73 protein-coding genes and 6 pseudogenes are annotated in these 95,143 nt (G+C 72.4%); 43 read left to right on the forward strand and 36 right to left on the reverse strand.

Annotated elements, in window-relative coordinates:
* The first annotated feature begins 628 nt into the window (after nt 1–628).
* Nucleotides 629–1,552 (forward strand): phosphatidylinositol-specific phospholipase C/glycerophosphodiester phosphodiesterase family protein, encoded by a 924-nt coding sequence (locus AC3EQ1_RS19195; protein ID WP_432095547.1) that lies wholly within the window; start codon nt 629–631, stop codon nt 1,550–1,552.
* Between the two features lie 109 nt (nt 1,553–1,661).
* Nucleotides 1,662–1,856 (forward strand): hypothetical protein, encoded by a 195-nt coding sequence (locus tag AC3EQ1_RS19200; protein ID WP_432095548.1) that lies wholly within the window; start codon nt 1,662–1,664, stop codon nt 1,854–1,856.
* Nucleotides 1,857–2,047: 191 nt separating this feature from the next.
* On the opposite strand, the gene AC3EQ1_RS19205 is transcribed toward AC3EQ1_RS19200, so the two are convergent.
* The 3 genes from AC3EQ1_RS19205 to AC3EQ1_RS19215 form a co-directional block, all read right to left on the reverse strand.
* Nucleotides 2,048–3,292 (reverse strand): phosphodiester glycosidase family protein, encoded by a 1,245-nt coding sequence (locus tag AC3EQ1_RS19205; protein WP_432095549.1) that lies wholly within the window; start codon nt 3,290–3,292, stop codon nt 2,048–2,050.
* Between the two features lie 117 nt (nt 3,293–3,409).
* Nucleotides 3,410–3,757 carry a DUF779 domain-containing protein gene (locus tag AC3EQ1_RS19210; protein ID WP_432095550.1) on the reverse strand — a complete coding sequence of 116 codons (348 nt, stop codon included), beginning with the start codon at nt 3,755–3,757 and terminating at the stop codon, nt 3,410–3,412.
* Nucleotides 3,758–4,472: 715 nt separating this feature from the next.
* Complete coding sequence (locus tag AC3EQ1_RS19215) at nt 4,473–5,618, reverse strand: MalY/PatB family protein (RefSeq protein WP_432095551.1); 1,146 nt, start codon at nt 5,616–5,618, stop codon at nt 4,473–4,475.
* A gap of 335 nt (nt 5,619–5,953) precedes the next feature.
* Between AC3EQ1_RS19215 and AC3EQ1_RS19220 the strand changes: the two genes are divergently transcribed.
* A complete protein-coding gene (locus AC3EQ1_RS19220) occupies nt 5,954–6,367 on the forward strand; it encodes a hypothetical protein (protein ID WP_432095552.1) in 414 nt (137 codons plus the stop codon).
* On the opposite strand, the pseudogene AC3EQ1_RS19225 reads toward AC3EQ1_RS19220, so the two are convergent.
* Nucleotides 6,352–7,818 (reverse strand): annotated as a pseudogene (locus AC3EQ1_RS19225) (aminotransferase class I/II-fold pyridoxal phosphate-dependent enzyme). The gene AC3EQ1_RS19220 and the pseudogene AC3EQ1_RS19225 sit on opposite strands and share 16 nt — an antisense overlap.
* Before the next feature lie 276 nt (nt 7,819–8,094).
* Entirely contained in the window at nt 8,095–8,982 is an 888-nt protein-coding gene (locus tag AC3EQ1_RS19230; protein ID WP_432095554.1) for a LysR family transcriptional regulator, read from the reverse strand.
* A 141-nt stretch (nt 8,983–9,123) separates the two neighbouring features.
* Between AC3EQ1_RS19230 and AC3EQ1_RS19235 the strand changes: the two genes are divergently transcribed.
* Nucleotides 9,124–10,179, forward strand: coding sequence for a YncE family protein (locus tag AC3EQ1_RS19235; protein WP_432095555.1), 1,056 nt, complete (start codon nt 9,124–9,126; stop codon nt 10,177–10,179).
* 65 nt (nt 10,180–10,244) lie between these two features.
* On the opposite strand, the pseudogene AC3EQ1_RS19240 reads toward AC3EQ1_RS19235, so the two are convergent.
* The 5 genes and pseudogenes from AC3EQ1_RS19240 to AC3EQ1_RS19260 form a co-directional block, all read right to left on the reverse strand.
* A pseudogene (locus AC3EQ1_RS19240) lies at nt 10,245–11,197 on the reverse strand (immunity 49 family protein).
* A 201-nt stretch (nt 11,198–11,398) separates the two neighbouring features.
* Nucleotides 11,399–11,983, reverse strand: coding sequence for a DUF4352 domain-containing protein (locus AC3EQ1_RS19245; protein ID WP_432095556.1), 585 nt, complete (start codon nt 11,981–11,983; stop codon nt 11,399–11,401).
* Nucleotides 11,984–12,293: 310 nt separating this feature from the next.
* Complete coding sequence (gene leuS / locus AC3EQ1_RS19250) at nt 12,294–14,789, reverse strand: leucine--tRNA ligase (protein WP_432095557.1); 2,496 nt, start codon at nt 14,787–14,789, stop codon at nt 12,294–12,296.
* Nucleotides 14,790–15,247: 458 nt separating this feature from the next.
* Nucleotides 15,248–15,454 carry a hypothetical protein gene (locus tag AC3EQ1_RS19255; protein ID WP_432095558.1) on the reverse strand — a complete coding sequence of 69 codons (207 nt, stop codon included), beginning with the start codon at nt 15,452–15,454 and terminating at the stop codon, nt 15,248–15,250.
* 234 nt (nt 15,455–15,688) lie between these two features.
* Nucleotides 15,689–16,264 (reverse strand): MarR family winged helix-turn-helix transcriptional regulator, encoded by a 576-nt coding sequence (locus tag AC3EQ1_RS19260; RefSeq protein ID WP_432095559.1) that lies wholly within the window; start codon nt 16,262–16,264, stop codon nt 15,689–15,691.
* A 248-nt stretch (nt 16,265–16,512) separates the two neighbouring features.
* Here AC3EQ1_RS19260 and AC3EQ1_RS19265 point away from each other — a divergent pair, with 248 nt between their 5' ends.
* From AC3EQ1_RS19265 to AC3EQ1_RS19285, 5 genes are all read left to right on the forward strand, one after another.
* On the forward strand, nt 16,513–17,583 hold the full coding sequence (locus tag AC3EQ1_RS19265; RefSeq protein ID WP_432095560.1) for an alkene reductase: 1,071 nt from the start codon (nt 16,513–16,515) through the stop codon (nt 17,581–17,583).
* Nucleotides 17,584–17,614: 31 nt separating this feature from the next.
* Nucleotides 17,615–18,520, forward strand: a complete 906-nt coding sequence (locus tag AC3EQ1_RS19270; protein ID WP_432095561.1) for an NADP-dependent oxidoreductase — start codon at nt 17,615–17,617, stop codon at nt 18,518–18,520.
* A gap of 121 nt (nt 18,521–18,641) precedes the next feature.
* Nucleotides 18,642–18,968 carry a winged helix-turn-helix transcriptional regulator gene (locus tag AC3EQ1_RS19275; RefSeq protein ID WP_432095562.1) on the forward strand — a complete coding sequence of 109 codons (327 nt, stop codon included), beginning with the start codon at nt 18,642–18,644 and terminating at the stop codon, nt 18,966–18,968.
* 26 nt (nt 18,969–18,994) lie between these two features.
* Nucleotides 18,995–19,789: an alpha/beta fold hydrolase gene (locus tag AC3EQ1_RS19280; protein ID WP_432095563.1), complete on the forward strand. Its 795-nt coding sequence runs from the start codon at nt 18,995–18,997 to the stop codon at nt 19,787–19,789.
* A 312-nt stretch (nt 19,790–20,101) separates the two neighbouring features.
* Entirely contained in the window at nt 20,102–22,456 is a 2,355-nt protein-coding gene (locus AC3EQ1_RS19285) for an ATP-binding protein (protein ID WP_432095564.1), read from the forward strand.
* Between the two features lie 110 nt (nt 22,457–22,566).
* Here AC3EQ1_RS19285 and AC3EQ1_RS19290 read toward each other — a convergent pair whose 3' ends face one another.
* The 4 genes from AC3EQ1_RS19290 to AC3EQ1_RS19305 form a co-directional block, all read right to left on the reverse strand.
* Entirely contained in the window at nt 22,567–22,701 is a 135-nt protein-coding gene (locus AC3EQ1_RS19290) for a hypothetical protein (protein ID WP_432095565.1), read from the reverse strand.
* Between the two features lie 216 nt (nt 22,702–22,917).
* Nucleotides 22,918–23,559: a gamma carbonic anhydrase family protein gene (locus AC3EQ1_RS19295; protein WP_432095566.1), complete on the reverse strand. Its 642-nt coding sequence runs from the start codon at nt 23,557–23,559 to the stop codon at nt 22,918–22,920.
* A gap of 226 nt (nt 23,560–23,785) precedes the next feature.
* Nucleotides 23,786–25,309, reverse strand: a complete 1,524-nt coding sequence (gene adh / locus AC3EQ1_RS19300; protein WP_432095567.1) for an aldehyde dehydrogenase — start codon at nt 25,307–25,309, stop codon at nt 23,786–23,788.
* A gap of 56 nt (nt 25,310–25,365) precedes the next feature.
* A complete protein-coding gene (locus tag AC3EQ1_RS19305; protein WP_432095568.1) occupies nt 25,366–26,679 on the reverse strand; it encodes a GAF domain-containing protein in 1,314 nt (437 codons plus the stop codon).
* A 184-nt stretch (nt 26,680–26,863) separates the two neighbouring features.
* Here AC3EQ1_RS19305 and AC3EQ1_RS19310 point away from each other — a divergent pair, with 184 nt between their 5' ends.
* The 3 genes from AC3EQ1_RS19310 (at nt 26,864) to AC3EQ1_RS19320 (ending at nt 29,613) form a co-directional block, all read left to right on the forward strand.
* Nucleotides 26,864–27,595, forward strand: a complete 732-nt coding sequence (locus AC3EQ1_RS19310; RefSeq protein WP_432095569.1) for a PIG-L deacetylase family protein — start codon at nt 26,864–26,866, stop codon at nt 27,593–27,595.
* Nucleotides 27,596–27,820: 225 nt separating this feature from the next.
* Nucleotides 27,821–29,011 (forward strand): thiolase family protein, encoded by a 1,191-nt coding sequence (locus AC3EQ1_RS19315; RefSeq protein WP_432095570.1) that lies wholly within the window; start codon nt 27,821–27,823, stop codon nt 29,009–29,011.
* Nucleotides 29,012–29,430: 419 nt separating this feature from the next.
* The gene (locus tag AC3EQ1_RS19320) at nt 29,431–29,613 is read left to right on the forward strand and encodes a hypothetical protein (RefSeq protein WP_388854917.1); all 183 of its coding nucleotides are present in this window, start codon (nt 29,431–29,433) and stop codon (nt 29,611–29,613) included.
* A gap of 72 nt (nt 29,614–29,685) precedes the next feature.
* Here AC3EQ1_RS19320 and AC3EQ1_RS19325 read toward each other — a convergent pair whose 3' ends face one another.
* The 3 genes from AC3EQ1_RS19325 to AC3EQ1_RS19335 all read right to left on the reverse strand — a co-directional run bounded on the left by AC3EQ1_RS19325 (nt 29,686) and on the right by AC3EQ1_RS19335 (nt 31,615).
* On the reverse strand, nt 29,686–30,495 hold the full coding sequence (locus AC3EQ1_RS19325) for a hypothetical protein (protein WP_432095571.1): 810 nt from the start codon (nt 30,493–30,495) through the stop codon (nt 29,686–29,688).
* A 117-nt stretch (nt 30,496–30,612) separates the two neighbouring features.
* Complete coding sequence (locus tag AC3EQ1_RS19330; RefSeq protein ID WP_432095572.1) at nt 30,613–30,930, reverse strand: hypothetical protein; 318 nt, start codon at nt 30,928–30,930, stop codon at nt 30,613–30,615.
* Between the two features lie 79 nt (nt 30,931–31,009).
* Nucleotides 31,010–31,615 carry a class I SAM-dependent methyltransferase gene (locus AC3EQ1_RS19335; RefSeq protein ID WP_432095573.1) on the reverse strand — a complete coding sequence of 202 codons (606 nt, stop codon included), beginning with the start codon at nt 31,613–31,615 and terminating at the stop codon, nt 31,010–31,012.
* A gap of 313 nt (nt 31,616–31,928) precedes the next feature.
* On the opposite strand from AC3EQ1_RS19335, the gene AC3EQ1_RS19340 reads away from it, so the two are divergent.
* The 5 genes from AC3EQ1_RS19340 (at nt 31,929) to AC3EQ1_RS19360 (ending at nt 38,673) form a co-directional block, all read left to right on the forward strand.
* Entirely contained in the window at nt 31,929–34,535 is a 2,607-nt protein-coding gene (locus AC3EQ1_RS19340) for a sensor histidine kinase (protein WP_432095574.1), read from the forward strand.
* Nucleotides 34,532–35,002, forward strand: coding sequence for a roadblock/LC7 domain-containing protein (locus AC3EQ1_RS19345; RefSeq protein WP_432095575.1), 471 nt, complete (start codon nt 34,532–34,534; stop codon nt 35,000–35,002). The genes AC3EQ1_RS19340 and AC3EQ1_RS19345 overlap by 4 nt, the downstream gene beginning before the upstream one ends.
* A 20-nt stretch (nt 35,003–35,022) precedes the next feature.
* Nucleotides 35,023–35,508 carry a DUF742 domain-containing protein gene (locus tag AC3EQ1_RS19350; protein ID WP_432095576.1) on the forward strand — a complete coding sequence of 162 codons (486 nt, stop codon included), beginning with the start codon at nt 35,023–35,025 and terminating at the stop codon, nt 35,506–35,508.
* Nucleotides 35,489–36,118, forward strand: coding sequence for a GTP-binding protein (locus AC3EQ1_RS19355; RefSeq protein ID WP_432095577.1), 630 nt, complete (start codon nt 35,489–35,491; stop codon nt 36,116–36,118). The genes AC3EQ1_RS19350 and AC3EQ1_RS19355 overlap by 20 nt, the downstream gene beginning before the upstream one ends.
* 272 nt (nt 36,119–36,390) lie before the next feature.
* Nucleotides 36,391–38,673, forward strand: coding sequence for an FUSC family protein (locus AC3EQ1_RS19360; protein ID WP_432095578.1), 2,283 nt, complete (start codon nt 36,391–36,393; stop codon nt 38,671–38,673).
* Nucleotides 38,674–38,842: 169 nt separating this feature from the next.
* On the opposite strand, the gene AC3EQ1_RS19365 is transcribed toward AC3EQ1_RS19360, so the two are convergent.
* Both AC3EQ1_RS19365 and AC3EQ1_RS19370 read right to left on the reverse strand, forming a co-directional pair.
* A complete protein-coding gene (locus AC3EQ1_RS19365; protein WP_432095579.1) occupies nt 38,843–39,412 on the reverse strand; it encodes a DinB family protein in 570 nt (189 codons plus the stop codon).
* A gap of 206 nt (nt 39,413–39,618) precedes the next feature.
* Complete coding sequence (locus tag AC3EQ1_RS19370) at nt 39,619–40,047, reverse strand: PPOX class F420-dependent oxidoreductase (RefSeq protein ID WP_432095580.1); 429 nt, start codon at nt 40,045–40,047, stop codon at nt 39,619–39,621.
* Nucleotides 40,048–40,182: 135 nt separating this feature from the next.
* Between AC3EQ1_RS19370 and AC3EQ1_RS19375 the strand changes: the two genes are divergently transcribed.
* Both AC3EQ1_RS19375 and AC3EQ1_RS19380 read left to right on the forward strand, forming a co-directional pair.
* A complete protein-coding gene (locus AC3EQ1_RS19375; protein WP_388854883.1) occupies nt 40,183–40,593 on the forward strand; it encodes a roadblock/LC7 domain-containing protein in 411 nt (136 codons plus the stop codon).
* Between the two features lie 522 nt (nt 40,594–41,115).
* Nucleotides 41,116–42,372 carry a DUF6397 family protein gene (locus AC3EQ1_RS19380; protein WP_432095581.1) on the forward strand — a complete coding sequence of 419 codons (1,257 nt, stop codon included), beginning with the start codon at nt 41,116–41,118 and terminating at the stop codon, nt 42,370–42,372.
* Between the two features lie 145 nt (nt 42,373–42,517).
* Here the strand turns inward: AC3EQ1_RS19380 and AC3EQ1_RS19385 are convergent, their stop codons facing one another.
* The gene (locus AC3EQ1_RS19385) at nt 42,518–43,384 is read right to left on the reverse strand and encodes an acyl-CoA thioesterase (RefSeq protein WP_432095582.1); all 867 of its coding nucleotides are present in this window, start codon (nt 43,382–43,384) and stop codon (nt 42,518–42,520) included.
* A gap of 597 nt (nt 43,385–43,981) precedes the next feature.
* Nucleotides 43,982–45,403, reverse strand: a complete 1,422-nt coding sequence (locus AC3EQ1_RS19390) for an alpha/beta hydrolase (protein ID WP_432095583.1) — start codon at nt 45,401–45,403, stop codon at nt 43,982–43,984.
* Between the two features lie 269 nt (nt 45,404–45,672).
* On the opposite strand from AC3EQ1_RS19390, the pseudogene AC3EQ1_RS19395 reads away from it, so the two are divergent.
* The 10 genes and pseudogenes from AC3EQ1_RS19395 to AC3EQ1_RS19440 form a co-directional block, all read left to right on the forward strand.
* Nucleotides 45,673–46,914 (forward strand): annotated as a pseudogene (locus AC3EQ1_RS19395) (ATP-grasp domain-containing protein); the annotation flags it as partial.
* 368 nt (nt 46,915–47,282) lie between these two features.
* Nucleotides 47,283–48,137, forward strand: a complete 855-nt coding sequence (locus tag AC3EQ1_RS19400; RefSeq protein ID WP_432095615.1) for a Rossmann-like domain-containing protein — start codon at nt 47,283–47,285, stop codon at nt 48,135–48,137.
* Nucleotides 48,134–49,288 carry a PLP-dependent cysteine synthase family protein gene (locus AC3EQ1_RS19405; RefSeq protein ID WP_432095584.1) on the forward strand — a complete coding sequence of 385 codons (1,155 nt, stop codon included), beginning with the start codon at nt 48,134–48,136 and terminating at the stop codon, nt 49,286–49,288. Before AC3EQ1_RS19400 ends, AC3EQ1_RS19405 begins: the two co-directional genes overlap by 4 nt.
* Nucleotides 49,285–50,340: pseudogene (locus AC3EQ1_RS19410) on the forward strand (dipeptide epimerase); the annotation flags it as partial. The gene AC3EQ1_RS19405 and the pseudogene AC3EQ1_RS19410, both read left to right, overlap by 4 nt.
* Before the next feature lie 263 nt (nt 50,341–50,603).
* Nucleotides 50,604–51,884 (forward strand): MFS transporter, encoded by a 1,281-nt coding sequence (locus tag AC3EQ1_RS19415; RefSeq protein WP_432095585.1) that lies wholly within the window; start codon nt 50,604–50,606, stop codon nt 51,882–51,884.
* Nucleotides 51,881–52,675, forward strand: a complete 795-nt coding sequence (locus tag AC3EQ1_RS19420) for a class I SAM-dependent methyltransferase (protein WP_432095586.1) — start codon at nt 51,881–51,883, stop codon at nt 52,673–52,675. The genes AC3EQ1_RS19415 and AC3EQ1_RS19420 overlap by 4 nt, the downstream gene beginning before the upstream one ends.
* Nucleotides 52,676–53,074: 399 nt before the next feature.
* Entirely contained in the window at nt 53,075–54,619 is a 1,545-nt protein-coding gene (locus AC3EQ1_RS19425) for an ABC transporter substrate-binding protein (RefSeq protein ID WP_432095587.1), read from the forward strand.
* Nucleotides 54,616–55,566 carry an ABC transporter permease gene (locus tag AC3EQ1_RS19430; protein ID WP_432095588.1) on the forward strand — a complete coding sequence of 317 codons (951 nt, stop codon included), beginning with the start codon at nt 54,616–54,618 and terminating at the stop codon, nt 55,564–55,566. Before AC3EQ1_RS19425 ends, AC3EQ1_RS19430 begins: the two co-directional genes overlap by 4 nt.
* Complete coding sequence (locus AC3EQ1_RS19435; protein WP_432095589.1) at nt 55,563–56,495, forward strand: ABC transporter permease; 933 nt, start codon at nt 55,563–55,565, stop codon at nt 56,493–56,495. Before AC3EQ1_RS19430 ends, AC3EQ1_RS19435 begins: the two co-directional genes overlap by 4 nt.
* Nucleotides 56,492–58,054, forward strand: a complete 1,563-nt coding sequence (locus AC3EQ1_RS19440; protein WP_432095590.1) for an ABC transporter ATP-binding protein — start codon at nt 56,492–56,494, stop codon at nt 58,052–58,054. The genes AC3EQ1_RS19435 and AC3EQ1_RS19440 overlap by 4 nt, the downstream gene beginning before the upstream one ends.
* On the opposite strand, the gene AC3EQ1_RS19445 is transcribed toward AC3EQ1_RS19440, so the two are convergent.
* Complete coding sequence (locus tag AC3EQ1_RS19445; protein ID WP_432095591.1) at nt 58,032–60,557, reverse strand: DEAD/DEAH box helicase; 2,526 nt, start codon at nt 60,555–60,557, stop codon at nt 58,032–58,034. The genes AC3EQ1_RS19440 and AC3EQ1_RS19445 overlap by 23 nt on opposite strands.
* Nucleotides 60,558–60,673: 116 nt before the next feature.
* Between AC3EQ1_RS19445 and AC3EQ1_RS19450 the strand changes: the two genes are divergently transcribed.
* A complete protein-coding gene (locus tag AC3EQ1_RS19450; protein ID WP_432095592.1) occupies nt 60,674–61,465 on the forward strand; it encodes a metal-dependent hydrolase in 792 nt (263 codons plus the stop codon).
* Between the two features lie 152 nt (nt 61,466–61,617).
* Here the strand turns inward: AC3EQ1_RS19450 and AC3EQ1_RS19455 are convergent, their stop codons facing one another.
* Together AC3EQ1_RS19455 and AC3EQ1_RS19460 are read right to left on the reverse strand one after the other, a co-directional pair.
* Nucleotides 61,618–63,399, reverse strand: coding sequence for an ABC transporter ATP-binding protein (locus AC3EQ1_RS19455; protein WP_432095593.1), 1,782 nt, complete (start codon nt 63,397–63,399; stop codon nt 61,618–61,620).
* Entirely contained in the window at nt 63,396–65,402 is a 2,007-nt protein-coding gene (locus AC3EQ1_RS19460; RefSeq protein WP_432095616.1) for an ABC transporter transmembrane domain-containing protein, read from the reverse strand. Before AC3EQ1_RS19460 ends, AC3EQ1_RS19455 begins: the two co-directional genes overlap by 4 nt.
* Nucleotides 65,403–65,606: 204 nt before the next feature.
* Here AC3EQ1_RS19460 and AC3EQ1_RS19465 point away from each other — a divergent pair, with 204 nt between their 5' ends.
* Nucleotides 65,607–66,341, forward strand: coding sequence for a L,D-transpeptidase family protein (locus tag AC3EQ1_RS19465; protein WP_432095594.1), 735 nt, complete (start codon nt 65,607–65,609; stop codon nt 66,339–66,341).
* Nucleotides 66,342–66,554: 213 nt separating this feature from the next.
* Here the strand turns inward: AC3EQ1_RS19465 and AC3EQ1_RS19470 are convergent, their stop codons facing one another.
* Nucleotides 66,555–67,991 (reverse strand): Gfo/Idh/MocA family protein, encoded by a 1,437-nt coding sequence (locus tag AC3EQ1_RS19470; RefSeq protein WP_432095595.1) that lies wholly within the window; start codon nt 67,989–67,991, stop codon nt 66,555–66,557.
* Nucleotides 67,992–68,338: 347 nt separating this feature from the next.
* Nucleotides 68,339–68,812 (reverse strand): MarR family winged helix-turn-helix transcriptional regulator, encoded by a 474-nt coding sequence (locus AC3EQ1_RS19475; RefSeq protein WP_432095596.1) that lies wholly within the window; start codon nt 68,810–68,812, stop codon nt 68,339–68,341.
* Nucleotides 68,813–69,057: 245 nt separating this feature from the next.
* Between AC3EQ1_RS19475 and AC3EQ1_RS19480 the strand changes: the two genes are divergently transcribed.
* The gene (locus AC3EQ1_RS19480; protein WP_432095597.1) at nt 69,058–70,926 is read left to right on the forward strand and encodes an ABC transporter ATP-binding protein; all 1,869 of its coding nucleotides are present in this window, start codon (nt 69,058–69,060) and stop codon (nt 70,924–70,926) included.
* Between the two features lie 296 nt (nt 70,927–71,222).
* On the forward strand, nt 71,223–72,530 hold the full coding sequence (locus AC3EQ1_RS19485; RefSeq protein WP_432095598.1) for an MFS transporter: 1,308 nt from the start codon (nt 71,223–71,225) through the stop codon (nt 72,528–72,530).
* Here the strand turns inward: AC3EQ1_RS19485 and AC3EQ1_RS19490 are convergent.
* The 6 genes from AC3EQ1_RS19490 to AC3EQ1_RS19515 form a co-directional block, all read right to left on the reverse strand.
* The gene (locus AC3EQ1_RS19490) at nt 72,485–73,621 is read right to left on the reverse strand and encodes an NAD(P)-binding domain-containing protein (RefSeq protein WP_432095599.1); all 1,137 of its coding nucleotides are present in this window, start codon (nt 73,619–73,621) and stop codon (nt 72,485–72,487) included. The genes AC3EQ1_RS19485 and AC3EQ1_RS19490 overlap by 46 nt on opposite strands.
* A 53-nt stretch (nt 73,622–73,674) precedes the next feature.
* Complete coding sequence (locus AC3EQ1_RS19495) at nt 73,675–74,880, reverse strand: LLM class flavin-dependent oxidoreductase (RefSeq protein ID WP_432095600.1); 1,206 nt, start codon at nt 74,878–74,880, stop codon at nt 73,675–73,677.
* Nucleotides 74,877–75,923, reverse strand: coding sequence for an ABC transporter substrate-binding protein (locus AC3EQ1_RS19500; protein WP_432095601.1), 1,047 nt, complete (start codon nt 75,921–75,923; stop codon nt 74,877–74,879). Before AC3EQ1_RS19500 ends, AC3EQ1_RS19495 begins: the two co-directional genes overlap by 4 nt.
* A 105-nt stretch (nt 75,924–76,028) precedes the next feature.
* Nucleotides 76,029–76,889, reverse strand: a complete 861-nt coding sequence (locus AC3EQ1_RS19505) for an ABC transporter ATP-binding protein (protein ID WP_432095617.1) — start codon at nt 76,887–76,889, stop codon at nt 76,029–76,031.
* Between the two features lie 98 nt (nt 76,890–76,987).
* Nucleotides 76,988–77,845 (reverse strand): ABC transporter permease, encoded by an 858-nt coding sequence (locus AC3EQ1_RS19510; RefSeq protein WP_432095602.1) that lies wholly within the window; start codon nt 77,843–77,845, stop codon nt 76,988–76,990.
* Between the two features lie 412 nt (nt 77,846–78,257).
* The gene (locus AC3EQ1_RS19515) at nt 78,258–78,338 is read right to left on the reverse strand and encodes a putative leader peptide (RefSeq protein ID WP_432095618.1); all 81 of its coding nucleotides are present in this window, start codon (nt 78,336–78,338) and stop codon (nt 78,258–78,260) included.
* A gap of 91 nt (nt 78,339–78,429) precedes the next feature.
* On the opposite strand from AC3EQ1_RS19515, the gene AC3EQ1_RS19520 reads away from it, so the two are divergent.
* The 6 genes and pseudogenes from AC3EQ1_RS19520 to AC3EQ1_RS19545 form a co-directional block, all read left to right on the forward strand.
* On the forward strand, nt 78,430–78,852 hold the full coding sequence (locus AC3EQ1_RS19520) for a secondary thiamine-phosphate synthase enzyme YjbQ (protein ID WP_432095603.1): 423 nt from the start codon (nt 78,430–78,432) through the stop codon (nt 78,850–78,852).
* Nucleotides 78,853–78,915: 63 nt separating this feature from the next.
* Nucleotides 78,916–79,128 carry an integrase gene (locus AC3EQ1_RS19525; RefSeq protein WP_432095604.1) on the forward strand — a complete coding sequence of 71 codons (213 nt, stop codon included), beginning with the start codon at nt 78,916–78,918 and terminating at the stop codon, nt 79,126–79,128.
* Nucleotides 79,125–80,462, forward strand: coding sequence for a recombinase family protein (locus AC3EQ1_RS19530; protein WP_432095605.1), 1,338 nt, complete (start codon nt 79,125–79,127; stop codon nt 80,460–80,462). The genes AC3EQ1_RS19525 and AC3EQ1_RS19530 overlap by 4 nt, the downstream gene beginning before the upstream one ends.
* A gap of 319 nt (nt 80,463–80,781) precedes the next feature.
* Nucleotides 80,782–81,041 (forward strand): annotated as a pseudogene (locus AC3EQ1_RS19535) (type I-E CRISPR-associated endonuclease Cas1e); the annotation flags it as partial.
* On the forward strand, nt 81,038–81,388 hold the full coding sequence (gene cas2e / locus AC3EQ1_RS19540) for a type I-E CRISPR-associated endoribonuclease Cas2e (RefSeq protein ID WP_432095606.1): 351 nt from the start codon (nt 81,038–81,040) through the stop codon (nt 81,386–81,388). The pseudogene AC3EQ1_RS19535 and the gene cas2e, both read left to right, overlap by 4 nt.
* 537 nt (nt 81,389–81,925) lie before the next feature.
* A pseudogene (locus AC3EQ1_RS19545) lies at nt 81,926–82,278 on the forward strand (M24 family metallopeptidase); the annotation flags it as partial.
* A 549-nt stretch (nt 82,279–82,827) separates the two neighbouring features.
* Here AC3EQ1_RS19545 and AC3EQ1_RS19550 read toward each other — a convergent pair.
* Genes AC3EQ1_RS19550 through AC3EQ1_RS19565 form a run of 4 tightly spaced genes read right to left on the reverse strand, consistent with a single transcriptional unit; the run spans nt 82,828 to nt 87,753 of the window.
* The gene (locus AC3EQ1_RS19550; protein ID WP_432095607.1) at nt 82,828–84,171 is read right to left on the reverse strand and encodes an AAA family ATPase; all 1,344 of its coding nucleotides are present in this window, start codon (nt 84,169–84,171) and stop codon (nt 82,828–82,830) included.
* The gene (locus AC3EQ1_RS19555) at nt 84,168–85,679 is read right to left on the reverse strand and encodes a hypothetical protein (RefSeq protein ID WP_432095608.1); all 1,512 of its coding nucleotides are present in this window, start codon (nt 85,677–85,679) and stop codon (nt 84,168–84,170) included. The genes AC3EQ1_RS19550 and AC3EQ1_RS19555 overlap by 4 nt, the downstream gene beginning before the upstream one ends.
* Nucleotides 85,676–86,800, reverse strand: coding sequence for a hypothetical protein (locus AC3EQ1_RS19560; protein WP_432095609.1), 1,125 nt, complete (start codon nt 86,798–86,800; stop codon nt 85,676–85,678). Before AC3EQ1_RS19560 ends, AC3EQ1_RS19555 begins: the two co-directional genes overlap by 4 nt.
* A gap of 53 nt (nt 86,801–86,853) precedes the next feature.
* Nucleotides 86,854–87,753, reverse strand: a complete 900-nt coding sequence (locus AC3EQ1_RS19565) for a hypothetical protein (RefSeq protein WP_432095610.1) — start codon at nt 87,751–87,753, stop codon at nt 86,854–86,856.
* Nucleotides 87,754–87,892: 139 nt separating this feature from the next.
* On the opposite strand from AC3EQ1_RS19565, the gene AC3EQ1_RS19570 reads away from it, so the two are divergent.
* The 4 genes from AC3EQ1_RS19570 to AC3EQ1_RS19585 form a co-directional block, all read left to right on the forward strand.
* On the forward strand, nt 87,893–89,518 hold the full coding sequence (locus tag AC3EQ1_RS19570) for a PD-(D/E)XK nuclease family protein (protein ID WP_432095611.1): 1,626 nt from the start codon (nt 87,893–87,895) through the stop codon (nt 89,516–89,518).
* Nucleotides 89,515–90,711: a pPIWI_RE_Y domain-containing protein gene (locus tag AC3EQ1_RS19575; protein ID WP_432095612.1), complete on the forward strand. Its 1,197-nt coding sequence runs from the start codon at nt 89,515–89,517 to the stop codon at nt 90,709–90,711. The genes AC3EQ1_RS19570 and AC3EQ1_RS19575 overlap by 4 nt, the downstream gene beginning before the upstream one ends.
* Nucleotides 90,704–94,150 (forward strand): pPIWI_RE_Z domain-containing protein, encoded by a 3,447-nt coding sequence (locus AC3EQ1_RS19580; RefSeq protein WP_432095613.1) that lies wholly within the window; start codon nt 90,704–90,706, stop codon nt 94,148–94,150. The genes AC3EQ1_RS19575 and AC3EQ1_RS19580 overlap by 8 nt, the downstream gene beginning before the upstream one ends.
* 68 nt (nt 94,151–94,218) lie before the next feature.
* A partial coding sequence (locus AC3EQ1_RS19585; protein WP_432095614.1) for a pPIWI_RE module domain-containing protein occupies nt 94,219–95,143 on the forward strand: 925 nt, incomplete at its 3' end.

Below are 95,143 nucleotides of genomic sequence, written 5' to 3' on the forward strand. Positions count from 1 at the left end.
GGGGGGGGGGGACGGGGGGGGGGGGGCTCCCCCCCCCGCCGCGGACGTCCGTCGAGGAGCACCCCGGCCCGTCGAGAGGTATGCCCCATGCTGCCCGGGACTCCGATGAGACCGATGTCACGCCCTCGGTCTGTGACGTGGCACACGTGATCCGCTTCCCCTCGGGCGGGGGAGTCCTGAGGGTGGCGTGACGCGCCCGCCCGCAGCCCCCAACCCTCGCGCCGGAGCCGCCGCTCCGGCGCGAGGGTGCTCGCTCGCACACTCGGATGCGCGCGCCCCAGCAGTGCCCCTCCCCGCATTCCCATGTGGTCCGCATCACCTGGCATTCGCTACCCATCTGAACTCAACCGCCAAATCCGGCATAAGTGACAACGCATCGCAAGGGTGGATTTTCTACTGGTGGGGGCGGCTGTCCGGATTCGGAAACCGGACCGCCGGATGCCACGGTGGGACGCCAGGTCCCCCGACGGTATGCATCGACGGCAGAGCCCCGGTCCGGCGAACATCAGCCGAACTCTGCGCCGGAATCCACCCGTTGGAGGACCTTCGGTCCGATACTCGGGGACGCCCCACCGCGGCTCCCCGACGCCCCGCCCGTGCCGCGCCGTCGTTCCTCCGGAGGTGTTCCGTGTCCCGACCCACGCGTCGCGCTGTCGTCGCCACACTGGGCGCAGCCGCGGCCGGTGGCCTCGCAGGTGCCGTACCGGCCCGGGCCACGGCCTCCGTCCCCCGGCAGGCCGGCGCTCCGGCCGCGGCCCGGCCCGTGGCCGCGGAGGACTCCGGATCCTCCCGCGTCCCCCTGCGCCGCGCCCACGCCCACAACGACTACGAGCACGAGCACCCCCTCGCCGACGCCCTCCGGCACCGCTTCACCAGTGTCGAGGCCGATGTCTGGCTCGTCGGCGGCGAGCTGCTCGTGGGACACGAGCGGGACGACCTCCACCCCGACCGCACGCTGGAGTCGCTCTACCTCGAACCGCTCCTGCGGCGGGTCACCGCCCAGCACGGTTCCGTCTACGCCGGGCACACCGCGTCCCTCCAGCTCCTCGTCGACATCAAGAACTCCGGTGCCGCCGCCTACCGGGAACTCCACCGCCGGCTGCGCCGCTACCGCTCGATCCTCAGCTCCGCCTCCGGCGGCAAGGCCCGCATCGGAGCGGTCACCCCGGTCGTCTCCGGCGACCGCGCGGTGCGCGCGCCCATGGAGGCCCAGCGCCACCGCTACGCCTTCTACGACGGCCGGCTCGACGACCTCGGTACGCGGGCCCCCGCCGCGTTCCTCTCCCTCATCAGCGCCGACTGGGCGTCCACCTTCGACTGGACGGGCGAGGGTGCGATGCCCGCCGACGAGCGGGCGCAGCTCCGCGACATCGTGGACGAGGCCCACGCCCACGGCCGGCGCGTCCGCTTCTGGGGAACTCCCGACGCGCCGGGGCGCGAACGCGACGCCCTGTGGCACGAACTCGTCGCCGCCGGCGTCGACCACATCAACACCGATGACCTGGCAGGACTCGAGCGGTTCCTCAGCACCTTCGACCGCGCCTGGGAGTGACGGGCAGTCATCACCCGTTCGGGAGCGCCCGAATGGCCGGGACGCGGCGGACGATAGGCCACACTTTGGGCCGATCGCGGCTCCGTCCCCGCGGCCGAGGAGGTTCGCCATGGCCATTTCGATCTCAGTGGTCCTCTTGCTCCTGATCCTGATCGTGGTGTTTCTGCGCAGCGGATCACTGCGGTTCTCGCACGCCCTGGTGTGTGTGCTGCTGGGCTTCTACCTCGCCGGTTCCAGCATCGCGCCGACCCTGTCGGACGGCCTCGCGGCGACGGCGGACGTCGTCAGCAGCGTCCGCCCCTGACCCGTCCTTCGGTCTTCTTGTCCTGCCCCCTGGGCTTCGGGACGCCCCGTCCGCTCTCCCTGCCGACGGATGACGGATCAGGGGCGAACAGACGACAGATACGGCCGACGGACGAACGGCCCGTCGCCCGTCGCCCGTCGGAGAGAGCGCAGCGGGTCCCGCCCTGGCCTGGCCCCGTGTCCCCGGACCGCTCACCCGAGGGCGAACACCCCGATGCCCTCGGGGATGAGCCGTTCCACCCCGCCGGACGGATGGTTCCGCACGGTCACCCCCGACGCGCCCGGCTCCCGCAGTGCCAGGGTGGACGAACCGCCGCCGTCCAGGTTGATGGCGTTCTCGGACCCCAACACCCGCATCAGTCGCGCCAGTTCGGCGATGGTCAGTCCCGGCCGGTGCTCCACCGTGCCGTCCAGTGCCAGCAGCTGGACCAGCCGCCCGGCGGCGTCGGCCCCGGCGGCCGACCGGATGGCGGCGGTCCGGTCGTCCAGACCGTCCAGGGGGACCCCGTTCCGCAGGACGGGGAAGCCGCCGACCGCGAACCGGTACGGGACCGGCGCCCCGGTCGCCAGCCCGTACCGCACCCCGATCCGGTCCCCGATCCGCAGCGCGCGCAGGGCCTGCGCCCCGGCCTCCCGGCCGACCAGTACGACCGTGTCCCGGGCGACCGGTCCGCTGCCCGGCGCGCCCGCGGTACGCGCGACCCGCCCGCGAAGCACCGTCACCTCATGGGTGTCGGTGCTGCACGGCGCCGCCCGGTCGGTGTCGGTGCCGCAGACCGCCCGGACCCGGGAGACGCTGCCCCAGGCCGGGGTGAAGGCCCCCACTCCGCCGACGGGCAGCGCGTACTGGTTGAGGCCCCGCAGCCGCAGCCGGCCCAGCCGGGTGGTCACCGTGCCCCGCAGGGCCAGCCGGCCGAGCCGCACCCGCCGGTCGGCGCCCATGCCGAGGACGTCCTCGGTGGTCGTGCCGGGCGGCAGCGCGGGGCCGAAGCGCTGGCCGTCCGGCACGGCGGCCTTCCACACGCGCCCCGCGGCCACCGCGGGGCCGACCGCGGCGAACGTCGGCTCCACCCCGGGGTGCTGGGTCTCGGAGATGTTGAAGAAGTCGCCGTTGACACCCCCCACAGCGCCGCGCGCGTCCGCCAGGCGCGACAGGGGAGCGCGGGCCCCCACGGCGCCGGGGTGCAGAAGATCCAGGGACACCCGGCGGTCCCGCAGGTCGACGGTGAGCAGATGGCCGCGCGCCGTGCCCTGGGAGCCCGCGACGGAGAACTCCCGGTAGGTCACACCGGACGCCACCCGCATCACCGGGCCGTACCGGGGCGCGGCGGAGGTCCCCGCAGCGGCGGGCGAACCCGCCAGGCCGGGGGCGACCAGTGCGCCCCAGGCGATCAGTACCGTCAGTGCTGTGCGTAACCGGCTGCCGTGTCGCGTCACAGTGCCCCCTGAGGTCGCTTCAACTGTCCCACGAAGCAGGGGATATGACGCCTGTCGGACATGCGTCCGAAGGGGGACGGCCGGGAAGCGGCGACGGGGCCGCGCCGAGACTTTCGGCTAGGCGGGCGGCTCCTGGACCAGCCGGGACCGGATCAGGAACCGCACACCCTCCGGCGCTTCGAGGGAGAAGCCGCTGCCGCGCCCCGGCACCACGTCGACGATGAGCCGGGTGTGGCTCCAGCGCTCGTACTGGCTGGACGACATCCAGAACGACACCGGCTCGGCCACCCCGTCGACCGCCAGGTCGGCGAGCAGCACATCGGAGGCGCCGGTGCGGAACTCGCCGGCCGGATAGCACATGGGGGCACTGCCGTCACAGCAGCCGCCGGACTGGTGGAACATCAGCGGCCCGTGCGTCGCCCGCAACTGCCGCAACAGGACGGCGGCGGCTTCAGTGAGCTCCACGGCCGGGGCTCCGTGCGGACCGGCCGACGGTGGGATTCCGGGAGGCGCACATGCCGGTGGAGCGCCTACCGGTGGAGCGGCTACCGGTGGGGCGGACTCCCGTACGGCGGGTGCTGCCGCGGGGGAGGCGGGTGGCTGGTGAGGTGCTGGGGAGGATGGTTCCCGGCTCTCCGCCGATTCGCTCATCGTCACTCCTCCGACCTGCTGGGATGCCTGTCGACTCAGGGCCCGTGACCGCTTCGGGCGGGCCCGCCGCCCGGACTCGGCACGGCGCGGACACCGTCCGCCGGGAGCCTAGCCCACGGACTCGGACAACCCAGAGAACCACAGGACGCGTTGCGGACACGTTGCGGTCGGCCCGGTACAGCCGAACCTCACGGCCCGGACTGACGCCGTGGCACGCCACCGGCTCGGGCCGCGACCGACCCCCGGCTGACCGCGCCTCGGCGGTCCCGTTGCTCGACGATGTGGCGGAGACCGTCCGGCGCCGCCCTCACCCACCCGCGGCTGCCTGCGGGAGTGCTGGTCAGCATGTTGTTCGGCGGTGACACCGCCGAGGATGCGGCGCGTAGTCCGGCTCTCCTCATCGATGTCATGCGCTGGATGGCCGAATCCTGATGCGCCGGAACCCGGTTGACCGGAACGCGCTGCCCGCGGCTCCGGTCCCCCGCAGGCAGCGCCGAAACCGTCGGCAGCCGCCCCCTCAGCGCCCTCGTCAGCCCACAGCCTCGGTCATCCTGCGCAGGATCTCCCGCAGATTGGCCGCCGACGTCCCGAAGTTGAGGCGTACGAAGCCCTCGCCGGCCGGCCCGAAGGCGGACCCGTCGTTGAGCAGCACCCGGGCTTCCTCGAGGAAGAAGGAACCCGGGTCGCGGTCCAGGCCGAGGGCGCGGCAGTCCAGCCAGGCGAGAAAGGTGGCGTCCGGGGCGCGGAACTCGACGCCGGGCGGCAGCTCCTTGCGGAGCACCGCTATGTTCTCGGCCAGGGTCCGTCGGAGCCCGTCGAGCCAGGCGTCGCCCTGCTGCCAGGCGGCCAGCGTGGCCGCCACACCGAAGGTGTTCGGTTCGCCGTACAGACGCGACGGACGGGACAGCGCCTCCCGGACCCGGCGCGGGCCGAGGTGCGCCACCGCGCACCGCACGCCCGGCACGTTGAACGCCTTGGTGGCCGAGGTCAGCGTCACGGTGCGGGCGGCGGCTTCCGGACCGATCGAGCCGAAGGGGACGTGCCGGTGCGGCGCGTGCACCAGATCCGCGTGGATCTCGTCGGCGACGACCAGCAGATCGTGCCGTTCGGCCAGCTCCGCCAGCACCGTCAGCTCCTCCCGGCGCAGCGCCCGCCCGGTCGGGTTGTGCGGGTTGACCAGGATGAGGACCGGGCACGTGCTCCGCGCCAGCTCGGTGTCGAGCCGTTCCGGATCGAAGGTCCAGCTGTCGGCGTCCGCGGTGTACGGAACGGGCAGGACGCGACGGCCCATCTCGGCGAGGGTCTGCAGGAAGGGCGGATACGTCGGGGTGTGCACCGCCACGCTGTCACCGGGCCCGGTGGCCACCGACAGCACCGCCTGTACCGCCTGGTTGATGTCGGTGAACTCCTTGACGTGGGCGGGGGCGACCGCGAAGCCGTGGCGGCCGAGCATCCGCTCGGCGAAGGCGGTGCGCAGCGGCATGCCGTCCGGGCCGCTGTCCCAGGCCGGATAGCCGAGGTCCTCGTCCACGCACCGCAGCAGCGCCTCCCGTATCGGCGGGGCCGGCGGAAAGTCCATCTCCGCGATCCAGGCCGGCAGGACATCAGCCGCCGCCCGGCGCCACTTGACTCCGGGACGCTGGGACAGGGCTCGGATGTCGACATCATCGAACATGGAGGGGCCTCTCGTACGGCGGGCGGCGGGCGGCGGGCGGCGGGAATTGGGCGGTGGTCGTCGAGCGGCGGGCATCGGGCGCGGGCAGAGCGGAGCCCATCCTGCCCCCGGCTCCTTCGACGTGACCATGCCCCGGGCTCGGGCCTGGTACTTTCCGGCAAGGCTGGCCCTGGCCGTGGGCCCCGGACGCCTGTCCGGGGCCACCTGTGCGCCAACGATCTCGGCCTCCACTGATCGATGCGCGCCCTCGTGCTGTGTCGTGCCGTCCTGCTGCGTCAGACGGAAGGGCCGTAATGGCCGTACGAAGCGGAGCCGTTGGGGTCGATCATGGCGTCATGAGAGACCCCGCCCCACCCCGTGAACTGAAAGTCATCGACACCGCCTCCCTGCTGGCCCTGGAGGAGGAGGCACAGGCCTTCGCGCTGAGTCAGCGACTGAAGCCGGAGTGGGTGGCGGCCCATGCCGCGCCTGCCGGTGTGCACCATCTGTGTCCGGCGATCTGGCACAGCCTGCGGCACCGGCCCGGGCTCCCGCGGCACCTGCGCTGTGAGCTGTTGATCGAACTGAGGTCAGGGGAGCGGGTGATGAGCCTGCTGGATGTCCTGCCGGACACCTTCGCGCCGCTGCCTCGTGCCCGGTCGCGCGAGGAGGCCGAGCGCTTCGTACGGCTGTGGGGGAGTGTGCCGTCGGTCGGCGAATGGGAGGAGCGCTCGGCGGACGGGTCGGCGCAGCGTCACCCCTCCGCCTGAACCCGCACGGTGCGCAGGCCGGGATCCGCCGCGTCGGGGAGGTTCATTCCGGCGTCCACCCCGGTGCTCAGATACCGCAGAACGGGATCCGTGAGGCGCTCGCCCGGCAGCGCTGCCGGGATACCCGGCGGGTACGGGGTCAGCATCTCCGCGGCGACCCGCCCGGCGGCCTCCTCGACCAGGACGTCCTCGACCGGACCGAAGAAGGTGTCACGCGGCAGACAGACCTGTGCCAGTTGCAGTTCGTGCGGTTCGGGAACGGCGACTCGCGGGGCGGGACGCAGCTCCTCCGCATGCTGGGACAGCTTCCGGAGCGCGGTGGTCAGCAGTTCGGCGGTGGAGTCGTCGTCGGCATGGGTCAGCTGGGCGCTGATCCGGCGGTGGTCGACCAGGTGGGCGTCGATGCGATGGTGTTCGCGCAGCCAGTCGGCCGCGCGGTAGCCGGTGATGTTCAGGTCGGCGAGGTCGATCACGACGGGGAGGGGGTCGAAGTCGCTCGCCGGCCCGCAGAAGTCGGCTCGGTCGTTGACGTGCAGCCCGTCGATCTCCTCGATGGCGGCCCGGACGCCCGCCGCCAGGGCGAGGGCCCGGCTCAGCAGCCGTCGGCCGTCCAGAGCCATCTGCCGCCGCCAGCCGTCCATCCCGGCATACAACAGGGTGGAGGGGCTGGTGGTGCCGAGCAGGTCGGCGCGTGACTTCAGCACGGCCGGGTCGATCAGCTCGCCGCGCAAGTGGAAGACGGAGCCCTGCTCCAGACCGCTGCCCATCTTGTGGATGCTCGTGACGCAGACGTCCGCCCCGGCGTCCATGGCCCAGGTCGGCAGATCCGGGTGGAACGGCAGGTGGGCGCCCCAGGCCTCGTCGACGATGAGCGGGCGCGACCGGCGGTGACAGACGTCCGCGACGGCCCGCAGATCGGCGGCGCTCCCGTACGGCGTCGGACTGGTCACCAGGGCTCCCCGGGCGTCGGGATGCTCGGTGAAGGCCCGTTCGAAGGCCGCGGGGGACGGTGGATGGGCCAGATGGCGCTCGCCGTCCCACTGCGGCTCCACCCAGACGGGGTACACACCCGAGAGGATCAGCCCCGACACCACCGATTTGTGGGCGTCCCGCCCCACCAGCAGCTTCTCGTGCGGTCCGGCGACCGACAGCATGGCCGCCTTCACCGAGAGGGAACTGCCGCAGGTGGAGAAGAAGGTGTGCTCGGCGCGGACCGCGTCCGCCATCAGGGCCTCGGCGCGTTCGAGGACCCGGCCGCCCGTCCGGCGGTCGTCGAGTCCGCCGGAGGCCAGCAGATCGCCGAAGAACACGGCGTCGCCGAGCACCTCCCGTACTCATGGGTCGGCGCCGCGTGCCTGTTTGTGACCGGGCGGGGTGAAGGCTAGCTCACCGGATGCGTGGTAGCGGGCCAGTGCTTCGAGCACCGGCGCCACGGTGTGATCGACGGCCATGGCACGACGGGTTCCCGTGCCGCCGTGGCGTCAATCGCACCCTTTCGGCGTATACGCAGCGGGCGCGGTGTGATTCCGTGCACCAATGGCGCTCCCGCCCTCACCGGGAGGAAGCGCGCGCGGCCTCGGCGAGGGAACCATCGGCGTCGGCCGACGGCACAGCCGGACGGGTCGGAGAGCCCCGCGCCGTGGTGTCGCGCCGCGAGCGGGCCGGCGCGCGATGTCCCCGACTCCGGTGGCGCGTCGCGATGGTCGAGGTCCGGGGCAGTTCCGTCGTCAGGACGCCAGGACCGCGGCCGCCACGTGGTCGCGGAACCAGCGGTGCCCCGGATCGGACGCGTTGCGGGGATGCCAGGCCATGCCGAGTTGAAGGGGTGCCAGGTCGAGGGGGATGGGGAAGGTGCGCAGTCCCAGGGCGGAGATGGTGTCCGGGAGCCAGTCGGCCAGGGTGAGCGCCACGAGGTCGGTGTTCCGGGCGAGCATCATCGCGCTCGTATGGCTGGGGACGACGACCGGGAGCCGGCGCCGCAGCCCGAGTTCCGTGAGTGCGCCGTCGATGGGCCCGAGGCGTTTGCCGAGCCGGGAGACGCCGATGTGGTCGGCCGCGGCGAAGCGGCGGGCGTCGATCCGCCCGCGGAAGAGAGGATGACCGCTGCGGGCCACGCCGACCAGGGGCATCTCGACCAGAGCCCGGGTCCGGATCTCCGGGTCCAGGTGGCCGAGAACGCCCAGCTCGACGTCGATCCACCCCTGCCGCAGCGCGGGACCGCCCTCCAGGGCTTCCGGCAGGAAGACCACGTCCACGTGCGGTGCCTCCTCGTGGATCCGCTCGGTCAGGGTCCCGGCCAGCCCCGCCAGGAGCAGGTCGTTGGCCTGCACCGTGAACGTGCGCCGGAGGTGCACGGCCTCGAAACCGGCCCCGGGCCGCAGCACGTTGTCGCAGCCGCGCAGCAACGCACCGACCTCCTCCCGGAGTTCCAGGGCCCGGGGGGTCGGGACCATGCCCTGCCCTGCTCGGACCAGCAGCGGGTCACCGACGGCGCGACGGAGCCGGGCCAGCGCACGGCTGACCGCGGCGGGTGACGTGCCGAGCCGCTCCGCGGCGCGGGTCACGCTGTGCTCCTGGAGCAGGGCGTCCAGGGTTCGCAGCAGGTTGAGATCCATGGACGCTCCTGAACTGCAGATTTCCACCTGAGTCAATGATGGGTTGCCCATCTTTGCATTGCTACGCAATCCGCTCGGACCGAGAGTGGGCACGTCCGCGACAACGCGCGACAAAACCCCTGTGTGTTCAAGGAGTTCGCTGTGCAGCAATCCCCCCGCGTCGGCCGAGAGGGCGACGTCCTGGCCGTGGTCAGCCAGAGCGGGCCGACGGTCTCGTTCTTCGACGCCGCCTCCGACCGGCACCTCGGCTCTGTGGACGTCCCCGCCGAGCCGCACGAGTTGTGCTTCGACCCGACACAGCGCCTGCTGTGGTGCACGACGGCGTACCACTCGGGCTACTACCACGCGAACAGCGGCCGACGGACCGAACTGACCGCCATCGACCCCGATACGCGCCGCATCGTCGAGGTCGTCGACCTCGCCCCGGAACACGGGCCGCACGGGCTGGCGCTGGACACGGCACGCCGCCGTCTCTACGTCAGCGTGGAGGGCTCGGCGGACCGGTCCGGCGGCGTCGTGGTGCTCGACACGGAGACGCGCCGGCCCCTGGGCAGGATCGACACCGACGCGCCCGGCCCGCACTGGTTCGCCATCGATCCGGCGGGCAGGACGGGTTACGCCACCAACAAGGAGGCGCCGTTCGTATCCGTCGTCGACCTCGAACGGGGAACCCTCACCGCGAAGGTCGAGGTGCCGGGCAGCGAAGGGCTCGCCGTCTCCGCCGACGGCACCCACGCCTTCGTCGCCGCGCCCTATGCCGGATCCTTCTCCGCCACCCCCGGCGAGGGGCCTGCCACGGGAATCCGGGTCATCGAGGCCCGGACGGCTTCCGTCGTCGGCACCCTGCCCACGGAGGGCCTCGTCATGCCGGTGCACCTGACCTCCACGGGGAAGGTGCTCGCGGGCGAGACGCGCATGGTGTCCGACTCGGCGTCCCCGCTCGGACACCACGCGCCGGGACGCCTCACGGTGTTCTCCGCCGACACCCGCGAACGACTGGGTTCGCTCGAGGTGGGGCACCTCCCGCTGACCATCACGTCGTCGCCCGACGGCCGGCTCGCCTACGTGTCCTGCGTCGTCTCGTCCACCGTCCACATCGTCGACCTGGAGACCCTGCGCGATGCGGCGCGCCTGGACATCGCCCGGCGCGGTGAGCCCGGCGCCCACGGCCTCGCCTACATCCCCCGTCCGGCATGACATCGCGAGGATGCCGGTGGCGTGCCGCCGGTGGGTGAGCCGGCGGCACGGCTCCGGGTGGCCGACTACTTGGCCACCCAGAGACCCAGCTGATTCGTGCCGCCGTCCGCCGCCCGTTGCAGCGCATCCGGCGAACCGAGCAGGTCGTGCGGCAGATAGCCGGAGCGGACCCCCAGCTCCCACCCGTGGACCTGGACGGCGAGGGCGGCCAGGGCCAGGGCGCCGACCGGCAGCAGGGTCCTGGGGTCCGGATCGGCTCCCACGCCCTCCCCGTGCTGGACGAGCCGGGTCACGAGCGCCTGCTCGAAGGCGTGCTGATCGTCGTCGAGGAGCTCACGCAGCAGTCGCTGGTCCGCTGTCAGGGGCCCGCCGCGTCCAGCCCGCGGACCGCCGCGGCGCGCTCGTCCGCGTCCGGCATGCGCAGGGTCACGGTGGGCCAGTCGCGGGGCAGGTGCCCGGCCGCCTCGGTCACGTACCCGCACAGGGCGTCCATCGCCGCGAGGTCCGCCGGCGCGGACACCGAGGTCAGCTTCGAGTACGGGACCCCGTCATGGATCGCCGGCGCGTAGTCGCCCCGCAGCAGCAGACCGATCACCCGCTGCCAGTCCCACACCAGGCCGCTGACCAGGCACAGTTCGAATGCGTCGAGCCAGGTCCTGGCCGTGGGAGCCTGCTCGACGACGTGCCCGAAGGCGATGTCCTCGCTGCTGAGCGTCTCGCCGATGAGCGGAAGGGCGATCTCTTGATCGCCGTCGGGGAAGCAGCCGACGCTCAGCACGCCGAGGGAACACTCCGCAGCCGTCCGCAACGCCGAGCGTGACGCCGCGTCGAGCGGGGAATTCGCGGCGGAGCGGGCGGCGACGTGGTCGAGGAGCTCATCACGCATCTCCTCGAACTTCCGGAGCGACAGGGTGTCGTAGCGCATCCGGTGCCACCGCCCCCACGCCCGTCCGTCGATGTCGTCGAGCGCCCGGGCCATGCGCTCCCCACTGACCTCATGGCACGTCACTTCCTGCATAACTGCTGTCCCCTCGTGGTCCTTCAGCGCGGAAGCGGCACGCTATCAGCGGACTCGGACACCGCCCTGGGCCATGCCGGGGGAGCCGATCGGCCCAGTGGGGCAGTCGCATGCGAGGCGCCGGTACTGGAGACACGTCCGGCGTCGTCTCGGCCTGACGCAGCGTGAACTGGGCCCGGGTTCGGCTTTCCAGGAGTCGGGCTACTGTGCGGCGCTGCTCGCGAGGGCGACGGTGGAGGGTTCCCGGCCCGAGTCGGCGAATTCCCAAGCAGCGATCTTTGCGCTCTTCGGAACTCGGTAGGCCAGCATCATCGCCCTCTTGGCGCCCGGCCGCAGACGCTCGTCGCACTGCGGGTTTCCCGGAATCCCGTCCAAGCCGTCGATCACGTCGTAACGTCGGCCCTGATCGTCGACCAGGCTGTCGGCGATGTGCGGCGGGCACGTCAGCTCCAGGCCGGCTTTCGTGCCGTTGTGGACGACGATCTCCAGGGCCACGTACCGGGCTCCGGCACCCGGGCTCTTCGTGCCTCCGACGACAGCGATCGCGTCGACCTCATGCACACGGCGGACCTTGACGACCAGGCTGCCATTGCGCGCGTTCTCGCCGACCTCGAACCTGCCGGCCGAACCGGAAGCGGAGTTCGCGCTTGCTCCTCCGGAAGTGCCGGCGCCCTCGGGAGTGGCCTTGGCGTCGGGTGCGGCGGTCCGGGAGAGGCCCGTACAGGCGGTGAGCAGGAGGGCGGCGGCGACGAGACTTGCGGTCGCAGTGGTCGTGCGGGTGTTCATGGGTCCCCCGGGGCGCTGTAGGTTGCATCCTCCTGTCGTGCATGTGGTCGGGCCGCTCGGCTTCCCATGACAGTCGGTGCTGCGGGCTCAAACTAGAACAACAGCACCCGCAGGGGACACAGCTTTCCCGTCACACACGGCAGGCAGGAATCCAGCCAGGAGCGCTGTCACCCAGCTCCGGGCGCTGTGGTGGGAGCTGCCACGGTGCGTCGGCGACGTTTCGCGACCGAGCCACAGCCGAGCCGGCCTCCAGCGCACTGGACCGGCCCCCCCGCAGGGCCCGCTCCGGCCCTGCGGAGTGCGAAGCCCGTCAGTCCTTCCGCGGTACGACGTTCACCAGACCGGGCGCGCGGACGATCACCCGGCCCACCTCCCTGCCGCCCAAGGCCTCCGCCACCTTCTGCGAGGCCAGGGCCAGCGAGCGGAGCGCGTCCTCTTCGATGGCGGGAGTGACCTCCAGGCGGTCGCGGACCTTGCCCGCGACCTGCACCACGCAGGTCACCGTCTGCTGCGCGACCAGGCCGGGGTCGGCCTCCGGCCAGCCGTACTCGATGACCGAGGCCTCGCGGCCCAGGCGCTTCCAGGCCTCCTCCGCGGTGAACGGAGCGACGCAGGACAGCATGCGGGCGAGGCCCTCGGCGCCCTCGCGTACGGCGGGGTCGGCCGCCCCGGGCCCGGTGTCGATGGCCTTGCGCAGCGCGCTCGTCAGCTCCATCAGGCGGGCGATGGCCACGTTGAAGCGGTTGCGCTCCATCAGGCGCGTGGTCTCGTCCACCAGCCGGTGCACCCGAGTGCGGACCTCCGGATCACCCGGCCCGGCCGTCTGCCGGTCCGCGGGCACGACATCGCCGCAGAGCCGCCACACCCGGGCCAGCCACTTCACCGAGCCGGTCGGGGAGACGTCCGCCCAGTCGATGTCGTCCTCGGGCGGGCCGGCGAACAGCATGGTGACCCGCACGGCGTCCGGCCCGTAGCGGGCGATCTGGTCCTGGAGGTCGACCAGGTTGCCCAGGCTCTTGCTCATCGCCTTGCCATCCATGATCACTTGACCCTGGTTGGCCAGCCGGGTGAACGGTTCGACGAAGGGCACCAGGCCGAGGTCGTGGAGAACCTTGGTGATGAACCGGGCATACATCAGGTGCCCGGTGGCGTGCTCCTTGCCGCCGATGTACTCGTCGACGGGCAGCCACCGCCGCACACCCTCCGGGTCGAACGGCCCGTCGGTGTAGTCCGGGTTCGGGTACCGCAGGAAGTACCAGGACGAGTCGACGAACGTGTCCATCGTGTCGGTGTCCCGTTCCGCGTCCCCGCCGCAGGCCGGACACGGCACGCGCTTCCACTCGGTGGCGCTGCCCAGCGGGGACACTCCGCTGTCCGGGCGGAGCTCGTATCCGGTCTCCGGCAGCCGTACCGGCAACTGATCGTCGGGCACCGGTACTTCACCGCAGGCCGAACAGTGGATGACCGGGATCGGCGTGCCCCAGTAGCGCTGCCGGGACAGCAGCCAGTCGCGCAGCCGATAGTTCACCGCCCCCTCGCCCGCACCGCGCCCGGCCAGCTCTGCGGTGACGGAGGCGATGGCGTTCTGCTTGCCCAGGCCGTCGAAGGCACCGGAATCGACCAGCGTGCCGTCCCCAGTGGTGGCAACGCCGGTCTCGACGGGGTGCGGCTCGCCGGTTTCCACGACCACGGTCACCGGGAGACCCATCGCCGTGGCGAAATCCAGGTCCCGCTGGTCGTGCGCCGGCACTGCCATGACCGCACCGGTGCCGTAATCGGGGAGCACGTACTCGGCGGCGTAGACCGGGATCTTCGCGCCGTTGACCGGGTTCACCGCGTAGCGGTTCAGGGCGACGCCGGTCTTGGGGCGGTCCGTGGCCAGCCGCTCGACGTCGCTCCGCGTGCGGACCTCCCGCAGGTACTCCTCGAACGCGGCACGCTGCTCGGGCGCGCACAGCTCGGCCGCCAGCGGGGAGTCGGCGGCCACCACGAAGAAGGTGGCGCCGTACAGGGTGTCCGGCCGGGTGGTGAAGACCCGTACGGGTTCATCGCGGCCCTCGACCGTGAAGTCCACGTATGCCCCTTCGGAGCGGCCGATCCAGTTGCGCTGCATGGCCAGGATCTCGTCCGGCCACTTGCCCTCGAGCTCGGCCATGTCATCCAGCAGCCGTTGCGCGTACTGCGTGGTGCGGAAGAACCACTGGGTCAGCTCACGGGGGACGACATCGGTTGCGCACCGCTCGCACTTCCCCTGGAGCACCTGCTCGTTGGCGAGCACGGTCTTGTCGACCGGGCACCAGTTGACCCCCGCGGACTTGCGGTAGGCGAGCCCCTTCTCCAGCAGGCGCAGGAACAGCCACTGGTTCCAGCGGTAGTACTCGGGGTCCGATGTGTGCAGCCGAGTGCGCCAGTCGAAGGAGACCCCCAGCCGACGGAACGATTCCGCCTGCACATCGATATTGCCGTAGGTCCAGTCCCGTGGGTCCAGATCGCGCTTGAGGGCGGCATTCTCCGCCGGCAGCCCGAAGGAATCCCAGCCGATCGGGTTCAGAACGTTGTCGCCGCGCAGCCGGGCGAACCGGGCGGCGGCATCGCTCATCGAGTACACCTCGGCGTGCCCCATGTGCAGATCACCGGAGGGATACGGGTACATGCTGACCAGTAAGGAGCGCCGCGGCCCGTCCTCCTCGCCGGCGGTGAGGCCCCGCGCCTCGAACACCCGCCGTTCCTCCCAGACCCGGATCCATGTGTCGATCATCGAGTGCGGGTCGTACCCGTCCTGACTGAAGGCCTCTTGCGCAGGCATTTCCACCTCATCGGGGAATAGCGGATGAGCAGGGTACTGGCACGTGGGCACGACGCGGAATGCGCGCCGGACCGAGCCCGACAGCACAGGAAATAACGCCATCGCGTACCACGCCACTGGCATCCCTGGCGATTCCGTCGACCCTATCGCTTTCGAAGTGCCTGACACAGGAATTATGTTGACGTCCCATTATGTGCCCGAGGCCCGATGTGCAGGATTCCTCGGACCCGATACCGACTGTGGTCGTTCAGTGGGCAACCACAGAAGGGCGTCCATATCCTCGACGCACGGGATTGCGCAGGGCGCCGGCAGGGCCCGGACATCGTTGCGGCCATGGAATGCGGACCGGGCGATGCGGGCGACCGGAGGGCCCTGACGGAGCAGGCTTCGACCGCGTTCGATCGGCGGTGCGGTGGTGGGCGTACCGTCGAAAGCCCAGCAACCGCCCGCTTGCAGCTTCAGGCAGGGGCAGCGCTCGCCTGGTCACTGGGGCGCCTCCGGGCCGGAGCGCCCGGGGCCTGCCCCATCAGGGTGATGCCGTACACCACGAGCCGGACCACCCACATCAGCCAGCCGGCGAGGCCGAGGAGCCCGACGAGGGCTTCGCCTCTGCCGCGGCGTGCGGCTCGGGACACGGAACAGGTACCGAACAGGTAGTGATCCACGTAGTTCTCCCCTGCCCGGGAACCGCACGGTGCCGCGAGAGTGAGGGAACTGCTGCCTCCGGTCCCTGAGCAGGCGACTGCCGGGAGCCGAGCGGAGGGGCCGTCGCGTGGACGGCTCATGCGAGGTGGCAGACGCCGTCAGTGCCCAGGGAGGTGCGGGGAGTTGGTTGTGTCACGCCGGAACGGTGCCAGCGTCCGTGTCCCGCAGTGCCGGGGCGTGCGTTGAGCGTGACATCAGGTCCGTCCGTCGGTCGGCCCCTGGCCGCCGTCGAGACGGTCATGCTCCTTGTCCGCACACGGGGGACCGGCGGCGGCCTGTACGAGGTTGCGTTCCAGGTGTTCCAGGGTGTGCAGGGCCGCGGTGCGCTCGTCGGCGGAGAGGTCCGCGGCCACCAGGTCCTCGAGCCGGCCCCAGCTCTGCTCGACCTCACGGCGCAGGGCATGGCTGGCGGCGGTGGGTTCGATGAGTGACGCGCGCTTGTCGGCGAGTGAGGGGCGGCGTCGGACGAAGCCGGCCTGCTCCAGGCGCCGGACGGTACGCGTCATGGTGGCGGCGTCGGAGTCCATCAGGCGCACCAGGTCCGTCTGGCGCTGTGCGCCGAGTTCCCACAGGTGCATCATGACCAGCTCCTGGCCCGGGTGGAGACCGGTGCGGCGCAGGAGCTGTCCCGCGAACATGCGGTGCAGCCGGGCCAGGCGGAAGATCGCGTGGCTGATCGGACCGCTGCCGGCCGCGCCCGGTACCGGGACGGTGGCCTCGTGTCCCGGTCCCGTGGAACCCCACCCGGCCTCCGGTGTGGACTGCGTCATCTCTTCCTCACTTACCTGCCTGAACAGTCTGAGTCTACGTCCCCGTCATTCCTCCTCGTGGAGTCCACTGGAACCCCGCTGGGGCATGGCCGAATGGCGGATGTGGCGTGCTTCACGGTGGGCCTCGGGAATGACTGCAGGGGAGTTGCCTGTTCGGACAGGTGATTTACTTGTCCGGGCAGGTATCTGTCGCTGCGAGCGGCGGAGCGCCTGAGCCGCAGAGCGTCACTTATCCAGAGGAAGAGATCATGACCACTGCTTTTGATCCCATCGACCTGGGCGGCAAGCGCCTGACCAGCCGCGTCGTCATGGCGCCGATGACCCGCAGCCGTGCTTTCGGGCCCGGCGCCGAGCCGACCGAGCTGATGGCGACGTACTACGCGCAGCGCGCCAGCGCAGGGCTGCTGGTCACGGAGGGCATCCAGCCGTCGCCGGTCGGCCAGGGCTACCCCGACACCCCCGGCCTGCACACCCCCGGCCAGGTCCAGGCGTGGCGGACGGTGACCGACGCCGTGCACCGTGAAGGCGGTGCGATCTTCGCCCAGCTGATGCACACCGGCCGGATCGGCCACCCCGTTCTGCTGCCCGACGGCCTGGTGCCGGTCGCGCCGTCAGCGGTGGCCGCCAAGGGGCAGGTCTACACCCATCAGGGCCCGAAGGAGTTCGTGACGCCCGAGGAGCTGACCGAGGCGGAGATCCGGCAGACCATCGCCGACTTCGCCGACGCGGCCCGCAACGCGATCGAGGCCGGTTTCGACGGCGTGGAACTCCACGGTGCCAACGGCTACCTGATCCACCAGTTCCTGGCGCCCAACACCAACCTGCGCACCGACGCCTGGGGCGCCGGCACCGAGGGCCGGATCCGGTTCGCGGTGGAGGTCGTCACCGCCGTGGCCGAGGCGATCGGCGGCCACCGGGTGGGCCTGCGGATCTCGCCCGGGAACCTCTACAACGACATCGCCGAGGACGACCCGACCGAGGTCTACGCGGCGCTGCTGGACCGGCTCGCCGCCCTGGACCTCGCCTATCTGCACCTGATGGAGGGCCCGGACCGCTCCCTGACCGCGCGGCTGCGCAAGGCCTGGCCCGGCACGTTCGTCCTCAACCCGTTCACCTACCCGGACGCCACCGGTCCGGACGCGCTGAAGCTGGTCGAGGACGGCAGCGCGGACATGGTGGCCTACGGGGCGCTGTTCCTGGCCAACCCCGACCTCCCGGCCCGCCTGGCCGCCGGTGGTCCGTTCAACACCCCGGACAAGGCCACCTTCTACGGCGGCGACCACCGCGGCTACACCGACTACCCCACCCTTACCGCCTGACCGGGGTTTCCCCACCGCTTCGGGAGTTCTGATGTCCACAGCGATCACCTTTTCCGCATACGGCGCCCCCGACGTGCTGCAGCTGTCAGCACTCGCCACACCGGAGCCGGGCCCGGGCCAGGTCCGGATCCGGGTGAGGGCGGCCTCCGTGAACCCTCTCGACATGAAGATCCGGTCCGGCCTGATGGCCGGCAAGGTCCCCGCGCACTTCCCCGTGATTCCCGGCCTGGACGCGGCCGGTGTCGTCGACGCGGTCGGCGAGGGGGCCGAGGCGGCCGTCGGGGACGAGGTCCTCGGTGCCACGGCCGGCGGCAGCTACCGCGAATACGCCCTGCTCGACCGGGCGGTGGCCAAGCCCGCGGCCCTGTCCTGGGAGGTCGCCGCCTCACTGGTCACCGTCGGCCGGACCGCGTTCCGTGTCCTCGGCGAGGTGGGTGTGCCGGCGGGCGGGACCCTGCTGATCCACGGCGCCGCCGGCAGCGTGGGCGTCATCGCCGTGCAGCTGGCCGTGGCCCGCGGCATCACCGTCATCGGAACGGTCGGCGAGCACGACGACGAACGCCTCACCGCGCTCGGAGCCACCGCTGTCCGCTACGGCGACGGCTGGCCGGAGCGCGTGCGGGCCGCAGCTCCCCAGGGAGTCGACTCCGTCCTCGACGCCTCCGGCGCCGGGGTGCTCGCCGACTCCGTCGCCCTGACCGGGGACGCCGCGCGCGTCGTCACCATCGCCGACCTGTCCGCCGCGCAGCACGGCGTCCGCTTCAGCGCGGGCGCTGCCGACCGGGCCGGGGACCCCCTGCCGGAGCTGGTGCGGATGGTCGCCGACGGCAAGCTCACGGTGCCGGTCTGGCGCACCTACCCGCTGGCGGAAGCGGCGCGGGCCCACACCGACCTGGAAGCCCACCGCAACCGGGGCAAGGCCGTCCTGCTGCCCTGATGCCCGATGCGGCCGCCTCGCGTTGCGAGGCGGCCCCCTGGGGCCGCAGCCGGCGCCCCCCGGCGGCTGCGGCCCACCCACCGCATACCGCACCACCCCTGAGAACAAGGACCGAGAACCGATGGCAGCCCGCACCACCCTTGCGCCGCTGACAGCCGACGCGGACCTCACCGCCGCGTTCGAGGTCCTCGGCCAGAAGTGGAACGGCATCATCCTCCACACCCTGGCCACCCGCCCCGCCCGCTTCGGCGAACTGTGCACCGCCATCGACCGCATCAGCGTGAAGATGCTCGCCGACCGGCTGCGCGAACTCCTCGACGCCGGCCTCGTCACCCACGACCGGCTCCCGCCCGGGCCCGCCACCTACACACTCACCCCCGACGGCCGGGCCCTGCTGCCCGCCCTGGAGCGGATCCGCTCCTGGTCGCGGCGCAGAAGAACCACGTGACCCCACTCCGAAGAACGGAACGCACCATGTCAGCACGGACTCTGCCCGAAGCCGCCTTCTCCCGCACCGTCCTGGGCTCCGGTCCCGGCCTCGCCCTTGCCCACGGCGCCGGCAGCAGCGTGGTCGGCACCTACGGCCCCATACTGGACGGGCTGGCCGCCCACCACACCGTCGTCGGGATCGACTACCCCGGCAGCGGCGACACCCCCCGCTCCACCGCACCGCTGCAGCTGGACGACCTGGCCGACCAGCTCGTCGCCGCCGCCGTCGCCGAGGGCCTGGAGACCTTCGCCCTGTCCGGCTACTCCCTCGGCGGCCCCGTCGCCGTCCGCGCCGCCGCCCGCCACCCCGAACGCGTCACCGCCCTGGTGCTGACCGCCACCTTCCCCCACCGGGACAACCGCCTCGCTCTCGCCGCGTCCGTCTGGCGCCAGCTGGCCGAGTCGGGCGACCGCGAACTGCTGGCCGAGTACCTGACGATGATGGCCCTGGGTGCCGACGCGCTGCAGGTGATGCCGGACGAGCAGCTCCAGCAGGCGATCGGATTCACCGCCGCCAGCGTCGCGGACGGCACCCCCGAGCACGCGGAGCTGGCCCCCCGGGTCGACGTCCGCGACGACCTGCCGCACATCAAGGCGCCCACCCTGGTCATCTCCACCACCCAGGACTGGTTCACCTCCACCCGCCAGCACCACCAGCTCGCCGACACCATCCCCGGCGCCCGGCTCGTGGAGATCCACACCGGCCACCTGCCCATGGTGGAACGCCCCGAGGAGTGGCAGAAGCTCATCGCCGACTTCCTCGACGAGCACCGCGCCTGAGGCTCACCGCCGGTGGGGGCCACGTCGATGAGATGTGACCCCACCGGCGGTGACAGGCTTGCCCGAAAGATCGTCCAGACCGTGGCGAAGAAGGCCGACCGAGGCCCGGGCCCCGGTCGGCCGGGACGGACAAGCAATCCGGCACGGGGTACTGACCGCGGCTCCCGGGGGTGCTTCAGCAGGGTGCCTTCGCGCGGGCCTCTGCCTCGCTCTCGGCGCCGGCATCCCCGCAGTCTCGGCTCAAACTCGGTATCCGAAACTACTTTCGAGTAGATTTCTATCCCGTTCAGGGGTCGATTAATCTCCGGAAGTATGACTTCCGTGGCTCGGCCCAGCGTCCTGGAGGGGATCGAGACCCTTCCGGCTGACGTCACCAGTTTCGTCGGCCGGCGCCAGCAGGTGACCGATGCGAAACGACTGCTGGAATCCTCACGGCTATTGACGCTCACCGGCCCCGGAGGGGTGGGCAAGACTCGCCTCGCCCTGCATGTGGCCGCCGCCGTGCGGCGGAGTTTCCGGGACGGCGTGCGCTTCATCGAACTGGCTGAATTGCGTGATTCCTCGCTGTTCGCGCACACGGTGGCGGCGCAACTCGGCCTGCACGACCAACCCTCGCGCACCACGATCGACATGACGGTCGAGTACCTCGCCTCCCGCGAGGTGCTCCTCACGCTGGATAACTGTGAGCATCTGATCGACGACTGTGCGCTGTTCATCGATGCCGTCATTCGAGCGTGTCCCCGAGTGCGGATCCTGGCGACGAGTCGGCAGTCGCTCGGCGTGTACGGCGAGACGACCTCGGTGGTTCCTCCGCTGCCGGTGCCCAGCCCGGAAGCGGTGCCGTCGCCGGACGCGCTGACGCAGTACGACTCGGTGAAGCTGTTCGTCGACCGTGCCGGATCCGTGCTGCCCGGGTTCAACCTGCAGAGCCAGGACTGCGCGGCAATCGCCCGCCTGTGCCGCGCACTCGACGGGATACCGCTGGCGATCGAGCTGGCCACGGTGTGGCTGCGTGCACTGTCGCTCGGTCAGATCGAGGAGCGCCTGTCCGAACGCTATCGCCTGCTCACCGTCAGCCCCCGGAACGCACCCACACGGCAACGCACGCTGCAGGCGCTGATCGACTGGAGCTACGACCTGTGCTCGCGGCCCGAGCAACAGCTGTGGGCCCGGGCATCAGCATTCTCCGGCAGCTTCGACCTGGACGGCATCGAATTTGTCGGCGCCGGTGACGGGATGGCGGCGGAGGAGATACGGACCATCGTCCTCTCCCTCGTCGACAAATCCATCCTGATCCGCGACGAGCGTGACGGCCGCGTGCGCTATCGGATGCTGGAGACCATACGGGAGTACGGCGAGGCCCGGCTTGTGGCGGCCGGCGAGTACGCTGCCGTCCACCGTCGTCATCGTGACTGGTATGCCCGCATGGTGGAGCAATTCCAGGCCGACTGGATGGGACCGGATCAGGATTCCTGGATTCTGCGGCTGCGACGCGAGCACGCCAACCTGCGGGAGGCCCTCAACTTCTGCCTCACCCAGCCCGGTGACGCCGTCCTCGCGCTCCGCCTGGCCGACAAGCTGGGGACCTACTTGGGCGCCCAGGGCTTCAACAGCGTGACGCGCCACTGGCTCGACCAAGCACTGGCGGCAAGCTCCGAGCCTTCGCCGGAGCGCACCTCGGCGCTGCGCCGGAACGGTTGGGTTGCACTGCTGCAAGGTGACGTCGGCGCCGCACAGGCGCAGCTCGCCGAGGCTGCCGAGTCGGCCGGAAGGCTCGGCCTCACGAAGGAAAGCGCGTATGTGACGCTCGTGGAGGGGGTGAAAGCCGCATCCTCGGGAGACATCGATAAGGCAGCACTGCTCACCGCCGACGCCGTGTCCGGGTTCAGCTCGGTGGACGAACTCAGCGGCAGGCTCCTCGCGATGTCCCTCCATGGCTTCGTCCTCGGGGCCACGGGGCAGCGCGAGCGGGGCCTGGCCCTCCTCGAGGAAGCAGTTGCCGTCAGCGTGCGGCGCGGAGAGGTGGTCTGGCGCGCCTGGGCACTCCTGGCCCTCTCCTTCGTCGAGCTCGACCACGACCTGGCGCACGCGGAAGCGGCGGCGCGCGAGGCCCTGAACCTGCGCCGCCGGGTGAGCGCCAAGGTCTTGATGGCCTTCGCCTTCGAAATCCTCGCCTGGGTGAGCGGACGTCAGGCGCGCCACGTCCGGGCAGCGACCCTGAGCGGTGCCGCCGCCACCATGTGGCGGACGGTCGGCACCTCGCCGGACTATTTCCACCCGGTGGGAGTGGCGCACCATCAGCACATCGGCAGGGTCCGCGCGGCCCTGGGCGACGACCGCTACGACGCCGCGTTCCAGCGCGGCTGCGACCTGTCCGAACGGGCAGCGGTCGACTACGCGCTCGAGACGGTGCCCTCGGCCGGCGAGCAACGGCAGGCCGACGGTGACGAGGCGGACCTGACGCCGAGAGAACGGCAGATCGCCAAGCTGGTGTCCGAGGGCCTGACCAACCGGGAGATAGCAACGCACCTGGTCATCGCCTCCCGCACGGCCGAAGGACACGTGCAACGCATCCTCACCAAGCTCGGGTTCAGCTCACGTGCGCAAATTGCCGCCTGGTATGTCAGCGGGCGGAATGTTCGGGAACCGTCGATCCCCTCGGACTGACCGGTCCGGTACGCGGCACGGGATACGGGCGTACCTCCTGCCCGCGCCCGGAGGAGCGAAGGTCCCAGCGGTCTGTTCGGCGTCGTACCGCACCACGCGGGGCGTCCGGGTCAGTCCACGATGATGCCCGGATAGCAGCGGGTCGCCGCCAGGCGCCAGAAGATCCCGACCGCCGTTTCGTCGACGGCGACTACACCGGCGGACAGCTGACGGGTGTGCAGACCCTGGATGGCTGCACCGAGCACTACGGCTACGAGAGCCCCCTGCTCAACACGGTCACCGACGCCCTAGGGACGGTCATCACCGTCAACGAGTACGACGAGCAGGGCCGAGTGAAGTACCAGAGCGACGCCCTCGAGCACACGACATACTTCAAGTACTCCAAGAACGGGCCGTTCGACCAGGTCGACGTCACCGCGCCAGACGGCGGAGTATGGAGCGACATCTATTACACGTCGGCGCTAGCCGAGATTCAGGACCTCATCGTCTGCGTGCGTGCCGAACTCGGCGACGCGCACCTCCGCGATGCGCTCGTACCGGCTGATCCGATCGGTCCACTCCGCGTCGACGCCGAACGCCACCTGCGCGAAACCCACCCGCCCGACGGCCTCTGCCAGACCTGGATCGCCTGGGGCCAGCAACCGCAGCGGCGCGTCAAGCGCCACGGTTTGCGGCGGCACGAAGAACTCGTCCGGCAAAACGGCGCGCGCATGGACGAGCGCGCCGACAGCGACAACCGAGCCGGCCCCCAATCGTGCGCCCTGCAGGACCGTCGCCGCGGTCGCCACATAGACGCACCTGCCCACCTCGCAGCCCAGCAGCGTGGCATGCGGCCCCACGAAGACGTGGTCGTCGACAAGGACCGGCTGGTCGCCGGCGACCGCAGACCCGCGCAACACCGCGTTCTCGCAGATCACCGCCGCTTCCCCGACCTCGATCCGAGACCCCTCGGCATCGAGCACCGCACCGTACATCACCCGCGCCCTCGGCCCCACGCGGACATCACCAACGAGCGTGGCCGTCGGGGCGACGTAGGCGGTGGGATGGACCTGCGGTTCATGCCCGCGATGCCGGATGCGGATTCCCTGCGCTTCAACGGTCATGAGCGGATTCTCGCCCGACGGGCCACGAGCACACTGGCGGATTTCAGACGTTGCGTTCGCCGAGACCTGTGCCATCCGCGATCTGAGGCACTACGGGGCGAATGTTGGCTGATGCGGCACTAGTGGGATCTGCGAGGTGCAACCCATACCGGCCTTGCTCCATGCGGGCCGAACGAAAGGCGCCTGACGGGTAAGAGAACCAGTTCAGGCGCCTTTCTTCAGGCCCTTAGAAGAACCCCAGCTTCTTCGCCGAGTACGACACCAGCAGGTTCTTCGTCTGCTGGTAGTGCTCCAGCATCATCTTGTGGGTCTCGCGCCCGATGCCCGACTGCTTGTAGCCGCCGAACGCCGCATGGGCCGGGTAGGCGTGGTAGCAGTTCGTCCAGACCCGGCCCGCCTGGATCGTCCGGCCCGCCCGGTAGGCGGTGTTGATGTCGCGGGTCCACACCCCGGCGCCCAGGCCGTAGAGCGTGTCGTTGGCGATCTTCATGGCGTCGGAGAAGTCGGTGAACGAGGTGACCGACACGACCGGGCCGAAGATCTCCTCCTGGAAGATCCGCATGTGGTTGCCGCCCTCGAAGATCGTCGGCTGGACGTAGAAGCCGTCCGCCAGCTCACCGCCGAGTTCGGCGACTCCGCCGCCGGTCAGTACCTTGGCGCCTTCCTGCCGGCCGATGTCGAGGTACGAGAGGATCTTCTGGAGCTGGTCGTTGGAGGCCTGGGCCCCGATCATCGTGTCCGTGTCCAGCGGATGGCCGGGCACGATCTTCTCGGTGCGGGCCACCGCCGCCTCCAGGAACTCCTGGTAGTGGCCCTGCTGGATGAGCGCCCGCGACGGACAGGTGCACACCTCGCCCTGGTTGAGGGCGAACATGGTGAAACCCTCCAGCGCCTTGTCGAGGAAGTCGTCGTCGGAGGCCGAGACATCGTCGAAGAAGATGTTCGGGCTCTTGCCGCCCAGTTCGAGGGTGACCGGCTTGATGTTCTCGCTGGCGTACTGCATGATCAGCCGGCCCGTCGTGGTCTCGCCGGTGAAGGCGATCTTCGCGACCCGGGGGCTGGAGGCGAGCGGCTTGCCGGCCTCCACGCCGAAGCCGTTGACGATGTTCACCACGCCGGGCGGCAGCAGGTCGGCGACCAGGTTCAGCCAGACGTGGACGGACGCCGGGGTCTGCTCGGCCGGCTTGAGGACGACCGCGTTCCCGGCGGCCAGTGCCGGAGCCAGCTTCCACACGGCCATCAGGATCGGGAAGTTCCACGGGATGATCTGGGCCACCACGCCCAGCGGCTCGTGGAAGTGGTAGGCGACGGTGTCGTCGTCGACCTCGCTGAGACCGCCCTCCTGAGCGCGCAGCGCGCCGGCGAAGTAGCGGAAGTGGTCGACGGCGAGCGGGATGTCGGCGGCCAGCGTCTCCCGGATCGGCTTGCCGTTCTCCCAGCTCTCGGCGACCGCCAGCTCCTCCAGATGCTCCTCCATCCGGTCGGCGATGCGCAGCAGGATGCCCGCGCGCTCGGCCGGCGCCGTGCGGCCCCAGGCGGGTGCCGCGGCGTGCGCCGCGTCGAGGGCCGCCTCGACGTCCTCCGCCGTGCCGCGGGCCACCTCGGTGAAGGCCCGGCCGTTGACCGGAGACGGGTTCTCGAAGTACTGGCCCCGTGCGGGCGGGACGTACGCGCCGCCGATCCAGTGGTCGTAACGGGACTGGAAGGAGACTTTCGCGCCGTCCGTGCCGGGTGCGGAGTACAAGGTCATCTCGGTGGCCTCCCGGGAGTCGTGCCGTCCGTCGTCGGACGGCGTCCGCGCCCAGGCTACTGACAGCGAGGTTGCAACCACGTTGCGCTGTCGGCGTGTTCGTCACCCGGTGCCCGTAGCCCGGCGTCCAGCTCCCGCAGGCGCGCCGTCACCACCGCGGTACGGGCAGTCCCCGGCGGGAGAGCCGCGGCGAGAGCGGTCCAGGCCTCCAGATCGTCGGCGCCCCAGGGGCTGCCCGTCCAGGCCCCCAGCAGCTCCGGGTCGCGCCCGGCGAGCAGCGCGGCCCGCAACTGCCCCTGGATCCGGGCGCGCAGCCGGGCCACCGCCGGGGCGGCGGACCCCGGCAGCAGCGGCCCGTCGTAGCAGCCCATGGCCGAGGCCGGGGCGCCGGAGCCCAGCCGCCGCAGAACCGTCTCGAAATCGGCCTCCACGGGCACGGTCCACCGGTAGGGACGGGAGCCCAGCACGTCCTCGCCCACGGTGCGCCGCAGCCGGGACATCTCGGCGCGCAGCGTCACGGGCGTCACCGCCTCGTCCTCGTACAGGGCGAGCAGCAGTTCGTCCCCGGTCAGCCCCTGCGGATGACAGCTGAGCAGCACCGCGATCTCGCTGTGCCGGCGGCTCAGCCGCAGCTTCCGGCCACCGTGCACCAGCAGCGCCTCGTCCCGGCCGAGCGCGCTCAGCTCCAGGGCCGGCGGCTCGCCCGGCTCCGGCGCGAGCAGGGCCAGCTGGGATTCGGCGGCCCGCGCCACGGCCTGCACGAAGGCCAGGCTGTGCGGGTGGGCGAGCCGGTCGCCGCCGGTGATGTCCACCGCGCCGAGCAGCCGCCCCGTCCGCGGATCGTGCACCGGGGCCGCCGCACAGGTCCACGTCTGCACGCCACGGCTGAAGTGCTCCGCGGCGAAGACCTGTACCGGACGGTCCACCGCGACCGCCGTGCCCGGAGCGTTGGTCCCCACCGCCGACTCGGCCCAGCGCGCGCCGGGGACGAAGTTCATCCGGTCCGCACGGCGCCGGGCGGAGGCATGGCCCTCCACCCACAACAGCCTGCCCTCCGCGTCGCAGACCGCCAGCAGATGCTCACCGTCCACCGCGAACGTCCCCATCAGCTCCCGGAACAGCGGCATCACCCGGGCGAGCGGATGCGCCTCCCGGTGCAGGCCCAGGTCGCCGTCGCAGAGTTCGACCGCGGCGGTGACATCGGGGCTGACCCGGGCCCGGGCCGAGCGCCGCCAGGACTCGGCGACGACGGACCGCACGGGACGGCCCACGGCGCCGGCCGAGGTGAAGACATCATGGGCCCGGCGCACGGCGGCGGCCCGTTCGGTGCAGTCGGCGCCCGCTTCCAGGGCGACCCACGGATTGGCCAAGGCGTACTTCCCGGAGTGGTTCGCCGTCCCGGCCGGTTTCGCCCTGCCGGACCGGACGGTCTGCGGATGTCGGAGCGGCTGGATCCATCGTGGCCTGCGAGGCTGGGTTCGGCAACGGATCCGTACGAAGCCGGGTTCGGCAACGGATCCGTACGAAACCGTCCGTTCGCACCTGGAGGCGCCGATGACCGAGCAGCTCGAGCCGTTGCCCACCGACTGGGAACGCGCCCTGGCGATCGTCGCTCACCCCGACGATCTGGAGTACGGCGCCGCCGCCGCGGTCGCCACCTGGACCGACCGCGGCGCCGAGGTGTCCTACCTGCTGGCCACCCGGGGCGAAGCCGGCATCGACGGCCTGGAGCCCGACCGGTGCGCGCCGCTGCGGGAGCGGGAACAGCGGGACAGCGCGGCCGTCGTGGGCGTGGGCTCGGTCGAGTTCCTCGGCCACCCGGACGGGGTCGTCGAGTACGGCACCGCGCTGCGGCGCGACTTCGCCGCGGCCATCCGCCGGCACCGCCCGCACCTGGTCCTGACCCTCAATCACCACGACACCTGGGGCGGCACCTACTGGAACACCCCCGACCACCGCGCGGTGGGCCGTGCCGTGCTCGACGCCGCCGCCGACGCGGGGAACCGGTGGATCTTCCCCGAGCTGATCGAGCAGGGGCTGGTGCCGTGGAACGGGGTGCGCTGGGTGGCCGTCACCGGCTCCCCGCACCCCACCCACGCCGTCGACGTCACCGCCGGGATCGACCGCGGGGTGCGGTCCCTCCTCGCGCACCGCACCTACATCGAGGCGCTGACGGACGAGGACCCGGAGACGTACTGCCGCACCTTCCTGAGGGGCGCCACGGACGCGGCGGCGGCCCGGTTCGGCGGCCGGCCTGCGGTGGCCTTCGAGGTCTTCCCGCGCTGAGCCCGCGGAGCCGGCCCGCAGCCCCACCGGCCCCGGGAGCGCTCCTGCTGTCCGCCATGCCCCCGTGCCGGGAAGCCCTCCCGGCGCCGGGGCGGTCCGGCGGGCGTTGACAGGCTCCCGGACCGGACGGAAACTCGCTGCGCGAGCAGGAGGAACAACCGCATCAGCCGTTCACCGCGGACTCACCGCCCCGTGCGCCCCCGAGGCCGCCGGAAGGAGCACTGGATGACCGACCGTCTGCGTGACGTCTGGATCGTGGACGCCGTCCGCACCCCGATCGGCAAGTACGGCGGTGCGCTCTCCGGGGTGCGCCCCGACGACCTCGCCGCCCATGTGGTGCGCTCCCTCGTGGACCGGACGCCCGGACTCGAACCGGACCGCATCGACGACGTGTACTTCGGCGACGCCAACGGCGCCGGGGAGGACAACCGCGACGTCGCCCGCATGGCCGTGCTGCTCGCCGGCCTGCCCGTCACCGTCCCGGGCACCACCGTCAACCGGCTGTGCGGATCCGGCCTGGAGGCCGTCCTCCAGGCCGCCCGCGCCATCGCGGTCGGTGACGCCTCGGTCGTCCTCGCCGGGGGAGTGGAGTCCATGAGCAGGGCGCCCTGGGTCCTGCAGAAGCCGGAGCGCGCCTTCCCCGCGGGCCATCAGGAGCTGTACTCCAGCACGCTCGGCTGGCGGATGACCAATCCCCGCATGCCGCAGGAGTGGACCGTGCCGCTGGGCGAGGGGGCCGAACTCGTCGCCGACCGGCACCGGATCAGCCGCGAGGCGCAGGACGCGTTCGCGCTCGCCAGCCACGAGAAGGCGGCGCGTGCCTGGAAGGACGGCGCGTACGACGCGGAGACCGTGCCGTACGAGGGCGTCGACCTGACCCGGGACGAGTGCATCCGGGACAGCACCTCGCCGGCGGCCCTGGCGAAGCTGAAGCCCGCCTTCCGCCGCGACGGCACCGTCACCGCGGGCAACTCCTCACCGCTCAACGACGGGGCCGCGGCGCTCCTGCTGGTCGACGACGCGGGGCTGCGGGCCACCGGCCGGGAGCCTCTCGCCCGGGTCCGGGCCTCGGCCGTCACCGGCATCGAGCCGCAGTACTTCGGCCTGGGCCCGGTCGAAGCGGTGCGACGGGCCCTCGGCAGGGCGGACCGGGACTTCTCCGGCCTGCGCACCGTCGAGCTCAACGAGGCGTTCGCGGCCCAGGCGCTCGGCTGCCTCGCCGAGTGGCCCGACCTCGACCCGGAGATCGTCAACCCGCGCGGCGGCGCCATCGCCATCGGCCACCCGCTCGGGGCGTCCGGCGCCCGGCTGGCCGGTTCGGTCGCCCACCAGCTCGCCGCCGCCGGATCGGGAACGGGACTGGCGGCCCTGTGCATCGGGGTCGGCCAGGGCATCGCGCTCGTCCTGGAGCGCTGAGGCGCGGGCGCTCGGCGGGGGAGCGGGCCGGCCGGTGCTCGTGCGCGCCGGGACGGCCCCGCGGGCCGGTCCCGGGGCTCCGTCCCGTTGGTCCCGGTCCCCGCGCCGGGACTGCCAGTGGTGCCCCGGCCCGCCCGCGCACCGGGACGCTCCCTACGCACAGGCACGCCCCTACGCGCCGGGACCGGCCGCCCTGCACCGGACCGGCCGCCCCGCACTGGGAAACGGCCCGCACGCCGGGACGGGGCCGCCCCGGGCGGAGGAGGCGTGGCAAAGGGGCGGCGCCCCGGCGCGTACCGAGGGACACTGGTGACAGGCGGCCGCGGGGCGGTGGAACTGTGGCGTGCAGGTGCCCGTTCTCACCAGTGACTGCGGCTCTCAGGTGACCGCGGCGGTCGCCGGTGAAGGAGGCGTCGGAGATGTCGAGGAATGCGAAGGTGGCCATCGGGGGCGTGGCCCTGGGGGTCGTGCTGATCTGGCTGCTGCCGTTCTGGGCCGCGGTGCTGGTCATGGTGGGTGTACCCGTGGGCGCGTACCTGCTGCTCGACTCCTCGCAGCGCCGCCGGCTGCGCCGGGTGAGCCGCAAGGAACTGAACCGCTGACCACGGCGGACGGTCGCCCCCGCACGGATCCGGGCCACCGGCCGGGAGAGTGCGGGGCAGGGCCGCGGACGGTCAGGACGGCCGTACGGCCAGGTCGTCGAGGGCCTTGAGCAGCCCCGGCAGCTCGGGGCCCCGGCCCACCGGCAGGATCTCGCCCGGCTCGTCGCCCAGCAGCACGAACGCGATGTCGTCGGTGCGGGCGACCATGCTCCAGCCAGGACCTTCGACGCGCAGCGTGCGCGCGCCGCCCGCGGCGAACGCCGACCGGATCCGCCCGGGCGGCGGGGGCGATTCCAGATAGGCGTGGGCCTGTTCCAGGACCGCGCGCACCCCGCTGTGCTGCTGCCCCTCCGCGGACTCGCCCGGCTGCACGAACTCGACGTCCTCGTCCACCTGCTCCCGCCAGACGGCCCACTGCAGAGCGATCTCGTCCGCCCCGAGCCGCCGCTGGGCGGGCCCCCACTGCCCGGCGTCCGGCGGGCTGAGCGGCGGCCGGTCCAGGCCCAGCTCCGGGTCGGGAGCCGGATCGTGCGGGGCGGGCACGCCCGGCGCGGCGACCGCCACGGCCAGCGGCCAGCCCGGCAGGGCGGCCACCACGGTCCGCTCGTCGGGCGACAGGTCGTACTCCATGCCGCAGTCCCAGGCCGCGATGGCGCAGGCGACGAGGGACACGTCGTCGACGACCACGGTCCAGCGCGCCCCGTCGCCGTCCTGTCCGAGCACCAGGCCGTAGCCGTCCTCGAACGGCTCCAGACCGAGTACGGCACACGCCTCCGGATAGTCGTCGCCGAGCACGCTCGGGAACTGTGCGGGGGTGAGCAGTACCGCGGTCAGTACGAACAACGCGTCGTCGGTGTCCCGGGCGTCCTCGGTCACGGACACGGCCACCCTCCCCTTGGTCTGCGATTCTCCGGCTCGTGGTGCGCGCACCCTAGCCAGTGGCACGCCCCGCCGTCGAGAGCCCGTCCACGCCGGGGCGGGCCGTTCCGGCCTGCCGCGTCAGCCGACGGGGAGGCCCAGCAGGTCCCGCGCCACGGTCTGCGGTGAGGTGCGCCGCTCTCGCGCGAGAGCCAGTACGGCCCGCTGGGCGAGCTCGTTCACCCCGAACGACAGCGCTTCCGGCGAGACCCAGCCGGCCGCCTCGGTGAGCCGGTTCTCGTCGTCCTCGATGCCCGCCGCCACATAGACGGCGGCGGCCTCGAACAGGTTGTGCCCACGGGGAGCGGGCCGCACCGGCCGCTCCCCGTGTCGCGCCGGTGCGATCAGCTTGCGAAGTCTGCGCAGCACGCGGACCACCTCTCCCCGGTCGGTCGGCATTTCCGATCTTCCAAGTGTGCCCCGGATTCGTACAGTTGGAGCGTCTTCGAACGGAGAGGATCCCGGCCCGCGCCGGCCCTCAGCCGGGGCGGCGCACCGCGAGCGCCAGGAAGCGGGCGTCCTCGTCGGTGTACGCGGTCAGCTCCCAGCCCGCGCCGGCCAGCAGCGGCCGGAGGCGGGGTTCGGCCCGGGGATCGTCCGTGGACGGTGTCCGGCCGTGCCGGGCGGCGAGCGCCGCCCGTCCGAGCGGGTGGAAGAGCGCGAGCCGGCCCCCGGGGCGCACCACCCGGGCCAGCTCCCGCAGTCCGGATCCGGCGTCGGGCAGATGGGAGATCAGCCCGGCGGCGAACACCGCGTCGAGAGCGTCGCCGCGCAGCGGCAGCCGGGCCACGTCCGCGACCGCCGGCAGCCCGTAACGGTCCCGTCCGGCCCGGACGGCGGCGTGGAGCATCTCCGGGGTGAGGTCGGCGCCCAGCACGGTTCCGGTGGGGCCCACGGCGTTCCGCAGCGCGGGCAGCGCCCGCCCCGTCCCGCAGCCCGCGTCGAGCACGGCGTCCCCCTCGCGCAGTCCGAGCTCGGCCACCGCGGCGGCGTAGGCCGGGCCGTCGTCCGGGAAGCGGTCGTCCCAGCCCTCGGCCCGGGTGGCGAAGAACTCCCGGATGTGCGCGTGTGCGTCGTCGTCCATGCCGCCATGATCCCGCGCGGGGGACCAGCGTTCACCCCTGGCGGGGACGGATCGCGGGAGGATGTGGTGCGCATGTTCGAGCACGGACTGATCGTTCGGCGGCGTGTCCCTGTCATATTGCGTGCGTTTCCGAAACGTTCCCCCGGTGGCCGCCCCGCTCGGGACTAGCGTCCCGGGCCATGGGACACCTGGACCATGCCGCCTCCGGGCGGCCCGCCCCCACGCCCCCGCCGGCCCGCGCCGCCCTCCCCGCCCCGGCGGCCCGGTCATGCGCCCTGCCCCTCGCCGCCCGCCGGCCCGTCCGGGGAGCCGGATGATCCGCCGAGCACGGCGCCGGACCGGCCTCCCGGCGACCGGACGCCCCGGAGCAGGGACGCGCGACGAGCCCACCCGCAGCGAGCACACCCGGGAGGCGGCAGCCCGGGACGCCGCGCCCCGGGACGGGAGCGGCGAGCGCACCGGGAACGAGGAAGCCACGCCGGAGCCGGTCGACGGGCCGGACGGTCCGCTTCCGGCCGGGGAGCCGAGCGCCGCCCCCACCTGCCCGCCGGCCGCCGCGGACCGGCCCCCGACGGGACGCGCCCGGCGCCGGTTCGCCGGCGGCCCCCGGATACCGCGTCCCCGGACCGTACGGGCACGGATCGCCTGGACGGTCACCGTGCCCGTCGCCGCGCTGCTGGCGCTGTGGGTCCTCGTCACCGCAGGCGTGGTCCGGGACGCCGTACGGCTCCACGAAGCCAGGGAGGCGGACACCCGGGTCCGGGCGCCGATCGCCGCCGCCGTCGCCGCGCTCCAGGGCGAGCGGAGCGCCGCCCTGCGACGGCTCGCCGGCGGGGCACGGGGCACGGCCGGCCCGGTCGAGGACCACGCCCGGCGCACGGACGGGGCGGTCGGCCGCCTCCGCCTCGCCGGTGGCCGCACGGTGGCGGACGGTCTGCCCCCGAGGGCGGCCCGCCGCGTCGTCACCTTCGTCACCCTGGCCGGCAGTCTGGCCGAAACCCGCGCCGCCGGTCCCGGGAGGGAGAGCCGCGACGCGGTCTACGCCGCGTACACCGAGGTCATCGACGCCGCGCTCACCGCTGAGCAGACACTCGCCGGCGCCCGCCCGACCGCGCGGGAACGCGCCGCGACGGCGCTCTCCCGCTCCCGGGAACAGCTCGCCCGCGAGGACGCCCTGCTCGCCGCGGCCGGCCCGGCCCGCTCGCTGAACGGCGCCGCCTACCGGCAGTTCACCGGCGCCGTCGCCACCCGCCGCGCCCACGAGGCGACAGCCGTGGCCGATTTGGGCGCCATCGAGTCCCGGCAGTGGGCCGTGGTCGCCCGCAGCGGCGCCCACGCCGAGGTGCGTGCGGTGGAGGACCAGGTGCTCGGCGCCGACCCCGGACGCGCGGCGGCGGCCGCCGCACCGGCCGCCGCCTGGGAGGCGCCGCGGCGGGAACTGGACGGCACTCTGGCGGCGTTGGAGCGCGCCGTCAGGTCCTCGGCGGCCGGACAGGGCGATCCGGTCGTCCGGGCGTTCACCGGCCCGGCCGGAATCGCGGCATCCGCCGGACTGTGCGCCCTGCTCGTCTCCCTCGCCGTCTCCCTGCGGTTGGGCCGAGGCCTGGTCACGGAGCTCGGCGCGCTCCGGGACAGCGCACGCGAACTCGCCCACGGCACCCTGCCCGAGGCGATCCGGCGCATCCGGGCCGGCGAGTCGATCGACTTCCCCACCGAGATCCCCCCGGCCCCGGCGGACGCCGCAGCCGTGGCCACCACCTGTGGTGGCGCCGCCTGCAACGCCACCGACGACGAGATCGCCCAGGTCCGTGCCGCCCTGGAGAGCGTCCACCGGGAGGCGCTCCGCGCCGCCGCCGAACGGGCCGAGCTCGCCGGGGCGGTGTCCGGCGTCCTCGTCGGCCTCGCCCGGCGCAGCCAGGTCCTGGTCCACCGCCAACTCGCCCTGCTGGACTGCATGGAGCGGTGCGCGGAGGACCCCGACACCCGCGGTGAGCTGATCCGTCTCGACCAGCTCACCACCCGGATGCGGCGGCACGCGGAGAGCCTCATCGTCCTGGCGGGCGCCGCCCCGGGGCGGACCGGACGGCTGCCCGTACCGCTGTCCGCGGTCGTGCGTGCCGCCGTGTCCGAGACCGAGGACGGCGCCCGGGTGGAGCCGGGGCCGCTGCCCGAGGTGTCCGTCTCCGGCGTCGCGGCCTCCGGCCTGCGCCACCTGCTCGCCGAACTCATCGAGAACGCCGCCCAGTTCTCACCCCCGAACACCCGGGTCCGGGTCAGCGGTGAACCGGTCGGCGCCGGCTGCGCGCTCGAGATCGAGGACCGGGGGCTCGGCATGGGCAACGAAGCCCTGGCGGCGGCCAACCGGCGCCTCGGCACGCCGGATGCCGCGGACCTCTTCGACAGCGACCGGCTGGGACTGTTCGTGGTGAGCCGGCTGGCCGCACGGCACGGAGTGAAGGTCTCGCTGCGCCCCTCCGCGTACGGCGGCACCACGGCCGTGGTCCTGGTGCCCCGAGTGCTCCTGCAACCGGAAGAGGAACCGGAACCGGAAGAGGAACTGGAACCGGAAGAGGGCGAGGAATCGCCGACCGGGCCCGAGCAGCGACGGAAGCCGGATCCGAGGCCGCTGGAGCCGAATCCCGGACCGGGACCCGTCGCACAGCCGGCCCTCCCCACCGACCGCCCCGCCGGACCGGAGCACGCGCGGGCCGCCGGCGAAGCCGACGACGCGCTGCCCCGCCGGATCCGCCAGGCCGGCCTGGCACCCCGGTTGCGCGCCACCCCGGAACCGGAAACGGAACCCGACACCGGAGCCGGCGAACGCACCCCGGACGTGGCCCGCGCCCGCATGACGGCCTTCGCCGAGGGCTGGGCACGCGGCCGGCGCAGCCACGCGACCCGCGAAGGAGACCGCCCATGACCGAGCCCCACCGGATCGGCGCCCGGCTCGAAGCCGCCTACCGCACCCGTGAACTCGACTGGCTGCTGGACGACATGGCCACCCGGATCCGCGAGATCCGGCACGCAGTGGTGCTCTCCGACGACGGGCTGACCGTGGGTACCACGGACGGCCTCACCCGCCACGACGCCGAGCACCTGGCCGCCGTGGCTGCCGGGTTCCACAGCCTCGCCGCCGGGACCGGCCGGCGCTTCCGGGCCGGCGACGTCCACCGCACCATGGTGGAGATGGACGGCGGCCTCCTGTTCGTCGCGGCCGCGGGGGACGGTTCCTGCCTGGCCGTCCTCACCACCGTCGGCGCCGATGTGGGCATGGTCGCCTACGAGATGGCCCGGCTCATCAAACGGGTGGGCGAACACCTGGCCACCCCGGCCCGTCGCGCCGACCCCGCCCACCGCGCCGCGCCGCACCCGCCGGCCGCGGGCTGAGCCGGACGGGAGGCGACGCGATGACCCCGCACCCACACCCCGACGGACCGTCACCCGCCACCCCGGGCACCGCGGTGCTGACGGCGTCGGCCGGCCCGGCGCACCGCACCCCACCGCGGCACGGCGGGCAATGGTTCGACTCCGCGGCGGGCCCACTCGTCCGCCCCTACGCCATGACCGACGGACGGACGCGCCCCGAGCCCGGATCCCCGGCCCTCGGCCTGGACCTGCTCAGCCAGGTCACCGTCGATGGCCGGACCCTCGACGACGCAGGCCCGGCACACCTCGGCCCGGAGCACCGGACGCTGCTCGGCCTCTGCCGTTCCCGGCACCGCTCCGTCGCCGAACTGGCCGCCGCATCCGGGCTCCCGCTGGGCGTGGTGCGGGTACTCCTCGGCGATCTGCTGGCCCTCGACTGCCTGCGCGTCAGCTGCCCCTCGCCCCCGGGCCACCTTCCCGACCAGGACATTCTGAGAGAAGTGATCGATGGACTCCGTGCGCTCTGACGTCACCGACCGGTCCGCGGCAGCCGCCGCCGAGCCCCCCGAACCGGATCTCGCACTGAAGATCCTGGTGGCGGGCGGCTTCGGGGTGGGCAAGACCACCCTGGTCGGCTCGGTGAGCGAGATACGCCCGCTGCGCACCGAGGAACGGCTCAGTGCCACCGGGCAGCACATCGACGACACCTGCGGCGTCGACCGCAAGACCACCACCACCGTGGCCCTGGACTTCGGTCGCATCACCATCCGTTCCGGCCTGTCCCTCTACCTCTTCGGCACCCCCGGGCAGGACCGCTTCTGGTTCCTGTGGGACGAGCTGTCCACCGGCGCGCTCGGCGCCGTCGTGCTCGCCGACACCCGCAGGCTGGAGGAGTGCTTCCCGGCCGTCGACTTCTTCGAGCACCGCTCCATCCCGTTCGTGGTGGCGGTCAACTGCTTCGCGGGGGCCCGGACGTACGGCGCCCACGAGGTGTCGCGCGCCCTCGACCTGGAACGGGGCACCCCGGTGGTGCTGTGCGACGCGCGGGACCGGGACTCCGGCAAGGAGGTGCTGGTCCGGCTGGTCGAGTACGCGGGCCGGGTGCACTCCGCCCGGCTGCTCGCCTCGGTGGGCTGACGCCGCCCGCGCCGTGCACCGACGTCGGTTCACCGAGGTGACGTGCCATACCGGTTCGTACCGCTGCCGCGCCGCGACGGCCGCCGCGGGGGAGCGGGGCCCGGCACGCGTGGCGTGGCGGGTGCGGGCCGGGTGTCCCGCACGGAGCCGGACCGGAGCGCCGGGCTGCATCCGGGGTGCGGTATGAGAAGAATGTCGCGCATGAGTCGTGCGTGGACCCGCCCCGGACCGGCTGCGGACCGCCGTCGCCGGACGATCCGGAGCGGCCTGACGTGACGCCGTTGGACACCCTGCGCCGCAAGGACCCGGGCCTCGTCGTCATCCGGCAGGCCGCCCGGGTGACGCTCGTGGCCTGCACCGGCTTCTACCTCACCCGCTATGTGTTCGACGACGCCGTGATGGCGGTGTACGCGCTGTTCGGAGCGGTGGCACTGGGGGCGCTGTCCCGGCTGCCACCACCGCCCCGGCGCCAGTCCCGCATCTGCCTGGGCGCCCTTCCGGCGGCCTGGGCGCTCGTCACCGCCGGAACCGTGCTGGCCGGCAACACCTGGGCCGCGGCCGCCGGCATGGCCGTGGTGGGCTTCGTCGTCAGCTTCGCCGGAGTCGCCGGGCCCGCGCTCCGCGGAACCGCCAACGGCCTCCAGCTCTTCTACATCCTGCCGTGCTTTCCGCCCTACGCACTGGACACGCTCGGCTCCCGGCTGACCGGTGTCACCATCGGCGTCCTGGGCCTCGCGGTGGCCCAGCGGTTCCTCTGGCCCGACCCGGTGCCCACCCGGTACGAGGAGCGGCTGGCCCGGGCGGCCACCGCGCTCGCCGCCTGGCTCGGCCGGCTGCCGGCACCGGACCGGAACCCGGCCCCGGACAGCAACCACCACCCGGCCGCCGCGCCGGACCGGCACGGTCACGCCACCGGGCAGGCGCCGGCCGACCCGGAGCCGGGTGCGGCGCCGAAGACCCCGGCGGACCGGGACGCGGAGGCCGCCGCCGAGGCGCTGGCGGCCCTGAACGCGCTCCGGCCCATCCACCTGCCCCATCTGGAGCGGCCCGCCTCACCCTCCGCCCACGACCGCGCCCTCAGCCAGGCCGCCATGGCCCTGCGCCGGCTCGGCACCCACCTGGAGGACCTCTCGGGCGCCCGCCCGGTGGCGCCCGCCGCGGCCGGCCAGGCGCTGCTCGCCGAAGTGGCGCGGACCCTGGACCGCACCGCGGACGCGCTGACCGCCGGCGTCGTACCGGCGGACGCCCCCCTGCTGGCCCACGGCCTCAAGGCGCTGGCCGAGGAACGGGCGGGCGCGTTGCGGACCGACCCCGGCGACTGGGCGCGCCGGGCCCCCTGGGACGTCCTGGCCCGGCAGGCCGCCCTCAACGGCCAGATCTTCGTGACCGCGAGCCGCGTCGCCGCCGAGGGGCGGGCCGCCGTGAGCCGGGTGGCACCACCGTTCCGCTACGCCCGCCAGTCGGCCGCCGCCCTGTGGATGCGGCGCTTCCACGCCCATCTGACCCGCCGTTCGGTGTACTGGCAGGGGGCGGTGCGCACCGCTCTCGCCCTGGCCGCGGCCCGGCTGGTGGTGGCACCGCTGGCGCTCACCCACGGCTTCTGGGTCCTGCTCGCCACCTTGACGCTGATGCGCGGCACCGCCGCCGACACCCGGACGTCACTGCGGCAGGCGCTGATCGGCACGCTCTGCGGCGCGGCCTCCGCGGCCGTCGTCCTGACCGCCGTGGCCGACCACCAGGTGGTCTACCGGCTGCTGCTGCCGCCGCTGATGTTCTTCGCCTTCTGCGCCTCGCTGATCGGGCCGGCAGCGGTCCAGGGCCTCTTCACCCTGGTGGTGTCCATGGCGTTCGCCCAGCTGTCCCCGGTCAACTGGACGCTCGCCGAGGTGCGGTTCGTCGACGTGCTGGTGGGCGGCGTGGTCGGGGCCCTGATCGGGACGGTCGCCTGGCCGCGGGGGAGCTCCGGTGAACTGTGCCGACTCGCCGCGGAGTTCATGGACCGCGCCGGAGCGGCCGTCCGCGCCGCCGTCGACATGGTGTCCGGCCCGCCGGGCGATCCGGTGTCCGTCACCGCGGCCCGAACCGCCAACGCGGCGGCCCGGCAGACGATGGGGCTGGCCCAGGCCGCGTACGAGATGTACGCCTCCGAGCGCACCGACCCCGCGCTGCCGCACGTCGACTGGCAGGCGCTGTTCGGCACCGGCTGGGAGATGGTGCTCGGCGCCGAGAGCCTGACGGTGCACTACCCGCCCGGGGCGCTGGACGCGGGGCCCGGGGTGCGCGGACACCTCACCGGGGTGGCGCGCCGTGTCGAGCAGGAGGGCGAAGCGCTGGCCGCCCGGCTGGGCAGCGGCCGGCCGGTGCGGTGGTGCGGGGCGGACGCCGACGGGGCCGTGCCCGAGGTCCCGGCGGTGAACCCGGGGATGGACAGCCGTGCCGTCCTCGGGGCGACGAACACCGCGGTCTGGCTGCATCTGGTCACCAAGGACCTCGCCGGGCTGGGCCCCGGGCGGCCGGATGCAGTGCCGACACCCGGCCGCAGCGGGGCCCCCTGAGAGGGCCGGAGCGCCGCGCCCGGCCGGTCGGCGGCCGCGTCGACAAGGCGGCCCGGCAGAGCGCGTCGGCCTCGGCCGATCTTCCGGCCTCCCCGCAGATCGGCCGACGCCCGAGGCCTTCACTCCGGGGTGACGTGCCGATGGGGGCGGGTGTGAAACCCCGCCCCGGTCACTGGCCCACCCTTCCGTCGACGCACTCGCGCAACAGGTCGGCGTGCCCGCAGTGACGGGCATACTCCTCGACCCGGTGCACCAGCAGTTCCCGGACCGAGCTCCCGTCCTTCCCCACGCGCTCGCCCAGGTCCGGGTACTCGGCCAGCGCGGCGTCGGTCGCGGCCTGCTCACGCTCCAGATCGGAGAACGCGGCGTCGACCACGGTCTGCTCGGCGACTGCTCCGCCGAAGTCCGCGTCACGCTCGCCGTACAGCTTCGGCAGCGGGTCACCGTCACTGATCCAGTTGCGCCACTCCCGTTCCACCTCGGCAAGGTGCCGGACCAGGCCGAGCAGCGACATGGTCGACGGCGGAACCGACCGACGGGCCAGCTTGCCCGCATCCAGGCCCTCGCACTTCATCCGCAGGGTCATGCGGTAGTTCGTCAGGAAGTCCTGCAGCGTCGCCGGCTCGCCGTCCGGACCGGGGCCCTCGTTGTTGCGGGGATCGTTGTCCGGGTCGGCCCACATGTCGGGGTGGACGGTTGCCTGGGTCCATCGCGCGGGTTGGTCGGTCATACAGGGCATGTTCGCCTGTGACGGCCGGGGCTCGCCACAGAGTTCTCGCTTCGGGGTGTGACGTCATAGGGCATCAGGAGGACGCGCCACCCGGGCCCTTCGGATCGCGACGAGGAGGCCCGGCCGACAGGTCGGGCCCGTACGGCGAGCGCCGGCGGCCGGGCCGGTAGTACCACCGCAGCGGTGGTCGTCCGTCGGATCGGCCGACGCCTTCGCTAGTCGGCCAGGCCGGCCATGGCGACGACCCGGTCGATGTGCACCCGCACCAGCACCTCGCCCGGCACGGCGTTCCGGGCGCCGAACTCCTCGGCGTGATCCGCCCCCATGTAGCGGGCGGCGATCCGCGTCGCCCACTTCCGGAGATCCGACAGGTCCTCGCTCAGCTCGGCCCGCCCGGTGAGGGTGACGAACGCGAACGGCGGCCGGTCGTCGTCCACGCAGATGGCCACCCGCTGGTCGCGGGTCAGATTGCGCCCCTTGACGGTCTCCTTGCCGGTGGTGAAGACCAGATCGTCGCCGTCCAGCAGAAACCACACCGGGGCGACGTGCGGGGCCCGGTCGGCCCGCACGGTGGACACCTTCGCGGTGCGGGTACCCTGCGTGACGAACGCGCGCCACTCGTCATGACTCATCGTGTGTGCCATGCGGTCCATCCTGTGCCATGGGTGAGGGCACCGCGCGCTGCGACGCCCGGTCCGTGGTCAGCGGGTTGCCCGGATGGCCGAGGTGGGACAGGCTGGCACGGAAGTCGCACCGAACCGCCGACGGGGAGGCACCGCATGGCCCTCGACAAAGAACTCGACTGGCTGCTGGACGATCTGACAAAACGGGTTCCGCACATACGGCACGCCCTGGTGCTGTCGAATGACGGTCTGGTCACCGCGGCGAGCGAAGCGCTCGCGCGGGAGGACGCGGAACACCTCGCCGCCGTCTCCTCCGGGCTGCACAGTCTCGCCAAGGGCTCGGGGCACCACTTCGGCGTCGGCCGGGTGCGGCAGACCATGGTCGAATTCGACGACGGTGTGCTGTTCGTGACGGCCGCCGGCGACGGCAGCTGCCTGTGCGTGCTCGGCACCGCCGATGCCGACATCGGTCAGGTGGCCTACGAGATGACGCTGCTGGTCAACCGGGTCGGCGAGCACCTGGCGGTTGCCGCCCGGCAGCACGGCGGGACGATCAGCGGCCTCTGACGCGGTGGGCGGAACGGAATTCCCCGCGATTCCGTTCCGTTCCGCATGGCTGTGGGCTGTGGGCTGTGGGCTGTGGGCTGTGGGCTGTGGGCTGTGGGCTTGTGGGCTCTCGGCTTTCGGTTCTTCGGCTGCTCGCTGCGCTCGATGGGCTGGTGCTCGGGGCGGGGCCCCGGGCCGGCGGTGGGCCGCATGGCCCGGCACGCGTCCGGAGGGGGCGGCTCCCCGTACAGCGGTCCCTGACGGTTTTTCCGACGGCGGTCTCTCCCCCGTCCTTGCTCCGGCGGATATCCGCCTGCGGAGGGAGCGGTCTCCGGGGCCGTCCTCTCCGGCGGCTGCTCCCGATGGGCGTCGGCGGCTGCTCCCGACGTGCCCGTCCCACAGGGAGGTCTCCGCGGCGCGACGGGGCGACCGTCACCTGCACTCGCGAAGAGTTATCCACAGGCCCGGCGCTGTGAGCGCAACCCGGCTACGGTCGTCACTGAGAGTGAACGGATCGTGGAGCGTGGTCGGGGGAGGACCGTCATGGCAGTACGGCATGGAGTACCAGGAGTACCAGGAGTACCAGGAGTACCGGGTACCGAGGAGACGCTTGCGCTCCCAAGGGCCGCGGCGGAGTTGGGCCTGAAGCCGAGGGAGTTGGACCTCGCGGTCCAACTGGACGAAGTGCGGACGGTCGCCGAGCCCGGCTCGGGCCGTCAACGGGTGCCCCGAGCCGAAGTGACCCGGCTGACTCGAGGCGAGGGCTACCCGCGGGGGCTGCGGGAGCGCGTCCGGCTCCTGGGGACGGCAGCGGCGGCGGAGCTGATGGGGATCGCGCCGGAGCGCTTCACCCGTCTCGCGAAGGTGGGCTGCTTCAGCCCGGTGACCTTTCGCATCAACCGCTATCGGGCCGTGGTGTGGCTCTATGCCGCCGCGGAGCTGCGGACGTTCGCGGCACGCCACCCGGGCCTGCTGACCGGCAGTACACCCAAGAACCTCCGGGCGATGCTGGACGCCGGAGAGGACTGGCGGGCCCGGAACTGGCGCAGTCGCCGGATCGGGCAACTGGCGCGGCAGGCGGAGGACCCATGGGAGCGCGCGGCGGTGTCAGCCGCGGTGCTCGGCCCCGAGGAGCTCGCGGCCGTCGTCGAGGATCCCGCCGAGCGCGACTACCTGCGGGGGCTGCGGCCCGCCCTGGTGCCCGTGCCTCGTGCCGAGACTCCGACCTGGAGCGTGGTGCGGCGGCTGATCATCGCGGATGACCCGGACGAGATCCTTTGGCACCGGATCGGTCTGGTGCTCTCCTTGGAGGAAGCGAGAGCGGCACGCTCGGCGCCGGATGCCCGGTCCGGCAGGAGACCGCGGCCGGAACCGCCCGACGGGGCCGGTCCGTTGGGTGAGGCGGCGCCAAGGGAGGCGCCGCCACGGCGCGACGAGTGCGGTCCGGGGCGCGCGTCCGCTGCCCCAGCTGTGCCTGCTCCGACGGCTCCGACCGCTTCGACCGGTCCGTCTGTTTCGACGGCTCCGACCGCTCCGACGGCTCCGACCGCCCCGGCGGCCGTGCCACGCGCCGGCCGGGCCCTCGTGGGTGGGGCCCGTCGGCCCCCGGGGCGGAAGTCGGAGTCCGGCAGCCGTCGGACGCCTGCACCGGGCCCGGGGCGGAAGCCCGGGACGAAAGGCGGGAGGAAGCCGGACCGCGCACATCAGGTGGCGGCAGGACCCGGCGCCGCTGTGCAGCAGCCGGAGTCGGTTCGGCGCGAGGAGCCTGGGGCCGGGGAGCCGGTTCCCCGGGGTGCGTGACAGCAATGGGTAGGGACCCCGTGGTTGTCGAACACCGGTCCTCGGAGCCAGGAGCCCCCGTGCGCCCTTGCCTTCGTGCCCCATGCCCCGGGCCGGCGCCGCTGGAGGGTCGGGGTACGAGAATTCCCGGGGCGAGGTCCCGGCATCAGTCGTCGATCCTGCGGAACAGGCCCTCCTGCATCACGGACACCAGAAGTCGGCCCTGGCGGTCGAAGATCTGGCCCCGTGCCAGCCCGCGCGCTCCGGTCGCGATGGGGGACTCCTGCTCGTACAGGAACCACTCGTCCGCCCGGAACGGCCGGTGGAACCACATGGCGTGGTCCAGGGAAGCGATGTCGAACCCGCGCGAGCCCCAGAGCGGTTCCACCGGTACGCGGACGGCGTCCAGAAGCATCATGTCGCTTGCGTAGGTGAGCGCGCAGGTGTGCGTCAGTTCGTCGTCACCCAGCGGTCCGACGGCCCGCATCCACACGGCGCTGCGCGGCTCGACGCCCTTGAGTTCCTCCTCGGACCAGCGCAGCCGATCGACATAGCGAATATCAAAGGGTTGCCGCCGGGCCATGCGCTCGAGCCTCTCGGGCAGCGCTCCGAGGTGTTCCCGGATCTCGTCCGCAAGGTTCGGCAGGTCCTCCGGTCCGGGGACCTGGGGCATGGGCAGCTGTTGTTCGATGCCGGACTCCGGCAGATGGAAGGAGGCGGTGAGGTTGAAGATGGTGCGGCCCTGCTGCACGGCCACCACACGGCGGGTCGTGAAGGAGCGGCCGTCCCGGACCCGCTCCACCTGGTACACGATCGGCACGCCGGGCCGCCCGGGCCGCAGGAAGTAGGCGTGCAGGGAGTGCACCGGCCGTTCTCCGTCCGTGGTCCGCCCCGCGGCCACCAGGGCCTGCCCGGCCACCTGGCCGCCGAACACACGCTGCAGGGACTCCTCTGGGCTGCGCCCGCGGAAGATGTTCAGCTCGATCTGTTCCAGATCGAGCAGGTCGACGAGCCGCTCGGCGGGATTGGTCATCACTGCTCCTCGTCTAGTGTCCGGCGCTTGGTGCCGGATGCGCCGGACCGGTCTGCCGTACCGATCGTGCCGTGTCCACGCGCCCGGGGCCGCACCTCACGGCGGTGTTCCCGGCCGGTGATGCTCCGGATCCGGGAGCGCGTCGCCGCCGGGTGGCGCTCCCCGGGCTTCGTGGGGAGTGTGGCCCTCACCGGGCCTCGCTCCTCTGCCGAGCCCGGTTCGGAAGACAGACCTTAGAGCGTGATCCGGCCATTCCCGTACTCCGGGCCGTGGCGCGGTGGTGAATCCCGTGGAGGAGCTCCGTGCTGCCCGCGGCACGGCGCGCAGACGCACCGAGGTCGGACCGTGGGTCCACGGAACGGGAAATGGGTTAGGGGAGGGGAGGGGGAGGGCCCCACCCGGATGGGAGTCCGGCAGACCGCCCCGCCGGGCCGGGGCGGCCCCACCGAGCCGACCCCCGCTTGTCCGTCCGCCCAAGCCCCCTCAAGCCAAGCACCGTCCCACCCCGACCCCGACCACCGTCTGCCGCGGGCCCCTAACCCCGACCTACCGTCACCGGCCCCCCGCCTCACCCCGACGTACCGTCACCGGCGCCCCTTACCTCGACGTACTCTCACCGGGAGTCGGCAGCCCCGGCCCCGTGCAGTGGACGTCCTGCCGTGGCACGGTGCCCCGCACCAGGTAATCGGCGGCGGTGGTGTCCACGCAGGCGTTGCCGCGGCTGGCGAAGACGCCGTGCGAGTAGTCCTGGTGGAGCGTCACCAGCCGCGATCCGGGCAGGCGGCGGTGCATGGCCCGTGCCCCCGGGAGCGGGGTCACCGGGTCGTGCGCCGAGTTCACCAGCAGGGCCGGGGGAGCGGCCGCTGAGCCGAGCGCGGTCCGGTGGTCCGGCCGGTGGGACCAGTAGGCGCAGGTCCAGGCCTCCATGCCGGTGAGCACCGGCAGCGGGTCACGGGAGCGCAGCCGGTCCAGGTCGTGCCGGATCCGCGACGGAGTGGGCCCGGGGCCGTCGGCGCATTTGACGGCGCGGTTGGCGGCTTCGTAGGTCCGGGACTCGGGGCCCGCGAACGGCTCGGCGGGTCGCAGCCCGTCCACCGTGCCGTGGTCGAGGTAGGTACGGATCCCCGCGGCCAGGCCGGTCCAGCGCTCGGTGCGGCCGAGCGCCCGGTAGACCGCCCGGTCGAACCCGGCGGGTCCGAAGCCGTCGAGCGGACGCCCGGCGAGGCCGAGGCGGGCGCGCGTGTAGTGGGCGCGGACCTCCGCGCGCGTCGCGCCGAGCCGGAACCGGGCGGGGTGCGCGGAGGCCCAGTCGAAGAACGTATTACGCGCCCGGAGCAGCGCCTCGGCCTGGCGGAGGTCGAAGTCGTGCCAGTCCTCGGGGGCGACGACGCTGTCCAGCACCATGCGGTCGACCCGCCGGGGGTGCAGCGCGGCGTAGGCGGCGCCCAGATAGGTGCCGTAGCTGACGCCGAGGAAGCTGAGCCGGCGTTCGCCGAGGGCGGCCCGGATGGCGTCCATGTCCCGTGCCGCGTCGGTGGTGCCGAGGTGGGGGAGGGCGGTGCCCGTTCCGGAGGCGCAGTCCTCCGCGGTGCGCCGCAGGCTGTCGAGCAGAGCGCGTTCGGAGGGCGCGTCGTGCGGCAGGGGGTCGCGTCCGGGCGCGTCGAACAGCCCGCCCATGCGGCCGCAGTCCGCCGGGCCGCTGCGCCCGGTGCCGCGCGGATCGAAGCCGATCACGTCGAACGAGCGGCGCACCGGTTCGGGGAGTTTGGCCCGCTTGGTGGTGGCGTAGTCGAGTCCGGTGCCGCCCGGCCCGCCGGGGTTGACCAACAGGATGCCGCGCCGCTCGGACGGCTTCCCGGAGGCGGGGATGCGGGATATCGCGAGGTCGGTGCGGCGGCCCTCGGGGTGCCGCCGGTCGAGCGGTACCCGCAGCGTGGCGCATTCGATGCGGTCGGGTGCGGGCGGGGCGGGGACGTCTTCGGGGCACGGCGCGAAGCGCGGCCGCTCGGCGGGTGCCACCGCGCCTCCCGCCGATGCGGTCCCGGCGCGGGCCGGAAGATTCGGCGTGACCGAGGTCACGAGGGCGACTGCGGTGCAGATCAGGGCGGGTGAATGCCAACGGCGGCGTGGTGCGGGGGAGTTCATGGATCTCGTTTCTTGCGTGCGGATCGGCACGGGCGTCGATGCGCGGAGGGCTCCGGGATGACAATGAAAATGATTATCGATATCGTCTTGCTCGGTCAACGCCGCTGCCCTCGACGACGGGCCGCACCACTGGAAGGGACACCGTGGGACATCTGCTGATGATCGAGAGCTGGGTGGGAGCCATGAGCAGGCTGCTGCCGCGTGCCATCGGCGAAGCCGGGCACCGATTCACGTTCCTCACCAGGGACCTGCACCACTACCTGCGGTCCGCCCCGCCCGGCGCGCCACATCCGCTGCTCGCCGCGCACAACGTCGTCACCGCGGACACCAACGACCTCTCCGCACTGCTGGCCCACGCGGCCCGGCTGCACGAGGTGCTCGAGTTCGACGGCGTGCTGTCGTCCTGCGACTACTACCTCCCGGCCGTCGCACGCGTCGCCGAACACCTCGGGCTTCCCGGGCCGGACCCGCACGCCGTGGAGGCAGCCTGCCGCAAGGACGCGACCCGGCGGGCCCTGGAGGCCGCGGGCGTGCCCGGCCCGCGCTACGCCGTGTGCGAGGACTGGACCGAGGTCGTCGCGGCCGTCGGGCGGATCGGCTTCCCCCTGGTCGTCAAGCCGGTCGACCTGTGCGCCGGAATGTATGTCCGGGAGGTCGCCGACGAGGCCCAACTCGCCGACTGCTACCAGGCGCTGCGCGGCCTCCCCGTCAATGCCAGGGGGCAGCGCCGCGCCCCCGCCGTTCTGCTGGAGGAGCTGCTCACCGGGCCGGAGGTGAGCGTCGAGACCGTGTCCCACGACGGCACGTGCCACGTGGTCGGGGTGACCGACAAGAGCGTGGGCGGCGCCCCGTCGTTCATCGAGACCGGGCACATGTTCCCGGCCGGACTGGACGCGGACCGGGAACGCGCCGCGACCGGCACGGCGGTGGCGGCGCTCGGCGCTCTCGGCCTGGACCAGGTGGTCGCCCACACCGAGATCAAACTGACGGACCGGGGCCCGCGCGTCGTCGAGGTCAACCCGCGCCCGGCGGGCAACCGCATCACCGAACTGGTGCGGCACGTCAACGGAGTCGACCTCGCCGCCGCGGCCGTCGACGTGGCGCTCGGCCGCCGGCCCGATCTGAACCCTCGCCCCACGGGGGTGCGCAGCGCGGCCATCGGCTTCCTGCTGCCCGACCGGGACGGCGAACTCACCGGCTTCGACGGGGCGGGCGCCGCCGGACGCGCGGCCGGGGTCCGGGAACTGCAGCTGGCCGAACCCGGCCGGACGGTACGCACGGCCACCAGCAACAACGAGTACCTGGGGCACGTCCTGGCCGTCGACACCACGGGGGCCGGAGCCCGAGCCCGGGTGGAGGAGATCCTCGCCGGACTGCGCCCCCGGTACGCCGATGACGGAACCCTACGTTTCGAGGACGCAGGTACGGCCGGCCCACGAGGTGCGAACGGCCCACGAGGTGCGAACGCACCACGAGGTACGAATGCACCACGAGACGCGGACGTCCCACGAGGTACGGATGCCCCACGAGGTATGGACACCCCACGAGGTACGGAAACCACCGTGCCGGGGGAGCCCGCGGAGCCGACCGGACCGTACCCCGCCGAGCATCGGCCGGTGACGTCTGCCGGTCACCCCTCGCCGGCCCGACAAGAGCGTGAGCATGCGTCTGCGTCTGCCGATGCTGTGGAGGGTGTCCGGTGACGGCCGCATCAACCACCTCGACGCCGGTGCCCCTCGCCACCGCCTCCACGGTGCCCACCACCCCGGTTCCCGCCCCGGCCCGTACCTGGGCCGAGCTCGTGCGCCGGGTCCGGGACGGGGAGTTCGGTCCCGACCCGGCCCGGCTGCACATCGCCCTCGCCTTCACCACCTGCCAGGCGGTGCGCCACGACGGGCGCGCTGGCGGCTATCGCAACGAGGTACTCAGCCTGCGGCTCGCCGAGGCTGTCGGCTCGTGCGCCGTGGAGCCCGGCGCGCTCTCTCCGTCGACCCTCGACGACTGCGTCGGCGCCGATGTCGCCGGGCTGCTCGACCACCCGCTGCGGGCCGTGCGGGTCGCCGCGCTGGACGCCTATCTGATGCACCGGCTCCCGCACACGCCGCAGCAGGGGGCGCAGCCGTATCCGCTGCCCGCCGGGAGCAGCCTGGACAAGTCGCGGGCCCGCGCCCGGGCCGTCGTCGAGCTGCTGCCGCCTGCTCCCGCGGTGCGGCGGGTGCTGGTCGTCGGTGTCGTCAACTCCCTGCTGGAGCAGTTGCGGGAGCGCGGCACGGCGTACGTGCCCTGCGACCTCAAGGGCGGCACCACGGAGTGGGGCGACCGGATCCGCACCGACGCCATGGCGGAACTCCCGCACTGCGACGCGATCCTGGCCTCGGGGATGACGCTCGGCAACGGCACGTTCGAGCCGCTGCTGGAGCACGCCCGCGCCACGGCCAAGCCGTTCGTGCTGTTCGCTCAGACCGGCAGCGCCGTGCTGCCGCGGTTCCTGGGCGCCGGGGTCACCGCGGTCAGCGCCGAGCCCTACCCCTTCTTCTGGCTCGACGGTGGCCCCGGCACCGTCCACCGCTACGGCGGCGCGCCCCACGGCGCGGGAGGTGCGGGATGACCACGACCGTCACCGAACAGCCCGCCGCGCCGGAGCTGCTGGCCCTGCTGGGCCGCACTCCCATGGCCCGGATCACCGCGCCCCTGCCACTGCCCCACCCCGGCTTCTGGGCGAAGCTGGAGGCCCAGGGCGCGGGCGGGATGAAGGCGCGGGCCGCCGTCGCCATGCTGCACGGTGCCCGATCGCGCGGCGAACTGCGGCCCGGCGCACCTGTGGTGGAGTCCACCTCCGGCACGCTCGGACTCGGACTGGTCTTCGCCGGACAGGCCCTCGGCCACCCGATCGTGCTCGTCGGCGACACCGAACTCGAAGCGTCCATGCGCCGGCTGCTGCGGGCCCACGGAGCGCGGCTCGAACTCGTCGACCGGCCGGCGCCCGTCGGCGGCTGGCAGGCCGCCCGCATCGCCCGGCTGCGTGAACTGCTCGCCGAACTCCCCGACGCCTACTGGCCCGACCAGTACAACAACCCCGACAACACCACCGGGTACGCCGCCATGGCCGCCGAGATCGGCGACACGCTCGACCACCTCGACGTGCTGGTGTGCAGCGTCGGCACCGGAGGGCACAGCGCCGGGATCACCGGGCCGCTGCGCCGCCGCTGGCCCGGACTGCACGTCATCGGGGTGGACTCCATCGGCTCCACGATCTTCGGACAGCCCGGCCGGCCCCGGCTGATGCGGGGCCTCGGCAGCAGCATCCACCCGCGCAACGTGCGGCACGAGCTGTTCGACGAGGTGCACTGGGTCGGCCCCGTCGAGGCCGTGGACGCCTGTCGCCGGCTGGCCCGGGGCTGCTTCGTCAGCGGGGGCTGGAGCACCGGGGCCGTCGCCCTGGTCTCCGCCTGGGCGGCCCGCACCCGTCCGGGAGCGGCGGTCGCCACCGTCTTCCCCGACGGCCCGCACCGCTACCTCCACACCGTCTTCGACGACGACTACTGCCTGGCCCACGGCCTCGGCACCGGAGGGCCGCCCGCCGACCGGCCCGTCGAGATCCCCCATCCGTGCGCCGTCGAGGCCACCGGCTGGACCCGCTGCCGCACGGTCGTCGACCCCGGGACACAGGGAACACCGCGAGCGCCCGGAGCACCCGGAATGCCCGGCGGGCCCGGCCTGCTCGGAACACACCGTCCCCGCCAGGAGGACCGGCCATGAGACTCACCGTGCGCATCACCTCCCTCGACCTGCGGGAACCCCTGCGGATCTCCCGTTCCGTCATGTTCTCGCGCGACGCGGTGTGGGTGCGTGTCGAGCACCGGGGGGTGTCCGGCCACGGCGAAGCCGTCGGCTCCGCCTATCTCGGGCTCGCCGCGGCCGACGCCGCCCGCACCCTGCACGGCCTCGCGCACGCCCTCGCCCGCTTCCCCGACCCGGAAGCCGCACTGGACACGCTCCACCACGGTGACCTGCTGCCGCTCGGCACACCCGCCGGTGTGGAGGCGGCCCTGGAGAGCGCGCTGCTCGATCTCGTGGGCAAGCGAGCCGGCCGGCCGCTGCACGCGCTGCTCGGCGCACCGGCCGCACCGGCCGCCGCCACCGCCCGCACCATCGGCATCACCGCCCCGGACCGGGCCGCGGCACAGGCCCGCGCCCTGGTCGGCCAGGGCTTCACCGTCCTCAAGATCAAGGCCGGATCCCCCGACCCGGCGGAGGACCTGGACCGGGTGGCCGCGGTGCGGGATGCCGCGGGTCCCGTCCGGCTGCTGCTCGACCCCAACGGCGCCTGGAGCCCCCGCCGTGCCGAGAAGCTGCTGCCGCGCTTCGCGGCGGCCGGGGTCGAGGCCGTGGAACAGCCCATCGCCCCCGGCGACCCGGACACCCTCGCCCTGCTCGCCGAGCACTCCCCGCTGCCCGTCATCGCCGACGAGGACGCGACGGCGTACGAGGACACCCTGCGTCTCGCGGGCCGCGTCCAGGGCGTGAACATCAAGCTCGCCAAGTGCGGCGGTGTCCACCGGGCCCTGCGGATCTGCGCGGCACTGGAGGGCAGCGGCACCGACGTCATGCTGGGCTGTCTCACCGCCAGTTCCCTCGGCATCGCCCCCGCCGTGCACCTCGTGGACCGGGCCACCTGGGTCGACCTCGACGGCCATCTCCTCCTCGCCCACGACCCCTGGCAGGGCATCGGCGGCACCGACGGCACGGTCCGCCCCGCACCGGCGCCCGGCCTCGGCGTCTCGGCCGTTGAGCAGCGCGTCACCGCTGGGGACCATCACGGCTCAGCCGTGGACGACTACGTCACCGCCGCCCACCGCACCCCGCCGGGCCTCGGCTCCGCAGCCCGTCACGAGGGCCGCACCCCACTCGACGTCCGCTCCGGCCCCGAATCACGCACCTCTCCCCAAGAACCACGCACCTCTCCCCAAGAACCACGCACCTCTCCCCAAGAACCACGCACCTCTCCCCAAGAACCACGCACCGTCCCCGAAGAACCCGAAGAACCCGAAGAACCCGAAGAAGAGGCCGCCCCGTGAAGACCCTCCGCACCATCCGGGACTTCCCCCTCGCCGTGCAGTTGCTCCTGGTCAACCAGCTCGGCGTCAACACCGGCTTCTACCTGCTCATCCCCTATCTCGCCACCCACCTGGGTGAGGACCTGGGGATGAGCGCCGCAGTCGTCGGCATCGTGCTCGGCTTGCGGAACCTCAGCCAGCAGGGCCTGTTCATCGTCGGCGGCTCGGCCGCCGACCGGCTCGGCGCCCGCGGCGTGATCATCGCGGGCTGTGCCCTGCGCACGGTCGGATTCGGCCTGTTCGCCCTGGGCGACGGTCTCCCGGTACTGCTCGCCGCCTCCGTGCTGAGCGGGCTTGCGGGCGCGCTGTTCAACCCGGCCGTCCGCGCCTACCTCTCCGTCGAGTCCGGGGAGCGCAAGGCCGAGGCGTTCGCGCTGTTCAACATGTTCGCCACCACCGGCGCACTGATCGGTCCGCTGCTCGGCAGCGCCCTGCTGCTGGTCGACTTCCGGGCCTCCGCGCTCACCGCGGCCGGGATCTTCGCCGTCCTCACCGTCGCCCAGGCCCTCGTGCTGCCCGCCCGCGAGGTGCCGGCGAACCGGGGCGGCGTGCTGGGGGACTGGCGCGAAGTCCTGTCCAACCGCCGCTTCCTGGCCTTCTCCACCGCCATGGTCGGCATGTTCACCCTGGAGAACCAGCTCTATCTGCTCCTCCCGGACGGTGCCCGCGCCGCGACCGGACTCCCCGGGGCGGCGAGCGCGGTGTTCCTGGTCGGCACCGTCGCCAACCTCGCCCTGCAACTGCGCGTCACCACCCGGCTGAAGCACCGCGGCAGCCGCGGACACTGGATCACGGCCGGGCTGGTCCTCATGGGACTCGCGTTCCTGCCGCCGGCGGCCGCCCTCGGCGGACCGCCCGCCGACGGGGCGGGGGAGGCGGCGCTGCGGCTGCTGCCCGTCCTCGCCGGAGCGTTCCTGCTCTACCTCGGCATCATGGTGGCCCAGCCGTTCGTCATGGAGCTCATACCCGAGTTCGGCCGGGAAGGGCTCACCGGCACCTACTTCGGCATCTTCTACGTCGTCTCCGGCATCGCCGCCGCCGTCGGCAACACCGCGGTCGGCTGGGCCATGGACACCGGCCGGGGCACGGGCCGGGACTGGCTGCCCTGGCTGTGCTGCGTCGCCTTCGGACTGCTCTCGGCCGCCGGGGTCGACCGGCTGCGGCGGCTCCGCGCCCTGCCCGAGCCCCGGCCCCGGCCCGCCGCTGCCACCGCCACCTCCCGGGAGAAGGTGTCATGAGCGGGAACCTGCTGACCGACCACCCGGAGCTGTACGAGGCCCAGTTCCCCGACGACGACCGCATCGCCGCCCGCTGGGCCGAGCACGTGCTGCTCCGGCACGGCGCCGGGCATCGGGTACTCGACGCGGGATGCGGCACCGGCCGCGACGCGCACTGGCTCCACCGGCGGGGCCGCGACGTGCTCGGCATCGACCTCGCCGGGACCATGCTCCACCACGCCCGCACCCGCCACCCCGGCCCCGACTACCGCCGCGCCGACCTGCGCGCCTTCGACCTGGGGCGCACCGTAGACGCCGTGCTGTGCCTGGACAGCGCCCTGCTCTACTGCCACACCAACGACGAGCTGACCGGTTTCCTGGACAGCTGCCGACGGCATCTCGCCCCCGGCGGCCTGCTCGTCGCCGAGATGCGCAACGGCGCGTACTTCCTCGGCCGCACCGACCTCCTCGACCGGCCGCGCACCCGCGACCTGACCTGGCAGGGCACCACCCACACCTCGACCACCACCCTCCGGGTCGACCGCGCCGCCCAACTGCTCCGCCGACGGCGGGTGTGGACCTCCGACGCCGGAACACCGCCGGTGGAACAGCACTCCGCCTGGCGGCTGATCTTCCCGCAGGAGCTGCGCCAGGTGCTGGCCTCGGCCGGGTTCGAGGTGCTGGAACTCCACGACGGCCCCGGCCCGCGCACGGAGCCGGCCTGGCGCCCCGGGGGACCCGAGCCCGCCGGCACCGCCGACGGGGACCGCCTGCACCTGGTCGCCCGGCTGCCCCCCCTGACCTCCCCTTGACCACCTGACCTCCACCTGACCACGCGGCCCCGAGACCGCCGATCCACGGCGTGTCCCGTGCCGACGTCGCCGGCTCGCCGCGCGACTTGCGCTGCCGATGCACGAGGCGCCGCGCCGATGTCGCCAACGCATCGCGCGCTTGCGCCGCCTCCGCCCGGCGCCCCCGCGCCGCCGACGCGCGAAGCCGACCCGCCCCCGAGCCGGGCCCGATACCGCCCCGAGCCCGATACCCGACCCGCTCCCTCTAACCACCCCGAGCCCCGTGGCTCCCCTCCCGACCCAGGACGGACGACAGTGACCGAACCCCGCCCCGGCTGCTTCCCCTCCGCTGCCCCCTCCTCGACCGCCCCCTCCTCCACTGAGCCCTCTTCCGCCGGCTCCTCCTCCGGCGATTCCGCCATGACCCGGCGCCGAGCGCTCGCCGCCGGCTCCGGTGCCGCCGCGGCCCTCGCCCTCGCCGGCTGCGCCACCGGCCCCGGTGCCGATTCCGGTTCCGCCGACGGCGGCAGGCCGCGGCGCGGCGGGCGGCTCCGTGCCGCGTTCGCCGGCGGCGGCGCAGCCGAATCGCTCGACCCCCACCTGGGCAGCCTGTTCGTCGACGCGGCCCGGGCCAAGGCCCTGTTCGACAAGCTCGCCGACTTCGGGGCCGACATGACGGCCCGGCCGCGGCTGGCCGAACACTGGGAGCCGCACGGCGGGCTCGACCGCTGGCGGGTCACGCTCCGCACGGCTCACTGGCACGACGGCAAGCCGGTCACCGCGCGGGACGTGCTCCACAGCTACCGCCGGATCGCCGACCCCGACCGGGCGTTCCGCGCGAAGGCCTCCCTGGAGCCCATCGACCTCGACGCCAGCCGCGCCGTGGACGACCGGACCGTGGAGTTCCGGCTCAAGCGGTCGTTCGCCGAATTCCCCAACGTGCTGGCCGCGTTCGGCGCGTACATCGTGCCGGAGGGAGCCGACCGCTTCGAGGAGCCGGTGGGCTCCGGACCGTTCCGCTTCGTCTCCTTCCGGCCCGGCCGCTCCCTCGTTGTCAAGCGCTTCGACGACTACTGGGAGGGCGCCCCCCACCTGGCCGAGCTGGAGTTCGTCATCGCCGGCGAGGAGTCGGCCCGCGTCAACGCCCTCCTCGGCTGCCAGGTCGAGTACGCGCACGAGCTGAACCCCACCACGGCCCGCGCCCACGAGAACGGCGGACAGATCCGGATCGTCCGGATGCGGAACAGCGCCATGCAGGCGTTCGCCATGAAGACCGACCGGGCCCCCTTCGACGACCGGCGGGTCCGCGAGGCGTTCTTCCTCATCGCCGACCGCGAGGAACTGGTGCGGGGGGCGCTCTCCGGCGCCGGGGAGGTCGGCAACGACCTGTTCGGCAAGGGCTACCGCTACTACGCCACGGGCCTGCCGCAGCGCGAACAGGACCTGAAGCGCGCCCGCAAGCTGCTGCGCGAGGCGGGGCACGGCCGGCTCACCGTCACCCTCGACACCTCCCCGGTCGCCACCGGCTTCCCGGAGGCCGCCGAGATCTTCAAGGACCAGGCCGCCCGGGCCGGCGTCACGGTGCGGATCGCCGTCGGCGACAAGGACACCTACTGGAACGACATCCTCGAATCCGGCACCTTCTGCTGCTACCGCTCGGGCGCCATGCCCATCGAGTCCCATGTCTCCCAGCGGCTGCTCAGCGACTCCACCACCAACGCGACGCACTGGAAGCACCGGGACTTCGACGCTCTCTACCAGCAGATCCAGTCGACCCGGGACGAAGGGGAGCGGACCGCGCTCTACGCCCGGATGCAGCGCCGGCTGCACGCCGAAGGCGGCTTTCTCGTCTGGGGATTCGCCGACTGGATCGTCGGGACGGCCCGCACCGTGCGCGGGGTACGGGCCGACGCCCCCGCCAACACCCTCGACTGGGCACGCTTCGACACGGTGTGGCTCGCGTGAGCACCGGCCGCACCTGGCTGCCGCGGCGGCTGGTGCTGGGCGGCATCCAGATCGCTGGCGTCGTCCTGCTCGTCTTCCTGCTCACCGAGGCGCTGCCCGGGGACGCGGCCGTCACGCTCGCCGGGGACCACCCCGACCCCGAGCGCATCGCGCGGATCCGGGAGACCCTGGAGCTCGACCGCCCCGCCGTCGAACGCTTCCTCGACTGGGCGGGCGGGCTGCTCCAGGGCGACCTGGGACGCTCACTGGTCTCCGGCCGGCCGGTGGCCGACGCCCTCGCGGCGGGCACCGGCCCCACCCTGCTGCTGGCCTTCTGCGCGCTGCTGCTGATCGTCCCCGTGGCCACCGGACTCGGGGTGCTGGCCGCGCGGCACGAAGGCGGCCGGGTGGACCGGGCGATCAGCGCCGGCACGCTGGGCGTCCACGCCGTCCCCGAATTCGCCCTCGGCGTGCTGCTCGTCGCCGTGTTCGCCCTCGGACTCGGCTGGCTGCCCCCGACCGCACTCGGCGCCGGATCGCTGCTCGGCCGGCCCGCCGTCCTCGTCCTGCCCGTGCTGGTGCTGCTCGCCCGCCCGGTGTGCTCGATCAGCCGGCTGGTGCGGGCCGGGATGATCGAGGCGATGGCCTCGCCGTACGTCGCGCAGGCCCGGCGGTACGGGCTCACCGGGGCCCGGGTCCGGTACGCGCACGCGCTGCCCAACGCGGTGGCGCCCGCGGTGCAGCAACTCGCCCGCACCTGCGACTGGCTGCTGTCCGGAGTGATCGTCGTGGAGGCGCTGTTCGTGATACCGGGGCTGGGCACGGTGCTGGTGGACGCCGTCGCCGCCCGGGACCTCCCGGTGATGCAGGGACTCGCCGTGGTGTTCGGCGTCGTCACCGTCACGCTGAACCTGGCGGCGGACGTGGTCGTGCACCGGCTCGCACCCCGATCGGAGGCCGCCGCATGACCCCCGGCACCAACGTCTCGTCCGCCGGACGGGCCGGCGAGGATCCCGGCCGGTCCGGCACCCGACGTGCCCGGCTCGTCCGTCGCCCCGCCGCGCTGCCCGCCCGCGCCGGACTCGGCCTCGTGCTGCTCGCGGTACCACTGCTGCTCGCCCTCGCAGGCCCCTGGTTCGCCGGTGAACCGGGCCCCCGCGCCGCGTCGTTCACCCTGGGCGGCGGACACTGGCTCGGCACCGACGTCACCGGGGACGACGTGTGGCGGCAGGTGCTCCTCGGCGGACGGTCGGTGGTGCTGATCGCCCTCGCGGCCACCGCACTCACCTATCTGGTCGCGGTGCCCACCGGGCTCACCGCCGCGCTCACCCGCCGGTCCTGGCTGGAGGAGCTGCTGATGCGCCCGCTGGACATCGTCCTCGCCGTGCCGTCCCTGCTGCTTCTGCTGCTGGTCGCCGCGCTGTTCGCGCCCGGCGCGGCCGGACTCGCACTGATCGTGGCCGGTATCGCCGTGCCCGACACCACCCGGATGGTGCGCGCCGCCGCCACCTCGGTGGCCGCCCGCCCGGCCGTGGAGGCGCTGCGCATGCAGGGCGAGAGCCGGCTGCGGATCGCCCTCGGCCACGTGGGGCGGGCCATCGGCCGCACCCTGGCCGCGGACGCCGGGGTACGGCTCACCGGCGCGCTGTACCTGGTCGCCACCGCTGCCTTCCTGGGGGTGGGCGTCACCCCCGGGGCGCCCGACTGGGCGGTGATGGTCGACCGCAACCGCACCGGACTCGCCGTCCAGCCCTGGGCGGTGACCGTTCCCGCCCTGCTCGTCGTCGCGCTGTCCATGGGCGCCAACCTGCTCTTCGACGCCGTACTCGCCCACCGGAGGAAACCCCATGACCGAGCCCGTCGCAGCCGTGCTTGCCCACCGGAGGGAACCCCATGACCGAGCCCGTCGCACGGATTGAGGACCTCCGGGTCGGGGCCGGCGGCCGGACGCTGGTCGACGGGGTGAGCCTCACCGTGCTCCCCGGCCGCTGCACCGCCCTCGTCGGGCCCTCCGGCAGCGGCAAGACCACCACGGGGCTCGCGCTCCTCGGCGAGTACCCGGCGGGTGCGCACGTCACCGGGCGGGTGGACGTCCCCGACGGCCGCGCCGGATACGTCCCACAGCACCCGGCCGCCGCGCTCAACCCCGCCCGCCGGGCCGGCGCGCTGCTGGGCGACATCGCCCGGCGTACCCCCGGCACCCGCGCCGAGCGCACGGCGCGGGTCGCCGAAGCGCTGCGGCTCGCCCAGCTCCCCGACCCGGACACCGTGCTGCGGCGCTTCCCGCACCAGCTCTCGGGCGGCCAGCAGCAGCGGGTCGTCCTCGCCCAGGCGCTGCTCTCCGGCGCCCGGGTGGTCGTCGCCGACGAGCCCACGACCGGCCAGGACGCGCTGACCAAACGGCGGATGGCGGCCGAACTGCGGGAGCTGCGGGCCCGGGGCATCGGGCTGCTGCTTCTCAGCCACGACCTCGACCTGGTCCGTGAACTGGCCGACGACGTCGTGGTGCTGCGGAACGGCCGCGCGGTCGAGTCGGGCACCGCGGAACAGGTCCTCACCTCCCCCCGGCACCCGGCCGCCCGCGCGCTGCTCGCCCGGGACGCGGCACCGGTCCCCGAGCCCGCGCGGTCACCCGGGGCGGGGGACCGTGCAGGGGAAGGCGGCGCGCCGTGTCTGGAAGCCGTCGCGGTGCGGGCCTGGCACGGCGGGCGCCGTACCGGCGCCGTCGTGCTGCGGGACGCCTCGGTCGCCGTCGCCGCGGGCGCGTGCCTGGCCGTGGTGGGGCGTTCCGGCTCCGGCAAGACCACCCTCGCCCGCTGCCTCGCCGGACTGCACCGCGGCTGGTCGGGCCGCGTCCTCCTGGACGGCCGCCCGCTGCCGCGCAGCCTGCGCGGCCGGAGCCGGGAGCAACTGGCCGCCGTGCAGTACGTCTTCCAGGATGCGCACGCCGCCTTCGACCCGTACCGGACCGTGCTGGACCAGGTCTCCCGCACCGCGGTGCGGCTGCGCGGCGCCACCGCCGACGCCGCGCGGGCCGAGGCGCTGGCGCTCCTCGCCGGGCTGGGGCTCCCGGCGGAGACCGCCCGGCGCAGGCCGGCGGGCCTCTCCGGCGGTGAGCTCCAACGGGCCGCGCTGGCCCGTGCCCTGCTGGCCCGTCCCCGGGTCCTCGTCTGCGACGAGATCACCTCCGGCCTGGACACCGTCACCCGGCACTCCATCGGTGAACTGCTGCGACGGCAACGGGACGAGGCGGGCACCGCCCTGGTGCTCGTCACCCACGACCTGGCGGTGGCCAACGCTCTCGCCGACACGGTCGCCGTCGTGGAGGCGGGCCGGGTGGTGGAACAGGGGCGGGCGGATCAGCTGTGGTCCGCCCCCGCCCACCCCTTCACCCGGGAACTGCTGGCCGCGGCGCACGGCCCCGGAGGGACCGTCAGAGCTGCCCCACGGAGGTGACCCGGACGACCGCGCGGCCCTCCTCGTCGGAGGCCGCGAGGTCCACCTCCGCGCTGATGCCCCAGTCGTGGTCGCCGTTCGGGTCGGCGAAGGTCTGCCGCACCTTCCACAGCCCGTGCTCCGGCTGCTCCTCGATCAGCAGCAGCTTGGGGCCGCGCGCGTCCGGTCCGGTCCCCAGGTCCTCGTACTCGTCCCAGTACGCGTCCATGGCCTCGCCCCAGCGGTCCTCGTCCCAGCCGGAGTCGGCGTCCATGTCGCCCAGTTCGCCGACCTTGTCCAGCGCGGCCAGCTCCACCCGGCGGAACATCGCGTTGCGCACCAGCACCCGGAAGGCGCGGGCGTTGGCGGTGACCGGGCGGACCTGGTCGGCGCGCTCCTGCGCCTCCTCCGCGCTCTCCTCCTCCGGGTTGGCCAGCTGCTCCCACTCGTCGAGGAGGCTGGAGTCGACCTGCCGGACCATCTCCGCCAGCCAGGCCACCAGGTCCTGGAAGTCGTCCGACTTCAGGTCGTCGGGGACGGTGTGCTCCAGGGCCTTGTACGAGCTCGCGAGGTAGCGCAGCACGATGCCCTCGGTCCGGGCGAGCTCGTAGAACGCGGTGAACTCGGTGAAGGTCATGGCCCGCTCGTACATGTCGCGGATCACGGACTTCGGGGACAGCGGGTGGTCGCCGACCCACGGGTGGCTCTTGCGGTAGATCCCGTAGGCGTGGAGGAGCAGCTCCTCCAGCGGCTTGGGGTACATGACCTCCTGCAGCCGCTCCATCCGGTCCTCGTACTCGACGCCGTCCGCCTTCATCTGCTGGACGGCCTCGCCGCGCGCCTTGTTCTGCTGCGCCGCCAGGATCTGCCGCGGGTCGTCGAGCGTGGACTCCACGACCGACACCATGTCCAGGGCGTACGACGGCGACTCCGGGTCGAGCAGCTCGAAGGCGGCGAGCGCGAACGTCGACAGCGGCTGGTTGAGCGCGAAGTCCGACTGCAGGTCCACCGTCAGCCGGACGATCCGGCCCTGGGCGTCCGGCTCGGCCAGCCGCTCCACGACCCCGCCGTCCAGCAGCGACCGGTAGATCGCGATGGCCCGCCGGATGTGCCGCAGCTGGGAGCGGCGGTCCTCGTGGTTGTCCTCCAGCAGCCGCCGCATCGCCTCGAAGGCGTTGCCGGGCCGGGCGATCACCGACAGCAGCATCGCGTGGGTGACCCGGAAGCGGGAGGTCAGCGGCTCCGGATCGGACCCGATCAGCTTCTCGAAGGTGTTCTGACCCCAGTTGACGAAGCCCTCCGGGGCCTTCTTCCGCACGACCTTGCGGCGCTTCTTGGGGTCGTCGCCCGCCTTGGCGAGCGCCTTCTCGTTCTCGATCACGTGCTCCGGGGCCTGCGCGACGACGAAGCCCGCCGTGTCGAAGCCCGCCCGGCCGGCCCGGCCCGCGATCTGGTGGAACTCCCGGGCCCGCAGGGTGCGCACCCGGGTGCCGTCGTACTTCGTCAGCGCGGTGAACAGCACCGTACGGATGGGGACGTTCACCCCCACGCCCAGGGTGTCCGTACCGCAGATCACCTTCAGCAGCCCGGCCTGCGCCAGCCGTTCCACCAGCCTGCGGTACTTCGGCAGCATTCCGGCGTGGTGCACACCGATCCCGTGCCGCACATAGCGCGAGAGGTTGCGGCCGAACTTGGTGGTGAACCGGAAGTTTCCGATCAGCGCGGCGATCTCGTCCTTCTCCTGGCGCGAGCACATGTTGATGCTCATCAGCGCCTGGGCCCGCTCCACCGCGGCGGCCTGGGTGAAGTGCACGATGTAGACGGGCGCCTGCTGGGTCTGGAGCAGCTCCGTCAACGTCTCGGTGAGCGGCGTCGTGCGGTACTCGTACGACAGCGGCACCGGCCGGGTCGCGGACCGGACGACCGACGTGGGACGGCCGGTCCGCCGGGTGATGTCCTCCTCGAACCGGGACATGTCGCCGAGCGTGGCCGACATCAGGACGAACTGCGCCTGCGGCAGCTCCAGCAGCGGGATCTGCCACGCCCAGCCGCGGTCCGGCTCGGCGTAGAAGTGGAACTCGTCCATCACGACCTGGCCGATGTCGGCGTCCTTGCCGTCCCGCAGCGCGATCGACGCCAGCACCTCGGCCGTGCAGCAGATCACCGGGGCGTCCGCGTTGACCGACGCGTCACCGGTCAGCATGCCCACGTTCTCGGTGCCGAACAGCTTGCAGAGCTCGAAGAACTTCTCCGACACCAGCGCCTTGATCGGCGCTGTGTAGAAGGTCACCTGATCGTTGGCGAGCGCGGTGAAATGCGCCCCGGCCGCAACCAGACTCTTACCGGAACCCGTCGGTGTGGACAGGATCACGTTCGCCCCGGAGACCACCTCGATCAGCGCCTCCTCCTGGGCGGGGTAGAGGGAGATACCCCGCTCCTCGGCCCACGTCGAGAACGCTTCGAAGAGGGCATCGGGGTCGGCGTCGTTCGGCAGATGATCGATAAGGGTGGTCACGCCCTCCATACTGCCTGCCCCCGGCCCGGATCGGGGAACCGGCCGCGTGGACGAAGATCGCGGAGGATACGCTGAGCCGCCGACGAGGCGTCAGCGCAACAACACCAAAGGGGTGGGGAACGACCATGATGGGACCGGCGCATTCGCTGTCGGGAGCCGCAGCCTGGCTGGGGGTGGGAGCGGCAGCCGCGGCGGCCGGATATCCGATGCCCTGGCCCGTACTGGTCGTCGGCGCCTTCGTCTGCGCGGGCGCGGCCCTCGCCCCCGACCTCGACCACAAGGCGGCGACGATATCCCGGGCCTTCGGGCCCGTCTCGCGCGTCCTGTGCGAAGTGATCGACAAGATCTCCTACTCCGTCTACAAGGCGACCCGCACCTCGGTGGACCCCCGCCGCTCCGGCGGCCACCGCACGCTCACCCACACCTGGGTCTGGGCCGTGCTCATCGGCGCCGGTGCCTCCGTGCTCGCCATGACCGGTGGCCGCTGGGCCGTCCTGGGCCTGCTCTTCGTCCACATGGTGCTCGCCGTCGAGGGCCTGCTGTGGCGGGCCGCCCGGGTCTCCAGCGACATCCTGGTCTGGCTGCTCGGCGCGACCAGCGCCTGGATCCTCGCGGACATTCTGCACAAACCCGGCAACGGCGCCGACTGGCTGTTCACCGCCCCGGGCCTGGAGTACCTCTGGCTCGGCCTGCCGATCATCCTCGGGGCGCTGGTCCACGACATCGGCGACGCCCTGACCGTCTCCGGCTGCCCGATCCTCTGGCCGATCCCCATCGCGGGGAAGCGCTGGTACGCGCTCGGGCCCCCGAAGGCGATGCGCTTCCGGGCCGGCAGCTGGGTCGAGCTGAAGGTCCTGATGCCCGTGTTCATGGTGCTCGGCGGCATCGGGGGCCTCGGGGCACTGAACTTCATCTGACGGGCCCCAGGTGCGGACCGGCCTCCGGAGTGCCCCGAGGCGCCCCGCCGCGGCCCGGGACGGAAACGCTTCCGTCCCGGGCCGCGGGCGTGTCCGGGGCGCCGACCGCGCGGAGGGCAGGGCTGCACCCCGGCCCGCGACGGCGCCCGGCATCAGCCGTGCCAGGACCGCCACAGCGCCGCGTACGCCCCGTCCGCCGCCACCAGCGCGTCATGCCGGCCCAGCTCACTGATCCGCCCGTCCTCCACGACGGCGATCACGTCCGCGTCGTGCGCGGTGTGCAGCCGGTGCGCGATGGCCACCACCGTACGGCCGTCCAGCACACGTGCGAGCGACCGCTCCAGATGCCGGGCGGCCCGCGGGTCCAGCAGCGAGGTCGCCTCGTCCAGCACCAGCGTGTGCGGATCGGCCAGCACCAGCCGGGCCAGCGCGATCTGCTGCGCCTGTGCCGGGGTCAGTGCCACCCCGCCCGAACCGACCTCGGTGTCCAGACCCCGCTCCAGCGCCGTCGCCCAGCCCGTGGCGTCCACCGCGCCGAGCGCCGCCCACAGCTCCGCGTCCCCCGCGTCCGTCCGGGCCAGCCGCAGGTTGTCCCGGAGCGAGCCGACGAAGACATGGTGTTCCTGGTTGACCAGGGCCACCTGTTCACGCACCCGCTCCGCCGGCATCCGGGCCAGCTCCGCGCCGCCCAGCGTGACCTCCCCGGCCCGGGCGGCGTAGATGCCCGCCAGCAGCCGGCCCAGAGTGGACTTCCCCGCTCCGGACGGGCCGACCAGAGCCAGCCGGGTCCCCGGGGGAACCTCCAGCGACACCCCGTGCAGCACGTCGTCGCCCTCCCGGTAGCCGAAACGCACCGCGTCCGCCCGCACGGCCCGACCCGCGGGCACCACCCGCGGGTCGCCCGCCCCGGGTTCGATCTCCCGGACCCCGACCAGCCGGGCCAGCGACACCTGGGCGATCTGGAGCTCGTCGTACCAGCGCAGGATCATGCCGACCGGCTCGGCCAGCATCTGGGCGAGCAGCGCGCCGGTCGTCAGCTCGCCGACGCTCATCCACCCCTGGAGGACGAAGCTGCCGCCGATCATCAGGACTCCGCCGAGGATCAGCACGTAGAAGGCGTTGACCACCGGGAACAGGACGGAGCGCAGCCAGAGCGTATACCGCTCCCATGCGGTCCACTGTCGGATCCGCAGCTCCGACAGGCCCACCCGGCGGGCGCCGAGCCGGTGCGCCTCGATGGTCCGCCCGGCGTCCACGGTCTCGGTGAGCACCGCCGCGACAGCCGCGTACCCGGCGGTCTCGGAACGGTAGGCGGCCGGTGCCCGCCGGAAGTACCAGCGGCACCCGACCACCAGCACCGGCAACGCCGCCAGCACCGCGAGCGCCAGCGGCGGCGCCGTCACCGTCAGGGCGCCGAGCAGCAGCCCCGCCCACACCACGGCGACGGCGAGTTGGGGTACGGCCTCCCGCATCGCGTTCGCCAGCCGGTCGATGTCGGTGGTGATCCGGGAGAGCAGATCGCCGGTCCCGGCCCGCTCCAGCACGCTCGGCGGCAGCCCCACCGACCGGACGAGGAAGTCCTCCCGCAGATCGGCGAGCATCTCCTCGCCGAGCACCGCGCCCCGCAGCCGCACCTGCCGGACGAACACGGTCTGCACCGCCAGCGCGACCGCGAACAGCGCGACCACGCGCCCGACGTGGAGCTCCCGCGCGCCGCGGGCCAGGTCGTCGACCAGCCCGCCCAGCAGATAGGGGCCGACCACGGACGCGACCACGGCGACCGCGTTCACCGCCAGCAGCACGGCGAAGGCACGGCGATGCCGCCGCAGCAGGCCGGTCACATAGCCGCGCACCGTGGCGGCCGAGGCCACCGGCAGGATCTCCACCGACTCCGATGCCGCCGGGTCGTACCCGGGCGGGGCGACGCCGATCATGCGCTCTCCTCCTCGATCTGTTCGCGTGCCGTGCCACCGGACAAGGACGCGGACGGGCGGCTGTGCGTCGGACCTGGCCGGAAGAGTCCATTCGCCGGGACGGCGCCGTCGTGAACGTCGCCCGGTGGCGGGTCCGCTGCGTCCCCGGTGCGCGGAACGGCGGCCTCCTCCTCCGGTTCCCGGGTCACCACCGCGCGGTAGTCGGGGGTGGTGCGCAGCAGTTCGCGGTGGGTCCCGACCGCCGTCACCGTGCCCTCGTGGACGAGGACCACCCGCTCCGCCCGGCCCAGGAGCAGCGGGCTCGAACTGAACACCACCGTCGTGCGGTCCTTCCGCAGGCCGCGCAGCCCGTCGGCGATCCGTGCCTCGGTGTGCGAGTCCACGGCGCTCGTCGGCTCGTCCAGCACCAGCACCTCCGGGTCGGCCATCAGCGACCGCGCCAGCGCCAGCCGCTGTCGCTGCCCGCCGGACAGCGACCGGCCCCGCTCGGTGATCCGGGCCCGCATCGGATCGCCGGAGCCGTCCGCGCAGGCCCGGCCGAGCGCGTCCAGGACGTCATCGCACTGGGCCGCCGCCAGCGCCTCCGCCGCCGGAACCGCGCCCGACGCGGGGACGTCGAGCAGTTCGGCGAGTGTCCCGGAGAGCAGCACCGGGTCCTTGTCCTGCACCAGCACCGCGGCGCGGGCCCGTTCCAGCGGCAGCGCGTCCAGGGCGGCGCCGCCCAGCAGCGCGGACGGCCCGGCTCCGCCCGCCACGGCGTGCGGGGCGTGCCCGCCGAGCCGGTCCGCGAGCCGCCCGGCCGTGTCCGGGTCGCCGCACACCACCACGGTCAGCAGTCCCGCGGGGGCGAGGAGTCCGCTGCCGGGGTCGTAGAGGTCCCCGCCCGGCACCGCGTCCGCGCCGTCGGCCCCGGTCGGTTCGGCAGTGGCGGACGGTTCAGCGGTGCCGGCCGGTTCAGTGGTGGCGGACGGTTCAGCGGTGCCGGACGGCGCGTCGGCCCCGGGCGGGGTGCGGCGCAGGGCCAGGACCCGGGCCGCCCGCTCGGCCGACGGCCGGGAGAACGCGTAGGCCATCGCGATCTCCTCGAACTGGCGGAGCGGCCAGAGCAGAAAGGTCACGGCGCCGTAGACGGTGACCAGTTCGCCCACCGAGATCCGGCCGTCGAGCGCCAGCCGGGCACCGTGGCCGACCACGGCGATGAGCAGCAGGCCCGGCAGGGCCACCTGGACGGCGCTGATCAGCGCCCACATCCGGGCACTGCGTACCGCGGCCCGCCGCACCTCCTGCGAGGCGTTCCGGTACCGGGTGAGGAACAGGTCCTCACCGCCGATGCCACGCAGCACCCGCAGCCCCGCGACGGTGTCCGAGGCCAGTTCGGTGGCCCGGCCCGCCTTCTCCCGCTGTTCGTCCGCCCGCCGGGCGGCACGCGGCAGCAACGGCAGCACCGACAGCGCCAGTACGGGCAACCCGCAGGCCACGACGATGCCCAGCTCCGGCCGGTACACCAGCAGCCCGGCGCACACCCCCACGGACGCGACCGCGGCCGCGGCGAAGCGGGAGACCCCCTCGACGAACCAGCCGATCTTCTCCACGTCACCGGTCGACACCGCGGTGACCTCCCCGGCCGCGACCTGCCGGGTCAGGGTGGCCCCCAGCTCCGCGGTCCGGCGGGACAGCAGTTGCTGCAACCGCGCCGCCGCGGTGATCCAGTTGGTCACTGCGGCGCGGTGCAGCATCGTGTCGCCGAGCGCGATCAGCACGCCCAGCACTGCCACCAGTCCGCCGCCGAGCGCCAGCCGGCCGCCGGAGCGGTCCACCACGGCCTGCACCGCGAAACCCACGGCGGCCGGGAGCAGGGCCACGCCGGCCATATGGACGATTCCCCAGGCGACGGCCTTGAGCTGACCGCCCACCTGACGTCTGCCGAGCCAGAGCAGGAACCGGGCCCCGGACCGGACGTCGGGCACGCCGGGATCGGTATACGGAAGATCGCGGATCTGCATGACCATCCCGGGCATCGACGGTGGGGGAGAGCTGAAGGTTCGTCCGTCGGGCTCCCCGGAATCAACCGATTTTTTCGGCATCGGCGCATGCGCCCGACGAATGCGCCGGAGGCGCCGGAGCGTGTGGGGCGAGGACCGGCCCCGAAGCGCCGCCCGCCGGAGCGCGCACGCCACACGCTCCCGTCGAGTGCGACCATGTGTTCCATGCGAATTCCGGGGACTCTGCGCACGGTGGCCGCCGTTGCCGGCCTGACCCTGCTGGCCGGCTGCGGCGGCGGGAACAGCGGCAGCGGCGGCAGAAAGCACGACGGCCACGGAGCACGCCCTGCTCCAGCGGCCTCGTCCGTCGACCGCGCCAAGCGCATCCCGGACGTCGGCCCCCGGCTCCGGTCGCGGATCCCGGCGGCGTCCCGGCAGGTCGTCACGGTCCACGGCCGCGGTGCGGACTCGGCCGACGCCACCGTTGTGCTCTGGACCAAGGACGACGGGACGTGGAACCGGACGCGCCAGTGGTCCGGGCACAACGGCAAACGCGGCTGGACCACGGACCATCACGAGGGCGACAAGCGCAGCCCGGTCGGGGTGTTCACCCTCTCCGACGCGGGCGGGGTCCTTCCGGAACCCCGGGGAGCTGCCCTCCCGTACAGCCGCTCGGCCGCGTTCGCCGCCCCCCGCCAGTGGCCCAGGACCCACTGGCACGACTTCGACTACGTCATCGCCATCGACTACAACCGGGTGAAGGGGACGCCGCCCAACGATCCGACCCGGCCGCAGGGACAGTCCAAGGGCGGCAGCATCTGGCTGCATCTGGACCACGGCAGCGGCACCTCGGGCTGTGTGAGCGTGCCCGAGTCGGCCATGCGGTACCTCCTCAGCACCCTGGACCCGGCGCGGCACCCGGTCGTCGTGATGGGGGACGAGGCCCGCCTGAAGGCCTGACGTCCCGAGCCGCCGGCGGTCCACGCGGGCTGCCGGTGCTGCGCCTGCCGGACGCGGGGGATCCCCTTCCGGTGCGCCCCCGGCTCCCGCGTTCCTGCCGCCCCGATCCCGCCCGTACGCCGCCGGGGTCCGAGCCGCCGCAGCTCGCCGGGCGGTGCCCGGTACCGCAGAACGCGGGAGCGGGTCCCGGACACCCGGTCCGGGACCCGGAGTTCACCCCTGCGGCTTCTCGGAATCCATCCCCGGCCGGCTCTCGCGCCACAGCCCCCGGGTGAAGTCGGGGATCTCCTGCGGCGCACCCTTGGCCCGGATCGAGGCATGGCTCAGCGGTACCGGCGCCGTCCACGTCGCCCCGTCGTAGACGTCGAAGTCGGGGACCAGCCCGAGGCGCATGCACTGCACCAGCCGGAACAGCATGATGTAGTCCATCCCGCCGTGGCCGCCGGGCGGGTTGCTGTGCTCCTTCCAGAGCCAGTGGTCCCACTCCGCGTACGCCCCGAAGTCGCCCCAGGTGTCGTCGGACCTCTCCGGCTCCAGATAGATCCGCTCCGGGTAGTCCTCGAAGACGCCCTTGGTGCCGCCGAGCGTGTTCAGCCTGCTGTACGGGTGCGGGTTGGACACGGCGTGCTCCAGCCGGATGACCCGGCCCTTGGCCGTCTGCACCAGGCTGACCGACATGTCGCTGCCGACGTAGCTCTCCTTCCAGCTCGGATCGCCCGCAGGCATGTGCTGTTCCCGGTAGGCGGCGAGCCCCAGGGAGGGGGAGCCGACGGTGCTGATCCGCACGGCGCGGTCGCCCCGGTTGACGTTCATGTAGTTGGCGACGGGCCCGAAGCCGTGGTTGGGGTAGAGATCGCCGCGCAGCCGGGTGTGCCACAGTCGCCGCCACGGCCCCTCGTAGTACGTCGGGGAGAACATCAGCGCCCGCAGGTCGTGGATGTACGCGCCCGCGCCGTGCAGCAGCTCGCCGAAGAGCCCGGCGTGCGCCATCCGCAGCACCCGCATCTCGTTCCGCCCGTAACAGCAGTTCTCCAGCTGCAGGCAGTGCCGCCGGGTGCGCTCGGAGAGGTCGACCAGCTCCCACAGTTCGGCGATCTCCAGAGCCAGCGGGCACTCCACGCCGACGTGCTTGCCGTTGCGCAAGGCCGACCGGGCCATGGCGAAATGGCCGTCCCAGGGCGCGGCGACGTAAACGAAGTCGAGGTCGCCGCGCTCGCACAGCTTCTCGAAGTCGTGCTCTCCCCGGGCATACGCGGCCGGCGCGGGACCGCCGGCGGCCGTCACCTTGGCGACCGCCTTCTCGGTCTTCGCCTTGACCGGGTCGCAGACGGCCACGATCCGCACTCCGGGTATCGCCAGAAAGAGATCGATCATGCTGTCGCCGCGGTTGCCGAGTCCGACGATCCCGACCCGCACCGTGCGGCGGCGCTCGAAGGGCACGCCGATCATGGTCTTCCCCTGGCGTTCCGGCCAGTCGCCGGAGTCCGCGGCGGCGCCGGGCGCGGCGGCCGAGGCGGTCGCCGCGCCGGGACCGCCGAGCCCCAGACCGAGCCCGGCCCCGGCGGCACCGGCGGTCCACAGCACGGAGCGGCGGCTGACCGGGGACGGGATCTCGTCATGGGAGGAAGGGGCGGGTACGGACTCGTTCATCGGACCTCCAGGCAGGCGGATGTGCGCGGCTGGTGCGTGAACCTCGGTCAGGACCCTGCTGCGTGGGGCTGGTGATGCGCAAGAGATCCGAATTGGACTCTCCCGCCGGGCTGATGGACTCCGGTGCGGAGCGGCGGCGGGATCTGGGCGGAGCGTCGGCGGGATTGCGGGGAGCACCGGCGGGATCTGCGGGGCCGTCGGGCAGGATCCACCCCGGGGGTGCGGTGGAAATCCGGAGACGGCCGGCGGCGTCGGGAGCGGTGGGGGGAAACGCGTACCAGCCGTCGTCCGGCAGACGTCTGCGGCCGCAGTGATCCTCCGGCCGAGGGCACTGCAGGACCCGACGGTCAGCAGCGCCAGCCGGTCCCGTTCATCAGGTCGCTCAGCAAGCCGTCGAGCACCTCGCGCTGCTCCGCCGTCAGCGGTGCCAGGATCTCCTCGGCGGCGGCGCGGCGGGCCCTGCGCAACTCCCGGAGCGTCGCCCGGCCGGCGTCGGTGACCTCGATGCGCACCACCCGGCGGTTGGCGGGGTCCGGGACGCGGCGCACCGAACCTCTCGCCTCCAGCGCGTCCACCAGCGTCGTCACCGCGCGCGGCACGACTTCCAGCCGCTCGGCGAGATCGGCCATCCGCGGCGGTTCGGCGAAGTGCGTCACGGCCCGCAGCAGCCGGGACTGCGCGGGGGTCAGCCCCAGCGGCTCCAGGTGCCGCTGCTGTGCGCGGTGCAGCCGCCGGGTGAGCCGCAGGAGCTGTTCGGCGAGGGTGCCGGAGGAGTCGGTGCCGGAGGAGTCGGTACCGGGGCGGTCGGGCGAGGAGGGCATGTCCGCCAGACTATCAGGACCAAGTTCATTGTGAGCTTAGGTAACAATGAGCTAAGCTCTCTTCGGCCACCCCGCCGGCACCGGCTGTGTGCGGGTGGAGGCCGGGCGCCCCGCCCGAAGGGCGCTCGTCCCGGGGAGGTCCTAGCCGCGACGCGCCCGCCTCGACGGCGAGCCGTCACCGGACGACGCCCCCACTCACCGGAAAGGCGCCGGCCGACGACTGTCGACACCCATCGAAGGAGCTCATGCACCCCGACAAGAACCCGCTTCACCCGCAGACCGCGCACCCGCCGGCCCGGACGGCTGCCGATACGCCCTCACCGGAGGGCGAGCAGCCCGCTCAACTACGTCGAATCCTCCGCCTGTTCCGCCCGTACCGCGGTCGTCTCGCCCTGGTCGGGCTGCTGGTCGGCGCCTCGTCGCTGACCACCGTGGCGTCGCCGTTCATGCTGCGCGAAGTGCTCGACACGGCCATTCCGCAGGCCCGGACGGGTCTGTTGAGCCTGCTCGCGCTCGGCATGATCGCCGCGGCCGTGATGAGCAGCGTCTTCGGAGTCCTGCAGACCCTGATCTCGACCACGGTCGGCCAGCGCGTCATGCACGACCTGCGCACCGCCGTCTATGCCCGGCTCCAGCGGATGTCGCTGGCCTTCTTCACCCGCACCCGGACCGGCGAGGTGCAGTCCCGGATCGCCAACGACATCGGCAGCATGCAGGCCACGGTGACGTCCACCGCCACCTCGCTGGTCTCCAACCTCACCAGTGTCGTCGCCACGGTGGTGGCGATGCTCGCCCTCGACTGGCGGCTGACGGTGGTCTCCCTCGCCCTGCTGCCGCTGTTCGTCTGGATCAGCCGGCGCGTCGGCCGGGAGCGCAAGCGCATCACCGCGCAGCGGCAGAAGCAGCTGGCCGCGATGGCCGCGATGGTCACCGAGTCGCTGTCGGTCAGCGGGATCCTGCTCGGCCGCACCATGGGCCGCGCCGACTCGCTGACGCGGGACTTCGCCGAGGAGTCGGAACGTCTCGTCGGGCTGGAGGTCCGCTCCAGCATGGCGGGCCGCTGGCGGATGGCCGTGATCGGCATCGTGATGGCCGCGATGCCCGCCGTCATTTACTGGGCCGCGGGCATGGCCCAGCACTTCGGCGGTCCGATGGTGTCCCTGGGCACCCTGGTCGCCTTCGTCTCCCTGCAACAGGGGCTGTTCCGCCCCACGGTCAGCCTGCTCTCCACCGGAGTGCAGATGCAGACGTCGCTGGCGCTCTTCCAGCGCATCTTCGAGTACCTCGACCTGCCGGTGGACATCGCCGAACCGGCCGACCCGGTACGCCTGCCCGCCGTCCGCGGCGACGTGCGCTTCGAGGCGGTCCACTTCCGCTACGGGGCCGAGGGCGCGGACACGCTCCGGGCCGTCGAGCTCGCCGTCCCCGCCGGCAGCAGCCTGGCCGTCGTCGGCCCCACCGGCTCCGGCAAGAGCACGCTCGGCCATCTCGTCCCGCGGCTGTACGACGTGACCGCAGGCCGGGTCACCCTGGACGGGACGGATGTCCGTGATCTCGACTTCGACACCCTGGCGCGCGCGGTCGGCGTCGTCTCCCAGGAGACCTACCTCTTCCACGCCTCCGTCGCCGACAATCTGCGCTTCGCCAAACCCGACGCCACCGACGCCGAGATCGAGTCCGCGGCGCGGGCCGCGCAGATCCATGACCACATCGCCGGTCTGCCCGACGGCTACGACACCCTGGTGGGGGAGCGGGGCCATCGCTTCTCCGGCGGCGAGAAGCAGCGCCTGGCCATCGCCCGCACCATCCTGCGCGACCCGCCGGTCCTCATCCTCGACGAGGCCACCAGCGCGCTCGACACCCGGACCGAACACGCCGTGCAGCAGGCCATCGACGCGCTGTCCGCCGGCCGGACCACCATCACCATCGCGCACCGGCTCTCCACCGTTCGCGACGCCGACCGGATCGTGGTGCTCGACGCCGGGCGGATAGCGGAGCAGGGCACCCACGAGGAACTCCTGGCGCAGGACGGCCGGTACGCCGCCCTGCTCCGCCGGGACGCGGACGCCCGATTCGTCCCCAGCGGGCAGCTGTGGGCACCGGCCGCCACCTGAATCCGGCTCGGGCGCGGAGCACGAAGCCTCGGCTGCCCGCGGAACCGCCGGCCCGCGACACCGTCGGTCCGCAGCCACGGCAGTCCACAGCCCCATCGGTTCACAGTGCCGCCGGGCTGAGGAGCCGCCGGTGCGAGCGGCCCATCGGTGCACAGCCCCACCGGGTCAACAACAGCCCGCCTGGCTCCCGTTGCGGAGGTCCGGCAGGCAACGCCGTACGTCCCGGCCCACGGCGTTCCGGATCGTGGTTGTCCGTACGGGTGTGCGGGACTCCCCGCCCGGGGAGGTCCAGGGTCATGACAAGCACAGGACATGCGGCTCCGGGGCACGACGCCCCCGCGACCGGCTCCCGGGGCTCCGCCGTGCGCCAGCTCGCGGCGGCCTCCGTCGGCAACGCGGTCGAGTGGTACGACTGGTACGCGTACTCCTTCCTGGCCGTCTACTTCGCGGACCAGGTCTTCCCGCCGGGCTCCGGGAACTCGCTCGTCCCGCTGCTGTCCACCTTCGCGGTCTTCGCCGTCGGCTTCTTCATGCGCCCGGTCGGCGGGCTGCTGATGGGAGCGGTGGCGGACCGGCACGGCCGGCGGGCGGCGCTGACCGTCACCATTCTGCTGATGGGCGGCGGCAGCCTGCTCGTCGCGCTCACCCCCGACTACGCCTCCGCGGGACTGCTCGCCCCCGTGGTGCTGGTGGCCGCCCGGCTGCTCCAGGGGCTGTCGGTGGGCGGCGAGTTCGCCGCCTCCACGACGTTCCTGGTGGAGTCGGCCGGACCGGGGCGGCGTGGCCTGTTCTCCAGCTTCCAGTATGTCTCGACGACCGTCGGCCAGCTCGTCGCCTCCGGTGTCGCGGCACTCCTCGCCCATCAACTGACGGACGATCAGATGGCTGCCTGGGGCTGGCGGGTGCCGTTCGCGCTGGGTGCGGTGATCAGCCTGGTCGGGTTCTGGATCCGGCGCGGCGCCCAGGAGACCCGCAGCGCCGAACAGCGGTCCGCCCCGCGGCCGGGCCTGTTCGAAGCGCTCCGCCACCACCCCCGCGCGTCCCTGCTGATCTGCGGCATCACCACCGGCGGCACCATCGCGTACTACACGTGGACGACCTACCTGCCGACCTACGCCACCGTCAACGCGGGCTTCGACAAGGGCGACGCACTGCTCGTCGGCACCCTCTCCCTCGCGTTCTTCGCCCTGCTCCAGCCGCTGGGCGGCCTGCTCTCGGACCGGATCGGCCGCAAGCCGCTGCTGCTCGGCTTCTCCCTCGGCTTCGCGCTGCTGGCCGTCCCCCTGCTGCGACTCGTCACCGACGCCTTCGTCTCCCTGCTGCTGGTGCAGTGCGCGGGCATGGTGCTCCTCACCGGCTACACCTCGGTCGCGGCCGCGGTGAACGCCGAGATCTTCCCCGCACGGGTCCGGGCCGCGGGCATCGGCTTCCCCTACTCCCTCACGGTGGCGCTGTTCGGCGGCACCGCACCCTATGTGGGCACCTGGTTCGCCCAGGCGGGCCACCCCGACTGGTTCCCCTGGTACGTCGCGGTGCTGTGCCTGGTCTCCTTCGGCGTCTACCTGGCGCTGCCGGAGACCTCGAGGAAGCCACTGGACACCTGAGCGGGTGCGGGCGCGCCGGGTTCCGCCCCGGCCAGCAGGTCGCGGATCTCGCGGACGGCGGCGCGCCCGGCCCGGTTGGCGCCGATGGTGCTGGCCGACGGCCCGTAGCCGACGAGGTGCACCCGCGGGTCCCGCAGGGTGCGGGTGCCCGACATCCGGATTCCGCCGCCGGGTTCGCGCAGCCGCAGCGGCGCGAGGTGGTCGATGGCCGCACGGAAGCCGGTCGCCCAGAGGATCGTGTCGGCCGCGACGGTCCCACCGTCCGCCCAGAGAGCCCCCTCGGGGGTGATCCGCTCGAACATGGGCCGCCGGACCAGCACTCCCTGCTCGCGGGCGCGCCGCATGGCCTCGGTCATCGGCAGGCCCGTCACCGAGACCACGCTCTGCGGCGGCAGGCCGCTGCGGACCCGCTCCTCGACCAGCGCCACCGCCGCCCGGCCCCGGTCCTCGTCGAACGGCCCGTCGCGGAAGACCGGGGGGCGCCGGGTCACCCAGGTCGTCCCGGCCGCCACTTCGGCGATCTCCATCAGGTTCTGGACGGCCGAGGTGCCGCCGCCCACGACGATCACCCGCTCACCGGCGAAGTCCTCCGGACCGCGGTAGCCGGCGGTGTGCAGCTGGCGCCCGCGGAAGGACTCCTGGCCCGGATAGCGCGGCCAGAACGGGCGGTCCCAGGTGCCCGTGGCGTTGATCAGGGCCCGTACCGACCAGGTGCCCTCGGTGGTCTCCACCAGCAGCCGGCCGTCCGGGCCCTCCCGCACCGCGCGGACGTCCACCGGCCGGTGCACCCGCAGGTCGAAGGTGTGCTCGTAGACGGCGAAGTAGTCGCCGATCACCTCGGCGGAGGGCAGGTCCTCCCGGGCGCCGGCCAGCGGCAGCCCGGGCAGCTCGTGGAGGCCGTGCACCCTGCCGTAGGTCAGCGTGGGCCAGCGGAACTGCCAGGCGCCGCCGGGCCGCGGCGCGTGGTCGAGGACCACGAAGTCCCGGTCCGGCTCGTATCCGGCCCGGCGCAGGTGGTGGGCGGCGGACAGTCCCGCCTGCCCGGCGCCCACCACGGCCACGTCCACCGCACGCACCCCAGAGTCGTTCATGTTTCTACTAACCCAGGGGGCGGGCGGATCCTTCCCGCTCCGGCCGGAACGGCTCAGCGACCCCCGGCCACCAGCAACGGAGCCCCGCCGGGCGCCGACGCCGGACGCCCGTTCGCCGCCGGAACCCGCTCCAGCGGAGACGGCGGCGCCGCGAGCAGACCACGCGCCGCCAGCTCCGGCGTCACCCCCTCACCGAACCAGTACGCCTCCTCCAGATGCGGATAACCGGACAGCACGAAGTGATCGACACCGAGCGCGTGGTACTCCTCGATCCGGTCCGCGACCTCCGCGTGGCTGCCCACCAGCGCCGTGCCCGCGCCCCCGCGCACCAGTCCGACCCCGGCCCACAGATTCGGCGAGATCTCCAACTCGTCGCGCGACCCGCCGTGCAGCGCCAGCATCCGCTGCTGGCCCACCGACTCACTGCGCCCGAGCGCCTGCTGAGCGGCCGCGACCGTCTCCGGGTCGAGATCGTCGAGCAGCCGGTCCGCGGTGGCCCACGCCTCGCGCGCTGAATCCCGGCTGATGGTGTGCAGCCGGATGCCGAAGCGGACCGTCCGCCCCCGCTCCTCCGCCGGCCCCCGGATCCAGTCGATCTTCTGCCGCACCAGCTCCGGGGGCTCGCCCCAGGTCAGGTACACATCGGCGTGCCCGGCCGCGACCGGCCCGGCCGCGGCGGACGAACCACCGAAGAAGATCTCCGGCAGCGGGTCCGGCGGCAGCGCCGTCAGCCCGCCCTCGACCCGGTAGTGCTCCCCCTCGAAGTCGAACGGCCGGCCGCTCCAGGCGCCCCGCACCACCGACAGGAACTCGGCGGTCCGGGCGTACCGCTGGTCGTGGTCCAGGTGATCGCCGAACCGTCGCTGCTCGGCCGAATCCCCGCCCGTCACCACATTGAGCAGCAGCCGCCCCCGTGTGATCCGCTGGTACGTCGCCGCCATCTGGGCGGCCAGCACCGGTGAGATCACCCCGGGCCGGAAGGCCACCAGGAACTTCAGCCGCTCGGTGTGCTGCGCCAGCGCGGCCGTGGTCAGCCAGGCGTCCTCGCACCACGTACCGGTCGGCGTGAGCACCGCCTCGAACCCCAGCCGCTCCGCGGCCTTGGCGATCTGCGCGAGATAGTCGATGTCGGGAGCCCGGACGCCGCTCACCGGGGTGATCCGGGACCGTTTGATCCCGCCGTCGGTGTAGGCGTGCCGGTCGACGAGCGTCCGCCCGTCGCCTCCGGTGGGCAGGAACCAGTGCAGATGGACCGTCATCGCGGGGCCTTTCCGTAGCTGCGGGGCTGGGTGGAGGACACGGGGAGACCGCGGTTGTAGCGGGTGTCGACGTAGTCGGCGAAGGAGAAGCGCCGCGGAATCAGCTTCAGCGCGGCGAAGGTGTCGGCGATCTTCTGCTCGGAGGCCACGGCCGGCTTGTCGACGGCCACCGTCACCCGGGTCCCGTTGGTGCGCTCGACCGAGTCCAGCGCCACCTCGTACGGCAGGCCGGTCTCCTTCGCCCAGACCTTCGCCCACGCCTCGGGGTGCCGGAACACCCAGTTCTGCGCCCGCCGCAGCCGCTTCAGGTAGTCGTCGATGGCCGCGGACTTCTTCCGGTCCTTCAGGGCGGCCGGTGAGGCGACCTGGAAGTTCAGGCCGTTGGACACTCCCTTGCCGGTGCTCAGCACCCGGGCGTTCGCCGTCCGCAGCACCTGCGAGGTGTACGGATCCCAGATGGCCCAGGCGTCGACCTTGCCCCGGCTGAACGCGGCCAGCGCGTCCGCCGGCTGCAAATAGCTGATCTTGACGTCCCCCACGGACAGCCCGGCCCGCTTCAGGGAGGCGATCAGCTGGAAGTGGGCCGAACTGCCCTGGGCGACGGCGATCGTCTTCCCCTTGAGGTCCTTCGGCTTCTTCAGCGGGGAGTCCTTCGGCACGGCGATCACCTCGCCGTCGGTGGTGCCGTGCGAGGCGCCGACGATTCTGATCTTCGACTTCGACCCGGCCGCGAACACCGGGGGCGTGTTGCCGACCCCGCCGATGTCCGCCGCCTCGGCACTGACCGCCTCCAGCAGCGGAGGACCGGAGGTGAACGTCGACCACTTGATCCGGTACTTCAGGTCGTCCAGCTCACCGGCCGCGCGCAGCACGGCCTCGGCCCCGCCCTTCTGGTCACCCACGTTCAGCGTGACGTCCCCCTTCCCGTCGGTGGTGTCGCCGCCACCGGCACCGCCCACGGCGGTCGAGGCGCCGCCACAGGCGCTCAGCAGCAGGGACAGCGGGAGCAGCAGAGCGGGCAGCGCGGACTTCGGAATCTTCATCGTGCGTCTTTCGGTTGAGGGGCCGGCCGTGAACGAGGCAACGAGGCCGGCAGGGGTGAGGACGGTGACGGCCGGGGGACAGGGACGGGGGCGCCGGGTGGGGCGTCAGGCGGCGCGGGCGGCAGGAGTCCCGGGCTCCGCGACGCCGAGCTCCGCGAGCAGCCGGGCCCGCAGCGCGGCGAACTCCGGTCCGCCCACGGCCCGCGGACGGTCCAACTCGACGCGGGTCTCCGAGGCGATGACCCCGTCGCGCATGACCAGCACCCGGTCGGCGAGCAGCAGCGCCTCCTCGACGTCATGGGTGACGAGCAGCACCGCGCACCCCCGCCGCTGCCACAACTCGGCCACCAACTGCTGGGCCTTGATCCGGGTCAGCGCGTCCAGGGCGCCGAACGGCTCGTCGAGCAGCAGCAGATCGGGCTCCCGGACCAGCGCCCGCGCGAGCGAGACCCGCTGTGCCTCACCGCCGGAGAGCGTCTTCGGCCAGGCCCCGGACCGGTGGCCCAGCCCCACTTCCTCCAGCGCCTGCTCGGCCACCGCACGGTCGGGACGCCCCGGCAGGCCGAGCAGCACATTGCGCCAGACCCGCTTCCACGGCATCAGCCGCGGCGCCTGGAACGCCACGGCACGCCGCCGGGGCACCAGCACCTCGCCCTCGATCTCCCGGTCCAGCCCGGCGAGGACCCGCAGCAACGTGCTCTTGCCGCAGCCGCTGCGCCCCAGCAGCACGGTGAACTCCCCGGACCGCAGCGTCAGACCGAGCCCGTCGATCACCGGCTTCCCGTCGAAGGACCGGCTCAGCCCCTCGATCCGCACCGCGGCGTCCTCGGGGACGGCGCGCCCGGAGGCGGCGTCCCGGGATACGGCGTCACGGGGAGCGGTGTCACCGGGCGAGGTGTCACTGAGGGCGGTGTCATCGGTGACGGGGGCTCCGGTGTCGGAGACTTCGACGTCGAGGGTTTCGATGTCGGAGGTCTCGACGCCAGAGGTCTCGATGCCGGAGGCCTTGGCGACGGGGTCCTCGGTCCTGATGGAGGAACCAGTGCGGTCGGTCGCGGTGCGGGTCACTGGCCCGTGAAGCTGGGTCGCCATTGCAGCAGCAGCCTTTCGAGAGTGCGGACGACGATGTCGGCGGTGAGGCCGAGGAAGGCGTAGACGACCAGGCAGACGACGATCACATCGGTCTGGAAGAACTCCCGGGCGCGGTTCATCAGGAAGCCGATGCCGTCATCGGCGTTGACCTGCTCACCGAAGACCAGGGCCAGCCATGCGGTCGCGAGCGAGTAGCGCAGCCCGGTCATCGCGCCGGGCAGCGCCCCCGGGAGCACCACATGCCGGATCAGCGCAGCGCGGGACAGCCCGAGCGACGTTCCGGCCTCGATCAGTTGCTCGTCCACCCCGCGGATCCCGGCGTAGACATTGAGGTACAGGTGGAACGCGACACCCAGCGCGATCAGCGCGATCTTCGGCGCCTCACCGATGCCCATCCAGATGATGAACAGCGGGATCAGCCCCACCCAGGGGACCGTGCGCAGCATCTGCACGGTCGCGTCGATCAGATCCTCCCCGAGCCGCGACAGGCCGGAGAGCAGCGCCAGGCCCGTGCCCGCGACACCGCCGATGAGCAGGCCCACGGCGACCCGTTGCAGCGAGACGGCCATCGCGGACGGCAGCGTCCCGTCGGCGACCAGGTCCGCGGCGGCCGACGCGATGGTCCCGGGCGCGGCGAGGATGTCCGGCTGAAGGACTCCCGCACTGCTCAACACCTGCCAGAGGACGAGCAGTCCGACGGGACCGACGGTCCGCCGCCCCCAGCGAGGCACGGGACGACGGCGGCCCGAGACAGGCACGACCGGCTCCAGTTCGACAGGCCGGTCTCTTGACATAGGCGAAATATCCGGTGGCGCGGCGACAGCGGCCATGGGGAACTCCACGGGGCAGAGGGTGAGGGGAAAGCCGCCGCCGGGGACGAACGGGCAGCGACGGGCAAGGGCGAATGGACAGGCGGAGAGCCGGGGGCGGGGCGAACTCGGCACTGCCCGGCCACCGACCGCCGTGCCTCAGCGCCCGTACGCCGGATCAGCGCACGACGGAGGCACAGCGATGGAGGGGAGCGGTGTCGGGCAACAGCAGCGAAGAGACCGCCTCAACCACAGCCGTCCGGGAAACGGGAGCCATGGAGGACGCGTGCACCCCTGGGCGATCAGGTCCGTCCGATGGGGGCGCCGCCCGGAGCATGCAGGCCGCCCGGACTTCGTGCGCTGCACTCAGCACACGGCAGACGCCATGACCGGGATGTGGACCGGACGGAAGGCGGAAGCGAAGCCCGAGGCGTCAGTGACCGCGACAGGACGCGGAAGCCACCCGCAGCAGGTCGATGTGACCGCGCGTGGTGAGCAGGGCTGAACGCAACATGCCGAGGAAGGTAGCGAGCCCCGCACGACACGGTCAATCGCCGTCTCGCCAGGCGGACGCGTTTTTCCGCGAGGTGAGTGAGGATGGAGACATGTCCGACGCCTTTACCACTCGCCTGATCGACCTCTCCACCGGCTCGTCCGAGACGGTCCACGACCTCACCGCCTCCTGCGAGGACTTCCTCCGCCAGGCGGCCCGCGGCCGCGACGGTCTGCTCAACGTCTTCGTCCCGCATGCCACGGCCGGCATCGCGGTCATCGAAACCGGCGCGGGCAGCGACGACGACCTCCTCGCCACCCTCCACACCCTGCTGCCGGCCGACGACCGCTGGCAGCACCGGCACGGCAGCCACGGCCACGGCCGCGACCACGTCCTCCCCGGCCTGGTTGCCCCGCACGCGACCCTGCCGGTCATCGGCGGCCGACTGGAACTGGGCACCTGGCAGTCGGTCTGCCTGGTGGACACCAACAAGGACAACCCCCACCGCCAGGTGCGGCTGAGCTTCCTGGGCTGAGCAAGATCGTTCAGGGCGTGGCCGCTAATTCTCCGTACCCTGCGTGGCCGAAACGGAGAGATCTTGCGCGGTACGGACCTGAACATGCTCGAACGCCCCTACTACGGGTGCGGCAAGTGCCTGCTCGGTGTGCGCCGCCTGTCCCGGATGAAGCTGGCCACCTCGTCACCGGAACGTCAGCGCGAGGACGTCCTGGTCGCGGCTGAAGCCGTCGGTGGGCACATCATCGGCTGGGCCGACGACTGGGAGGTCTCGGGCGCGCCACCGACCCGATGACGCGCCCGAAGCTCGGGCCGTGGCTGCGCGACGAGAAGGGCCCGTACGACGGCCTCGTTGTCGCCGCGGTCGATCGCCTCGGCCGCAACGTCGTCGACTGCCTGAACACCGGCTACAAGATGCGGGACGAGGGCGAGTTCCTCGTCGCCCACGGCCACGAAGGTCCCTGGGACCTGAACGATCCGGCCGACGAGAACCGTTTCACCATTGAGGCGTGGGGCGCGCAGATGGAACTGCGCGCCATCCAGCGCCGCAACCGCGGTGCCACCGTCAAGACCCGAGCAGCGGGTCGGCCCAAATTCAGGCCCTCCTACGGCTTCCAGTGGATGCGCAATGTCATGGGAGGCCGCATCGACGATGTGGAGCTGCACCCTCACGCTTCGACCGTGCTACAGGAGGTCGCGCGTCGCATTCTGGCCGACCCGGAGAACACCACAGCCAGCAGCGAGGCGGCGCGGCTCAACCGGGCCGGGGAGCTGTCCCCCGCCGATCACCTGGCCGTCATGTACGGCAGGCCGGCCGGCGGTCGTCCCTGGTTTCCCACCAGCCTCCGCAACATCCTGCTGTCCGAGGCAGCCCTGGGCTACTTGATGCACCGGGGGAAGCCGGTCATCGACCAGGACGGCAACCCGGTGCGCCTGTGCGAGGGGCTATGGGACCGGAGCACACACGACGCCCTCAAGGGCGCGCTGTCAACGCGCCGTACTCCCTTTCAGGGGAGGAAGTCGACGCGCCCGTACCTGCTGACTGAAGTGGCAGTGTGCGGCCAGTGCCATTCCCGGCTATACACCCAGGCGTCCCGAGATGTTCCATCTCGCTACGTGTGCACTGCCCGGAACAAGGGATGGCCGGCATCGCAGTTGTGTCGGCCGGCTCCCTTGATCCGGGCCCGCATCTTGGACGAGTTCGTCGAGGGGTGGTTCCTTCAGCGGTTCGGTGATGGGTTGATCTACGAGACCGTCTACGACCCGGGCAACGGCATCCCGGAACGCATCTCCGAGATTCAGGCCAACCGGGAGCGGCTCCGTGCCGACAGGGAAGCCGGCCTCTACGACGCAACCGACGACGCCACGTGGTTCCGCGAACGCTACGCCGCCATGGGCCGCGAGCTTGCTGCCCTGGAGGAAGAGCCCCAACGGCCGGCCGGCATGGTCCGCCGCCCGACCGGCGAGACGGTGGCCGATCGCTGGTACGCGGCGCCCGACGTGCAGGCGCGCAAGGAGATCCTTCTTGACTTCGGGGTGCGCGTCACCCTCTTTCCGGCCAGCGCGTCTGTCCGCATGGTGCCCGGGCTGATCCACGGGCCCGAACGCGATCCACTGGCGGCTGCCTAGCCCGCCGGAAGCACCCCGGTCTCGTACACCAAGAGTCCGGCGAGGCAAAACGGTCTGTCCTGGCGTGTGCCGGTTGGCCGGTTGAGGTGGTTGGAGACAGGACGATGAACGAGCCGATGTCGGCGGGACTCTTGTGTACGGAGGACATCGATGACGGAGGGCAGAGGGTGTTGGAGCGCTGGAAGGTCGTCTCGGGTCACGTCGAGATGGTCGAGAAATTCCGGCAGCGCTACGGCGGGGAGATCCGCCGGAGGCCCGACACAAGTAGCCTCAGCCTGCTTCTCGGCTCGGAGACTCGTGCAGGCGGAGGATGCCGTTCAGCCGAACCCGACGAGCGCTGCGTGACCGCATCAACAGCACCGGGCTGCTCGACCGGTGCGTGCGCGATATTCAGATGCTGCTTGCTCCCACAGGCGTCGACTGCCGAACGACGGTGATCACGTCACCCTCCTGTCCGACCGCGGCAGCGAGGTGGCCGCCGGCCGCAACTACGGCGATCACGGAGACAGTCAGGGCGACACCTTGGCTCAGGACATCGGGGAGCAGGACGCCCTTGGGCGGGACGGCGTGATCTGGTGACGGTCATCGTGCTCACGCACTGCCCGGTCGGCCTGCGCGGCTTCCTTACGCGCTGGCTTCTGGAAATCTCTCACGGTGTCTTCCTGGGCAGTCCGTCCGCCCGCATTCGCGACATCCTGTGGGACGAGGTTCGGCAGTACGCTGGAAACGGCCGTGCATTGCTCGCCTACTCGACCAACTCCGAACAGGGCTACGCCTTTCGTGCGCACGACCACAAGTGGCATCCCGTCGACCATGAGGGCCTCACCCTCATCTTCCGTCCTTCGGACCGCCCTGCTCACTCGTCACCCTCTTCAGGCTGGAGCAAGGCATCCAAGCGCTGCCGCTTTGGCAACCGGGCGCCGTAGCTTCTTCGTCAACGGAACGACCTTCTGGTCATGCATGCGCGGATGGCCCGTACGGGCGACGGCTGTGCGGTGGGAGCCGCTGCATCGTGACTCTGGCAAGTTCGGATTTCAGCGCTTCGTGGCTTGTCCGCTGCTGTTGTCTGTCCCCGGTGAATGCCTGGCAGTTGGAACTGACCGCACTCACCTTCCATGAACTGCCTGACCTTGCGTGCCGGTTGCAGACTCGACGCGAAGTATGGGGAGCCGCGCCCCCTGTCGGGGCATCTTGGGGGCCTGGCGGCCTCACCTGAGAAACCTCGGTGTGAACACGTAGTCTGTGGCATGGAGGCTTCTCAGGCGAACCTGTTCCTTTCTGTCCTGTATGCCCTTTTCTCTCAACCTTGCTGAAACAAGCGTCGCCCCTTGATAAAAGTGCAGCTCACGCAGACTGCTCCCCGCACCCGCGGGGATGATCCCGACCAGGGAGAGACGACCAGCGTCGAGATGTACCGCTCCCCGCACCCGCGGGGATGAGCCCCTTCCCTCAGGCCCTGCCTCGTTTTCGGGGGTGACCCGCACAAGCAGCGGCTGCTGCTGGACCTGCCGCGGATCTTCGACGGGGGACGAGCGGCCTTCGCCACCGACCCCGGCATGACCGGTCGCCGACTGTACGCCGAAGTGAACGCCTCGCGCAGGAAGCCGGTCGGCATCTGGCATACGGGGCACCTCGTCGGAGAGTTCCCCAGGCGAACGGCGGAGCCAGGGCGGAGTCCTGCATCACGCCGGAGAACGACAGCCCCCTGCGGCGGGCGGACCGGGCCGGCCGGACCTGCCACTGGATCCTGGAATTGCACTTCGTTGACCGTGCGCGTGGCTTCGGCGGATTCCACGAGCACCTCGACCTCGCCTGAGGCGGTCGACCGAGCACACGTCGGGGAGGAGGGGTGCGTACCACACGCACGGTGCCGGGTCCGGTGCCGGCAGCGCCCGCGGCCCCGGCACCGGACGAGGAACGTCAGTGCGTCCAGTCGGCCTTGCAGGGCCGGTGTGCGGCACGCTGCGCTGGCCCAGTAGCCCACCGGTCGTGGCCTGGCGATGGGAGGGAGGTGTGGTCGCGGCTAGGGTGGGGGTTGTCCTAGCGGAGGTTGGCGGAGTCGAGGGTCACCAACTTAGTCAACTTCGGGTATGCCGGTTTTGGGCATGCACCGTGCCCGCAGTTTAGGGAGCCTTCACTGGGGGCCGGAAACAGGTCACGATCGGCGGTCCTGTTCACCAGTCCGGCGGTTCGGGCAGTTCCGCTACTCGACGCACTTGCGGTCGGACGCGTTCGGTAGTGCTGGCAGCTTGGTGCCACGTGGACGTTTAGCTGGCGTTGGCAGCGTAGACATCTCGTCCTGTCCACTGGCGTGCGTGATGCGCGCTGCGCCTACGCACAGGGCGAGCTGAAGGGCGGCCCACAGCTATGGACGAGCTTGGTTCTCGAGGTAGTCCATGACCACTTGGTGCGCCCGCCACCCGTCCGGGAACTTCGGTGGTACGTCGAGGTAGACCGGGCTGCTGCGGGGATGTCGGTCCAGGAGGTCGATAATGCCGGCGCGGGCCACGACGATGCAGGCGAAGCGGTGGCGGGAGAGCAGGACGCACAGGCGACCGGTCTCCAGGTGGAAGGCGGATGCATCCTGACGGCCGGAGAGCGGGTGCCAGACCAGTGTGACGTCGAACTCGCGGCCCTGGAGACGGTTGGCGGTGTCCACGGTGAGGCCCGTGAGACCCCGCGTCTCCAATCGCGACCGTACCGAGTCCGCCTGGATCGTGCGGGCGGCGCCGATCGCGATGCGGGACTCGGTGAGCGGCTCTCCGTTCACCAGCGCCCCTCGCTCCAACAACCGGGCCGCCGTTTCTGCCAGGGCTTCGGCTACCTCGGGGTCATCGTCGAGGGTGTGCCGAGGCGGAAGCTCCAGCAGACCCCAGCCCGACCCGGCCGCGCAGGCGAGGACAGCGTCCGACGGTGTTGCACGGTGAGGTGCGGTGCCGTAGGAGAGGACGCGGTCAGCCGCCTTGGTACCGGAGATGAAGGAGTAGAAGGGATAGAACGCCTTCTGCACGAGAGGGGCTGCCATCTCCGGCAGCCGCCAGGAGACAGGGAGCTCGTGTCGCAGCAGGTCGGAGTTGTGCGCCAGCGCCACGTCGACGGCGTTGCGCAGCGGGTCCCAGGTCAGTCCCTGCCAGCGGTCGGTGTCCACTGTGGCGAAGGGGTCCAGCTGCCCGGGATCGCCGACGAAGAGGACTTGTGAGTCCTTCTCGGAGAACAGCGGTGCCGTCGCCAGCAGCGCGTCCGACCGCATCTGGTAGGCCTCGTCCACGATGGCCCAGCGCCATGGCGCGCACTTCTCGCGGGGGACGTGCGACCACTTCTTGGCAGTGGAGACGACGACCGGCAGCTCGCGGAGGGTGGGTGCCTCGTTGCTGCCCCGCACGTTGGCGTGCCGGCGTACCCGTTCGGGCAGGACGAAGTCCTTCTTATGCAGGCGGCCGACGGGGAGGTCCGGGTATTCCCGGGCGATGTTGTCGACCAGGTCGTCGACCTGTTCGTTGGTCTGCGCGACGATCATCACCTGATGGCCGGCCGATGTCAGGTGGCCGGTGGCGCGCTTGACCAGCGTGGACTTTCCCGCGCCCGGTGGGGAGTCCACCACGATGCCCCGTCCGGTGGCCGAGTCCAGGCCGGACAGCACGTCGGCGACCGCCCGGTCGGCGAGGGCGCCGGGTGACGTGCCGCTGTCGGGTTCCGGAGTGGCTGTCATTCCCAGACCTCTTCCGCGTCCTCGTCGGTGGGTTCGTACGGCTGTGGCGGACCGCCGTGGGTCCAGGGGGTGTCCTCCTCAGCCGGGAGCGAGGACGGCATGTTCTTGGGATCGATCGACGTGAAGGTGATCGTCTCGCCGAGGTCGGCCATGGTCCCCTCAGGCGCGGGCGGCTTGCGCTTGTTGCCGAAGCCACCGTTCAGCTGGATCAGCACGGCGGACCCGGCTCCGCCGGGGGCGACGTCTAGGATCTCGGCCTTCTGCCTCGGCCTTGCCGGGGACTTGACCGCCGTCCCCACCGCCATGGACACGGGAATTTCGCAGTGCACGGTGATCGTCGGGCGCCACAGCGGGTATCCCGGCCGCGCCCCGGGGATGGTCCGCTCTTCCTCCAGGGCCGTGACCACGCCCGTGAACGCCTCGCCCGTCAGTTCGTACTCCGCCATCACCAGCGGATCGTCATACGCGCGCTCGGCGTCGTACCGCTCCTGGGCCTCCTCCATACGGGCGAGGCGGCGGGCTGCCCCCACCGCGTGGTCGCGGCGGGCCTGTGGGCGCCCGTCGTCGTCCAGATAGGTCGCGTACTCGCCGAACAGACGCCGGTCGTATGCCCGCCGTTCGGCGACGTGGTCCCCGGCGGGAAGCTCGCGCAACAGGCGGACGCCGTGCCACATCAGCTGCCAGGTCGGCAGCATCTGGGCGTGCAGCTCGCGGTCGATGGTGCGAGCGGCGGCGTCCCGCGCCCGCTCTCCGGTTGCGCCGTCGTACTTCGTGATCAGTTCGTCGAGCGTGCGGTCGAAGACCGGGTCGGTCGCCGGCCCGGCGGGCGGCCACGCCGCGGGGTCTTCGCGCTCCCGGGCGGTCTCGGCCCCGGTGCGTCCGGCGGGGGGATCGATCCAGCCGAGCAGGGACGCCAGGTTCGCGTCCTCGGTGGGGCTCTGCCCGGTGGCCCAGTGGGCAGAGAGGGACCGCGTCATGGCCTGGAGCAGGGCGGAATCCGGGAACTCGGCCCGGTCGGCGAACCAGGTCAGCCACTTTCCGAGCAGGGGTACGGATGGGGAGACGGCATGCGGACCGTCTGTCGCGCGCAGCCGGGTCAGACGGCCCAGCAGCCGGACGTACGTGATCCCCCCAGCGTTCGGGACGAGGAGCTGGGGTGCGCGCAGGGGTCGCTCCCGCTCCTCCTTGTCCTTGCCGCGCCCGACCGTGTACGGCTCTTTCGGCGCGGCGCGGCATTCCTCGAAGTAGGGCAGGAGGAGGTCCGCGAGGCTCTCGACGAAGCCGAAGCGCTCGGTTCGGTCGTGGGGGCGGCGAACCGTCAGAAGCACCGGGTGGTCGGGATCCGTCCCGGCGAGAGCGGCGAGTGGCGCACAGGCCTCGCCGGCGAGGGTGAGCGGGATGAGGACGAACGGGGTGTCGTCCACATGCTCGTGGCGCACGGTCGTCAGCCGCTCGGCGTATTCCGACGTGGACGCCCGCAGGGCGGCCACCGTGGCGATGACGCTCACGCGGTCGCACCTCCACGCAGTCGACGGAGTCGTTCGGCGGCCCGCAGCCGGATGATGACCGCCTCCTCGGCGGAGCCCGGGGCGCTGGTGCCGTCGAGGTGGCGGAGGGCGGTCCGGGTGGAGTCGATGCCGGGAAGACTGTTGCGTACCACTCCACCCAGCCGGGCCGGGGAGGCGCAGTCAGTGGCCTCCTCCCGGCAGTAGCGGGACATCTCGCAGAACGAGAGGCAGTCGGGGGTGAAGCTGGCGTCCAGCTCCCGCATCGTGGCGTCGATCTCGGCCTTCGGTCGTTCGGTGTCGAGCGTCGCGTCGGGAGAGAGGGCGTGGGCCAGGTCTTCGGCCCGGCGCAGACGCGATAACTGGAACCGCAGGGCGTCGAGTTCCTGGCGGAGGTCGATCAGCTTTCCGTAGGGCCGGTTGGAGAAGTCCTTAGGGCAGATGAGAAGGAACCTGTGGGCGATCGCCTTGGGATCGAGGCCGAGTTCGGTGAAGGTCTGCCGCAGGGCGAGCACGCTGACCGCGGCCTGTTTCGTGGTCTGGGCAACCGCCGAGGGGTTCGCCTGGCCGTCGATGGCCGGGAAGGAGCGGATCTCCACCACGTAGAACTGTCCGCCGGTGCGGTGGCTGAGGGCTTGCGGTATCACGTGGGCGGTCTGACCGGCGACCTCCAGGGTCAGGACGGGGCGGTCCAGGATCAGCCGCTCGTCGGCGCCGGCCGCCAGGCGGTTCAGAAGCCGCCGACTCTCGACCGCCCGCACCGCGAGCGAAGCGTCGCCGCCCACCTCGGTCAGATCGGCTACTGCGGCTTCCTCGACGGGGACGTCGAGTTGCTCCCGGAGCAGGCGGATGAGCTCCGCGTAGCCGCCCCATTTGACCAGGGTCTCGAAGCTCTGCTCGCGCCGGATCGCGAAGGGGGACTGGCCGAAACGCGGCTCATGGCCCAGGCGTTGGGCGAGTAACGCCTTGTCCACGCCCGCTGCGTCGAGTACGGCGCGGCGGGAGCAGGCCGGGTTGGCCGTGAGGGCGGTGATCTTGCGTGCCGTGTACTCCTGCGGGGGGCGCGGTCCGCGCAGGACGGCGAGCCTTCCCGGAGAGGGGGCAGAGGGGTGCTGCGGAGGCATCTTCTCTTCTTACGCGGAATTCTGTGGCGGCACCGGAGGAATCCGGTAGTCGGTCAGGTGGTGAAGCCGACTGAACCACGCAGGGCATCGTGCAGGGGAGGGGCCCCGAAGAGCTGCTGCACGTCTGTGAGTTGGCCGCGTGCGCGGTCGGCGGTCGTGCGACGCAGGGAGTCGTCCGCCACCTGGTGCACTGCGGCCTCCGTGCGTGCTGCGGAGATCACGCGTTCGGGGTCGATTTCCTCGTCGTCGTACGCACCGGGGATGTTGAGCGCGAAACGGCGCAGCAGTTGGCGGGCCGCGCCGGAGGGTGCGTGTCCGGCGACGTCGAGTCGCAGGATCTGCTCGGCGGTGCCGATGGCGTGGACAAGGAAGTCGGCACGCGGGCTCAGCGGGCCGACGATGCGCTGCTCAAGGGGCCAGACGGATACGGCGAGGAGACCGCGGGCGGGTGTGAGCCGGTCGTGGGTGAGGGCGGCACAGATGTAGTAGGGGCGGGCGTAGCCCTGTGCGGTGAAGGACCTTTCCTCGTCCCGGCGGAGGGAAGCGAGTTTCGTCGCGATCAGCGGATCGGTGAAGAAGGCCTGGTATACGGATGAGATCAGCTTGGGCGACGCGGGAGCGCCGAGCAGGGTGAGCGCCTGGTGCACCTGCTCGCGGACCGGGACGGCGCCGTGGGTGGACTGCTTCCCGTGGGCCTGGAGCCGGAACGAGGATGCAGTCCCGGCGGTGGTGCCAGGTGCCGGGGTTCCGGCGGGTGAGGAAGGAGCCGCGGCAGGTGGCGCGGCCCCCTCTGCCTCCTCGGCGTCGAGGGCTCGCTCCCACGCGGCCTCCGCCTCGCGCAGTTCGGCGCGGATGCGGGTGGTGGCCGCGTTGTCGCGGGCGCGTCGAGCCTCTCGCAGGAGGGCGCGCAGGCGCGACAGGCGTTCCTCGAGCTCCTCCAGCGATGCAGTCATGGGCGCACTGTACCGTCGAGCCCTTTGATTTCCAAGGTTCTCCAAAGAGTTCCAAAGTTGTGCGCTACGCTCGACGGCACGGCCTCGGGGTTCACGACGGCTGGCCTGACTCCGTGCTTCGGCCGGGAGGGGGAACGACATGACGTACGACGTGCCGTGGCGTGTGCCGCAGTGGATGACGGGCGACGAGGGGCCGGTCCGGATCGGGCCGGGCACAGGAGGGGGAGCGGACGAGCTGCACGTCTGCCCGGCCCGCGACGCGGCGAAGGCCCGGCCAGGACTTCGGGCGCGGGTGCCGTCGCAGCTTCCCAGGGAAGAGCACGAGACCTTCACGCTCGGTCCCGTGTGCGCAGCGCTGGACCAGATCGAGTTCGGCGGCGCCACGGTGGACGAGGCGCTCGGAGCCCTGTACGGCCACCGGCCTGCTCTGCACGAGGGGCACCGGACCTACGTGGAGCACGCGGTGCGGCAGTACACGAGCCAGGGACCGGACGCCTTCGTGCCCGTCCAGCCGTACTGGGCGGTGCGCAAGGACAATGGCCGGCGCTGGGAGCTCTACGCATGGTGGCGCCGCTACCAGTCGGCCGACGGCAAGGTGCGCGAGTACCGGCGGCTGAGACACGGGGACGCCCGTGCGTCGAGCCGGGGTGAGATCGCGGTCGCCGCGTACACCGCGGCGTTCGGAGCCGACGCGGCGTGGCCGCGCCGTTGGAACCAGGAGTTCGTGATCCACGGCTCTCCCGGGCCCGTCGCGAGGGTCAGGATCATCGAAATCGGCCTGGGCGACGGATCGCGGACCGCTCAGTTCGACGGAACTGCGGAGGAGGCCAAGGCGTACTACGAGGCGCACGGCGGCCCCCATGTGAGGAGTGTGGTCAGGGGCGGTCCGGAGCGCCCCGGGGCGGCCTGCTTCGACTGCAAGCAGTTCACCGGGTGTGAGGCGGTGTCCCGGTCTCCGGGGGTACTGGCACTGCCCTCCCGCCGGTTACCGCTGCGGAAGGTGTCCATCAGTGACCTCAGGTACCACGCCGCCTGCCCGGCGCAGTCCCTGCTGCGCTCTCTGCACCTGCCGAAAACCGGCGAGTACAGCGACGCGGCCAAGCTCGGCCAGGCCGTGCACGGTTGGGTCGAGGCGCTCCACCGCCGCACCGGCCCCATTCCCTGCACGCGCGGCGACATGCCCCCGCCGGGGGAGAACTGGACAGCCGGCCGGTGGAGGGTCCCGGACGAGGAGGCGGAGACGGGCCGCGCCATGCTCCTGCAGCATGTGAACTCGTGCCCCTTCCAGCTTCCCCAGGCCATCGAGCGGGTCGAATGCGAACCGACCCGGGTGTTTCACGACACGGCGGCCCAGGCGCTGGTCGTGGCCAAACCCGACCTGCTCTACAGGGAGGACGGTTCCTGGGTATGGCGGGAGCTCAAGACCACCCGCACTCCTGCCCGCATCGGCAAGGATCCATTGGACGCTTATCCGCAGCTCGCCCTGGCCGCCGTCCTGCTTGCCCAGGGGGAGCTGGGCGGTGACCCCTCCGGATCGAGGGTGGAACTGGAGGTCCTCCGTCCCGATGGATCCGACCCCCACGTCATCGACCCGATGGACGCGGAGCGTCTGGCCAAGGCGCGAGCGGTGCTCCGACGGTACGCCGGCCCCTGGCGCGAGGACCGTGCGTGGGAGGCACGGCCGGGCGGGCACTGCCACCAGTGCCCGGTTTCGCGGTGGTGCCCGAGCGCCCAAGCCCCTGCCGACGCGGAGGAGAAGGCATGATCACTCAGACCCCACCGAACTCCGGGGCAGCCCGATCCGGCCTGGTCTCCCGACCGTCCGCGGGCTCGGACGAACCCCTGCTCCGGGAGATCGCCAGTGCGCTGGTCCATCTGTCCTGGCAGCGCGGCGTGCCCCACCCGATCTATCCGGCCCAGGTCCAGAACGCCTACAACCGACTCGTCCTACACTGCCTGCGACACGGAGTCGAACCGCCGGGCAGCATTCCCGAGATGGTGCGCTGGGCCTGCGAACGACCGCTGACGTGCTGGCCGCTGGCCCTGCCTCCCGAAGCCCGTGGGGCCGCCGGCACGCTCGTGGATCCCCAGACGAGACTGCCGCACCAGCTCTGCCTCGAGTGGGAGGTGGATGCGGCGGATCCCGCCGCAGAGATCTTCGAGAACCAGCGCATGCTGGAGGCACTCACCGTATGCCGGGCAGCGGGCGATCCTGCGGCGTACACCGCCTTCCGGTCCCTGCTGACCACCCGGCCCGTACTCACCGGCGCGGAGCTCGCCCTGCTCGGTGGGGACCCGGAGTGCGGACTCCTGCTCCACCACGTCATCAGACAGTGCTACGAACCCGTCCCTGCGACCTATCGACGCGACGGCGGGTACCAGCAGTGCGGACGCTGCCGCTGCCTGATGGTGCCACTGCCCGGCGGAGGTCACCGCTGCGAGCTGGACCGCTGCCGCCGTGACGTCACCGCCGCTGTCCCCGTTCCGGTACGTCCCGACCGCAGCGGGCTCCACCAGCTCAGCCGCCCCCTGCGGATGTTCGTCACCAGTCCAGGCCTGGCAGAGAACGACATAGGGGCAACCCTCAAGCGACGCTTCGGCATCGACGCCGAGATGTGGCCCCAGTTCGACGCGTACGACTTGCGCGTCCCGCTGCCGGGAGGCCGGTACTGGGCCGTGGACGTCAAGGACCGGGTGAACCCGGTTTTGCTCGCACGCACACTCGCCCGCTTCCGGGCCGACCCGCCCTTCGAGCGAGCCTTCCTGGTCGTGCCCCGCTATCGATTCCGCGAGAACGAGGCGTACGGACGACAGTTCCGCCGAAATCTTCCCGAAGCTCTGGCAGGGAACATCACCCTGCTCGACGACCGGACCTTCCTGCGTCTCGTGGCCGAACAGATCGCCGACCGGACGGAAGCCGCCGGATCCCCTCGCCGCCAAGGAGACCACCATGCGTGATCGCAGCAGCTGGCACCGTCGTTGCTCCCGCCAGCTCACCGATGTATGGCCGGATGACCTCGGTGCGTTCCGGGTCGCCGATGTCCTCGACGTCGAACTGGGCCTCTACCTGCTGCAGAGCGTGGCGCCCACGCGCGCCGCGCTCGACGTGTGGCCCCTCCTCGGCGGATACCCCCACAGCGAAGCGCTCGGGGACGTCCGCTCCGACGAACAGCGGCTGCGCATCCTGCGCGCCCGCCACCACCTGTGGGTCCTCAGACGCGGACACGCTTGGTCTGAGGCGCTGGAGGCGTACCTACGCGTGCCGCAGCAGCTGCGCGGATACGACCTCGAAAGCGTCGACACGGTCCCGCGTCGACGCGTACCCGCCCGGGCAGCGCGTCGTTTCGAGGTGTTCGAAGAGCTGCTCACCACAGGACCCGCGTTCGCGACCCGCCGTGTTCCGCTCGCTGGATCGGGCGAGCACACCTTCCGGGCCCAGGACCGGCTCCACTCGGTCGAGATCACCGACGACCTGCTGCTCGGCGCCCTCCCCAGGTCGCACGCCCTCGACGCGGCACCCGCCGGGCGTGGGGAACCCGTAGATGTGACCTGGGAAGAACTCAAGTCGGCGGCCGCAGCCATGGACGCGAAGGAGGAGGTCATCGGCGGCTCCCGAAGCGGATGGCGCGGTCGACTGAGCCGTGTCCGGTTACTCGTCCGGGACGAGACCCTCGACCAGTTCACGCGGGGCGAGCGCCTCAGGATCGACCAGCTGCTCCACATGGTCGGCATGGTCGGTGCGGGCAAGTCGACCCTCCGCGACATCCTCACCTACCACCTGGTCACCCGGACGTCGCGCCGTGTCACCCTGGTCGTCGGCGACGTCGCCGAAACCCTGGCCGTCGTGGAGCTGTTCAAGCGGCTCGGGGTAGCGGCGGCACCCATCCTCGGCCACTCCACGCGAGAGCGGAACATCGGACGCCTGCACCGCCGCACCGCGGTGGCGGGCGCCGACACCATGCTGGGACACGACCACCCCGGCTTCGCATACCTGAGCAGTGCCTGCCCCGTGGACGTGCTGCGCGGCATGGAGGCACGCAGGCCCCTCGGCATCAGGGAAGCCCCGTGCCTCGGGCTGTACCCCGCTTTGGACCAGGAAGAGACCCGGGACGATCCACTGGTCGAAGTGGAGAACCCGGCCGGCCGAAGGTCGCGCCCCAAGCCCCAGCGGAAGCTGTGCCCGCTGTGGAACCGCTGTCCGAGACATCGCGGTGCCCGGGACCTCGTCGATGCCCGTGTCTGGGTGGCGACCCCTGCCGGGCTGGTGCACAGCTCCGTGCCCCAGCACCAGCACGACGAGCAGATCCGTTACCTGGAACTCGCCTGCCGACTCAGCGACCTGATCATCGTCGACGAGGCGGACCGCGTGCAGATGCAGCTCGACACCGTGTTCGCCCCGGCCAGTACCCTCGTCGGCACCTACCCGAACTCATGGTTCGACGAGGTCGCCGTCCACAAGTTCCAGCAGATGGCCCGAGACGGGCGGCTCCAGCTGTCCGAACGCGACGTCGACGACTGGACGAACGCCGTCAACACCGTGAGCGCCGCCACCGACCGGCTCTATTCGCTCCTGGTCAAGGACGGGGAGCTGCGGCAGTGGATCAGCGTCGACTACTTCAGCGCCTTCACTCTGCACAACCTGCTGATCGACAGCTGGTTCCCCGGACGGGACGCGGGCGACCAACCACCGCCTGCGGCAAGGCTGCTGGACGAGGCGCTGCTGCGTTTCCGGGACGACCCCCTGCACGAGCACGAGAGCACTGGTGACGGCGACCAGGTGACCCCCTTGGTCAACACCTTCGTCCACCTGGCCCTTGAACTGCTCCACGCCCCCCAGGGCGCCCGCACCCGGGAGCGGCTCCGCTCCACCCTCACTGCTGTCGTGGGCCACGACTCCGGAGTCCTCGACCGGATTGACGTACAGGCCCGACGATTCGAGTTCACCCTGCTCCTCGCCGCGCTCCACAGCCGACTCGACTTCATGACCATCCTGTGGCCGCGCGTCGAGGCCGCACTCCACCTGGAGAACGCGTCGAACGTCCTCTCCCGCAGACCTCCGAAGGACTACGAGGCGGTCATGCCCGAATCACCGATGGGCAACGTCCTCGGCTTCCAGTTCCGCCTCACGGACTCGGAGCGCGACGGTGACCGCAGCGGTGAGCTGCGCTTCTTCCACTGCAACGGTGTGGGGCGCGAACTCCTCATGCGAATGGGCGACCTGTGTCGGGTGGACAGTCGACCTGCCCCCCACGTTCTGCTCATGTCCGCGACCAGCTGGGCCGGCACCTCCAGCCGGTACCACCTGCACGCCGATGTGGGAGCCGTGCTTCGTCCGCGGGACGAGGAGGTCGAGGCCGTCCTTGGCACCGAGTTCCGCAAGGAGTTCCTCCACTGGCCGGGCAGCGAAGGGCCGCGGCCCCTGCGGCTGTCGGGCTGCCCCCCGAAGGAGCGGCCCCAGGCGCTCGTCGAGATGCTCCGGCAGCTCGCGGTCCCTGACCGCAGCCTGCCCGGCGCATCGAGCATGCTCGACACCGAGCTGAACGAGATCCCCGACCAGGATCGGCGCCGCATCCTGCTCCTCGTCGGCAGCTACGACGAGGCGCGGCGCGCGGCCGAGTACCTTAACGGGATCCCCGAGTGGAACGGCCGTGTCGTCCAGCTCGTCTCGGACGATGCGGACGCCGACACCGCCTGGGCTCGGCTGCCGGAGGATCCCGCAGTGCGCACCCTCACCCGGGGCGACGTGCATTCCTTCGCGAAGATCGGCGGCGAACTCCTGGTCGCGCCGCTGCTCGCGGTGGAACGAGGGCACAACATCGTGCTGAGCACGGGCAAGGCGGCGATCGGCAGCGTCTACTTCCTCGCCCGGCCCCACCCGCGGCCCGACGACATCGCCCTCGCCATCCAGTCGATCAATGATTGGGCGGTACGCCAGCTCCGGGACACCGGAAGGGTCTTCACACAGGCGACGCTCGCGGCTGCCATGCCGCACCAGGCCGCCATCGGGTTCCGTAGTCGCGCCCGCCGCCAGTGGAACCGGTACCTCACCCGCCGAATGGCCTGGTCCAGCCTCCGGGACGACGAGAAGGTCGCCTTCACCTGGGATCAGCTGGTCGTGATGTGGCAGGTGATCGGCCGGCTCGTACGCGGTGGTGTGCCTGCCAGGGTGGCCTTCGTGGACGCCGCCTTCTCACCCCGCGAGGCGGGATTTGAGGCTGTCGACACCCCGGACACCAGCCTGCTGGCGAGCATGCGCGCCGTGCTGGCCCCCTACTTCGACGAGCCCGACATCGTCGCTCAAGGTGCCGAAGCTCCGTCGGAACCCTCTCCGATCGACAAGTCGCTCGTCCGCGAACTGTACGAGCCGCTCTACCGCGCCCTCGTCGACATGGGCTGAGACCGCGGCCGCCCACCCGCACTCAGCACCCGTTCCGCACCTTCCTCCGATCTGAGGAGACTCACAAGATGGCGTACCAGCACGTACGGACAGCCTCGTACATGCCTAACCCGACGCAGGAGCCTTTCCCCGTCCTACGGCACACCCTCTCGCTGCCCGCTCGCTGGGAGGAGCTGCTCGGCCAGCTGCGTGACCATGGTCGGCCGGAGGGCCGATGGCACGGTCCACGCCCCATCCCCACCCGGGAGATCAACCAGCTGATCCGTACCACCGCCCCGGACGTCGTCACCGTCGCGTCCAACGCCACCTTCGGAACGGACTCCCCCTGGCTTTACTGCGCCGAACCGTTTCCCGCTCCGGTGACCAACCTCTACGCCGCTACCTGGCTCAGGAATCTCCCCCGCGATTCCGATGATCCGGGTGTACGGCGTCTGCTCGCGGAGTGCTTCCGCGAGCTGGACACCGGAAGCCTGGCCTGGCGCGCAGACACCATCGACCTTCTCGAACAGCAGTCTTCTCCCGGTGGCACGGCCAAGCCCACCCGTCTGGTGTACCGACTGCTCCCCGACGAACTGGCCGCACGCATCGCACGCCACGGTGCCTACGAGCACGGAGGCCGGCAGCTCACCTTCCATCAGGTCGCCGGCGTCGGCGGCGGGTACGACGCTGGTAGCAGCAGCGCGGAACTGATGTCGTGGCCGCCGATCGAATACCGGCCCACGGGTAGGGGCGGCGAGCGCAAGCCGTCGTACTACGCGGCCACCCTTCGCGTCGGTGTGCGCACCGTCCCGTTCTCGCTGGTCCCTCGGATTCATCTCAGCGCGGGAATCCGCCGGTTCGTCACCGGAAAGGTCTGGATGCCCTTCCGTAAGGGTGTCTCGGTCTATCTACTGCCAGAGATCTCGCTCGTGCCGGACGCACCGGTGTCCCGGCGACTCTCGGTTGCCATGCTGCAGTGGCGCAACGGGACCACGGATTGGAGGCAGGGCGGCC

The organism is Streptomyces sp. bgisy100 (genome assembly GCF_057709105.1).

Coding starts and splice junctions, on each gene's coding strand:
- AC3EQ1_RS19200 (WP_432095548.1), top strand. CDS start 1,662: ATGGCCATTTCGATCTCAGTGGTCCTCTTGCTCCTGATCCTGATCGTG.
- AC3EQ1_RS19215 (WP_432095551.1), bottom strand. CDS start 5,618: ATGTTCGATGATGTCGACATCCGAGCCCTGTCCCAGCGTCCCGGAGTC.
- AC3EQ1_RS19220 (WP_432095552.1), top strand. CDS start 5,954: ATGAGAGACCCCGCCCCACCCCGTGAACTGAAAGTCATCGACACCGCC.
- AC3EQ1_RS19230 (WP_432095554.1), bottom strand. CDS start 8,982: ATGGATCTCAACCTGCTGCGAACCCTGGACGCCCTGCTCCAGGAGCAC.
- AC3EQ1_RS19245 (WP_432095556.1), bottom strand. CDS start 11,983: ATGAACACCCGCACGACCACTGCGACCGCAAGTCTCGTCGCCGCCGCC.
- leuS (WP_432095557.1), bottom strand. CDS start 14,789: ATGCCTGCGCAAGAGGCCTTCAGTCAGGACGGGTACGACCCGCACTCG.
- AC3EQ1_RS19260 (WP_432095559.1), bottom strand. CDS start 16,264: ATGACGCAGTCCACACCGGAGGCCGGGTGGGGTTCCACGGGACCGGGA.
- AC3EQ1_RS19265 (WP_432095560.1), top strand. CDS start 16,513: ATGACCACTGCTTTTGATCCCATCGACCTGGGCGGCAAGCGCCTGACC.
- AC3EQ1_RS19270 (WP_432095561.1), top strand. CDS start 17,615: ATGTCCACAGCGATCACCTTTTCCGCATACGGCGCCCCCGACGTGCTG.
- AC3EQ1_RS19275 (WP_432095562.1), top strand. CDS start 18,642: ATGGCAGCCCGCACCACCCTTGCGCCGCTGACAGCCGACGCGGACCTC.
- AC3EQ1_RS19280 (WP_432095563.1), top strand. CDS start 18,995: ATGTCAGCACGGACTCTGCCCGAAGCCGCCTTCTCCCGCACCGTCCTG.
- AC3EQ1_RS19285 (WP_432095564.1), top strand. CDS start 20,102: ATGACTTCCGTGGCTCGGCCCAGCGTCCTGGAGGGGATCGAGACCCTT.
- AC3EQ1_RS19295 (WP_432095566.1), bottom strand. CDS start 23,559: ATGACCGTTGAAGCGCAGGGAATCCGCATCCGGCATCGCGGGCATGAA.
- adh (WP_432095567.1), bottom strand. CDS start 25,309: ATGACCTTGTACTCCGCACCCGGCACGGACGGCGCGAAAGTCTCCTTC.
- AC3EQ1_RS19310 (WP_432095569.1), top strand. CDS start 26,864: ATGACCGAGCAGCTCGAGCCGTTGCCCACCGACTGGGAACGCGCCCTG.
- AC3EQ1_RS19315 (WP_432095570.1), top strand. CDS start 27,821: ATGACCGACCGTCTGCGTGACGTCTGGATCGTGGACGCCGTCCGCACC.
- AC3EQ1_RS19320 (WP_388854917.1), top strand. CDS start 29,431: ATGTCGAGGAATGCGAAGGTGGCCATCGGGGGCGTGGCCCTGGGGGTC.
- AC3EQ1_RS19330 (WP_432095572.1), bottom strand. CDS start 30,930: ATGCCGACCGACCGGGGAGAGGTGGTCCGCGTGCTGCGCAGACTTCGC.
- AC3EQ1_RS19335 (WP_432095573.1), bottom strand. CDS start 31,615: ATGGACGACGACGCACACGCGCACATCCGGGAGTTCTTCGCCACCCGG.
- AC3EQ1_RS19340 (WP_432095574.1), top strand. CDS start 31,929: ATGATCCGCCGAGCACGGCGCCGGACCGGCCTCCCGGCGACCGGACGC.
- AC3EQ1_RS19345 (WP_432095575.1), top strand. CDS start 34,532: ATGACCGAGCCCCACCGGATCGGCGCCCGGCTCGAAGCCGCCTACCGC.
- AC3EQ1_RS19350 (WP_432095576.1), top strand. CDS start 35,023: ATGACCCCGCACCCACACCCCGACGGACCGTCACCCGCCACCCCGGGC.
- AC3EQ1_RS19355 (WP_432095577.1), top strand. CDS start 35,489: ATGGACTCCGTGCGCTCTGACGTCACCGACCGGTCCGCGGCAGCCGCC.
- AC3EQ1_RS19365 (WP_432095579.1), bottom strand. CDS start 39,412: ATGCCCTGTATGACCGACCAACCCGCGCGATGGACCCAGGCAACCGTC.
- AC3EQ1_RS19370 (WP_432095580.1), bottom strand. CDS start 40,047: ATGGCACACACGATGAGTCATGACGAGTGGCGCGCGTTCGTCACGCAG.
- AC3EQ1_RS19375 (WP_388854883.1), top strand. CDS start 40,183: ATGGCCCTCGACAAAGAACTCGACTGGCTGCTGGACGATCTGACAAAA.
- AC3EQ1_RS19380 (WP_432095581.1), top strand. CDS start 41,116: ATGGCAGTACGGCATGGAGTACCAGGAGTACCAGGAGTACCAGGAGTA.
- AC3EQ1_RS19385 (WP_432095582.1), bottom strand. CDS start 43,384: ATGACCAATCCCGCCGAGCGGCTCGTCGACCTGCTCGATCTGGAACAG.
- AC3EQ1_RS19405 (WP_432095584.1), top strand. CDS start 48,134: ATGACCACGACCGTCACCGAACAGCCCGCCGCGCCGGAGCTGCTGGCC.
- AC3EQ1_RS19420 (WP_432095586.1), top strand. CDS start 51,881: ATGAGCGGGAACCTGCTGACCGACCACCCGGAGCTGTACGAGGCCCAG.
- AC3EQ1_RS19425 (WP_432095587.1), top strand. CDS start 53,075: ATGACCCGGCGCCGAGCGCTCGCCGCCGGCTCCGGTGCCGCCGCGGCC.
- AC3EQ1_RS19435 (WP_432095589.1), top strand. CDS start 55,563: ATGACCCCCGGCACCAACGTCTCGTCCGCCGGACGGGCCGGCGAGGAT.
- AC3EQ1_RS19440 (WP_432095590.1), top strand. CDS start 56,492: ATGACCGAGCCCGTCGCACGGATTGAGGACCTCCGGGTCGGGGCCGGC.
- AC3EQ1_RS19445 (WP_432095591.1), bottom strand. CDS start 60,557: ATGGAGGGCGTGACCACCCTTATCGATCATCTGCCGAACGACGCCGAC.
- AC3EQ1_RS19450 (WP_432095592.1), top strand. CDS start 60,674: ATGATGGGACCGGCGCATTCGCTGTCGGGAGCCGCAGCCTGGCTGGGG.
- AC3EQ1_RS19455 (WP_432095593.1), bottom strand. CDS start 63,399: ATGATCGGCGTCGCCCCGCCCGGGTACGACCCGGCGGCATCGGAGTCG.
- AC3EQ1_RS19460 (WP_432095616.1), bottom strand. CDS start 65,402: ATGCAGATCCGCGATCTTCCGTATACCGATCCCGGCGTGCCCGACGTC.
- AC3EQ1_RS19465 (WP_432095594.1), top strand. CDS start 65,607: ATGCGAATTCCGGGGACTCTGCGCACGGTGGCCGCCGTTGCCGGCCTG.
- AC3EQ1_RS19470 (WP_432095595.1), bottom strand. CDS start 67,991: ATGAACGAGTCCGTACCCGCCCCTTCCTCCCATGACGAGATCCCGTCC.
- AC3EQ1_RS19475 (WP_432095596.1), bottom strand. CDS start 68,812: ATGCCCTCCTCGCCCGACCGCCCCGGTACCGACTCCTCCGGCACCGAC.
- AC3EQ1_RS19480 (WP_432095597.1), top strand. CDS start 69,058: ATGCACCCCGACAAGAACCCGCTTCACCCGCAGACCGCGCACCCGCCG.
- AC3EQ1_RS19485 (WP_432095598.1), top strand. CDS start 71,223: ATGACAAGCACAGGACATGCGGCTCCGGGGCACGACGCCCCCGCGACC.
- AC3EQ1_RS19490 (WP_432095599.1), bottom strand. CDS start 73,621: ATGAACGACTCTGGGGTGCGTGCGGTGGACGTGGCCGTGGTGGGCGCC.
- AC3EQ1_RS19495 (WP_432095600.1), bottom strand. CDS start 74,880: ATGACGGTCCATCTGCACTGGTTCCTGCCCACCGGAGGCGACGGGCGG.
- AC3EQ1_RS19500 (WP_432095601.1), bottom strand. CDS start 75,923: ATGAAGATTCCGAAGTCCGCGCTGCCCGCTCTGCTGCTCCCGCTGTCC.
- AC3EQ1_RS19510 (WP_432095602.1), bottom strand. CDS start 77,845: ATGGCCGCTGTCGCCGCGCCACCGGATATTTCGCCTATGTCAAGAGAC.
- AC3EQ1_RS19515 (WP_432095618.1), bottom strand. CDS start 78,338: ATGTTGCGTTCAGCCCTGCTCACCACGCGCGGTCACATCGACCTGCTG.
- AC3EQ1_RS19520 (WP_432095603.1), top strand. CDS start 78,430: ATGTCCGACGCCTTTACCACTCGCCTGATCGACCTCTCCACCGGCTCG.
- AC3EQ1_RS19530 (WP_432095605.1), top strand. CDS start 79,125: ATGACGCGCCCGAAGCTCGGGCCGTGGCTGCGCGACGAGAAGGGCCCG.
- AC3EQ1_RS19550 (WP_432095607.1), bottom strand. CDS start 84,171: ATGACAGCCACTCCGGAACCCGACAGCGGCACGTCACCCGGCGCCCTC.
- AC3EQ1_RS19560 (WP_432095609.1), bottom strand. CDS start 86,800: ATGCCTCCGCAGCACCCCTCTGCCCCCTCTCCGGGAAGGCTCGCCGTC.
- AC3EQ1_RS19565 (WP_432095610.1), bottom strand. CDS start 87,753: ATGACTGCATCGCTGGAGGAGCTCGAGGAACGCCTGTCGCGCCTGCGC.
- AC3EQ1_RS19570 (WP_432095611.1), top strand. CDS start 87,893: ATGACGTACGACGTGCCGTGGCGTGTGCCGCAGTGGATGACGGGCGAC.
- AC3EQ1_RS19575 (WP_432095612.1), top strand. CDS start 89,515: ATGATCACTCAGACCCCACCGAACTCCGGGGCAGCCCGATCCGGCCTG.
- AC3EQ1_RS19580 (WP_432095613.1), top strand. CDS start 90,704: ATGCGTGATCGCAGCAGCTGGCACCGTCGTTGCTCCCGCCAGCTCACC.